Origin of the sequence: Azospirillum oleiclasticum, from assembly GCF_013423485.1 — a bacterium.
In the GTDB taxonomy this organism is placed as follows: Bacteria; Pseudomonadota; Alphaproteobacteria; order Azospirillales; family Azospirillaceae; genus Azospirillum; species Azospirillum oleiclasticum.
Genome location: NZ_JABFFR010000005.1, coordinates 337,398 through 448,426, shown reverse-complemented (window position 1 = coordinate 448,426; position 111,029 = coordinate 337,398). Strand labels below are relative to the sequence as shown.

109 protein-coding genes and 1 tRNA gene (1 of these 110 only partly in view) are annotated in these 111,029 nt (G+C 70.1%); 57 read left to right on the top strand and 53 right to left on the bottom strand.

The features are described from left to right. The 9 genes in view from HL658_RS09875 to HL658_RS09835 are tightly spaced (at most 32 nt apart) and all read right to left on the bottom strand, a layout consistent with a single transcriptional unit that may run on beyond the window. A protein-coding gene (locus HL658_RS09875; protein WP_180281790.1) for a hypothetical protein crosses the window boundary here: on the bottom strand, positions 1-21 show its 5' end (the start). The gene continues 318 nt to the left of window position 1, outside the view; only the first 21 of its 339 coding nucleotides appear in the window; it begins with the start codon at positions 19-21; its stop codon lies beyond the left edge, outside the window. 9 nt (positions 22-30) lie between these two features. Next, the gene (locus HL658_RS09870; RefSeq protein ID WP_180281789.1) at positions 31-981 is read right to left on the bottom strand and encodes a DUF3164 family protein; all 951 of its coding nucleotides are present in this window, start codon (positions 979-981) and stop codon (positions 31-33) included. Further along, a complete protein-coding gene (locus HL658_RS09865) occupies positions 978-1,370 on the bottom strand; it encodes a hypothetical protein (protein WP_180281788.1) in 393 nt (130 codons plus the stop codon). Before HL658_RS09865 ends, HL658_RS09870 begins: the two co-directional genes overlap by 4 nt. After that, complete coding sequence (locus tag HL658_RS09860; RefSeq protein ID WP_180281787.1) at positions 1,367-1,735, bottom strand: hypothetical protein; 369 nt, start codon at positions 1,733-1,735, stop codon at positions 1,367-1,369. Before HL658_RS09860 ends, HL658_RS09865 begins: the two co-directional genes overlap by 4 nt. A gap of 6 nt (positions 1,736-1,741) precedes the next feature. After that, positions 1,742-2,728, bottom strand: a complete 987-nt coding sequence (locus HL658_RS09855) for an AAA family ATPase (protein ID WP_180281786.1) — start codon at positions 2,726-2,728, stop codon at positions 1,742-1,744. Positions 2,729-2,744: 16 nt separating this feature from the next. Continuing rightward, positions 2,745-4,655: a transposase domain-containing protein gene (locus HL658_RS09850; protein ID WP_180287629.1), complete on the bottom strand. Its 1,911-nt coding sequence runs from the start codon at positions 4,653-4,655 to the stop codon at positions 2,745-2,747. Positions 4,656-4,669: 14 nt separating this feature from the next. Further along, positions 4,670-5,164: a hypothetical protein gene (locus tag HL658_RS09845; protein WP_180281784.1), complete on the bottom strand. Its 495-nt coding sequence runs from the start codon at positions 5,162-5,164 to the stop codon at positions 4,670-4,672. A 32-nt stretch (positions 5,165-5,196) separates the two neighbouring features. After that, complete coding sequence (locus HL658_RS09840; protein ID WP_180281783.1) at positions 5,197-5,646, bottom strand: DUF2312 domain-containing protein; 450 nt, start codon at positions 5,644-5,646, stop codon at positions 5,197-5,199. 19 nt (positions 5,647-5,665) lie between these two features. Beyond that, a complete protein-coding gene (locus tag HL658_RS09835) occupies positions 5,666-5,956 on the bottom strand; it encodes a helix-turn-helix domain-containing protein (protein WP_180281782.1) in 291 nt (96 codons plus the stop codon). A gap of 226 nt (positions 5,957-6,182) precedes the next feature. Between HL658_RS09835 and HL658_RS09830 the strand changes: the two genes are divergently transcribed. The 6 genes from HL658_RS09830 to HL658_RS09805 all read left to right on the top strand — a co-directional run bounded on the left by HL658_RS09830 (position 6,183) and on the right by HL658_RS09805 (position 11,308). Further along, on the top strand, positions 6,183-6,683 hold the full coding sequence (locus tag HL658_RS09830) for a helix-turn-helix domain-containing protein (RefSeq protein WP_180281781.1): 501 nt from the start codon (positions 6,183-6,185) through the stop codon (positions 6,681-6,683). Between the two features lie 316 nt (positions 6,684-6,999). Beyond that, positions 7,000-7,143: a hypothetical protein gene (locus tag HL658_RS09825; RefSeq protein WP_180281780.1), complete on the top strand. Its 144-nt coding sequence runs from the start codon at positions 7,000-7,002 to the stop codon at positions 7,141-7,143. Between the two features lie 38 nt (positions 7,144-7,181). After that, on the top strand, positions 7,182-7,517 hold the full coding sequence (locus HL658_RS09820) for a hypothetical protein (protein WP_180281779.1): 336 nt from the start codon (positions 7,182-7,184) through the stop codon (positions 7,515-7,517). A gap of 211 nt (positions 7,518-7,728) precedes the next feature. After that, positions 7,729-8,544, top strand: coding sequence for a zinc-binding dehydrogenase (locus HL658_RS09815; protein ID WP_343055045.1), 816 nt, complete (start codon positions 7,729-7,731; stop codon positions 8,542-8,544). Between the two features lie 100 nt (positions 8,545-8,644). Then, positions 8,645-9,907: an MFS transporter gene (locus HL658_RS09810; protein WP_180281778.1), complete on the top strand. Its 1,263-nt coding sequence runs from the start codon at positions 8,645-8,647 to the stop codon at positions 9,905-9,907. A 66-nt stretch (positions 9,908-9,973) separates the two neighbouring features. Further along, positions 9,974-11,308 (top strand): GAF domain-containing protein, encoded by a 1,335-nt coding sequence (locus HL658_RS09805; protein ID WP_180281777.1) that lies wholly within the window; start codon positions 9,974-9,976, stop codon positions 11,306-11,308. Positions 11,309-11,327: 19 nt separating this feature from the next. On the opposite strand, the gene HL658_RS09800 is transcribed toward HL658_RS09805, so the two are convergent. Beyond that, a complete protein-coding gene (locus tag HL658_RS09800; RefSeq protein WP_180281776.1) occupies positions 11,328-12,125 on the bottom strand; it encodes a cell wall hydrolase in 798 nt (265 codons plus the stop codon). 197 nt (positions 12,126-12,322) lie between these two features. Here HL658_RS09800 and HL658_RS09795 point away from each other — a divergent pair, with 197 nt between their 5' ends. Next, complete coding sequence (locus HL658_RS09795; protein ID WP_180281775.1) at positions 12,323-12,640, top strand: cupin domain-containing protein; 318 nt, start codon at positions 12,323-12,325, stop codon at positions 12,638-12,640. A gap of 21 nt (positions 12,641-12,661) precedes the next feature. Continuing rightward, the gene (locus HL658_RS09790; protein ID WP_180281774.1) at positions 12,662-13,831 is read left to right on the top strand and encodes an MFS transporter; all 1,170 of its coding nucleotides are present in this window, start codon (positions 12,662-12,664) and stop codon (positions 13,829-13,831) included. Positions 13,832-13,857: 26 nt separating this feature from the next. On the opposite strand, the gene HL658_RS09785 is transcribed toward HL658_RS09790, so the two are convergent. The 8 genes from HL658_RS09785 to HL658_RS09750 form a co-directional block, all read right to left on the bottom strand. Beyond that, positions 13,858-15,270 (bottom strand): sensor domain-containing diguanylate cyclase, encoded by a 1,413-nt coding sequence (locus HL658_RS09785; protein ID WP_246337408.1) that lies wholly within the window; start codon positions 15,268-15,270, stop codon positions 13,858-13,860. Positions 15,271-15,339: 69 nt separating this feature from the next. Beyond that, positions 15,340-16,428 carry an apurinic/apyrimidinic endonuclease family protein gene (locus HL658_RS09780; RefSeq protein WP_196242153.1) on the bottom strand — a complete coding sequence of 363 codons (1,089 nt, stop codon included), beginning with the start codon at positions 16,426-16,428 and terminating at the stop codon, positions 15,340-15,342. Positions 16,429-16,495: 67 nt separating this feature from the next. After that, the gene (locus tag HL658_RS09775) at positions 16,496-17,728 is read right to left on the bottom strand and encodes a WavE lipopolysaccharide synthesis family protein (RefSeq protein WP_180281773.1); all 1,233 of its coding nucleotides are present in this window, start codon (positions 17,726-17,728) and stop codon (positions 16,496-16,498) included. Then, the gene (locus HL658_RS09770; protein ID WP_180281772.1) at positions 17,725-19,047 is read right to left on the bottom strand and encodes a tetratricopeptide repeat protein; all 1,323 of its coding nucleotides are present in this window, start codon (positions 19,045-19,047) and stop codon (positions 17,725-17,727) included. Before HL658_RS09770 ends, HL658_RS09775 begins: the two co-directional genes overlap by 4 nt. Positions 19,048-19,104: 57 nt before the next feature. Then, on the bottom strand, positions 19,105-20,637 hold the full coding sequence (locus HL658_RS09765) for a hypothetical protein (protein WP_180281771.1): 1,533 nt from the start codon (positions 20,635-20,637) through the stop codon (positions 19,105-19,107). Positions 20,638-20,808: 171 nt separating this feature from the next. Beyond that, a complete protein-coding gene (locus HL658_RS09760; protein ID WP_180281770.1) occupies positions 20,809-21,417 on the bottom strand; it encodes a DUF1989 domain-containing protein in 609 nt (202 codons plus the stop codon). Between the two features lie 39 nt (positions 21,418-21,456). Further along, complete coding sequence (locus HL658_RS09755; protein WP_180281769.1) at positions 21,457-22,395, bottom strand: LysR family transcriptional regulator; 939 nt, start codon at positions 22,393-22,395, stop codon at positions 21,457-21,459. Positions 22,396-22,496: 101 nt separating this feature from the next. After that, positions 22,497-23,741 carry a M20 family metallo-hydrolase gene (locus HL658_RS09750; RefSeq protein ID WP_180281768.1) on the bottom strand — a complete coding sequence of 415 codons (1,245 nt, stop codon included), beginning with the start codon at positions 23,739-23,741 and terminating at the stop codon, positions 22,497-22,499. A 239-nt stretch (positions 23,742-23,980) separates the two neighbouring features. On the opposite strand from HL658_RS09750, the gene HL658_RS09745 reads away from it, so the two are divergent. From HL658_RS09745 to HL658_RS09730, 4 genes are read left to right on the top strand one after another with little or no spacing between them, the layout of a single operon-like run. Then, the gene (locus tag HL658_RS09745) at positions 23,981-24,601 is read left to right on the top strand and encodes a DUF1989 domain-containing protein (RefSeq protein WP_180281767.1); all 621 of its coding nucleotides are present in this window, start codon (positions 23,981-23,983) and stop codon (positions 24,599-24,601) included. 46 nt (positions 24,602-24,647) lie between these two features. Beyond that, positions 24,648-25,361 carry an energy-coupling factor ABC transporter ATP-binding protein gene (locus HL658_RS09740; protein ID WP_343055044.1) on the top strand — a complete coding sequence of 238 codons (714 nt, stop codon included), beginning with the start codon at positions 24,648-24,650 and terminating at the stop codon, positions 25,359-25,361. Beyond that, complete coding sequence (locus HL658_RS09735; RefSeq protein WP_343055043.1) at positions 25,358-25,984, top strand: energy-coupling factor transporter transmembrane component T family protein; 627 nt, start codon at positions 25,358-25,360, stop codon at positions 25,982-25,984. Before HL658_RS09740 ends, HL658_RS09735 begins: the two co-directional genes overlap by 4 nt. A gap of 4 nt (positions 25,985-25,988) precedes the next feature. Further along, entirely contained in the window at positions 25,989-26,537 is a 549-nt protein-coding gene (locus HL658_RS09730) for a biotin transporter BioY (protein WP_343055042.1), read from the top strand. 27 nt (positions 26,538-26,564) lie between these two features. Here the strand turns inward: HL658_RS09730 and rpoH are convergent, their stop codons facing one another. The 5 genes from rpoH to HL658_RS09705 all read right to left on the bottom strand — a co-directional run bounded on the left by rpoH (position 26,565) and on the right by HL658_RS09705 (position 32,336). After that, entirely contained in the window at positions 26,565-27,494 is a 930-nt protein-coding gene (rpoH, locus tag HL658_RS09725) for an RNA polymerase sigma factor RpoH (RefSeq protein ID WP_246337407.1), read from the bottom strand. Positions 27,495-27,991: 497 nt separating this feature from the next. Then, positions 27,992-28,669: a phosphoglycolate phosphatase gene (gene gph / locus HL658_RS09720; RefSeq protein WP_180281766.1), complete on the bottom strand. Its 678-nt coding sequence runs from the start codon at positions 28,667-28,669 to the stop codon at positions 27,992-27,994. Then, positions 28,666-29,424 (bottom strand): Ni/Fe-hydrogenase, b-type cytochrome subunit, encoded by a 759-nt coding sequence (gene cybH, locus HL658_RS09715; protein WP_180281765.1) that lies wholly within the window; start codon positions 29,422-29,424, stop codon positions 28,666-28,668. Before cybH ends, gph begins: the two co-directional genes overlap by 4 nt. A gap of 21 nt (positions 29,425-29,445) precedes the next feature. Further along, positions 29,446-31,260: a nickel-dependent hydrogenase large subunit gene (locus HL658_RS09710; protein ID WP_180281764.1), complete on the bottom strand. Its 1,815-nt coding sequence runs from the start codon at positions 31,258-31,260 to the stop codon at positions 29,446-29,448. A gap of 2 nt (positions 31,261-31,262) precedes the next feature. Next, positions 31,263-32,336, bottom strand: a complete 1,074-nt coding sequence (locus tag HL658_RS09705; RefSeq protein WP_180281763.1) for a hydrogenase small subunit — start codon at positions 32,334-32,336, stop codon at positions 31,263-31,265. Between the two features lie 264 nt (positions 32,337-32,600). Between HL658_RS09705 and HL658_RS09700 the strand changes: the two genes are divergently transcribed. Continuing rightward, positions 32,601-33,320 carry a class I SAM-dependent methyltransferase gene (locus tag HL658_RS09700; RefSeq protein WP_180281762.1) on the top strand — a complete coding sequence of 240 codons (720 nt, stop codon included), beginning with the start codon at positions 32,601-32,603 and terminating at the stop codon, positions 33,318-33,320. On the opposite strand, the gene HL658_RS09695 is transcribed toward HL658_RS09700, so the two are convergent. Genes HL658_RS09695 through ptsP form a run of 3 tightly spaced genes read right to left on the bottom strand, consistent with a single transcriptional unit; the run spans position 33,283 to position 38,551 of the window. Further along, on the bottom strand, positions 33,283-35,082 hold the full coding sequence (locus tag HL658_RS09695; RefSeq protein ID WP_180281761.1) for a PTS fructose-like transporter subunit IIB: 1,800 nt from the start codon (positions 35,080-35,082) through the stop codon (positions 33,283-33,285). The genes HL658_RS09700 and HL658_RS09695 overlap by 38 nt on opposite strands. Before the next feature lie 17 nt (positions 35,083-35,099). After that, on the bottom strand, positions 35,100-36,038 hold the full coding sequence (gene pfkB / locus HL658_RS09690) for a 1-phosphofructokinase (protein WP_180281760.1): 939 nt from the start codon (positions 36,036-36,038) through the stop codon (positions 35,100-35,102). Next, positions 36,035-38,551: a phosphoenolpyruvate--protein phosphotransferase gene (gene ptsP / locus HL658_RS09685; RefSeq protein ID WP_180281759.1), complete on the bottom strand. Its 2,517-nt coding sequence runs from the start codon at positions 38,549-38,551 to the stop codon at positions 36,035-36,037. The genes pfkB and ptsP overlap by 4 nt, the downstream gene beginning before the upstream one ends. A gap of 322 nt (positions 38,552-38,873) precedes the next feature. On the opposite strand from ptsP, the gene HL658_RS09680 reads away from it, so the two are divergent. From HL658_RS09680 to otnC, 9 genes are all read left to right on the top strand, one after another. Beyond that, entirely contained in the window at positions 38,874-39,359 is a 486-nt protein-coding gene (locus HL658_RS09680; protein WP_180281758.1) for a hypothetical protein, read from the top strand. A 16-nt stretch (positions 39,360-39,375) separates the two neighbouring features. Continuing rightward, positions 39,376-40,218, top strand: a complete 843-nt coding sequence (locus HL658_RS09675; protein ID WP_180281757.1) for an alpha/beta fold hydrolase — start codon at positions 39,376-39,378, stop codon at positions 40,216-40,218. Positions 40,219-40,234: 16 nt separating this feature from the next. Continuing rightward, a complete protein-coding gene (locus HL658_RS09670; RefSeq protein ID WP_180281756.1) occupies positions 40,235-40,951 on the top strand; it encodes a glutathione S-transferase in 717 nt (238 codons plus the stop codon). A 14-nt stretch (positions 40,952-40,965) separates the two neighbouring features. After that, positions 40,966-41,469 (top strand): YchJ family protein, encoded by a 504-nt coding sequence (locus tag HL658_RS09665; protein WP_246337406.1) that lies wholly within the window; start codon positions 40,966-40,968, stop codon positions 41,467-41,469. A 139-nt stretch (positions 41,470-41,608) separates the two neighbouring features. Beyond that, positions 41,609-42,604, top strand: a complete 996-nt coding sequence (locus HL658_RS09660; RefSeq protein ID WP_180281755.1) for a tripartite tricarboxylate transporter substrate binding protein — start codon at positions 41,609-41,611, stop codon at positions 42,602-42,604. A gap of 101 nt (positions 42,605-42,705) precedes the next feature. After that, complete coding sequence (locus tag HL658_RS09655; RefSeq protein WP_180281754.1) at positions 42,706-43,197, top strand: tripartite tricarboxylate transporter TctB family protein; 492 nt, start codon at positions 42,706-42,708, stop codon at positions 43,195-43,197. After that, the gene (locus HL658_RS09650; protein WP_180281753.1) at positions 43,194-44,687 is read left to right on the top strand and encodes a tripartite tricarboxylate transporter permease; all 1,494 of its coding nucleotides are present in this window, start codon (positions 43,194-43,196) and stop codon (positions 44,685-44,687) included. The genes HL658_RS09655 and HL658_RS09650 overlap by 4 nt, the downstream gene beginning before the upstream one ends. Positions 44,688-44,977: 290 nt before the next feature. Then, the gene (gene otnK, locus HL658_RS09645) at positions 44,978-46,249 is read left to right on the top strand and encodes a 3-oxo-tetronate kinase (RefSeq protein ID WP_180281752.1); all 1,272 of its coding nucleotides are present in this window, start codon (positions 44,978-44,980) and stop codon (positions 46,247-46,249) included. Beyond that, the gene (gene otnC, locus HL658_RS09640; protein ID WP_180281751.1) at positions 46,246-46,881 is read left to right on the top strand and encodes a 3-oxo-tetronate 4-phosphate decarboxylase; all 636 of its coding nucleotides are present in this window, start codon (positions 46,246-46,248) and stop codon (positions 46,879-46,881) included. The genes otnK and otnC overlap by 4 nt, the downstream gene beginning before the upstream one ends. A gap of 23 nt (positions 46,882-46,904) precedes the next feature. Here the strand turns inward: otnC and HL658_RS09635 are convergent, their stop codons facing one another. Further along, positions 46,905-48,386 carry an FkbM family methyltransferase gene (locus HL658_RS09635; RefSeq protein ID WP_180281750.1) on the bottom strand — a complete coding sequence of 494 codons (1,482 nt, stop codon included), beginning with the start codon at positions 48,384-48,386 and terminating at the stop codon, positions 46,905-46,907. A 382-nt stretch (positions 48,387-48,768) separates the two neighbouring features. On the opposite strand from HL658_RS09635, the gene HL658_RS09630 reads away from it, so the two are divergent. From HL658_RS09630 to HL658_RS09620, 3 genes are all read left to right on the top strand, one after another. Continuing rightward, positions 48,769-49,206, top strand: a complete 438-nt coding sequence (locus tag HL658_RS09630) for a DsrE family protein (RefSeq protein WP_180281749.1) — start codon at positions 48,769-48,771, stop codon at positions 49,204-49,206. A gap of 423 nt (positions 49,207-49,629) precedes the next feature. After that, complete coding sequence (locus HL658_RS09625) at positions 49,630-50,247, top strand: hypothetical protein (RefSeq protein WP_180281748.1); 618 nt, start codon at positions 49,630-49,632, stop codon at positions 50,245-50,247. Positions 50,248-50,284: 37 nt separating this feature from the next. Further along, a complete protein-coding gene (locus HL658_RS09620) occupies positions 50,285-50,509 on the top strand; it encodes a hypothetical protein (protein ID WP_180281747.1) in 225 nt (74 codons plus the stop codon). A gap of 314 nt (positions 50,510-50,823) precedes the next feature. Here HL658_RS09620 and HL658_RS09615 read toward each other — a convergent pair whose 3' ends face one another. Continuing rightward, the gene (locus tag HL658_RS09615) at positions 50,824-52,248 is read right to left on the bottom strand and encodes a sigma-54 interaction domain-containing protein (protein ID WP_211109693.1); all 1,425 of its coding nucleotides are present in this window, start codon (positions 52,246-52,248) and stop codon (positions 50,824-50,826) included. 272 nt (positions 52,249-52,520) lie between these two features. Here HL658_RS09615 and HL658_RS09610 point away from each other — a divergent pair, with 272 nt between their 5' ends. The 15 genes from HL658_RS09610 to HL658_RS09540 all read left to right on the top strand — a co-directional run bounded on the left by HL658_RS09610 (position 52,521) and on the right by HL658_RS09540 (position 66,163). After that, positions 52,521-53,432, top strand: a complete 912-nt coding sequence (locus tag HL658_RS09610) for a 3-hydroxyacyl-CoA dehydrogenase family protein (RefSeq protein WP_180281721.1) — start codon at positions 52,521-52,523, stop codon at positions 53,430-53,432. Between the two features lie 71 nt (positions 53,433-53,503). Beyond that, positions 53,504-54,442, top strand: coding sequence for a 3,5-dioxohexanoate:acetyl-CoA acetone transferase (gene kce, locus HL658_RS09605; protein ID WP_180281720.1), 939 nt, complete (start codon positions 53,504-53,506; stop codon positions 54,440-54,442). A gap of 30 nt (positions 54,443-54,472) precedes the next feature. Further along, on the top strand, positions 54,473-55,252 hold the full coding sequence (locus tag HL658_RS09600; protein ID WP_180281719.1) for a 3-hydroxybutyrate dehydrogenase: 780 nt from the start codon (positions 54,473-54,475) through the stop codon (positions 55,250-55,252). Positions 55,253-55,332: 80 nt separating this feature from the next. Beyond that, complete coding sequence (locus HL658_RS09595) at positions 55,333-56,535, top strand: ABC transporter substrate-binding protein (protein ID WP_180281718.1); 1,203 nt, start codon at positions 55,333-55,335, stop codon at positions 56,533-56,535. 99 nt (positions 56,536-56,634) lie between these two features. Next, positions 56,635-57,402, top strand: a complete 768-nt coding sequence (locus HL658_RS09590) for an ABC transporter ATP-binding protein (RefSeq protein WP_180281717.1) — start codon at positions 56,635-56,637, stop codon at positions 57,400-57,402. Continuing rightward, positions 57,395-58,102 (top strand): ABC transporter ATP-binding protein, encoded by a 708-nt coding sequence (locus HL658_RS09585; RefSeq protein ID WP_180281716.1) that lies wholly within the window; start codon positions 57,395-57,397, stop codon positions 58,100-58,102. Before HL658_RS09590 ends, HL658_RS09585 begins: the two co-directional genes overlap by 8 nt. Positions 58,103-58,132: 30 nt before the next feature. Next, positions 58,133-59,020, top strand: a complete 888-nt coding sequence (locus tag HL658_RS09580) for a branched-chain amino acid ABC transporter permease (RefSeq protein ID WP_180281715.1) — start codon at positions 58,133-58,135, stop codon at positions 59,018-59,020. Between the two features lie 3 nt (positions 59,021-59,023). After that, entirely contained in the window at positions 59,024-60,010 is a 987-nt protein-coding gene (locus tag HL658_RS09575) for a branched-chain amino acid ABC transporter permease (protein ID WP_180281714.1), read from the top strand. A gap of 190 nt (positions 60,011-60,200) precedes the next feature. Continuing rightward, positions 60,201-60,749 (top strand): hypothetical protein, encoded by a 549-nt coding sequence (locus HL658_RS09570; protein ID WP_180281713.1) that lies wholly within the window; start codon positions 60,201-60,203, stop codon positions 60,747-60,749. Between the two features lie 134 nt (positions 60,750-60,883). Then, positions 60,884-61,762, top strand: coding sequence for a phosphoribulokinase (locus tag HL658_RS09565; protein WP_180281712.1), 879 nt, complete (start codon positions 60,884-60,886; stop codon positions 61,760-61,762). Positions 61,763-61,791: 29 nt separating this feature from the next. Beyond that, on the top strand, positions 61,792-62,856 hold the full coding sequence (gene fba, locus HL658_RS09560; protein WP_180281711.1) for a class II fructose-bisphosphate aldolase: 1,065 nt from the start codon (positions 61,792-61,794) through the stop codon (positions 62,854-62,856). Positions 62,857-62,878: 22 nt separating this feature from the next. Beyond that, on the top strand, positions 62,879-64,291 hold the full coding sequence (locus tag HL658_RS09555) for a form I ribulose bisphosphate carboxylase large subunit (protein ID WP_180281710.1): 1,413 nt from the start codon (positions 62,879-62,881) through the stop codon (positions 64,289-64,291). 22 nt (positions 64,292-64,313) lie between these two features. Further along, positions 64,314-64,679 carry a ribulose bisphosphate carboxylase small subunit gene (locus HL658_RS09550; RefSeq protein ID WP_180281709.1) on the top strand — a complete coding sequence of 122 codons (366 nt, stop codon included), beginning with the start codon at positions 64,314-64,316 and terminating at the stop codon, positions 64,677-64,679. A gap of 121 nt (positions 64,680-64,800) precedes the next feature. Then, entirely contained in the window at positions 64,801-65,457 is a 657-nt protein-coding gene (gene rpe, locus HL658_RS09545; protein ID WP_180281708.1) for a ribulose-phosphate 3-epimerase, read from the top strand. Between the two features lie 7 nt (positions 65,458-65,464). After that, positions 65,465-66,163: an HAD-IA family hydrolase gene (locus HL658_RS09540; protein ID WP_180281707.1), complete on the top strand. Its 699-nt coding sequence runs from the start codon at positions 65,465-65,467 to the stop codon at positions 66,161-66,163. A 15-nt stretch (positions 66,164-66,178) separates the two neighbouring features. Here HL658_RS09540 and HL658_RS09535 read toward each other — a convergent pair whose 3' ends face one another. Continuing rightward, a complete protein-coding gene (locus tag HL658_RS09535; RefSeq protein WP_180281706.1) occupies positions 66,179-68,218 on the bottom strand; it encodes an ATP-binding protein in 2,040 nt (679 codons plus the stop codon). 158 nt (positions 68,219-68,376) lie between these two features. Between HL658_RS09535 and HL658_RS09530 the strand changes: the two genes are divergently transcribed. Continuing rightward, positions 68,377-69,405, top strand: a complete 1,029-nt coding sequence (locus HL658_RS09530) for an amino acid ABC transporter substrate-binding protein (RefSeq protein WP_180281705.1) — start codon at positions 68,377-68,379, stop codon at positions 69,403-69,405. A 31-nt stretch (positions 69,406-69,436) separates the two neighbouring features. Here HL658_RS09530 and HL658_RS09525 read toward each other — a convergent pair whose 3' ends face one another. From HL658_RS09525 to HL658_RS09470, 12 genes are all read right to left on the bottom strand, one after another. Continuing rightward, a complete protein-coding gene (locus tag HL658_RS09525) occupies positions 69,437-70,231 on the bottom strand; it encodes an SDR family NAD(P)-dependent oxidoreductase (RefSeq protein WP_180281704.1) in 795 nt (264 codons plus the stop codon). After that, positions 70,228-71,733 carry a glycerol kinase GlpK gene (glpK, locus tag HL658_RS09520; protein WP_180281703.1) on the bottom strand — a complete coding sequence of 502 codons (1,506 nt, stop codon included), beginning with the start codon at positions 71,731-71,733 and terminating at the stop codon, positions 70,228-70,230. Before glpK ends, HL658_RS09525 begins: the two co-directional genes overlap by 4 nt. Positions 71,734-71,811: 78 nt before the next feature. After that, positions 71,812-73,551, bottom strand: a complete 1,740-nt coding sequence (locus HL658_RS09515) for an ABC transporter substrate-binding protein (RefSeq protein ID WP_425485325.1) — start codon at positions 73,549-73,551, stop codon at positions 71,812-71,814. A 47-nt stretch (positions 73,552-73,598) separates the two neighbouring features. Further along, entirely contained in the window at positions 73,599-73,880 is a 282-nt protein-coding gene (locus HL658_RS09510; protein WP_180281701.1) for a DUF2160 domain-containing protein, read from the bottom strand. Positions 73,881-73,893: 13 nt separating this feature from the next. Further along, positions 73,894-74,694: a carbohydrate ABC transporter permease gene (locus HL658_RS09505; RefSeq protein WP_180281700.1), complete on the bottom strand. Its 801-nt coding sequence runs from the start codon at positions 74,692-74,694 to the stop codon at positions 73,894-73,896. A gap of 3 nt (positions 74,695-74,697) precedes the next feature. Beyond that, positions 74,698-75,582: a carbohydrate ABC transporter permease gene (locus tag HL658_RS09500; protein WP_180281699.1), complete on the bottom strand. Its 885-nt coding sequence runs from the start codon at positions 75,580-75,582 to the stop codon at positions 74,698-74,700. After that, entirely contained in the window at positions 75,582-76,658 is a 1,077-nt protein-coding gene (locus tag HL658_RS09495) for an ABC transporter ATP-binding protein (protein ID WP_180281698.1), read from the bottom strand. The genes HL658_RS09500 and HL658_RS09495 overlap by 1 nt, the downstream gene beginning before the upstream one ends. Positions 76,659-76,675: 17 nt before the next feature. Continuing rightward, positions 76,676-77,764 carry an ATP-binding cassette domain-containing protein gene (locus HL658_RS09490; RefSeq protein WP_180281697.1) on the bottom strand — a complete coding sequence of 363 codons (1,089 nt, stop codon included), beginning with the start codon at positions 77,762-77,764 and terminating at the stop codon, positions 76,676-76,678. A 59-nt stretch (positions 77,765-77,823) separates the two neighbouring features. Then, positions 77,824-79,368, bottom strand: coding sequence for a glycerol-3-phosphate dehydrogenase (gene glpD, locus HL658_RS09485; RefSeq protein ID WP_180281696.1), 1,545 nt, complete (start codon positions 79,366-79,368; stop codon positions 77,824-77,826). A gap of 174 nt (positions 79,369-79,542) precedes the next feature. Further along, complete coding sequence (locus tag HL658_RS09480) at positions 79,543-79,719, bottom strand: hypothetical protein (protein ID WP_180281695.1); 177 nt, start codon at positions 79,717-79,719, stop codon at positions 79,543-79,545. A gap of 49 nt (positions 79,720-79,768) precedes the next feature. Beyond that, a tRNA-Phe gene (locus tag HL658_RS09475) sits at positions 79,769-79,844 on the bottom strand. A 184-nt stretch (positions 79,845-80,028) separates the two neighbouring features. Next, positions 80,029-80,310: a hypothetical protein gene (locus HL658_RS09470; protein WP_180281694.1), complete on the bottom strand. Its 282-nt coding sequence runs from the start codon at positions 80,308-80,310 to the stop codon at positions 80,029-80,031. A 325-nt stretch (positions 80,311-80,635) separates the two neighbouring features. On the opposite strand from HL658_RS09470, the gene HL658_RS09465 reads away from it, so the two are divergent. Next, on the top strand, positions 80,636-81,865 hold the full coding sequence (locus HL658_RS09465) for an MFS transporter (protein ID WP_180281693.1): 1,230 nt from the start codon (positions 80,636-80,638) through the stop codon (positions 81,863-81,865). A gap of 24 nt (positions 81,866-81,889) precedes the next feature. Here the strand turns inward: HL658_RS09465 and HL658_RS09460 are convergent, their stop codons facing one another. Further along, positions 81,890-82,852 carry an alpha-ketoacid dehydrogenase subunit beta gene (locus HL658_RS09460; protein ID WP_180281692.1) on the bottom strand — a complete coding sequence of 321 codons (963 nt, stop codon included), beginning with the start codon at positions 82,850-82,852 and terminating at the stop codon, positions 81,890-81,892. Positions 82,853-82,867: 15 nt separating this feature from the next. Continuing rightward, entirely contained in the window at positions 82,868-83,821 is a 954-nt protein-coding gene (locus tag HL658_RS09455) for a thiamine pyrophosphate-dependent dehydrogenase E1 component subunit alpha (protein WP_180281691.1), read from the bottom strand. A 248-nt stretch (positions 83,822-84,069) separates the two neighbouring features. Here HL658_RS09455 and HL658_RS09450 point away from each other — a divergent pair, with 248 nt between their 5' ends. The 4 genes from HL658_RS09450 to HL658_RS09435 all read left to right on the top strand — a co-directional run bounded on the left by HL658_RS09450 (position 84,070) and on the right by HL658_RS09435 (position 87,863). Then, positions 84,070-84,891, top strand: coding sequence for an alpha/beta fold hydrolase (locus HL658_RS09450; RefSeq protein ID WP_180281690.1), 822 nt, complete (start codon positions 84,070-84,072; stop codon positions 84,889-84,891). A gap of 85 nt (positions 84,892-84,976) precedes the next feature. Next, a complete protein-coding gene (locus HL658_RS09445) occupies positions 84,977-86,209 on the top strand; it encodes an EAL domain-containing protein (protein WP_180281689.1) in 1,233 nt (410 codons plus the stop codon). Positions 86,210-86,293: 84 nt separating this feature from the next. Further along, on the top strand, positions 86,294-87,088 hold the full coding sequence (locus tag HL658_RS09440; RefSeq protein WP_343055041.1) for a motility protein A: 795 nt from the start codon (positions 86,294-86,296) through the stop codon (positions 87,086-87,088). Further along, positions 87,075-87,863 (top strand): OmpA/MotB family protein, encoded by a 789-nt coding sequence (locus tag HL658_RS09435; RefSeq protein ID WP_180281688.1) that lies wholly within the window; start codon positions 87,075-87,077, stop codon positions 87,861-87,863. The genes HL658_RS09440 and HL658_RS09435 overlap by 14 nt, the downstream gene beginning before the upstream one ends. Before the next feature lie 36 nt (positions 87,864-87,899). Here the strand turns inward: HL658_RS09435 and HL658_RS09430 are convergent, their stop codons facing one another. Beyond that, on the bottom strand, positions 87,900-88,685 hold the full coding sequence (locus HL658_RS09430) for an SDR family oxidoreductase (protein ID WP_180281687.1): 786 nt from the start codon (positions 88,683-88,685) through the stop codon (positions 87,900-87,902). Between the two features lie 343 nt (positions 88,686-89,028). On the opposite strand from HL658_RS09430, the gene HL658_RS09425 reads away from it, so the two are divergent. Continuing rightward, the gene (locus tag HL658_RS09425; RefSeq protein WP_180281686.1) at positions 89,029-91,065 is read left to right on the top strand and encodes a hypothetical protein; all 2,037 of its coding nucleotides are present in this window, start codon (positions 89,029-89,031) and stop codon (positions 91,063-91,065) included. A gap of 105 nt (positions 91,066-91,170) precedes the next feature. On the opposite strand, the gene HL658_RS09420 is transcribed toward HL658_RS09425, so the two are convergent. The 5 genes from HL658_RS09420 to HL658_RS09400 all read right to left on the bottom strand — a co-directional run bounded on the left by HL658_RS09420 (position 91,171) and on the right by HL658_RS09400 (position 96,307). Further along, entirely contained in the window at positions 91,171-92,442 is a 1,272-nt protein-coding gene (locus HL658_RS09420) for a M20 family metallo-hydrolase (RefSeq protein WP_211109692.1), read from the bottom strand. Continuing rightward, positions 92,439-93,320, bottom strand: a complete 882-nt coding sequence (locus HL658_RS09415; protein ID WP_180281685.1) for an alpha/beta fold hydrolase — start codon at positions 93,318-93,320, stop codon at positions 92,439-92,441. Before HL658_RS09415 ends, HL658_RS09420 begins: the two co-directional genes overlap by 4 nt. Before the next feature lie 16 nt (positions 93,321-93,336). After that, the gene (locus HL658_RS09410) at positions 93,337-94,473 is read right to left on the bottom strand and encodes a pyridoxal phosphate-dependent aminotransferase (protein WP_180281684.1); all 1,137 of its coding nucleotides are present in this window, start codon (positions 94,471-94,473) and stop codon (positions 93,337-93,339) included. A 26-nt stretch (positions 94,474-94,499) separates the two neighbouring features. Beyond that, a complete protein-coding gene (locus HL658_RS09405; protein ID WP_180281683.1) occupies positions 94,500-95,282 on the bottom strand; it encodes a short-chain dehydrogenase/reductase in 783 nt (260 codons plus the stop codon). 347 nt (positions 95,283-95,629) lie between these two features. Continuing rightward, a complete protein-coding gene (locus HL658_RS09400) occupies positions 95,630-96,307 on the bottom strand; it encodes a GntR family transcriptional regulator (protein ID WP_246337405.1) in 678 nt (225 codons plus the stop codon). Positions 96,308-96,573: 266 nt separating this feature from the next. On the opposite strand from HL658_RS09400, the gene HL658_RS09395 reads away from it, so the two are divergent. The 7 genes from HL658_RS09395 to HL658_RS09365 are packed head-to-tail and all read left to right on the top strand — an operon-like array spanning position 96,574 to position 103,210. Beyond that, positions 96,574-97,590: an ABC transporter substrate-binding protein gene (locus HL658_RS09395; RefSeq protein ID WP_180281681.1), complete on the top strand. Its 1,017-nt coding sequence runs from the start codon at positions 96,574-96,576 to the stop codon at positions 97,588-97,590. A gap of 48 nt (positions 97,591-97,638) precedes the next feature. After that, positions 97,639-98,505: an ABC transporter ATP-binding protein gene (locus HL658_RS09390; protein ID WP_246337404.1), complete on the top strand. Its 867-nt coding sequence runs from the start codon at positions 97,639-97,641 to the stop codon at positions 98,503-98,505. Between the two features lie 4 nt (positions 98,506-98,509). Further along, positions 98,510-99,256: an ABC transporter permease gene (locus tag HL658_RS09385; protein ID WP_180281680.1), complete on the top strand. Its 747-nt coding sequence runs from the start codon at positions 98,510-98,512 to the stop codon at positions 99,254-99,256. Then, positions 99,253-100,011: an ABC transporter permease subunit gene (locus HL658_RS09380; protein WP_180281679.1), complete on the top strand. Its 759-nt coding sequence runs from the start codon at positions 99,253-99,255 to the stop codon at positions 100,009-100,011. Before HL658_RS09385 ends, HL658_RS09380 begins: the two co-directional genes overlap by 4 nt. Positions 100,012-100,016: 5 nt before the next feature. Then, complete coding sequence (locus tag HL658_RS09375; RefSeq protein ID WP_211109690.1) at positions 100,017-100,775, top strand: class II aldolase/adducin family protein; 759 nt, start codon at positions 100,017-100,019, stop codon at positions 100,773-100,775. A gap of 24 nt (positions 100,776-100,799) precedes the next feature. Continuing rightward, the gene (locus HL658_RS09370) at positions 100,800-101,642 is read left to right on the top strand and encodes a TauD/TfdA dioxygenase family protein (protein WP_180281677.1); all 843 of its coding nucleotides are present in this window, start codon (positions 100,800-100,802) and stop codon (positions 101,640-101,642) included. A 14-nt stretch (positions 101,643-101,656) separates the two neighbouring features. Then, positions 101,657-103,210, top strand: coding sequence for an acetolactate synthase large subunit (locus HL658_RS09365; protein ID WP_180281676.1), 1,554 nt, complete (start codon positions 101,657-101,659; stop codon positions 103,208-103,210). A gap of 7 nt (positions 103,211-103,217) precedes the next feature. On the opposite strand, the gene HL658_RS09360 is transcribed toward HL658_RS09365, so the two are convergent. From HL658_RS09360 to adh, 4 genes are all read right to left on the bottom strand, one after another. Further along, positions 103,218-105,068 carry a hybrid sensor histidine kinase/response regulator gene (locus HL658_RS09360; RefSeq protein ID WP_180281675.1) on the bottom strand — a complete coding sequence of 617 codons (1,851 nt, stop codon included), beginning with the start codon at positions 105,066-105,068 and terminating at the stop codon, positions 103,218-103,220. Then, complete coding sequence (gene nosP / locus HL658_RS09355; RefSeq protein ID WP_180281674.1) at positions 105,065-106,360, bottom strand: nitric oxide-sensing protein NosP; 1,296 nt, start codon at positions 106,358-106,360, stop codon at positions 105,065-105,067. Before nosP ends, HL658_RS09360 begins: the two co-directional genes overlap by 4 nt. 21 nt (positions 106,361-106,381) lie before the next feature. Further along, positions 106,382-106,762, bottom strand: a complete 381-nt coding sequence (locus tag HL658_RS09350) for a DUF779 domain-containing protein (RefSeq protein WP_180281673.1) — start codon at positions 106,760-106,762, stop codon at positions 106,382-106,384. A gap of 81 nt (positions 106,763-106,843) precedes the next feature. Then, the gene (gene adh / locus HL658_RS09345) at positions 106,844-108,364 is read right to left on the bottom strand and encodes an aldehyde dehydrogenase (protein WP_180281672.1); all 1,521 of its coding nucleotides are present in this window, start codon (positions 108,362-108,364) and stop codon (positions 106,844-106,846) included. Positions 108,365-108,697: 333 nt separating this feature from the next. Here adh and pedF point away from each other — a divergent pair, with 333 nt between their 5' ends. The 3 genes from pedF to HL658_RS09330 are packed head-to-tail and all read left to right on the top strand — an operon-like array spanning position 108,698 to position 110,885. After that, positions 108,698-109,147 carry a cytochrome c-550 PedF gene (pedF, locus tag HL658_RS09340; RefSeq protein WP_180281671.1) on the top strand — a complete coding sequence of 150 codons (450 nt, stop codon included), beginning with the start codon at positions 108,698-108,700 and terminating at the stop codon, positions 109,145-109,147. A gap of 5 nt (positions 109,148-109,152) precedes the next feature. Beyond that, on the top strand, positions 109,153-109,947 hold the full coding sequence (locus HL658_RS09335; protein WP_180281670.1) for a quinoprotein dehydrogenase-associated SoxYZ-like carrier: 795 nt from the start codon (positions 109,153-109,155) through the stop codon (positions 109,945-109,947). Next, positions 109,944-110,885 carry a quinoprotein relay system zinc metallohydrolase 1 gene (locus HL658_RS09330; protein ID WP_180281669.1) on the top strand — a complete coding sequence of 314 codons (942 nt, stop codon included), beginning with the start codon at positions 109,944-109,946 and terminating at the stop codon, positions 110,883-110,885. Before HL658_RS09335 ends, HL658_RS09330 begins: the two co-directional genes overlap by 4 nt. Positions 110,886-111,029: the final 144 nt, after the last annotated feature.

The following is a 111,029-nucleotide window of genomic DNA, read 5'->3' as shown; positions in this document are numbered from 1 at the left end:
CCGCTTTTCGATATCGACCATCGCGGCACCTCACGCGTTCGCAAGGTCGAGGGGGATCAGGTCGTAGCGCCCATCGTCGCGGCGTTCGTAGACGCGCAGGTAGATGGCCTTGCCCGCCACCTCCAGCGCATCGTCGATCGCGGCCATGGCGGCGCGCCACTTGGGGTGGGTGATGTGGAGCCGGCGCAGCCGCACCAGCTCGGTCGCGCGCACCCGGCCCTGATCGTCCAGCCCGAAGGCGGCGTTGATCAGGGCGCGCACCTCCTCGCCGGCCTCGGCCTCGGCCAGCCAGTCCTGCAACGCCCGCTTCGCCACCTCGATCGAGGGGCCGACCGCCAGCCGGTCCTGCGCGCTGATCTGCACCTTGTAGCGGCGGTCGAAGGTGGTGAAGCTGACATTGCCGGCCTTGCCGCCCATCTCCACCCCGTGCTCGACACCCAGGATGCCGATCAGCGACTGCGCCTCGCTGAAGGTCAGGGCCTTCAGCTTCGCCAGGGTGGCGCGGGTGTTGAGCGCACCGGTCACCACCGTGCGCACGAAGCCGTCCTCCAGCATCTTGGCCGGCTTCACCAGCCCGGCGGCGATCAGGCTGCCGTCCTCGTCCGGCCAGAACAGCTTGCCGTTCGCCTCGACGGTCGGCGAGCCGGCGGACGGCAGGGCGGCCAGCCACCCGCACGCCTCGGCGAAGGCGGCGCGGCCGGCATCGTCCATATGCGCCAGGGCGCCGCAGGCGGCCGTGGCGATCAGGATGGCGTGCAGGTGCCGGGCGGCGGTGGGCACGCCATCGGGCAGGCTGTCGGGAATGACGGGCAGCGGGGTGGCGGTGGCGACGGGGTCCATGGTCGGCGTCTCCGGGATTGGAACGGTGTGGGAAGCGGGCGGCGACAGGCCGAAGGCGGGGAACAGGGCGGCGGCGATCGCGGCACCCGTCCAGGGGCGGACGGCGGGGCGGCCGGACAGCCAGCCGTAGGGTCCGGTCATGGCGCACCCCAGGCCGGGGGCACAGTGACCGTGGCCGCCGGGCCGCAGGCCGGCGCCGGGCGGTTGGGGCCGGCCATGTGCAGCACCGCGCGGGCCAGCGCCAGCAGGGGCGCGGTGGCGGAGCCGTGCAGCACGTCGCCGCGAAGCACGCGATCGGCCAGATGGACGGCGGCCAGCACGTCCACCGGCGCCGCCACGCACACCCAATGACCGCCGGCGGGAGCGATGGTCACCGTTTCGATGCCGCCGCCGTCGGGCGGGACGATCACGCAGGTGTAGCGGCCGTCGCCGTGGTCGCGCACCGTCTGGACGCGGCGGGTGACGACGCCGCCGCCGTCCACCGCGATCTCCACCGTCAGGCCGACCTGGGGGATCAGGCGGCGGGTCATGCCGCGTCTCCACCGGACGCGACCGGCCCACTGTGCGCGGCCGGTGCCGTGTCCATGTGGGCGGCGCAGCGGGCCAACCAGCCGCCCAGCTCCGCCGCCTGTTCCACGGTCAGGCCGCCCGGCCGCTGGCCGGCGGCATGGTTCTGCCGGACCAGCGCCGCGGCCTCCGCGAAGGCGGCGGCGAAGGGCGGGTGTGCCGCCGCGGCCTTGGCGAGCCGGTCGAGATGGGCCGCCACGGCGGCGGCCTGGGCGGGCACGAGCGGGCGGTGAACCGCGCGCAGGGTGTCGGCGAAGGCGCGGACGCGGTCGGCGGGCGTGGGCAGGGGGGCCGTGGGGATGCTGGCGGTGGGCGTGGGCATGGGCATGGCCGGTCACCCCGCGGCGTTCAGCTCGCGCCAGGCGAGCTGGAGATGGGACAGCGCGGCCGGCTGCTGCTGGCCGGACGCCAGCACGGCGGCGAAGCGCATGCATTTCTCGATCTGGCGCAGCGCGCCGGGCAGCTTCGCCTTCTCACGCAGGAAGGCCAGCGCCGCGGCGTCGGTGAAGCCGAAGAAGGCGGCCAGCGGATCCACGTCGCCGTCCTTGGGCGCCAGCAGCTTCAGCTTCCTGCCGACGCGGCTGAAAATCTGCGCGAAATCCTCCGGCCGCGAGCCGCCGTGCAGGCGGTCGTAGACGGACGCGTTGCCGGACAGCACCAGCCCGATGCGGGTGGCGTCGTGGATCGAGCGCACCGCCTCCAGCGCCGCCTTGGTCAGATGCTGCGCCTCGTCGATGATCAGGCAGCCGCCGGTGCCGTCGACGCGGCGGATCACCTCGCGCCGCAGCCGCGCCGGGTGCAGCGGCGCGTCGCGCAGCCCCAGCGCCAGCGCCAGCTCCTCCAGCAGCGGGCCGACGCCGGCGGTGGTGGGATCGGCGGTCACCACCCACACCGCGGGGGTGTTCGCCACGTAGTCGCGGATCGTCACCGTCTTGCCGAGACCGGCGCCGCCGAAGATGACGGTGATGTCGCCGAGCTGGTGGGCGTATTGCAGCGCGGTGCGGATGGCGCGGGTGGTCGGGGTGGCGATCCAGGGCAGCCGGCCCGGCAGCACCGTGGCCCCGGCGCCGCGGCCGGCGCGCAGATCCAGCCAGGCCAGCATCTTGCGCGCCACCTCGTCGGTGTCGCCGGCGTAGCTGCCCTTCAGCACGCCGGAGACGGCGCTGGCGGACAGGTCGATTTCGCGGGCGAGCTGCGCCTGGGGGATGCTGTTGGTGGAGAGGTAGGCGCGCACGCGCTCCACCACCTCGGCGGCGGACAGGACGGCGGGGGTGCTGGTGGTGGTGGTGTCGGGGGTGGCGGTCTCGGGTCCGTCGAACATGGGCGGGGGTCCTTGATCAGGCGCTGCGCAGCCGGGCCAGCCCGGCGGTCAGCAGGTCGGTGACGGTGTCGGCGGTGGGGGCCGCCGTGGGTTCGGTGGTGGTTGCGGCCTTGCCGCGCCGCGGCGGGGTGTGCAGGCGGGTGACGCCGGGCTTGGGCGGGGTGGCGGGCTGGAGTTCGGTGACGCGGGCGACGGGGTCGAGCGCGTCGAGCCGCACCTGCGCGTCGGCCGCCTGCCGGGTGGCGCGCAGGTAGTCGCCGCGGGCGCGGTTGAAGGACTTGCCGTCCGCGACGTTGTCGAAGCCGGCGGCTTCCCGGCGCTCGGCGGTGGCGATATAGCGGCCATCCAGCGTGTAGACCGGGACCGGGGCGGCGAGGTTTTCCGGATCGAAGCGCACCACCACCTTGCGGCCGGCGTGGTTGGACAGCGCCTCCGTCCAGTAGCGGTTGCCCCACAGCTTCAGCTCGCCGGACTTCCCGTCGAGCCGCAGCCCCTCGCCGGCCAGCAGCATCTGGCGGAGCTGTTCCTCCGTCGCGCGGCGCACCACCGAGGTGGCGTAGCTCTCGGCGAAGGTCTCGTCCAGGCTGCGGCCGGCGGCGGTGGCGGCGCGGCGGCCGGGCCGCGCGTTGTGGTGGGCGATCTCCTGGTTCGCCATCGCGATGAAATCGGCGATGGGGATCGCCTTGCTGCCGTAGTTCTCGGGCTTCGCCATGGGGTTGTTGCCAGTCCAAGCGCCGGCGCAAGCCGGGTGCTTCGCCACCGTGTCGCACAGGTCGCGGAAGGCGCGTTCGATGGGCTTGGCCTGCCCCCAATAGGGCGTCGTCCAATGCACCTGCACGCCCAGCAGGGTCAGCGCGCCGGCCGGTTCGTCGTCCTTCACCTTGAAGCGGTAGCGGTTGGCGGTGCCGCCGGTGATCCACTTCGATGCGAAGTTGCGGCCGTTGTCGAGCCAGCACTGTTCGGGGATGCCGAAGGTGGCGACCATGTCGCGGATGGTCAGGCGCACCGCCTCCTGGCACTCGCTGCGGCCGATGCGCCAGGACAGGATTTTGCCGGAATAGAGGTCCTGGAAGGCGACCATGACGGGGCGCGCGACGGTGCCGTCCGGCCATTTGGCGAACACGTCGAACTTGTGCCCGTCCGCGTTCACCGCCTGCATGGCGGTGAAGACGGAGCGGTCGCGCGTCTGGTGCGGGTAGCTGCGCTTCAGCGCCTCCGGCCCCTGGCGCAGCAGGGTGCGGACGGCCTGCGGCACCTCCGCCTCGATCCGGCGCTCCAGCGTCTTCAGGCTGGGGATGGTCCAGCCCTCGGCCTTGGCGGCGCGGGCCAGACGGCCGTAGCAGGACGCGGCCGTGGGCTGTTCCTGGCGCAGGTAATCGGCCTTGAACGCCTCCCACGCCGCCGGCGTGCAGGCGGCGGTGCGGGTGCCGCCGGCATACTGGTCGGCCAGCGCCGGCAGCCAGTCGGCGCGGGGCACGCCCGTCACCCGTTTGCCCCAGCGGATCAGGGTGCGCGGGCTGTCGCCGATGGCCGCCGCCACGCTGTCGCGCGCCGCGGTCAGGCCGAGGCCCTGGCCCACCAGCGTAGCGATGGCGTCCAGCGCCTCGGCCTTGCGGCGGGCTTCGGCCTTGGTGCTGTCGGGCTGGCGGTCGAACCACGCCCAGGCGGTGGCGCTGTCCGCCGAGGCCGCCGCGGCTTCGGTGACGGGATCGTCGTTGGCGGGGGCGGGGGTGGCGATGGCGGCGAGCGCCAGCTTGGCGGCGGCGATCTCCACCTTGGCGCGGACGTCGGTGGGGAGTGCGCCGATGGGGTAGAGGTGGCGGCGGCCGCCCTGGGTGCGTTCGGTGGTGTGGAGCCAGTGTTCGGACTTGGCGCGCTTCACCACCGCGGAACGGTCGATGCCCAGCGCTTCGGCGATGGTCGCCATGGAGACGCCGCCCTTCATCGCCGCACCCCATAGGTGCGGATCAGCAGGGCGCGCTGGCGCCGGATGGTCTCCATCTGGGCGTCAAGCGCCCCGACGCGGGCGGCCACCGCCTCGGGACCGACCAGCACCACCGCACCGGCACGGTCGGCGAGGTCGCGCAACAGGGCGTAGCTGCCGGTGGCGACCACCAGCGCCGGCAGCCATTGCGCCGGGAAGCGGTGGCCCTCGTGGCTCTGCGCCGTGCAGGCGTTCAGCATGTGCTCGCTGATCGGTTCGCCTGTCAGCTCCGCCATCTTGGCGGCGACCATGGCGCGGGACAGGCCCGCACCCCGCGCCTCGTCCAGGGCGTGGGAGACCAGACCGCAGACGTTGAGCGCGCAATTGAGCGAGCCGGGCAGGCCCGAGGGCGGCGGCGGGATCGGAAGCGGTGCGGTGGCGGGGGGAAGGCCCGGCAGGGGTGCCTGGGCCGGATCGTCGATGGTGGGGGATGCGCGTCGGCGGGGGGCCATGGGAGCCTCGGACGGCAAGCGGTGGGACGGGGTCAGTCGGCGGCGTCGGCGGCGGCGCGATCGGCTTCATCCTCGGCGGCGAACTCCGCCTGAAGCCCCTCGGCCGCGGACCACAGCGCCGCAAGCTGTTCGTCCCTCTCGTGGATCGCCTTCAGCTCGGTCGCCGACAGGGTGAGCCGGTAGGCGATCTTGCGGACCAGTCCGGGATCGATCCCGAACCCCTTCAGCGCGGTGTACACCGCCGACTTGTCGCGGTTCAGCCGGTCGATCTGGCGCTGGATCGAGCGCACCCGCCGGATGCTGTTGCGCAGGACATCGGCCTGTTCGTCCGTCAGGCCGTTGTGGCCGATGCCGGCCGGAGCGTCCTCGCGCACGTGCGCGAGGGTGACTAGCTTCGCGGTTGAATTGCCCGCTCCGGTGGTGCCATCCGGCACCGAAAGCGGCGGAAGCTGGTGGAAATGTGTCGGGTTCGGATCGCTCATGTCTGATGAAGCCCTGCGTTTAGACGTTGCCGTTCCTGTGCGCTTGTGTAGTTTTGCGAGGCCGGATGAGGTGCAGCCGCTCGCCGTCCGGCCCGTACCGCTCGGGAAAAATGTCCATGGGCGTGACGCCCAGCGCGTCGGCGATGGCCTGTTCCTGGGGAAAGGAGGGGGCCTCGAAGGCGCGGTAGATGGCGTTCCGGGTCCAGCCCTTGTCCCGTGCGATGCGGGCCATGGACTTGCCACGGAGCTTCAGCGCGGCCTGGACCCAAATTTCCCGTTCGCGGGGGGTCTGAAACTTGGGGATCTGCATGAAGGGGGTGTGCTCGCATGGCAAATCTATGTCTCTCGTCCTGTGTATCTGTTTTCATGTGTATCCTCAAGCGCAATTTTGCCGAACAGCTTCACAAACGTAATTTTTCAGGCCTTCTGGCGAGCAAAATGGCGCTAAATCTATGTTTCGTATGGGATTTTCGGGAACCTGTGCATAGCGCGGCGGCGCTGGCCCGAATGCACAGGTTCTCGCGGGGAACCTGTGCATGAGCAGCTCGGTCGGTGAGCGGCTGGAAGCGGTGCGGAAGGCCCTCGGTGAGACCCAGAAATCGATGTCAACCCGCTATGGGCTCGGCGAAAGCACCTGGCAAACCCTGGAACGCGATGGCCGGCTCCCCAAGACGGAGACGCTGACGAGGCTCGCCGCGGATGGCGTCAGTATCGACTGGCTGGTGACCGGCGACGGTCCGATGATGCGCGGGCCGTCGCCGGCCGGACCGACCGACACCGCGCCGGAGACGCCGACGCCGGGGCCGGTGGTGCTGACGGCCGACGCGAAGGAGTGGCGGGCGATGCTCATCACCGTGCTGCGCACCTGCCAGGAGGAAGGGCTGGACATGCGCGACGCGGTCCCGGAGAAGTTCGCCGATATCGTCGATGTCATGATTGAAATATCGAAAACCGTGCCCGACACAGGTCCGGCGGACGTTTCGATTGCAAAACGGCCAAGCATCCTCAAGAGGATCGCGTCGCTTCTGCTGCCCTGACGGGCGCGGGCGCGTCCTTTGGGTGGAATATTATTGTATGCGTTGCGTCAAATTGTTGCGTAGACTTGGCGGTTTCATACGGATGCGTTAACATCCCGCCGCGCGTGCATCGTCCGGGAAAGGGCGGGGGCGTGACGTGCTGGACACACGTCTTCCATGGGGTTGCTTGCAGGGCTCACCCACTGGCCTTTCGACCACCCGCCCGCCTTGCCGGCCCGGCACGGGGGCGAATAGCAACGGGTGTGCCATGAGTCACGACCAAATCTTGCAGAGCACCATCCGCGCCGCTTTTCCGCGGTGCCGGACCAGGCGCCGGGTGCTCTGGACCATCACCGCCGCCGCGGTCGCGGCTGGCGGCGCGCTGGCCGGCGCCACGATCATCCGGACCGTCGCCCAGGCCGATCCGCTGGCCGACGCGACGCCGGGCACGACGAACGGTGATGCAAACCGCGACCGATGAGCGGTTTGCGTCGCAAATTGCATACGCGGATATGAGGGGTGCGGGCGATGTGGCAGGGGATCGGGTTGATCATCGTGGCGGTGTTTCTGGTGCGCGCCTGCGGCGGGGGGGCGGAACCGCCGCCGGTGCCGTCCATTGTGCCCGAGCTGGACGCCGCGAGCATGTGTCACGACGCCATTCAGCAACGGGCGCCCGGCTTCAACGTGAGGATGGGGCACAGCTTCCACACCGATCAGGTGTTCCACTTCACCTACATACCCGCCGACGCCCAGCTCGCGCCGACGACACAGACGGTGGCCGCCTGTGTGGTCAGCCGCGTCAACAAGCGGATCAGCTACCTGTCGATCCGCGGCGAGACCTTCATCCACAGTTGAAGGCGCCTTGAACGCCCCGTCACGCCCGTGCCAAAGTGACAAACCGGATGTCGCCGCGCCGCGCCGGCCTCAAATCGGTGACAAACGGCAGAGGGCCGGCGGTCTGGACACGGCGGCCCTCGAACCCTAGGCGGAGCAAGGCGTTGTCCCACCCCATCCCGCCAAATCCCGCCTCATCCCGCCCCTGTCAAACCCCCTGTCCCCTCACAGCGTGGCTGGTCTCAGCCCCGGAGACCGTGTGGCGGTGAATCCCTCGCGCTGGTGCGGCGTCTGCGCCTGGTGCCGGGAGGGACGCGAGAACCTGTGCGAGAACATCTATTTCATGGGCTCGGCGTCGAAGACGCCGCACATGCAGGGTGGCTTCGCCAGCTCCTTCGACGCTGTCCCCGCCCAATGCTTGCGCATCCCCGACACCCTGCCCTTCGAGGCGGCGGCGTTGGCCGAGCCGTTGGCGGTGTGCCTGCACGCGGTGGCGCGGGCCGGCGACGTGACCGGCCGGCGGGTGGTGCTGTTCGGGGCCGGGCCGATCGGGCTGCTGACCATGCTGGCTGCCCGGCGCAAGGGTGCGGCCGAGCTGACCATGGTGGACATCGCCGCCGCACCGCTGGCCTTCGCCCGCAACCTCGGCGCCGACCGGGTGATCGATCTGTCCGGCGGCGATGACGAGCTGCGCGCGCTGGCCGCGTCCGGCGCCTTCGACGTGGCGTTCGAGATCTCCGGCACGCCGGCCGGGCTCGCGTCGGCCATCGCGTCGGTGCGGCGCGGCGGCACCGTGGTGCAGGTCGGCAACCTGCCCGGCGGCGCCATCCCCACCCCCTCCAACGCCGTCATGGCGAAGGAGATCGACCTGAAGGGCACCTTCCGCTTCGGCCAGGAGTTCGCCGAGGCGGTGCAGCTCATCGCCACCGGCGACGTCGACGTGCTGAAGCTCGTCACCGCCCGCCGGACGCTGGAGGAGGCGCCGGAGGCTTTCCGGCTGGCGCTCGACCGCTCGCAGAGCGTGAAGGTGGTGCTGACGGCGGGGTGAGGCGTCAACGCCTCCGCATCGCCGCCATGCCGAGCCGGGCGTGGTCGCGCGGCCCGCGAGCCGCTAACACTGGCGCGTTTCCCCATCACTCGCGGCCGCCATGCCCCCGCTTCCTCCGTCCTCCGCCACCGTCCTGCCGGCGGGTCCGGCCGGTTCTGCCTTCCGTCACCGGTCGTTCAAGCTGTTCTGGTGCGCGCGGGTGGCCGGCATGCTGGCGGTCCAGATGCAGGTGGTGGCGGTCGGCTGGCAGATCTACGAGCTGACCGACAGCGCGCTGGCGCTGGGCATGGTCGGGCTGTTCCAGTTCCTGCCGTCGCTGGCCCTGGCGCTGGTGGCCGGCCATGTGGTGGACAGCCGCGACCGGCGGCGCGTGCTGCTGGCCGCCGTGGGGCTGCAGGCGGTCGCGATCGCGGCGCTGTGCGTGCTGACCGCGGCCGGGGCGCTGGCGGCGATGCCGGTGCTGGTGTACGCGGTGGTGGCGGTGATCGGCGCCGCCAAGGCCTTCGAGGGGCCGGGGAACCAGGCGATCCTGTCCGCCCTCGTCCCGCCGGCGGATCTGCCGAACGCCGTGGCCTGGAACAGTTCGGCCACCCAGACGGCGATGGTGACCGGACCGGCGCTGGGCGGGCTGCTCTACATCGCCGGGCCGGCGGTGGTGTACGCCACCTCCGCCCTGCTGCTGGCCGGTGCGGTCCTCTTCATTGCCCTGCTCCGCCCCCGCCGGGTGGCGCAGGCCCCACGCGCCATGAGCTGGGAGTCGCTGATGGCCGGGATCGGCTTCATCCGCGGGCAACGCGCCATCCTCGGCGCCATCACGCTCGACATGGTGGCGGTTCTGCTGGGCGGGGCGACGGCGCTGCTGCCCGTCTTCGCGCGCGACATCCTGCATGTCGGGCCGGAGGGGATGGGCGTGCTGCGCGCCGCCCCCGCCATCGGGGCCGTCGCCATGGCGGTGGTGCTGGCGCGGGTGGGGGTGCGGCGCCACGCCGGGGCCTGGATGCTGGCCGGAGTGGCGGGATTCGGTGCCGCCACGGTGCTGTTCGGGCTCTCCACCGACCCGGTCCTGTCGTTCTTCGCGCTGATCGCCATCGGGGCCACCGATCAGGTCAGCGTGGTCGTCCGCATGACGCTGATCCAGCTCGCCACCCCCGACGACGTGCGCGGGCGGGTCGGGGCGGTGAATTCGCTGTTCATCGGGGCCTCCAACCAGCTCGGCGAGTTCGAGTCCGGTGTGGCGGCGACGCTGCTGGGCGTGGTGCCCGCGGTGGTGCTGGGCGGCGTCGGCGCCATCGCGCTCGCCGCCGGCTGGGCGCGTCTGTTCCCGGAGCTGCGCCGCATCGACCGGCTGACCGAGTTGCGTTAGACCGGCCGGCGTCCGAGAGTCCCATCGATCGGTCACGATCAATGGAACATGGTGTAAGGTGCCCCAATGAGCGACGCCGTCACCCTCGATCGAATCCGCAATTCGTTGGAAGGGGTGGCGCCCGCCGCCATCGCCACCTGCGACGCCGACGGCACGCCGAACGTGTCGCTGCTGTCGCAGGTGCATTATGTGGATGGCGAGCATGTCGCGCTCTCCTACCAGTTCTTCAACAAGACGCGGCGCAATCTGCTCGCCAATCCCGTCGCCACGCTCCAGCTCGTCGATCCGGAGACGGCGGCGCAGCACCGGCTCACCGTCCGCTACCTGCGGACGGAGACGGATGGGCCGTTGTTCGAGAGCATGAAGGCGAAGCTGTCCGGGATCGCGTCCCACGTCGGCATGCAGGGGGTGTTCCGGCTGCTCGGTGCCGACGTCTGCCGGGTAGTGTCGGTCGAGCGGGTGCCGGGGGCGTCGCTGCCGGCGGAACCGCGCGGCCATGGCCTGCTGTCCGCGACGCGGCGCTGCTGCGAGCGGCTGGCCGCCGACGCCGACCAGGCGGAGCTGTTCGACCGTCTGCTGGACGGGCTGCGCAGCGGATTCGGCGTGGAGCACGCGCAGATCCTGATGCTGGACGAGCCGGCCGACCGGCTCTATGCCGTCGCCACCATGGGCTACCGGGAGTCGGGTGTGGGGGCCGAGGTGGCGTTGGGGGAGGGCGTGATCGGCGTCGCGGCGCGCGAGCGCGTTCCCATCCGCATCACCCACGTCACGGCCGAATACGGCTACGGCCGCGCCGTGCGCGACCGCATCGCCGATGCCGCGGCGATCATCACCGAAATTCCCTTCCCCGGTCTGCCCGAGCCGTACAGTCAGCTCGCCGTGCCGATCACCGCCGGCCCGCGACTGTTCGGTGTCCTGTTCGTGGAAAGCCGGCGCGAGTTCCGTTTCCGCTACGACGACGAGGACGCGCTGGCAACGGTGGCGGCGCAGCTCGCCGCCCGCCTCGCCGCGCTGGTGCCCGCCGCCGAGGCGGAGGAGACCGCGCCCGCCGGTGCGGCGGTGGAGGCGGGGCAGGGCGTTCCCGCCACCGTCCGCCACTATGCCGCGGACGACAGTGTGTTCATCGACCACGACTACCTGATCAAGGGCGTGGCCGGCGCCATTTTCTGGAAGCTCGCCCGCGACCATGTGGAACAGGGCCGCACCGACTTCACCAACCGCGAGCTGCGGCTGGCCGCCGACATCCGCCTGCCCGACGCCGCGGAGAATCTGGAAGCCCGCCTGATCCTGCTGCAACGCCGGCTGGCGGAGCGCTGCCGCTTCCTGCGCATCGAGAAGACCGGCCGCGGCCGTTTCCGTCTCGCCGTCGACCGCCCGCTGTCGCTGGAGGCGATGCCGTGATGATGCGTGGGGTGCGGCGTCATTCCGGCGCCTCCGCGACCTGTGGAGCGGCCGGTCGGAAGACGGGGCGGTCGCGGAAGAAGGTATGGTCGCCGATGGAGACGGTCCGTGCTGCGGGCTCCGCCCAGGCCGGTGTCGCACGCCCGAGGCGCGCCTGGACGGGTGGGCTGTAGAACAGCAGCGCCCGCCGGGTGGGGTCGGGCAGGTCGTCGTCGTTCAGGTTCCAGGCGATGGCGCGGGCGGTGTCGAGCATCGTTCGGTCGGGAGCAAGCCGCGCCCGCGGCCAGGAGGGCATGCCGCCGGCCGCGATGACGCGCGCCTGCCGGCGGAGGTCGGCGGCGATGCGGCGGGCTTCCGCCGTCGGATCGGTGTCGGCGGCTGCATTCGCCCGGCCGGTGCTGCCCGGTTTGCGGGCCGGCTTGGGGACCTTGCGGGCCTTCTGCGTGAACGGTTCGAACTGGGCGGCCGCGACCAGCGCCTTGCAGGGGGTTTCCGGGTGGGCGTCCGACGACGCGCGGTTGGCGAGCACCCACATGACCGCCGCCATCGCCTCCGGCCCGTCGCCGCGCGCCTCCGCCCAGCCGGCGATCGCGAGGCAGCGCCGTTCCCGCTCGGCCTGCCAGGGGGTGAGCATATGCACCGCCGCCCCGATCATCACCGGCTGCCGTTCGCCGCCGCGCTTCGGCAGCTTGCCGGCCTTCCCTTCGGCGAAGGCGATGCAGGCGCCGTCGCCGGGTCGGCAGGCCGAACTCCCGGCATCCGCCGTGCCGGGCAGACCGGCCGCCGCGAGGGCCAGGGCAAGGACGAGGAGGCGCATTCCCGATCTCCCACTGGTGAAGCCACCCCTTCGGGGACAGCCGGGCCGCCGGCAAGTTCCCGCACCTCCCCGGCTGCGCCACCCGACCGGTCGCTGATAGGCTGGTCGGCCATGAGCTTTTTTCCAGGCCCCGCGGGCGCGTCGTCCCGTATGCTTGCCGTGCCAACAATGTGGCCAACTGTGTGGAGGGCGCGCCCATGCCGAGGACCGAGGCGGTTTCCTGGAACGACGTGCCGGTGGTGCCGGCGGACGGCATCGAGCGGCGCGAGATCGTCGGGGACGGCGCGTCCCTGAAACGCATCGACATCGAGGCCGGTGTGATCGCCGGGCGCCACAGCCACGATCACGAGCAGTTCCTGCTGGTGCTGGAAGGCCACGCCATCCTTCGGGTCGAATCCGGCACCATCGAGCTGCGCCCCGGCATGGTCGTCCGCTTCGAGCCGGAGGCCTGGCACGGCGCCGAGTTCGTCGAGAAGACCGTGCTGATCGAGGTCAACCTCCGCCCCGCCCGCTGACGCCTGCCGGCCGCTCCCGCGATGACCCCACGCACACGGATCGTTCTGGCCCTCGGCACGGCGCAGACGCTGGCCTGGGCCTCCAGCTACTATCTGCCGGCGATCCTGGCGGCACCCATGGCGCGCGACCTGGGGCTGACCACCGGCTGGGTCTACGGGGCCTTCTCGCTGGCGCTGCTGGTGTCGGCGGCGCTGGGACCGGCGGCCGGGCGGCGCATCGACCGGCTGGGCGGGCGCGATGTGCTGGTGCTGTCCAACCTGATCTTCGCGGCCGGGCTGCTGGCGCTGGCCGCGGCGGGCGGACCGGTCCTGCTGTTCGCGGGCTGGGCGGTGATGGGCGTCGGTATGGCGATCGGGCTGTACGAGGCGGCCTTTTCCACGCTGGCCGGCATTTACGGCCGTGATGCGCGCGGCGCCATCACCGGCATCACGCTGTTGGCCGGCTTCGCCAGCACGGTGGGCTGGCCGCTCACCGCGCTGTTGGAGGCGGAGCTGGGCTGGCGTTGGGCCTGCGTTGCGTGGGCCCTGCTGCATCTCGGCCTCGGGCTGCCGCTGAACCGCTTCCTGGTGCCGGTCGGCACCCAGCCGGCTCCGCCCGCCGCCGGCCCTGCGGCCCCGGCGACCGGACGGCCGGGGTTGGACCGGTCGATGGTGCTGCTGGCTTTCGTCTTCTCCGCCGCGTGGTTCACCAGCACGGCGATGGCGGCGCATCTGCCGCGCCTGCTGGAATCGGCCGGTGCCTCGGCGACCGCGGCCATCGCCGCGGCGGCCCTGGTCGGGCCGGCGCAGGTCGCCGGGCGGCTGCTGGAGTTCGGGGTGCTTCAGCGCTTCCACCCCCTGCTGTCGGCCCGGCTCGCCGCCGCCGCCCACCCGCTGGGGGTGGTGGCGCTGCTGGCGCTGGGCGGACCCGCGGCGTCGCTCTTCGCGGTGGTGCACGGGGCTGGCAACGGCATCCTCACCATCGCCAAGGGCACCCTGCCGCTGGTGATCTTCGGCGCGCACGGCTACGGCGAGCGGCAGGGCGTGCTGATGGTCCCTGTGCGTTTCGCGCAGGCGGCGGCACCCTTCGTGTTCGCGCTGCTGATGGAGCGGTACGGCGTGTGGTCGCTGCTGCTGTCGGCCGGTCTCGGCGTCGCGGCGGTGGCGGCGCTGTTGGCGCTCGACAGCTCCGTCGCCACCCGGCGGGCGTGACCGCCGCCGGTCATCCGGCGTGACGGTCAGCCCAGCTCGATGCGGTTGCGGCCCAACGCCTTGGCGCGGTAGAGCGCCTGGTCGGCGCGGTGCAGGACCGCTTCCATGCTGTCCAGCGCTCCCCGTGCCTGGGTGATGCCGAAACTGGCGGTGAGGCCGTGGCTGTGGCCCTGCGGCAGCGGCACCGCCATGGCGGCGAGCCCCACCCGCAGCCGCTCGGCGACCCGGCCGGCATCCGCGAGCGTGGTGTCGGGAAGCAGGATCGCGAATTCCTCGCCGCCGATGCGGCCGACGCTGTCGCCGGCGCGCAGGTGCCGGCGGATCTCGGCGACCGTGGCGCGGATGGCCTCGTCGCCGGCGGCGTGACCGTGGTCGTCGTTGATGCGCTTGAAGTGGTCGATGTCGAGCATCACCAGGCAGAAGGGCCGGTTGCCTGCCTCCACGTCGCGCAGCGCCGCCTCCACCCGGTCCAGCAGGTGGCGGCGGTTGTAGGTGCCGCTGAGCGGGTCGGTGATGGCGAGCCGGTGCAGCTCGCGCTCCATGCGCCGGCGCTCGGTGATGTCCATGGCGATGCCCACCACCCCCGCCGTGCCGCCGTCCGGCCCGGCCAGCGCCTTGCGCATCACCAGCACCTCGCGGACCTGCCCGTCGGCGTCCATCACCGCGGTCTCCACGGCGGGTGGCGGCTCGGTGCCGGCCGCCGGCGCGGCCAGCCCGCCAAACGCCGGCGGGTCCGCCCCCACCGTCGCCATGCCGCCGCCGAACAGCGCGCGGAAGGCGCGGTTGCAGATGCGGTAGGTGCCGCCCGCCTCCTGGTACCAGACCGGGCTCGGCATCAGCTCGACAAGATTCTCCACGAAGCGGGTCTGCTCCTCGGCCATCGCCTGCCGGCGCGCCAGTTCGGCGGTGCGTTCGGCGACCCGCGCCTCCAGCGACCGGTTCAGGCATTCGATGGTGGTCAGGTCCCGCCAGCCGCGCAGAGCGCTGACCAGGCTGGTGAACAGCCGGTTGGAGGTGAGGTCGTTCTTGCTGCGGTAATCGTTGATGTCGTAGGCGACCACCACCTCGCGTTCCGGCGCCTGCCCCGGCTGGCCGGTGCGCAGGATGATCCGGATGTGGCGGTTGCCCAGTTCGCGGCGGATGTGGTGGACGAGCTGGAGCCCGGCGTCCGGCGTCTCCATCACCACGTCCAGCAGCACCACCGGAATGTCGGGCCGTGCCGCCAGGATCGCCCGCGCCTCCGCCGCCGAATGCGCGCTCAGCATCTCAAAGTCACGGCCGTCGAAATCGAAGTCCTTCAGCAGCAGGCGCGTCATCGCGTGCACCTGCTCGTCGTCGTCAACCACCAGGATCGGCCAGGGGCTTGGCCGCTCCGCTGGTGGTTGGACTCCGGTGCCGTCGTCGCAAGGAAACAGATCGTCCACAAACACACTCATCATCCACACCGTCACAGGGGCGGCACCGGAGCCGCATTCTATCCTATCCTGGTATGCGATGTGTCAGTGACATCAAGGGGCTTGCCGCACCGCACCTCCGGCCGTCGCCGGCAGTGCCCCGGCGAGCAGCGCGTCCCGTTCCAGGTCCTCCACCGCCAGGTTCTTGGCCTTCGCCTCGACCTCGAAATCGGCCCAGGCGAGATGCTCCGCCACCAGCCGGTTCACCGCATGGTTCCACATACGTCGGGAATGGGCGCGAAGATCCCTCGCCTTCAGCCCTTTCGATGCCAGCGCGGCGAAATCGGGCAGCCGGTCGTCCGGCCAGTCGGCCAGCAAGTCCTCGCGCGACACGCTGATGTGCGCCAATGGCCGCACGCCGCGCCATGAGGCGGCGACGGTGGCGACGCGGGGGTCGTCGGGACGAAGGTATTCACCCTCCGACCGCACCCAGTGGTGATGCAGGTCGAGCACGATGGGCACCGCGTCCGCCAATGGCAGCAGGTCGTCCAGGCCGAAGGACGTCTCGTCGTTCTCCACCGTCACCAGCCCGCGCGCATCCTCCGACAGCCGCGCCAGCCCCCGACGGAAACCGGCGATGCCCTCGCCCCGGCCGCCGCCGTGGATGTTCACATGCGCCCCCAGCGGGTGCCAGCCGCCGGCCATGCCCATCAGCCGCAGGATGTCGGCGTGGTACTCCAGCTCGGCGACGGCATTCTCCAGCGTCGCGGGGTTGGCGCTGTTCAGCACGCAGAACTGGTCGGGGTGCAGGCCGATGCGGATGCCGGCCTCCCGCGCCTTGCGGCCGGCGTGCTCCAGCCCCTTCTCGACCAGCTCCCGCACCGCGGTCTCGGCGTAGATCGGGCGCCCGACGGCGTGGGTGTAGACCGGTAGCAACCCGCTGTTCACCCGAAGCAATCGCCGGTAGGGCGGGTGCCGCGCCACCTCGGCGAGCTGGAGGTGCAGCGCCTGGAGGTTGCGGCCGAGAACCTCGACCAGCTTCTCCACCGCCCGCGCGCCGCCGAGGCGGGAGAGGGCCGCCACGGTGACGGTGCCAGGGTTCATCCGCCGCGCCGTCTCGGCGTCTCCGTCCGGCGGGATGAACTGGCAGCACCAGCCAAGGCGGGGAGTGGCGGGCTCGATGGGCGGGGCGACGGACGGCAACGGCTGTCTCCGGCGTTTCGGGCAGCCTGATATGTGCGCGCCACCGGGTTGCGACCATGGGGGCGCGTCAGCCGCCGGCCCCGCCCGGAGCGAAGCGCCGCATCAGCGCCTCGCAGGTCGGGCGCAGGCCGGGCGCGCCCCGCACCGCCGCATCCAGCCGCTGCCGGCCCGCGTCCGTCTCGCCGCGCTGGAGCAGCAGCGCCCCCAGGGCGAGATTGACCCGTGGATGATCGGGCTCCGCCGCCAGCAGCGTGGCGTAGGCCTCCGCCGCGTCGTCCAGCCGCCCGGCGGCGTGCGCCTGCACGCCAAGCTCCATCAGCCGGTTTCCGTCCATGCGTTCGCCGTCGGGGATGAGCGACGCCTTGACCGCCACGTCGGCCACCGCCGTCGCATACTCCTCGCCGCACTCGGCGATGATGGGATCGACCGCCTCCCCACAGTGGCGCCGGCACCAGGACAGGAACTCGCCGTAGCCGGCCGTCAGCACCCACAGCCAGTGGAGCCTCAGGTCCTCCGGCAGGTTGATCCATTGCAGGGACGGCTTCAGGGCACGCACGCCCAAGCGGTGCGCGTCCAGGCAGACGAAGTTGCCGGCCAGCGCCCGCTCCGACAGCTCGACCAGCGCCGGGGAACGATCGAGGGCGTTCGACGGGACCGTGCCACCCAGCACCGGCCGCAGGGCGGACAACACCAGATGCTGTTCCGGAACCAGCAGCAGGGCGGCGCGCTCGGCCATCGGCATGGCGAGCAGCGCGTCGCGCGGCGGGAACAGGGGTGCCGCCCACAGCCGGCGCATGTCCTCCAGCCGGCCGAAGGAGCAGAAATCCTGAACGAAGAAGGTGAAGGAGCGGCGCGGGCTGCGGGCACTGGTGGTGACGATGCGTTCCCCGAACACCCGGCAGGGGCCGTCGATGCCGCGGAACCGCGCGGCGTGGGCGAGGAAGCCCGCATGATCCAGCGCCATGTCGCTGCGCAGCTTCAGCGCGTGGGCGCGGCCCGCCACGGCGAGCGCGTTCCGGGTGGACAGGATCTGCCGGTTGATGTTGCAGCGGGTGATCAGGGTCCGCCGCTCCTGCGCCGGGTCGAGCAGCCCGGTGAGGTCGGTGTCGCCGGGATCGGCGTTCAGGATCACCGTGTCGGCGCGCACTCCCGCGGTGTCGAACGCGGGTGGCGCTTTCCACACGGACAGGATCACCTCCGCGCCCGGCAGGACCATGGCGACGCTGTCCAGGCAGCGGGGGGTGTGTTCCGGATCCCACGGCCCCTGGACGACGACGCTGACCTCGTCCGGCGCTATCATGGCCGGCCGGTGCGGTGGCGCAGCGCCGCCTCGACCGCGGCAACGGGGCCGCTCCAGTCGCCGTCCACCTCCTGCCGGAACAGCCGCGCCTGAGGATACCAGTCGCTGGTGACGCCCGCACGGTGCCAGCGCCAGTCGCACAGCCGTCCGAGCAGCAGCCAGACCTCCGTCCCCAGCGCCCCGGCGAGGTGGGCGAGCCCGCTGTCGGCGACGACGACCAGGTCCAGATTGGCGATGACCGCCGCGGTCGCGGCGATGTCGCGCACGCCGAGGTCCAGGAGATTGTCCGCCGGCGGTCCGGCGAACAGGCCGGCCTTCGCTTCGTCGGCCTGCAGACACACGAACAGCACGTCGGGGAAGTGGTCGAGCAGCGGGCGCAGGGCGGTCGCATCGACAGTCCGCGGGTTCGCCCCACCGCCCAGCGCCCCCCAGGACAGCCCGACCCGAAGCCGTCGTCCCGCGGCGTGGGCGTCGAGCACCGCGGCCCACGCCGCCTTCAGCGGTTCGGCAACGCTCAGGTAGGGCGGCCGTGTCGTCAGGGTCCCCGGCGTCAGGCCGGTCGCCATGAACAGGCCGAACAGCTCGCAATGGCGGTCGTAGGCCACCTCCTCGTCCGGGCCCAGGACGGTGATCCGGTCGGCCAGCGCGCCGCCGAACAGCCGCAGATGCGGGTTCCGCAGCAGCGGCAGGCAGCGTGCGTTGGTGCGCAGAAAGATGCGGCCGAAGCGCCCGGCAAGGCCGGGCAGGCAGCGCGCGAACTGCAGCAGGTCGCCCAGCCCGTTCTCGTGCGTGACCAGCATGTCGGCCACGTCGCTTTGCCCGTCCCACAGCCGGGGCGACACGGCGCAGAACACCCGGCGCCAGACCTCCGGGTCCCAGGCGGCGGCGTAGTCGTCCCGCCAGAGATGGGCGAACATGGCGTAGTAGCGGATGTCGTGCCGATCGGGCTGGATGGCCGCGGCGCGGGTGTACAGGGCGACCGCCTCGTCGTAGCGGCCCAGGTCCACCAGCCTCCTGCCCTCGCCGAACAGGGCCTCCGCCAGCGCAGCGCGCGCCGGTGCCAGGGCGGGATCGATCGCCAGGGCCGTGCGCAGTGGCCGGATGGCCGCCCCCGGCACGCGGGCGTTGACGCAGGTCGCCCCCACATTGTGCAGCACGATGGCAAGGTCCTGCCACGCCGACGTGTCCGCCGGCCAACGGAGCAGAAGTGCCTGCAGGCAGCGCAGCGCCACATCGTAGTCGCCGGCGCGGAAGCGGTCCTTGGCCAGCCCGTGCAGCGCGGTGGGATCGTCAGTGTCCGGGATGCCGACGGTGGTCATGGCCGGCAAACTAGTCGGACTCCCGCGTCGATGCACCCCGAAGTTGGTGCGGCGACGTTATTGCGGCCAGCCCGTCGCGGGATGCGCCGGGGCGCGGCGCGCCAGCAGCGGGTGTCCCGTCGCCGCCTCCAGCAGGTCGGTCACCTCCGGCGGGGTCCAGCGGCCGTTGCGGAAGCGGGCCTCATTGCAGACGGTGATAAGCCGCTCCATCAGCGGCGCTTCCAGCGCGGAGAGCGGCGTCGGCTCGTCCAGCCGGCGGCGGGCGGCGGCGACCAGATTGCCGCTGGTGGCCGCCACCGGCATCGGCATGTCCATGCAGACGGCCAGCCGCGCCAGCGTGGCGAGCACGGCGAAGTCCGCCCCGCCGCCGAGCGCGCATTCCCGCCGGAACATGCGGTAGACGTGATCGCAGGCGCTCTTCGACCAGCCTTCCAACTCGGCCCCGTGGGCGCGGCGCTTCAGCCCGTTCCGCAGCGCGCCGACATCGGCCACCTTGGGCAGCAGCGTGCTCCAGTCCTGACGTGGCTCTCCCGATCCGACCATCCGGTCGAGATAGGGCAGGAGCAGGTTGTTGACCTGCTGGACGAGCTGCTCCATCCCCTCCGACAGCCGCTCCGCGGTGTCACGCTCCCGCCCGCCGGCGGCGACCGCGAGGTCGTGCCAGAGGAACCAGCGCTCGATCTCCTGCGACAGCGGCGGGGCCTCGGTGCTGTGCAGGCGCAAGGACCCGCGGGTCGGCACGATCTCCGCCAGACGTTCCACCAGGCGGTGGCCCAGATGCGCGAACACCGCGACCAGCCCGTCGCGGATCACCCAGCCGCCGGGAATGCCGCGCTTGTCGGCCGCCAGACGCGGGTCCAGCGTGGCGTAGGCGTGGGCGAGGGCCAGCATCGGCCGGCCGGGAACGTCGACCAGCCGCATCAGCCGTGCCGCCGGGGGCATGGCATCGTCCACGTCGCGCAACGCCTCGCGCCACTCCGGGGCGGCGCCCAGCATGGCGATCAGGCTCGACAGATCCTCCGGCCCCAGCGGCGGCGCCCAGCCCAGCTTCTGCGCGCGCAGGATGGAGCGGCGCTGCGCGTTGACCGACGCCAGGAAGCGGTGGCGCGTGCCGTCGTTGCGATTGATGCCGGACAGCGCCGCCGCACTTTGGCGCCGCAGCTCCTCCGCCAGGACGGCGGCCTCCTCGCTGGCGATCACGTCGTCGATCGCCGCGTCGCGGCAGCGCGCGGTGACGAAGGCCTGGGCTGACGCGGCCGGCGCCTTGATCATCGGCTCCAGCGTCTGCCACCACGCAATCGCGTCCACCCGGTGCAGCAGGTGCGGCAGCCGCTCGTGCGTGTGCAGCAGTGTCGGGGTGTGGACCAGCACCGGCGCCAAACAACCCATCCACAGCCGCATGGCGTGGTGCCGGCGGCGGTGGTTGAGCGACGAGATCACCGCATCGACGACCACCCGCTCCGGCGAACCGGCGTCCGCCCCGGAGTCCCGGAGCGCGCCCAGCACCTTCTTCCGGCTGGCGATGCTCAGCTGTCCGAAGAAATCGTCCAGCCGCTCCCGCGTCTGTGCGTTGCTTGCCGTCACGTCCATCCCCGGCGGGCCATCCCTGGCGTGGATTGATGCCGCCATGGTAGCGCAGGGGAGCCGGGCTTGTGAACGGGATTCAATCCAAGTTAGTTAGAATTTTATGCGGTTTTGTCGGACCGTGGCGTGGCGGTGACTCCCCCCTCACCGGGGTGGACGCCGCCGCGCCCATCGGTGTCAATCGAGCACCTGGTAGTGCGCCTCGGTCGGCTTGAGGTTCTCACCGTTGATCGGCAGGATGTCCTGCGGGCAGGCCGACATGGCGACGACGCAGTCCATCTCCGCCCGCAGCACCACATGGTCGCCGGGCTTGGAGACCGGCACGCCCCATTCGGTGCTGCCGTCGGCGTGCACGGGGATGTTCATCCACAGGTTCAGCGGGCTCGGGCATTCCGGTGGGGTCAGGCCCAGCCTTTGCATGCCGGCAAACAGGTTGTCGGTGCAGTTGTCGTGGTATTCGGTGCAGCCGAGCAGCCCGTACCGGTAGTTGTCGCAGGCCGCCATCAGCGTGTCGTGGATGCCGGGGGAGGTGTCCTCCACGAAGGTCAGGATCGGCCGGCGACGGTTGGTGTGGAGCTTGTGGCCCGCGGTCGGGCGGATGCTGCCGATGGTCGGGCGCAGATGCTCCATCGACATGAACTCGCGCAGATCCTCGGCGTTGAAGGCCCAGGTATCGACCACCTGCTGGCCGTGGGTGTTGATGATCCGGATGGATTGACCCTTCTTCAGCCGCACGGCACGGCCGCTGCGGGCGGGAAGGGTGTGCAGCTCGCTGGTCTCGCTCATCGGTCTCCGGCCTCCCGGTTGCTTTGCAAGGCCATCTTATTACATCGTAGTTTCCGATGAAAGTACCGTGGCGTGGGCATCGCGCAGATCCTGCAGGAAGGTTGCCAGCACCAGCGGCTGCGGCAGCCGATGCAGCGTCGCCACCTCGAATCGGGACTGGTAGCGCAACTGGTCCGGGCGCAGCGCCCGCATCTCCCCGATCGCCACCCACTGGGCGGCGTAGTGCTCCGGCAGATAGCCGATGTATCGGCCGGACAGGATGAACAGGGCGATCGCCTCCATGTGCACGGCGGTCGCCGCCGGTTCGAGGTCGGCAAGCTGCGGCAGCCGCGCCTTGGCCATGTAGCCGCGGGCGACGTAGGCGGCCTCGCGGATGGCCTCCATCGGCAACAGCGGGTCGGCGCGGGCGTGCAGCGGGTGGCGCGCCCCGCAATAGAGCGCCTGCGCCTCGCGGAACAGCGGCGCGTAATCCAGCCCCGGCACATGCTGGAAGAAGGGGGCGATGCCGAGGTGGAAGCGCCCCTCCAGCACGCCGCGCTCGATCTCCGCCGGCGGCAGCAGCTCCAACCGGATCTCCACCTCGTTCTCCCGCCGCTTGAAGCGGTCGATCGCGTCGGACAGCCGGTTGGCCGGGTTGGTCGCCACGTTGTCCACGATGGCGAGGTGCAGTTCCCCCGTCAGCCGCGTGCGGATACCCGACAAATGGTCCTGGAAGGCGGCGAGCCCGGCGAAGAGCTGGCGGCCGGCGTCGTAGACGACGCGCCCCTTCTCCGTCAGCTCGAAGCCGCCGCGCCCGCGCCGGCACAGCTTCTCTCCCAGCCGCGCCTCCAGCGTGGCCATCTGGGTGCTCAGCGTCGATTGCCGGACGTTCAGCTCGATCTGCGCCGCGGCGAAGCTGCCGCACTCCGCTACCGTCATGAACACGCGCAGCAGCCGCAGATCCGCGGCGGTGAGGTCGGGCAGGTCCGGAGGAGTCATGGCGGATGTTCACATCGATGCTTGTCGATGTGAACATATCTGAACCGCAAGCCTCGCGAAAGCCTCCCTCGCCCGCCTCCGGCGGGAGAGGGCGTCAATGCTCATCCCGCAAGATCGACCAGCACCTCGGCCAGCACCCGGGCGCCGGCGGCGAGGTCGTCGGGGGTGGCGTTTTCGGCCTCGTTGTGGCTGATGCCGCGTTCGCAGGGGATGAAGATCATGGCGGTCGGGCAGAAGCCGGCCATGTAGCCGGCGTCGTGGAAGGCGCCGGACGGCATGCGTCGCACAGGCAGGCCGAGTGCCTGGGCGTGATGCTCGACGCGGTCCACGATGCCGGCGTCGAAGCGGCAGGGGGGCATGCTCAGTGTCTCCGACACCGCGACGGCGCAAGCACCGGCGGCGGCGCGGCAGACCTCCGCGATACGCTCGCCGCGCGCGGCGAGCACGGTGGCCTCGGGGTGGCGCAGGTCGATGGTGAAGGCGGCCCGGCTGGCGACGGAGTTCGGCACGTTCGGCTCCACATCCACCCGCCCGACGGTGAAGCGCAGCACGTCGGCCGGGTCGTGCATCAGGTCGTTCAGCCCGGCGATGCAGCGGACGGCGGCCTGCACCGCGTCGCGGCGGGCGGCGAGCGGCGTGGTGCCGGCGTGGCTGGTCTCCCCGCGCAATTCCACCTGGAACCAGCGCGCACCCTGGATGCTGTCGACCGCCCCGATGGTCTCCCCGCGGTCGTAGAGGACCGGGCCCTGCTCGATGTGCGCCTCGACGAAGGCGTGCACCGGCCAGCCGAAGGGCCGCGGCGTCGCCTGCGGCAGGGCGGCCAGGGCCCGCGCCAGTTCGGCGGTGAAGGGCACCCCGGCGGCGTCGCGGACGTCGGCGAAGTCGGCCGGGCTGCGCAGCCCGATGAAGGCCACCGACCCCATGGTGCCGGGCTGGAAGCGGCTGCCCTCCTCGTTGGTCCAGGACACCACCTCGATCGGCCGCTCCGTGGCGATGCCGGCGTCGTCCAGCGCCTCCAGCGCCTCCAGCCCGGCCAAAACGCCGTAGGTCCCGTCGAACCGGCCGCCGCGCGGCTGGCTGTCCAGATGACTGCCGGTCAGCACCGGGGCAGCCGCCGGGTCGCGGCCAGGGCGGCGCAGGAACAGGTTGCCGATGGCGTCGGTGAAGGCGGCGTAGCCGCGCTCCGCCCCCCAGGCGACGAAGGTCCGCCGCGCCTCGATGTCCTCGGCCGACAGAGCGGCGCGGTTCACGCCGTTGCCGGGAATCGCCCCGAACGCCGCCATCGCCGCGTGGCGCCGCCACAGGCGGTCCTTGTCCACGAACGCGCTGGCCCTGCTGGTCGCCATGGTCCCGCTCCTTTCCCGTACGCCCGTAAGATCGGACGAGCCGATGTCACTTTTGCCCGGACCGGCACCGTGTGCCGAAATCATGGGCGCTTGCCGCACCGATGACCATCCGTTCCCCGGCCCTGATCGCCCATCATACATCGCACCGGCCCGATGTAACGCCTGATTTGGACCCGTGGGGTGGCACGGCACTTGCTGCGATTCGCGGCAACCGCAACCTCCGGGAGCCCGCCCCCGCCATGCCTGACACCGTCAACCCCATCGTCCTCAGCGACGAGGTCCTTCCCGCGCGTGCCTATTGGCACCGGCGGCTGGAGAAGGGCTCGGTCCTGCGCATCGTCGACCTGGAGGGCTGCCAGGCGGTCGACACGCTGGTCTACGACGCCGAACGCACCGACGTGCGCTACAACGCCCCCAACACCGTCAAGCTGGCCGGCAGCGTCTATCTGTCCAAGGGCTGCGTGCTCTACGACGATCTGGCGCAGCCGCTGATGACCATCGTGGAGGACACGGTGGGGCGGCACGACACGCTGGCCGGCTGCTGCAGCCGCGAGATCAACCTCGTCCGCTACGGCAAGCCGGGCGACCTCGCCTGCCGCGACAATTTCCTGGCCGCGCTGGGTGAGCTCGGCATGGACGGGCGCGACATCCCGCCCAACGTCAATTTCTTCATGCATGTTCCGGTGGACGGGGAGGGGCACATCGCCATCGCCGACGGCATCTCCAAGCCCGGCGATTACGTTGATCTGCGCTGCGAGAAGGACGTGATCGTCGTCATCTCCAACTGCCCGCAGGAGCTGAACCCCTGCTGCGGCGGCGCGCCGTCGCCCATCCGCCTCGTGGTCAGCCGCCCGGCATGAGCGCCATGCCGAGCGCGTAGACCCGCCGGCCGTTTCGGATGCTAGGATGCCGCCGGACCCAGGCAAGGAACGGCGGCACCGGCTGATGATCGAGCTTCACGACGTCCGGCACCGCTACGACGAGCGGCCGGTGCTGGACGGCATCACCCTGACCCTGACGGAGCGGCGGGTCGCCGTGGTCGGCCACAACGGCTCCGGCAAGAGCAGCTTCGCCCGGCTGCTCAACGGGCTGGTGGTGCCGGAGGAGGGGCGGGTGACGGTGGACGGGCTCGACACCCGCAAGGACGGCCGCGCGGTGCGCCGCCGCGTCGGCTTCGTCTTCCAGAACCCCGACCTGCAGATCGTCTATCCCACGGTGGAGGAGGATCTGGGCTTCGGTCTGAAGGCGCGCGGCATGGCGCGACCCGAGATCGCGGCGCGGGTGGACGCCATGCTCCGCCGCTACGGGCTGGAGGAGCAGCGCCACCAGGCCGCCCACACCCTCAGCGGCGGAGAGAAGCAGTTGCTCGCCATCGCCGCGGTGCTCGTGCTGGAGCCGGCCTACGTGGTGTTCGACGAGCCGACCACCCTGCTCGACCTGCGCAACCGCCGCCGCGTGGCGGAGGTCATCGCCGCGCTGGAGCAGCGCGCGATCGTGGTCACCCACGACCTCGACCTGATCGCCGGCTTCGACCGCGTGCTGGTGCTGGACCGCGGCCGGGTGGTGGTGGACGACGCGCCGTCGCCGGCGCTCGCCGCCTATGTGGAGCGGCTGTCGTGATCCTCGGCCTCTACCTGCACCGCGATTCCCCCGTGCACCGCTGGCCGGCGGGGGCGAAGCTGGCGGCGCTGGTCGCGGCGACGGTCGGGCTGCTGGCGTGGCCGGGCTGGACGGGCCCACTGGCCGGCGCCGCGCTGGTGCTGTGGCTGCTGCGGCTGGCGCGGCTGCCGGTGAAGACGGTGCTGACGCAGCTCCGTCCGCTGTTCCTGATCATGCTGATCTTCTTCGGCGTGCAGGCGCTGTTCACCGACGGCGGCTGGCGGGAAGGGCTGGTGACGACGCTGCGCTTCGCCGTGCTGGTGCTGCTGGCGACGCTGGTCACTCTGACCACCCGCATCGGCGACATGACGGCGGTGTTCGAGCGCGTCTTCGCCGTGCTGCGCCCGCTGGGCGTCGATCCGGAGAAGATGGCTCTGATGCTCGCCCTGACCATCCGCCTGATCCCGCTGCTGGTCGGGCAGGTGCAGGACATCCGCATGGCCCAGCGGGCGCGTGGGGTGGAGCGCAGCGTGCTTGCGCTCCTCGTGCCGCTCGTGGTCAAGGTGTTGGGATTGGCCGACGCGCTGACGGAGGCTTTGGAGGCCCGCGGCTACGATCCGACGGGCGGCGTGAGGAAGGAGTAGGGGTGTGAGCAGTCTCGACACGCGCGCCATGGTGCTCTGCGCGCTGTTCGCCGCCGTGGTGGCGGCGTTGGGCGTGGTGCCTCCGATCCCGATCGGTTTCCTGCCGGTGCCGATCACCGCGCAGACGCTGGGCGTCATGCTGGCCGGCGCGATCCTGGGGCCGCGGCTGGGCTTCCTGGCTCTGGCGCTGTTCGTGCTGCTGGTGGCGATCGGGCTGCCCGTCCTGCCGGGCGGGCGCGGCGGGCTTGGCGTGCTGATGGGGCCGACCGGCGGCTTCATCCTGTCCTGGCCGGTCGGCGCCTTCGCGGTGGGCTGGCTGGCCCGCCGCATGACCGCCGGCACCCGGCCGCTGCCGCTGTTCGTCTGCTGCGCGCTGGGCGGCATCGGCGCCGTCTACGCCGGTGGCATCGCGTGGTTGTGGCTGGTCAGCGGGCTGCCGTTGGAGAAGGCAGCCATGGGTACGCTGGCCTTCGTGCCGGGCGACCTGATCAAGGCCGCGGCGGCGGCGGCCGTGGCCGCCACCGTGCGCCGCGTGCGTCCGATGCCTGTCTGAAGGCGCCGACCGTCACAGGGGAGGGGATCAGGCGCTGATCAGCGCCCGGCTCATCTCCCCTCGGCCCCAGTCCCGACCCTTGTCGGCCGCCGCGATCTGCTGGGCACGGCTGCGCGCCAGCACCGCCTTCTGCACCTTTTCGAAGGCGCGCACCTCGAGCTGGCGCACCCGCTCGCGGGAGACGTGGAAGCGGGCGCTCAGCTCCTCCAGCGTCTGCGGCTCGTCGGCCAGCCGGCGGGCGACCAGAATGGCGCGCTCGCGGTCATCCAGCGCCTCCAGCCCCAGCTTCAGGAAGCTCAGCCGCTCCCGGCGCTCCTCGGCATCGCCGACAAGGGACTCCTGGCTGGCGCGGTCGTCGGTGAGCTGGTCCTGCCACTCACTGTCGCCCTCCTCACCGAAGGGCGCGTTCAGCGAGCTGTCGTTGGTCAAGCGGCGGTTCATCTCCACCACCTCTGTCTCCGGCACGTCCAGCTCGGTGGCGATGTAGGCGACCGCCTCCGGCGACAGGTCGCCGTTGTCCAGCTCCTCCATACGGGCTTTCAGCCGGCGCAGGCTGAAGAACAGCTTCTTCTGCGCCGCCGTGGTGCCGATCTTCACCAGCGACCAGTTGTGCAGCACATACTCCTGGATCGCCGCGCGCACCCACCAGGACGCGTAGGTGGCGAAGCGGAAACCCTTCTCCGGATCGAACTTCTCCGCGGCCTGCATCAGGCCGACATTGCCCTCCGCCACCAGATCGGCGATGGGCAGGCCATAGCCCTGATAGCCCCGGGCGAGCTTGAACACGAGGCGCAGATGGCTGCCGACCAGCCGGTCGAGAGCCAGACGGTCGCCGTCGTTGCGCCAGCGGGTGGCGTATTCCCGTTCCTTCTCGGGCGTCAGATACTCGTACTTGCGAGCCTCCTGCAGGTAGAGCTGCATCGGCTCGGCGGACTGGGTACGGTTCTCCATCGACATCGACAACGTCTCCCCGATCCGGCGCCCGCGGGCGCCCCGGACCTTCCTGTCAACAGCGTTCGGGGACCGGCATTCGACGCTGCCGGCCTTGCGCGCGTCGCATCGCGGCGCGATTTCAACAGCCCCGCCGCCGAAGAAGGCCGGCGGGAGCGGAACCACGGCTGCCATACGGCACGTCCGGTTCCGAGCGTTAGGGGTGGATCATGAAATCGGTCGGATCCCCGCGGGCGTGGCACGCAAGCGCCGACCCGCATTCAACATCCGTCGCAGCCCAACGCTGCCACGAACTTTGATATGGTGCCGAAAGGGGACGCTTTCAAGACGCCGGCGCCCCGATCGACGATTCGACCGGGCACATCGGCCCGATACCCTTCCCATATGGGCGGGTATGGCCGGCATTCAAGAGGCGGGGCGGCGTGCGTGCACGCGGCTCCCGACGAACGCCCCGCATATGGGAAGCGGGGATGGCCCGTCAAGTGGCCGATCGCGGGCCGCGTCTAAAAGCCCAGCACCCGCGGCACGTCCACGAAGCCGTCGAGCAGTTCCACCGGGCCGCCGGGCGGGGCCAGCTCCTCGTAGGGCACGCGGGCGTAGCCGTAGCGCAGCAGCAGGACCCGCGGCACACCGGCGGCGAGACCGGTCGCGGCGTCGTGCTCGTTGTCGCCGACATAGGCCGCGTCGGCCGGGGCGACGCCCAACGCCGCCAGCACGCCCAGCAGCGGCTCGGGCGAGGGCTTGCGGGTCGGGTAGCTGTCGCCACCCACCACCGCGGTGAAGCGCGCGGCGATGCCGAGGTCGGAAAGAAGCCGCCGCGTGGCGCGCAGCGGCTTGTTGGTGCAGACGCCGAGCACGGCACCCGCCTCCACCAGCCGGCCCAGCGTCTCCGCCACGCCGGGGAACAGCCGGGTGCGGGCGGACGGGTCGGCCTCGTAGAGGGCGATGAAACGCGCGATGTGCGGCTCGGCCCCCTCCGGCGGCAGGCCGCCGAACTCGGCCAGCGCACGGCGGACCAGCACCGCCGCACCGTCGCCCACCAGGGTGCGCACGGTGGCGGCGGGCAGGGGCGGGCGCCCCTGCTCCTCCAGCACCCGGTTCAGGGCGGCGGTGAGGTCCGGCACGCTGTCGCACAACGTGCCGTCCAGGTCGAAGACGACCGCGCGGGGCCGTCCCGTCATTCCGAAGCGTCGTCCTTGAAGGTGCGGACACCGCTGACCATGGTGGAGATGATGGACTGTCTCGACATGATGTCCTCCCGGACGGCGGCGTAGATGTGGACGATCACGAACAGGATGATGACCCACATGCCCAGATGGTGCCAAGTGTGCACATCCTGGCTCTGGCCGAACAGCGGGATGACCCAGCCGAACAGCCGGTCCTGCCAGCTTCCTGCCTGCGCGCCCTCGCCGTAGAGCGCGAAGCCGGTCACGATCATGAACGCGCTGCCGACCCCGATCGCCCAGAACATGGCGAGCTGTGCCAGCGGGTTGTGGCCGACATACTTCTTCGGCCGCGCCTCCAGGAACAGGTACCAGCGCGCCTCCGTCCACACCTCGCGCCACCAGTGACCGTTCCAGAAGGGGAAGCGGAAGAGCTGGCGGGCGTGGTGGTTGCCGACGAAGGCCCAGTAGATCCGCCCCACGAAGCCGATGGCGAAGACATAGGCCGCCGCGAAGTGGAAGAAGCGGATGTAGCCCATCAGGAAATTGGCGCTGGCCTCCCCCGGCTGGGTCGGCAACGGGCTGCCGATGAAGTAGCCGGTGACGGCCAGCACGGTGATGCACAGCGCGTTGATCCAGTGCCACAGGCGGACCGGCACCTCGTAGACGTAGACGGCCTTGTAGGACCGTACTGGGGCCGCCGGCACGTCCTCCAGCACCAGGGTGGGGGTGGCGCGGGTGGCGGCGCCCGGCGGGTTGCTGACGGTGGTCATGGGTGGACCCTCCCCGGCCGGTCAGCGCACGGTGACGCGGGCCAGCTCGCCCCCGTCCGGCGCCATGACATGGGTGGAGCAGGCGAGGCACGGATCGAAGCTGTGCAGGGTGCGCAGGATCTCCACCGGCTCGTCCGGCCGCTCCATGGGCGTGTTCATCAGCGACGCCTCGAAGGCGCCGATGTTGCCCTTTGGATCGCGCGGGCTGCCGTTCCAGGTCGTGGGCACCACGCACTGGTAGTTCTCGATCTTGCCGTTCTTGATCTTGATCCAGTGGCCGAGCCCGCCGCGCGGGGCGGCGACGGTGCCGACACCCTTGCACTCCGCCGGCCAGGTCTTGGGATCCCACTTCTCCACATTGGCGGTGGCGCGGTCGCCGGCCTTGATGTTGGCGATCAGGGCGTCGAAGTCGTCCAGCATCATCTTGGCGCAGTAATGCGCCTCCAGCGCGCGGGCGAGCGTGCGGCCGATGGTGGTCGGCAGCGCCTGCTTGGGTGTCAGGTTGGTCCCGGCCAGCGCGTTGAAGCGGCCGAGCGATTCGTCCACCTGCCCCTTCACGTAGTCCACGCCCTGGGCGTAGGCCAGGATGTAGCGGGCGAGAGGACCCACCTCGCAGGCATGCCCGCGCCAGCGCGGCGCCTTGATCCAGGAGTATTTCGCGCGCTCGTCCAGTTCTTGAATGTCGGTCTTGGTGCCCTTGAAATTCGGACCCAATTCGAACTTCGCCTGGGTCACGCCGTCCCACGGGTGGAGGCCCTTGCTGTCGTCGCCGTAGGTGTACCAGCTGTGGGTGACGAACTCCTGCACCTGCGCCGGGTCGCGCGGGTCGATCGGGTGCACCTCGTTCCAGTTGCCGTTCAGGATCACGCCGCCCGGAAGCTGGCAGGTGGAATGGTCGTAGGGAACCTTCTCGTAGTCGCCGTAATCCATCACGTTGATGCCCGACAGCCCGCCGCCGTGCAGCCAGCCCTTGTAGAAGCTGGCGATGGCGATCACGTCGGGGATGTAGACGTTCTTCGAGAATTCATACGCTTCCAGAAGGCGTTGGCGGACGAAGTTCAGACGCTCCATGTTCAGGGGCGCGCCCGCCGCCCCGTCGCCGTCCATGTTGATGGCGCAGGGAACGCCGCCCACCATGTAGTTCGGGTGCGGGTTCTTGCCGCCGAACACGGTGTGGACCTTGACGATTTCCTTCTGGAAATCCAGCGCCTCCAGGTAATGCGTGACCGCCATCAGGTCGGCCTCGGGCGGCAGCTTGTAGGCGGGGTTGCTCCAGTAGCCATTCTTGAAGATGCCGAGCTGGCCGGATTCCACGAACTTCTTCAGCCGCGCCTGCACGTCGCGGAAATAGCCGGCACTCGCCATCGGGTGCGACGGCGACACCATCTGCTGAAGCTCGGACGTCGCCTTAGGGTCGGCCTTCAAGGCATTGACCGGATTGACCCAATCCAGCGCGTGCAGGTGATAGAAATGGACGACGTGGTCGTGCCACTGCAGCGTCTTCGCCATGATCTCGCGGATCAGGTGCGCGTTCTTCGGGATGCGGATGCCCAGCGCATCCTCCACCGCGCGCACCGAGGTCAGCGCGTGGCAGCCGGTGCACACGCCGCAGATGCGCTCCACGAAGGCCCAGGCGTCGCGCGGGTCGCGGCCCTTCAGGATCACCTCCAGCCCGCGCCACATGGTGCCGGTGGACACCGCGTTGCGGATGACGTTGTTGCTGTCGACATTCACCTCGCAGCGCATGTGACCCTCGATGCGGGTCACCGGGTCGACGACGATGCGCCGCCCGCTGTTGTCCATGGTGAAGCCGGTGGGGGTTTGCAGCGTCGCCATGATCAGACTTCTCCCTTGTGCTGGGCGCGCTTCAGCGCGCTGACCGCGGCGTGCAGCGCGATCGCGCCGCCGACGCCCGCTGCGGCGGTGGCGCCGACCCGGTCGGCGTTGGCCTCGACTCCGAACTGGTGGATGTCGGTGAGCCGGGCGTACCAGGACCCCTTGTCCCAGAAGCCATCCTCCGAACAGCCGATGCAGCCGTGCCCGGCCTGGATCGGGAAGGAGGTGCCCTCGTTCCAGCGGATGGTGGAGCAGGCGTTGTAGGTCGTCGGTCCCTTGCAGCCGACCTTGTAAAGACAGTAGCCGCGCCGCGCGCCCTCGTCGTCGAAGGACTCCACGAACTGCCCGGCGTCGAAATGCGGGCGGCGGTAACACTTGTCGTGGATGCGCTGGCTGTAGAACATCTTCGGCCGGCCCTGGCGGTCCAGCTCCGGGATGCGGTCGAAGGTCAGCATGTAGGTGATGACGCCGGTCATCACCTCGGCGATGGGCGGGCAGCCCGGCACCTTGATGATCGGCTTGTCGGTGATGACCTCGTGCACCGGGGTGGCGCGGGTGGGGTTGGGGCGCGCCGCCTGGACGCAGCCGTAGGACGCGCAGGAGCCCCAGGAGATGATCGCCTTGGCGTCCTTGGCGACCTTGCGGAGCTGGTCGACGAAGGGCTTGCCGCCGATGATGCAGAACATCCCGTCCTCGTTCAGGGGCGGGTTGCCCTCCACGGCCAGGATGTAGTTGCCCTTGTAGTCGCGGATCACCTCGTCGAGGATGGCTTCCGCCTGATGCCCGGCCGACGCCATCAGCGTGTCGTCGTAGTCGAGCGAGATCATCGACAGCACGACGTCCTTCACCAGCGGGTGCGCCGAGCGGATGAAGGATTCCGAGCAGCAGGTGCATTCCAGCCCGTGCAGCCACAAAACCGGCGTGCGCGGCTTGGTCTCCATCGCCTGCACGATGGTCGGCACGAACTCCGGCCCCAGCCCGAGCGCCGCGGCGGTCAGCGAGCAGTATTTCAGGAAGGACCGGCGGGTGATCCCCTGCCGGCGCATGACCTCGTAGAATGTTTCCAGTGTCGCCATCGGCGTTTCCTTTCCCCCAGGCGAGGCGGCGGCCGGCGGCCGGCGCGCGTCTCACGCCTATGGAGCAAGGATCATGCCGCAGGGTAATGATCAGGGACGCCAACGGTTTGAGCACAGCATCCGGGTTCTTCGGCTGCGCCGGAGGAAACGGGCCTTCCAGATGCGGTGGAAGGATGCTTGCCGGAGGTCGGGCCATTGACAGCCGCGCGGCCACCATGAAAAAACGTTGAGCGGAACATGGGTATTTCAAGGACCGCGCGCATCATGGCTTCCGGCGTCGGCATCATGCGCAAGATCATCGCCGGCGACCGCCACCGCCGGACGCGCCTGCACGACGAAAAGGGCAACATCGTCGATGCCGGCGAATGGAAGCACCTTCCGTCCGTGCTGCACCGCGTCGCCGCGCGCAAGCTGTTCGGCCGTCTCTATGATGAGCCGTGGTGGACCTTCACCATCAAGGAGCGGGTGGCGGCGCTGCTGCGGCCGGACATGACGGTGGTCGAGTTCGGGGCCGGCCAGTCCACCCTGTGGCTCGCTCCCCACGTCGGGCGGCTGCTGTCGATCGAGCATGATCCCGCTTGGTGGGAGCGGACGCGCGGGGCGCTGGCGCGCCGGGGCCTGACCAACGTCGATCTCCAGCTCCGCGGCGAGCGCGACTACGCTGACCTCGCCGGGGTGCCGGACGGGTCGGTGGATTTCTGCGTCATCGACGGCCTGCTGCGCGGCGTCTGCACCCGCGCCGTGCTGCCGAAGATGAGGCCGGGCGGCTGGATCTATCTGGACAATTCCGACAAGGATATGGACTTCGCCGACGACGGCCGCAACCTGCGGGCCGCCGAGGCGATGCTGCTGCGGCACGCCGCCCCGGCCGACGTGCGGTACGTCACCGGCTTCACCATCGGCTCGCTGAACGCGCAGCAGGGCATGCTGGTGCGCTGGACCGGGCTCAACCAGCCGGTGCCACCGCGTCCGCCGGTCGCTTGACCACGACCAGCGCCAGGGTGGTGACGATGGTGCCGGCCAGGATCGCCATCACGTAGAACCCGAGCGGCGCCACCGCGTTGGGAATCGCCAGCACGAAGGCGCCGCCGTGCGGCGCCCGAAGCGTGCAGCCGAACCACATCGACAGCGCCCCGGCCACCGCCGATCCGACCATCAGGCAGGGGATGACGCGCAGCGGGTCGCGGGCGGCGAAGGGGATGGCGCCCTCGGTGATGAAGGCGAGGCCGAGCACGGCGGCGGCCTTGCCCGCCTCCTGTTCCTGGACGGTGAAGCGGTTGCGGGCGATCACGGTGGCGAGCGCCAGCCCCAACGGCGGTGTCATCCCGGCGGCCATGACGGCGGCCATGGGGGTGAAGGTGTTCGACGCCAGCAGCCCGACCGCGAAGGCGTAGGCGGCCTTGTTCACCGGCCCGCCCATGTCCAGCGCCATCATGGCGCCGAGCAGCAGCCCCAGCGCCACCGCGTTGGCGCCGGTCATGCCCTGGAGGAAGGCGGTCAGCCCGGCCATGATCGCCGCCACCGGGGTGCCGATCACGTAGATCATCATCAGCCCGACCACCAGCGTCGCCAGCAGCGGGATGACCAGCACCGGTTTCAGCCCTTCCAGCGTGGCCGGAAGGTTGATGTTGTCGCGCAGCCAGCGGGCGACGTAGCCGGCCAGGAAACCCGCCACGATGCCGCCCAGGAAGCCGGCGCCGATCTTCGCCGCCAGCATGCCGCCGATGAATCCCGGCGCCAGCCCCGGCCGGTCGGCGATGGAATAGGCGATGTAGCCGGCCAGCACCGGCACCATCAGCGCGAAGGCCGCCTCCCCGCCGATCTGCATCAGCGCGGCGGGCAGGGTCCCCGGTTCCTTGAAGGCCTCGATGCCGAACACGAAGGACAGCGCGATGATCAGACCGCCGGCCACCACGAAGGGCAGCATGAAGGACACACCGGTCAGCAGATGCTTGTAGGGGCCGGCCTGCCCCTCCTTCTGCCGGGCCTTGGCCTGCGCGATCGCGTCGCCGTAGCCGGCCGCCGCGGCGCCACCGGATCCTGCGGGCGGCGGGGGCAGGGCCAGCGCCTCGTCCACCACCCGGCCGGGGTGCTTCAGCGCCTCGCCGACCGAGGTCTTGAGCAGACGCTTGCCGGTGAAGCGGTCGGTTGCGACGTGGGTGTCGGCGCCGATGATCACGGCGTCGGCCTCGGCGATCTCCTCCGGCGTCAGGGCGTTCTTGGCACCGACCGAGCCCTGAGTCTCCACCTTGATGCGTAGGCCCTTGGCCTCGGCCGCGCGCTTCAGCGCCTCCGCCGCCATGAAGGTGTGGGCGATGCCGGTGGGGCAGGCGGTGATCGCCACCAGCAGGCCGGAACCCTTCGCCGCTGCCGGCGCGGGGGCAGAAGTCGGCGGGGGCGCGGCAACGCGCGCGGCCGGACCCGGGGCGGCCGCAGCGGTGGTCACGCCGGCCAGGGCCTCGTCCAGCACGCGGCCGGTCTCGCGGATGGCGCGGGCGGTCGTGGTGCGCAGCACCGGCTTTCCGGTGAAGCGGCTCTCGTCCACCGCGATGTCGGCAGCCAGGATCACTGCGTCCGCCGCCCCGATGGCGGCGTCGCCGAGACGGGAGCCGGTGCCCTCCGCCCCCTGGGTCTCCACATCGATCACGTGTCCGCGCAGGGCCGCGGTGCGGCGCAAAGCCTCCGCCGCCATGACCGTGTGTGCGATCCCGGTCGGGCAGGCGGTCACCGCCACAAGTCTTGCCATGGTTTCCTCCCAGACCGTTATTCGATCGCTTCGATACGCACCCCGGCCATCAGCTCGGCGATGCGGGGCGGTGGCGGCAGTTCGGGGCCCAGCAGCGACAGCGTGCCGGCGGCATAGGCGGTGCCGCGCCGTGCGCAATCCTCCAGGTCGCCGCCGGCCAGCCGCGCGGCCAGCACCCCGGCCACCATGGCGTCGCCGGCCCCCACGGTGCTGGCGACCTCCACCCGCGGCGGCTGGGCGTGCAGCGCCCGGCCCCGCTCCACGAAGACCGCCCCGTCCGCCCCCAGCGAGACCACCACCAGCGCCACACCCTGCGCCGCCAGTTCCCGCGCCGCCGCCGTCACGTCGTCGCGCCCGCCCAGCGGCCGGCCGAGCAGTTCGGACAGCTCGTGCGCGTTGGGCTTGATCATGTCGGGCTTCGCCGCCATGGCGTGACGCAGCGGCGCCCCGCTGGCGTCCAACGTCACGAAGGCGCCGTGCCGCCGGAGCACCGGGATGATCTCGGCGTAGGCGCTGTCGGTCAGCCCGGCGGGGACGCTGCCGGCCAGCACGAAGACGCCGTTCAGCGCTCCCAGCTCGTCCAGTCCGTCGAGCAGGGCCCGCCAGGCGGTGTCGGGAATGCGGGGTCCCGGCAGGTTGATGTCGGTGACGCTGCCGCCCTCGCGGTCCACGACCTTCACATTGGTGCGGCTGCTGCCGGGAACGCGCAGGCAGCGGTCGGCGATGCGGCGGTCGCGGAACAGCGTTTCGAACACCGCGGTGTTGTCGGCCCCCAGGAAGCCGATGGCGGTGACCGGCGCCGGCCCGCCGGACAGGAAGGCGGCGACGTTGATGCCCTTGCCGCCCGCGGTGCGCGTCTCCGACAGGGCGCGGTTGACCGCCCCGGCGGTGAAGCCCGGCACGTCCAGCGTCTGGTCGACCGCGGCGTTGAGGGTGACGGTGACGACGCCGGTCATGCCGCACCTCCGGGGAAACGGTCGCGCACCAGGGCGCGCACCTCGGCCGCGTCGGCGCAGTCGAGGGCAGCCCGTGCCGCCGCCTCCGCGTCCGCCATGGATATCCCGCGCAGCCGCGCCTTCACCGACGCCACGGCGGGGATGGCGACGCTGAGTTCGGCGAGGCCGAGACCGGCCAGCAGCACGGCACCCGCCGGGTCCCCGGCGATCCCGCCGCAGGCGCCGACCCAGATGCCGGCGGCCCGCGCTCCGGCCACCGTGCGCTCGACCATGCGCAGCACGGCGGGGTGCAGCCCGTCCGCCTGCGGCGCCAGCACCGGGTGCAGCCGGTCCATCGCCAGCACATACTGCGTCAGGTCGTTGGTGCCGATGGAGAAGAAGGACACCTCGCGCGCCAGCCGGTCGGCCATCACCACCGCCGAGGGCACCTCGATCATGATGCCGATCTCCACCGGCCCGGCGCCCACCTCGCGCCGCACCTGCTCGGTGATCGCCTTGGCCTTGGCCAGCTCGGCGGGGGTGGCGATCATCGGGTACATGATGCGCACCGGCCCCTCCTTCGATGCCCGCAGCATGGCGCGGAGCTGGGTGCGGAACAGATCCTCCCGCTCGAAGCACAGCCGGATGCCGCGCACGCCGAGGAACGGGTTGCCCTCCGCCGGCATGCGCAGGTACGGCACGTTCTTGTCGCCGCCGATGTCCAGCGTGCGCAGGATGATGGGCAGGCCGTTCATGGCGCGGACCATGGTCCGGTACGCCTCGAACTGCTCCTCCTCGTCCGGCGGGAACTCGCGCTGGAGGAACAGGAACTCCGTGCGCATCAGCCCGACACCCTCCGCCCCCGCCTCGATGGCGGTTGCCGCCTCCTTGGGGTCGGAGATGTTGGCGGCGATCTCCACGCGCTTGCCGTCGGTGGTGATGGCCGGTTTGTAGCGGTCGAGCCGCTCCGCCTCGCGCCGCTCGCCCACGGTCACGCGGGCGGCGGTGGCGCGGGCACGGTCGCGGTCGGAGGGGCCGACGACCAGCACCCCGTCGTCGCCGTTCAGGATCACCTCCCGCCCGTTCCCCACATCGAGCGCCGCGGGCCCGGCGGCGACCACGGCGGGGATGTCGAGCGACCGGGCGATGATGGCGGTGTGCGAGGTCGCCCCGCCGCCCGCCGTGCACAGCCCCAGCACCTTGGCGGGGTCGAGCTTGGCGGTGTCCGACGGCTCCAGATCCTCGGCCAGCAGGATCACCGGGTGGTCGGGCAGGGCGGCCACGCTGCCGCCCATGGTGCCAGGGGCGTCGGCCAGCAGCCGCAGCACCCGGCGCCCGACGTCGCGCAGGTCGGCGGCGCGGCCGGCCAGCAGCGGGTCGGCGAGCTGCGCCAGCGTGCCGGCGCGCTCCTCGTACACCGCGCGCCACGCCCAGCCGGCGCTGTGGCCGCGGTCGATGCCGGCGTGGGTGTCGGCGACCATCTCCGGGTCGTCGAGAAGCTCCAGATGCGCCTTGAAGATGGCGGCCTTGGCGGCGCCGGCCTTCTTCCAGAACTCCTCGTGCAGGTTGCGCAGGTCGGCCCCGGCCCCGGCCAGCGCCTGGTCAAGTCTCCGGTGCTCGGCCGCGGCGTCGGGTGCCGTCTCCGCCACCACCAGCTCCTCCCGCTGGAAGGTCCAGGCCGGGCCGGTGGACACGCCGGGGGAGGCGGAGATGCCGGCGATCACGGTGCCGTCGTAATCGAGGTCGGCCGGCGGGGGCACCGCGACCGGGGCAGGGGGGTGGGACGGCGCACCGTCGGCCGCGGGCTCGTCCAGCCCGGCCTCGAAGGCGGCGCGGATGGCGGCCAGCGCCGCGTCCGCGTCGTCGCCGGAGGCGGTGACGGTCAGCGGCTGGCCGCCGGACACGCCGAGCCGCAGCAGCGACACGAGGCTCTTGCCGTTGCCGACTCCGACGCCGGCCGAAACCGCGATCTCCGCCCGGAAGCGCTTGGCGACCTCGACCAAAGCCGTCGCCGGGCGGGCGTGCAGCCCGTGCGGCACCGGTGCGGTGACGGTGATCGACGGGCCGCCCGCGGACGACGCCGCCGAGGCCGCCGGGGCGGGTGCGGCCTCGCCGTTCAGCACCGCCACGATGGCGCCCGCGTCGCCGGTGCGGCCGAGACGCTCCGCCTCGGCCGGGTCACCCAGCACGCCGGTGAGGCGCTGGAGCACGGCGATGTGCTCGTCGGATTTGGCGGCGATGCCGACCACCAGACGCGCCGGCTCGCCACTGCCCCAGTCCACGCCGCCGGGGAACTGCACCACGACGATGCCGGTCCGGCGCACGAGGTCGCGCGCCTGCGGAAGCCCGTGCGGGATCGCGATGCCGCTGCCCAGATAGGTGGCGGCGACCCGCTCTCGGCCCAGCATGCTGTCGATGTAGCCGGGCTCGATCAGGCCGCATTCGACCATGACACGGCCGGCGGTGCGGATGGCGTCCGTCTTGTCGGACGCGGTGAGCCCAAGGCGCACCTGGGTCTCGGACAGTGCGAGCATCGGTCCCCTTCCTCCCTGGCGGGGCCCGCTGCCGATCGGTCGCCGTGGCGACGGTCGGGCCGGCCCTCTCGTATCGATCAACGCCGCATCGGCGGCTTCGATCCCAGTTGTGGAAAGTCTGCTACGCTTCCGCTATCGGTGCTACGGTCTTAAGGTTGCTTAAGGGCGGGGATCACTCGCATAAGAAAAGGAAACTATGCATCCACCTTCCTTGCGGCGCTCGAATTTTTGCTGGGACACCTTTAGGTAGATTAATAATATGAATTGATCGCCGAGAATACGATCGGTCTCTATGATGTGCGAACCATTATGGGCGTCGAACATGGAAAAATTTCTGGATGATTTTGTTCTGCCATTACTGAGATCTTTTTTGATGGCGGCCCATACAATTCGCAATATTGATAATTGGTCGGCCTATTTCTTGGTATCCATCGTTGCTTTGATTGCGATTGGCGAAATTCCAGTCCCTGAGATATCGCGACCCTTAGCACTATTGCTGATTTGGCTCCTGGCGGTGGCGATCGCGGCGGCAGTGATCATGCCGCTGGTCCTGTTCATCTATCACGTCCGCTCGACCTTCCGCTCGGTGTACGGGCTGACAGAGATCGCCTTCGGCATCTCGTCGATCCTATACGCGTTGATCCAGCTGCTGCATGGCGGCAGCACCACGACGGCGGTGTTCACGATCGGCGGCGGAGTCTATGTCCTGATCCGCGGTCTCGACAACATCGACCGGCTGGAGGACAGCCACCCGGTGAAGCGCTGGTTCGTTTCTCTGATGGCTTATATAAGGGAGGGCAGGCGATGACCGTCGGAGCCGGCCGATGTCGGCGACCAACCCGCAGAACGAGGTTGCCACCATGACAAGCGCCATCGGGACAAGTTCCACCGACCGGCCGCTGCTCGGCCACACCGTCGTCGGATCGGGTTCGGACGTGGTGCTGGTGCTGCACGAATGGCTGGGTGACCACAGCAATTACGACACGATGCTGCCGGCCCTCGACCGCACGGCCTTCACCTACGTCTTCGCGGATGTGCGCGGCTATGGCCTGTCGCGCGACCTCGCCGGCGCCTACACGGTGGAGGAGGCGGCCGGCGACGCCGCCCGGCTGATGGAGCGCCTGGGGCATCGGCGCTTCCACGCCGTCGGCCATTCCATGTCGGGCATGGTGGTGCAGTATCTGGCCGCCGAGCGGCCGGACGCGGTGCGCAGCCTCGTCGCCATCGCCCCGGTGCCGGCCTGCGGCTTCCGCACGGACGCGGAGGGCATGGCCCGGCTGCGCCGCGTGGTGGAGGACGACGAGGCGCTTGCCGCCGCCATCCGCGCCCGCACGGCGGAGCGCTATGGCGAGGCGTGGGTCGCCTGGAAGGCGGGCCTCGCCCGGCGCGCCAGCCGGCGCGAGGCGATGGCGGGATACCTCGCCATGTTCACCGGCACCGATTTCGCCGACCGGGTGCGCGGGCTGCCGGTGCCGGTGCTCGCGGTGGCCGGCTGGAACGACATCGCGGTCTACCGGCCGGATTCGGTGCGGGCCGCCTTCGCGCCGCTCTACCCGCACGCGAGCTTCGAGACGATCGCCGACGCCGGCCATTATCCCATGCTGGAGACCCCGCCGCTGCTGGTCTCTCTGGTCGAGGGGTTCCTGAAGCGTCAGCCGGCGGGGTGATCGGCAGGAGGATCCCATGGCGTATGAGCTGTTCTATTGGCCCGGCCTCCAGGGGCGGGGCGAGTTCGTCCGGCTGGCCTTCGAGGCCGTCGGCGCCGCCTACACCGACGTCGCGCGCACCCCCGGCGGGGAGGAGCGGATGGCGGCGCTGCTCGACGGCCCGGATCAGACCACCCCGCCCTTCGCGCCACCCTTTCTGCGCGACGGCGACCTCGTGATCGCCCAGGTCGCGGCGATCCTCCAGCATGTCGGCCCCGCCCTCGGCCTCGTCCCCGACGACGCGGCAGGCCGGATCTGGACGCACCAGATCCAGCTCACCATCGCCGATGCCGTCGCCGAGGCGCACGACACCCATCACCCCATCGCGTCCAGCCTCTATTACGAGGATCAGACGGCCGAGGCGGCGCGGCGGACGCGGCATTTCCGCGAGGAGCGCATCCCGAAATTCCTGGGCTGGTTCGAAACGGTGCTGGCCCGCAACCCGACCGGCCCCGCGCACCTCGCCGGCGACCGGCTGACCTACGCCGACACCTCCCTGTTCCAGCTTGTGGAGGGGCTGCGCTACGCCTTTCCCAACACCATGCGGCGCGGGGAGGGGGCCTGGCCGCGGGTGACGGCGCTGCGCGACCGGGTGGCGGCGGTGCCGGGGATCGCGGCCTATCTGCGGTCGGAGCGGCGGATCCCCTTCAACGAATACGGGATCTTCCGCCATTACCCGGAGCTGGATCCGTAAGCGACGCCCCCTGTATGAAGGGCGCATCGGAACACCACCCCAACCGGACGATCATGACCGACTGCCCCTGCGGCTCCGGCCGCGCCTACGACGACTGTTGCGGCCCCATCATCGCCGGCGCTCCGGCGCCCACGCCGGACGCGCTGATGCGCTCGCGCTACACCGCCTATGTCCGGCGTGACTTCGACCACATCGAGCGCACCCAGCTGCCGGGCGACTTCGACCGGGCGGAAGCCGAGAAGGCCGCCGACGCGGTCGAATGGCTGGGGCTCGACGTCCGCAAGACCGCGGTCGACGGCGACACGGGCATCGTGGAGTTCGCCGCCCGCTTCCGCCACACCGGCCGCGAGGCGCTGCACCACGAGTTGTCCCGCTTCCGCCGCGAGGATGGGCGCTGGCTCTATGTGGACGGCGACATGAACCCCAAGCAGCCGCCGCGCCGGGTGGAGAAGATCGGCCGCAACGACCCCTGCCCCTGCGGATCGGGCCGGAAGCACAAGAAGTGCTGCGGCGCCTGACGCGCCTGCGACCCACGCGACCCCTTGCATATGCCGTGAATTGACGGTACGGGGGCGAGCACGTCATTGTTGGCGTGGCCCGCAAAGATCGGGCCTGCGCCGCAGGGGGCGACAAGACGAAAGGGAGAGGAAGTCCATCATGAAAGTCCGTTACCTGCTGGGCGCGGTCGCCGCGCTCGCCCTGACCACCGCCGCCGCCCGTGCCGAGTATCCGGAGCGCGAGCTCCAGGGTGTCATCATGTGGGGGGCCGGCGGCGCCACCGACACCGTCGCCCGCGCCGTCACCCCGCATGTCGAGGAGGCGCTCGGCAAGAAGATCGTGCTGGTCAACAAGGCCGGCGGCGCCGGCGCCATCTCCACCGCCTTCGTCAACGCCGCCCCGGCGGATGGCTACACCCTGCTGTACGGTGCGGAGAACCCGCAGGTGCACGGCGTGCTCGCCCTGTCGGAGCTGGACTACTCCGCCTTCTACCCGGTCAACGTGCTGGCGCGCGGCATCGCGGTGATCGTCGCCGGCAAGGACGCGCCCTGGAACAGCGTCAAGGAGCTGGTCGAGGACGCGCAGAAGCGGCCCGGCAAGATCAAGATGGGCTCCACCGGTCCCGGCGGCCTGCCGCATGTGGTGGGCGCGCTGCTCAACTCGGTCGAGGCGTACAAGGTCACCGCGGTGCCCTTCGACGGCGAGGGTCCCGGCCTGACTGCGCTGCAGGGCGGCCATGTCGACTTCATGCCGGTCGGTCTCAGCGCCGCCGGCGAGCACATCAAGGCCGGCCGGGTGAAGGTGCTGGGCGTGGTCAACGACAAGGAGGTGCCGTCGCTGCCCGGCGTGGCGCCGATCACCAAGGACTTCCCCGGCTTCTCCAAATACCTGCCCTGGGGTCCCTTCTACGGCATCTGGGTGAAGAAGGACGTGCCGGACGCGGCGAAGAAGACGCTGGTCGATGCCTTCCGCAAGGGCGCCGAGAACCCGCAGTTCACCCAGCTCATGGTCGAGCGCGGCAACGTCATGATGAACATCTCGGGTGCCGAGGCCGACGCCTTCCTGAAGAAGTGGCAGGCGGTGACCACCTGGGTCCTGCACGACGCCGGCGCCACCAAGCAGTCCCCGGAGAAGTTCGGCATCGCACGGCCGTAAGGCATAGCCGGCACCCCCCACCCAACCCTCCCCCCGCTGGGCGGGGGGAGGGTTGGGTGGGGGCCGAAGGCTGCCGATGAATCGGTGATAAGGATCGTCACATGAACGTCCTGCGGCGGCGGCGGGCGGGGGAGTCCGTGTTCGGGGTCCTGCTGCTGCTTTTCAGCGTACTGGCCTTCGTCCAGGCCTACCGGATCTCCGGCTTCTCCTCGATCAGCTCGGCGGGGGTCTTCCCGATGGCGGCGGCCGGGGCCATGGTGCTGTCGGCGGCGGCGGTGATCGCCGGCAACCGCCGCATGCGTCCGCCCACCGACCACGGCGGGGCGGAGAGCGTGGCGCGGCGCTTCTTCACCGACGTGGCCCCGCCGGCGGTGCTGGCCTTCATCGCGCTCGTCGTCCTCTACATGCTGACGTTGGACTGGCTGGGCTTCGTCGTCGGCTCCGGCCTCTTCCTGTTCGGCGGCATAACGCTGCTGCACCGGCGCGGGCTGGTCAGCGGGCTGCTGATCAGCGCCGCGTCGCTGGCGGCGATCTACGTGGTGTTCCGGCTGGTCTTCTCGGTGGTGCTGCCGGCGGGGAGGCTGTTCCAGTGACCGACGCGCTGTCCTATTTCGCCATGGGCTGGCTCGACCCGTGGCTGCTGATGCTGACCGCGGCCGGCACCTTCGCCGGCATCTACATCGGCGCCATTCCCGGCCTGTCGGTGACGATGGCGGTGTCGGTGCTGATCTCCTTCACCTTCACCTGGCCGGTCAACGACGCGCTGGCGCTGATGGCCGGCATCTATATGGGAGGGGTCTACGGCGGCTCGCGCACCGCGATCCTGCTGAACATCCCCGGTGCGCCCAGCGCCATCGCCACGGCGCTCGACGGCTACCCGCTGGCCAAGCGGGGGGAGGCGGGGATCGCCATCGGCATCAGCACGGTGGTGTCGGTGATCGGCGGCTTCGTCGGAATCCTGGCGCTGGCGGTGGCGGCGCCCGCCATTTCCGACTTCGCGCTGATGTTCGCGCCGCGCGACTATCTGCTGCTCGCCATCATGGGCATCCTGCTGGTCGGCAGCCTGTCCGGCGAATCGCTGGCGAAGGGCGTGTTCTCCGGCGCGCTCGGCGTGCTGATCGGCATGGTCGGGCTGGACCCGATGACGGCCGAGCAGCGCTTCACCTTCGGCTCGGTCAACTTGCTGGGCGGCATCCCCTATGTGGCGGCGATGATCGGCTTCTTCGGGGTGTCGGAGGCGCTGGTCCAGCTCCACACCCTGCACATGCCGGCAATCAAGCAGCAGGTCTCGCGCATCGTGCCGTCCTGGAAGCTGGTGAAGCGCTTCCTGCCCTTGTCGCTGCGCTCCTCGGCGCTGGGGGTGATCATCGGGGCGCTGCCGGGCACAGGCGGCGACATCGCCGCGCTGATGGCCTACGACCAAGCGCGCCGCACCGTGAAGAACCCGACGCGCCCCTTCGGGGAGGGGGCGTACGAGGGGTTGGTGGCGCCGGAATCGGCCAACAACGCGGCGGTCGGCGGCGCCTACATCCCGATGCTGACCCTGGGCATCCCCGGCGATGCGGTGACCGCGGTGATCATCGGCGCGCTGTTCATCCATGGTCTGAAGCCCGGCCCGATGCTGATGATCGAGACGCCGCACCTGTTCTGGTACACGGTCGGCAACCTGACGCTCGCCAACATCTTCCTGCTGATCTTCGGGCTGACCGGCATCCGTTTCTTCACGCGCATCGTGGAATGTCCGAAGGGCATCCTGCTGCCGCTGATCCTGGTGCTGTCGGCCGTCGGCACCTACGCCATCCAGAACAACCCGGTGGACATCTACTGGATGCTGGGCTTCGGGCTGTTCGGCTATTTCCTGAAGATGTACGGGTTCGAGGTGGGGCCGGTGATCCTCGGCATCATCCTCGGTCCGCTGATGGACGTGTCCTACCGCCGCGCCGTGATCTCGGTGGAGGACAGCTTCCCGGCCTTCCTCTGGGACCTCGTATCGAACCCGCTGACCGCGGCCCTGACGCTGGCTCTGGCGGCGTTGCTGCTGGCGCAGACGCCCGTGGCCTCGCTGTGGAAGCGGCGGCGCTGAGCCGCCGTCGGTGCGGATGCCGGTGGTGAAGGGCAGGCGGCCCGTCGCCAGCAGCGCATCGACGATGCCGCCCCCTGCCCCGCTGACCAGCGCCACCCCGCGTTCCGGTCCGCCCATCACCGGCTCCTACCGCGAAATCGGTTGCCGTGCCGGCCTTTGGCCGGTTGTATTTGAAGGAATTGGTCGGGAAAGCCGGAATCGGCGATCCGACCTTGCGCGCCGGCGGCGCGGGATCGCATCATGCGCCGCCGCCAGCCCAAGGCGACGGTAACGGGAGGGAACACGGTACGATGACAGGGCGCCTGCTGCTGGGCTGCGTCGCCGACGATTACACCGGCGCGTCGGACCTCGCCAACACGCTCGCGAAATCCGGGCTGCGCACGGTGCAGACCATCGGGGTGGACGGGCTGGCCCTTGCTCCCGACGATGCCGAGGCGATCGTCGTCGCGCTGAAGAGCCGCTCCATCGAGCCGGAAGACGCCGTGCGCCTGTCGGTTGAGGCGTGGCGGCACCTGAAGGAGCGCGGCGCCCGCCAGTGCTATTTCAAATACTGCTCGACCTTCGACAGCACCGAACGCGGCAACATCGGCCCCGTCACCGACGCGCTGATGGCGGAGACGGGGGCCACCATGGCCGTGGCCTGCCCGACCTTCCCGGAGAACGGGCGCACGGTCTACCAGGGCCACCTGTTCGTGTGGGCGCAGCCGCTGGACGAATCGCCGCTGCGCGACCACCCGCTCAACCCCATGCGCGACGCCAACCTCGTGCGCGTGCTCCAGGCGCAGAGCGGCACCCGCGTCGGGCTGGTGCCCTGGCAGGATGTCGCCGCCGGCGGGCAAGCGATCCGCGCAAGGCTGGCCGCGCTGCAAGGGCAGGGGATCGGTGCCGCCATCGTCGATGCGATCACGCTGGACGACCTGACCGTCATCGGTGCGGCCTGCCACGACCACCCGCTGGTCACCGGCGCCTCCGGCCTCGCCGCCGGGCTGGCCGCCAACTTCATCAAGGCCGGGGCCGCGGCCGGGCAGGGCAGCACCGACCTGCCGCCGGTCGCGGGGCCGGAGGTGCTGATCGCCGGAAGCTGCTCCCCCGCCACGCTGGCGCAGGTGGAGCGCGCCGCGGCGCGCTACCCGGTCATCCGGCTGGACGTGGACGCCGTGCTCTCTGGCCGCGACGAGGTGGCGCGGGTGGCGGCGGAGGCGCGCGGCCACCTTGGGGAACGCCCCATGCTGATCGTCTCCAGCGCCACGCCCGACGACCTGCGCCGGGTGCAGGAGACGCACGGCCGCGACGCCGCCGGTCGCGCCGTGGAGCAGGCGCTTGCCGCCGTCGCCGCCGCCCTCGCCGGGGCCGGCGCACGCCGCTTCGTGGTGGCGGGAGGCGAGACCTCGGGTGCCGTGGTGGACGCGCTGGGCGTGCAGGCCCTGCGCATCGGGCCGGAGATCGCACCCGGCGTACCGGCCATGGTCGGTCTGGGCGAGCGCGCGTTCGCCCTGGCGCTCAAGTCCGGCAATTTCGGCGGGCCCGACTTCTTCGCCGACGCGCTGGGGGTGATGCCGTGAGTGCCGAGGCCAAGGCGCGCGACGCCCTTTGCCTCATGGGGGAGCGACTCTACGCCCGCGGCCTCGTGCATGGCGCCACCGGCAACCTGTCGGTGCGGCTGGAGGATGGCTGGCTCGTCACCCCCACCAACGTCAGCCTCGCCGAGCTGGACCCGGCCCGGCTCGCCCGGCTTGACGCGCAGGGGCGTCACACCGGCGGCGACAAGCCGTCGAAGGAGGCGTTCCTGCACACCTGCGTCTACGACGTGCGCCCCGACGCCGGTGCCATCATCCACACCCACTCCACCCATTCCGCCGCCGTCTCCTGCCTCGCCCACGACCCGGGCGCGCCGGTGCTGCCGCCGCTGACCGCCTATTACGTGATGCGCGTCGGCGATCTGGCGCTGGTGCCCTATTTCCGGCCGGGCGACGAGCGGCTGGCGCTGGCGGTGCGGGAGGTGGCGGTGAAGCACGCCGCCGTCCTGCTCGCCAACCACGGCCCGGTCATCGCCGGCAAATCGCTGACCGACGCGCTCTACGCGCTGGAGGAGCTGGAGGAGACCGCCAAGCTCCACTTCCTCCTGCACGGCCACCCCACCCGCCCGCTGACGGCGGAACAGGTGGCGGAGTTGAACGCGGTGTTCCGGAGCTAGGGCCGCTTCCCGGACCCCTGGCCTCACCCGGCCGCCGTCGCCGCGCCGCCCGCCGTGCGATTCGGGTCCAGCAGCCATTTCCAGATGTCGGCGTTCCGATGCTCGGCGCTGGCGCGCAGGAGAGTGTCGTTCCGCTCGTCGGTGAATCGGACCGTCCGGCCGGAGCGCAGGATCATCAGGAAAAGCCGGCGGAACATCGCGACGGTGCTGTTGGGATTGCTGCGCTGCTCCCACAAGGCGCCCACCGAGTCCAGGCTGTAGTAGGTCGAGTGATGGCAGCTGATGGCCAGCGTGTCGGCCAGCAGTGCGGCCGTCCAAGCCTCCACGCCGCCGCGAACCGGTGCCGCGTCCCACGCCGCCAGCGGCGGCAGGAAAGGCCGCTCGGCAAGCGCTGCGGCGACGGTGCCGGCTCCCTGGTCAAGCAGGGGCTGCAAATGCTTCATCATCTCGCCACGACGGCCATAGGCGCGCAGTGCGCGCAGCAGGCTGAGGCGTGTCGCCGGGTGATCCTCCGCCTTCAAGGACTCCTCGAGCCCGGTCACGCCGCGAAGAAGCAGCCCGATGCGCTCGGCCGGTGATCGCTGCTCATCCTCCGCGGCCAGAACGCAGGCAAGCGCGTTCCCGGTGGCCGCACCCCGGAGCCATCCGTTCGCCAAACCGGCGGCGAAGGGCCGTGAACCCAGCAGGGTGCCGGGATCGGGCTGCGGCAGTGACAGCGTGGAGGCGTCGTTCACCTCCCTGGCCAGGAGACCGCGCGCGGCTAGCCGGGCGGCGCGCTCCGGCTTGCAGGCGAAGAGATTGACTTGGAAATAGTCATATCCGGCGGTCAGGTCGACGGGGGCCAGCAGCCCCAGCCCGGGGACCAGCCGGTAGATGCCGTAGCCCATCGCCACGAAAGCGATCGCCAGCGCTGCCTGTTCGCCGCTGGTGCGCTGGATCTCGAACATGATGAGCGGCTGGCATTCCGTGAGGAACCGCGTGCCGGCCCTCAGAATTTTCTCCTCCTCTCCCTCGGCGTCGAGTTTGACGAAGTCGATCGCCGGAGCGCCGAGCCGCTGCCAGGTGGCATCGAGGGTATCGAGCCGCACCTCCTCGGTCTCCCCGGCCAGACGGTGCAGGGAGTTGCCCTCGCTCTGCGTGGTCGAGACGCCCATCGGCGCCGTACCGGCGCGATCGGAAAGCGCGCAGTCGAGGACGGTGATGCGGTCAAGGAAGCCGTTCTCATGGATCGACCGGCGCAGCAGCGACAAGGGTTGCGACGACGGCTCGAATGCCCAGACATGCCCGGCATCCTTCATCAACGCCGCCATCGTCAAGGTATAGACGCCGTGGTTGGCCCCAATATCGAAGGCCAGCATTCCCGGCTCTATGCAGCGACGCACAAACGAGATCTCGTCCTCGAACCAGTCTTCAAGCTCCAACAATATATACGTCGTCAAATATTCCAGATCGGCCTTTACTGAAATCCTGACATTATCGGGTATTTCTATGGCAAATACAGTCATTGTAAAGTCCGCATCCGGTATCATTGTCGATACCGTATCCGGATCAGGGTTGAATGTCGATCCGCAAATTTGCAGTAGTCGCACACACCGCCGACGTCATTCGTCGGCCTGCCAAAGAAGCCCGCGTCGTTTGAACCAGTCCAGGCTCCACCGCGACGTTTGCGGATTCGCAAGGAAGCGCCGGAGCCGGCGGGGCAGGGTTCCCGAGCGCCCCGTGGGGGCGCCTTTGTCCGTCGTGCCCAAATCACCGTCACCATGCGGTACTGACGGCCTCACCCGATCCACTCGCGACCAGCGCGCCACCGGTTGAATATGATATTATTCTAATATAAACATGCGGGTGACGAACGGCCCCGATCGTCACCCGCATAGGAGTTCCACCATGAAAGCCCGCATCCTCGCCACGGCGCTGCTGTTTGCCGCCACGGCGGTCGCCACGGTTCCTGCCCGCGCCGACGGCGACCACCCGCTGTTCGTCGTCGTTACGAGCCCCGACGCCCAGACCCAGGCCATGGCGATGATCCTGTCCGCGGAAGCGGTGAAGAAGAAGGTCCCCGTCCGCATGCTGCTGTGCGGCCCCGGCGGCGATCTGGCCCTGAAGGCGAACGCCGGCCCGGCGATGAAGCCATCCGGCAAGACTCCACAGCAGATGATGCAGGGCCTGATCCAGGGTGGGGCCACGGTGGAATTGTGCGCGCTCTATCTGCCCAACAGCGGCGGCAAGACCGAGGCCGACCTGATCGACGGGGTGAAGCCGACCCGTCCACCGGTCGTCTCCGACTTCATGCTGACGTCCGACGTGCGTTACTTCACCTTCTGAGCGGCGATGGAATGACGCTTCGTTCGGGATGGCCGGCAGCCCGATCGAAGCGTCATTCCATCCGAACGCCGCGGATATTTTCCATAATGTTAGTTATCAAACTTTTTGCTGTAGGCCGGGTGGATTCAAGGTCGAAGTGCGACTCTCTAATGATATCAGTGGCTTATGCCGCGATGGCCGCATGGGAACGCCGTCTTCTCACAGAGATGTGGCTGGCGGTGGAGAGCGACTTCAGCGACCCGCACAGCTCCGGTGGATTCACGTCGGGATGGCTCGTGGCATCATTTATTCTTTCGACAGAAACCTCCTTTGACTCGTTCCGAGTGCATCGGTAGGTCTTTGTGGCTGGACTATTAGAATTGCATGCGATTGCACGCAATAGAATCTAAGGGTAGGCAAACAAAAATGAGATGGAGGCTGCCCGTGAAGTCTTATTCCCTCATTCTCAATTTCCCGCATGCCGCTGTGGACGCAATCAACCGCGCGGGGCAGAAGGTCGTTCTGGTCAAATCGGTGACCGGTGGTGGCGGTCGGACGGCCTGGGTGACATTCGCGCCGTTTCAACAAAACGTGGTTATCTGGAGCGGGCAGTACGGCATTTACGCCTCAACCAGCCAGATCGAGACCGGCGCGATGATCACCCAATGCTCGATCGTCGATCCGGCCCAGACCGGCGTCGAATACCCGTTCCAACACAACACGTTCCAGTCGGCCGCCGTGCCCGATACCTGGACCGTGTCGCCGACCCAGTACGCCACGGGGAATGAGAACGGCGGTGCCCTGACCTTCGGCCTTCGGCAGGCGGCATCGGTGAACGGCACGCGCGTGATCACGGGCCCGGTGAACGCCGTCTCGGTCCTGCCCGGACAGCACGCGATCTTCCAGCCGCACGAGAGAATCTGCGTATTCGTGGAGTCCAACGTCGACAACGGTGCGGTCGTCTCCACCGTGTCGTCGAACTCCACGACGATCGACCTGACCACGACGACCTCCCAGACCGCGACCTACAACGCGGCCACCGGTACGTTCGTCGTCGGCTGACACCGATCACGAACGCAAGGCGCATGGGGGAAAGCACATGGCATACATGGTGGTCGACGGGCAGAACCAGTGGAACTACCAGCCCGATAGCCAGCAGATCACGAACACCAACGTCACGGTGACGATGTCCACCAACGACGGCCTGAACGCCGTGGCGTCCGGCCCGACCCGGGCGGGGAACGTGGTGGCGAACACCCAGCAGTACGGCGTCACGCTGCCGGGGTCCTTCAGCGGCATGGTGGTGACGTTCCGCCGGACCTGATCCCGCGGGTGCGAAGCGCGACGAGGGGTACGCCGACCGGTCGGCGTACCCTTCCGTCCAGCCGGGCAGGATTGCGCCGTTGTTGTCGGGGATCGGGACAACGGCACGCCGTGGCGCTGCCTGGGCTGACGCACGCCGGCCGAGGGCTCATACCATCGGCCATGGACGTTGACACGTCCAAGGCACCCTCATACGGCGGGCGGGGCCATCCGGCCCCTTGCCTTCACGCCCATGCGGGCGTGGGGCCGCGGTCGCGGCCCTCCAACGGCACGAGTCAAGCTCTCGTGCAGTTGGTATTACAGGCCAATCCGCACCTATGCCTTTGGACTGGCCGACCCGATCCCGTGCTTCTGGAGCTTGGCGTACAGGTTCGTGCGTGACAGGCCCAGCGCGCGGGCGGCCTCCAGCTTGTTGCCGCCGGACTCCTCCAGCGCCTTCTGGATCAGGGTGCGTTCCAGCTCATCCACCGCCTCGGCGAGCGGGCGGCTGCGGGCCGGTTGGGTCGGGCGGCTCGCGGCCGGCAGGATGTCGGCGAAATCGGCACCTTCTATGCGCGGCCCGTCGGTGCGGACATAGACCTGCTCGATGACGTTCGCCAGCTCGCGCACGTTGCCCGGCCAGTCGTGCGCGTGCAGCCGGTCGAGCGCCGACGGCGTGAGCTCGCGCATCGGCTGGTTGATGCCGGCGGCGGCCCGTTCGGAGAACAGGGAAGCCAGGATCTCCAAATCCTCCTTGCGGTCGCGCAGCGCCGGCAGCTGGATGGGAAAGACGTTGAGACGGTAGTAGAGATCGGCGCGGAAGGCGTCGGCGCGCACCATGTCCGGCAGCGAACGGCTGGTGGCGGCGATGATGCGCACATCGACCGTGACGATCTGGTTTGACCCCAGCGGCTCCACCTCCCGTTCCTGCAACACGCGCAGCAGCTTGGCCTGCAGGGGCAGCGGCATGTCGCCGATCTCGTCCAGGAACAGCGTGCCGCCATGGGCGAGCTGGAATTTCCCGGGGCGCGGCTGGCGGGCGGCACCGGTGTAGGCGCCGGGCGCGACGCCGAAGAACTCCGCCTCCAGCAAATTCTCCGGCACCGCGGCCACATTGACGCCGACGAAGGGCCGGTCGGCGCGCTCGGACGCGGCGTGGATCGCGTGCGCCACCAGCTCCTTGCCGGTCCCCGTCTCGCCCAGCAGCAGCACGCCCGACCCGCTCTGCCCGGCCTTGCGCACGAGACGCTTCACCTGGAGCATCGGCGGGCTGAAGCCGACCAGATTCTCCACCGTGTATTTCGGCGCCCGGCTGGCGGCCAGCTCCTGCTCCATCCGCGCCAGGCGGGTCTGCAGCGTGTTGAAGCGCTCGGCGATCGGGCGGAGATAGGTCAGGCTGTTCTTCAGGGCAAAGGCGATGGCGCCGATGACAGCACCATCGCCGTCGCGCAGCGGCAGGCGGCTGACCAGCAGCGTGTGGTCGCCGTAGCGCATGATGTCCAGCGGCAGCGAACGGCCGGTCTCAACCACCTCCCGCATGCGGCTGTGCGGGATCACCTGTTCGACCGGCCGGCCGACCAGATCCGCCGGGGAGCGCAGGCCCAGCGATGCCATCCGCTGGTCGGTGAACCAGACATGCTTGTCGTTGGACCACAGGATGCGGACGTCCTTGTCCACCAGGATGGCGCCGTCGATCATCTCGTCGATCATCGTCATCAGGTCGCGGGCGGCGGCGAAATGCCCGTTCAGCTCCATCCGCATGGCCGTGTCCCTCCCCTGCCCGTCTGTCAGTATTCCGGACAGTGTGTGTCAAAATCCGGGACGGTTGGAAAGGCCTGATTTGCGGGGTGCAGGCCGCCCCGACATCCGAGCGTGTGCCAAATCCGGGACGGATGCCCCGGCACGCACCCCATTCTCCCAATCAAACCACTGAAAAAGAACGGAATTTTAGTTTGGCACACACATTGCTAACAGTATTGGCAACCGGAGGATTGGCGACAAAGAACCGCCGTCCGGGACCGAGGGGAGGATACATGACAGGCCGTCGCATCGGCATCATCGGCGCCGGGCTCATGGGGCACGGGATCGCGCAGGCCTTCGCGGAGGCCGGGCACCGCGTCGATGTGCTGGAGCCCGATCCGACCCGGCGGGCGGGGATCACCGACCGTATCCGCCGGAACCTGGAGGAGCTGGGGCGCGACACCGGCGCCGCCGGCCGCGTGCACGCCTGCGCGACCATGGAAGAGGCCGCGGCCGAGGCGGATGTGGTGATCGAGGCGGTGCCGGAGGATCTCGACCTCAAGCGGCGCGTCTTCCTGGCGATGGAGGCGGTGGCGCCGCCGCACGCGCTGCTGGCGAGCAACACGTCGGTGATCCCGATCACCCAAATCGTCGAGCCGCTGCGCAACAAATCCCGCGCCATGGGCACCCACTGGTGGAATCCGCCGCACCTGATCCCGCTGGTCGAGGTGGTGCAGACGCCGGACACCGCCGAGACCGCCATCGCCACGATGATCGCGCTGCTCACCGCCATCGGCAAGACGCCGGTGCATGTCCGCAAGGACGTTCCCGGCTTCATCGGCAACCGCCTGCAGCACGCGCTGTGGCGGGAGGCGATCGCGCTCGTCCAGAACGGGGTCTGCGACGCGGAGACCGTCGATGCGGTGGTCAAGGCCAGCTTCGGCCGCCGCCTCGCCGTCCTCGGGCCGCTGGAGAACGCCGACCTCGTCGGCACCGACCTGACGCTGGCGGTGCACGGCTATCTGCTGGGCGATCTCGACCGCTCCGCCGAGCCGCAGCCGCTGCTGCGCGAGCTGGTCGCGTCCGGCCGGCTCGGCATGAAGACGGGCGCTGGCTTCCGGACCTGGACGGAGGCGCAGACGGTTGAAACCCACAGCCGTCTGGCGGCCCATCTCCGCCGCCTGGATAATCCCGCAGGCGGCTGACCGCCGCACCCACCCGAGACACACACCACGATCCCCGGCCCAACGCGCCGGGCACACAGGAGGGCCACAGCATGGCCGCATCATCGAAACCGGTCATCATAAGCTGCGCGCTGACGGGGTCGATCCACACCCCGACCATGTCCGACGCGCTGCCGGTGACGCCGGACGAGATCGTCGAGCAGGGCGTCGGCGCCGCCGAGGCCGGTGCCGCGATCCTGCATCTGCACGCCCGCGACCCGCAGACCGGGCAGCCGTCGCCCGATCCGGCAGTGTTCATGCAGTTCCTGCCGCGGCTGAAGCAGTCCACCGACGCGGTGCTCAACATCACAACCGGCGGCTCCCTCGCCATGACGGTGCAGGAGCGGCTGGCCGCCCCGCTGCTGGCCAAGCCGGAGATGTGCTCGCTCAACATGGGCTCGATGAACTTCGGCATCTTCCCGCTGGCCGACCGCTACAAGGACTGGAAGCACGATTGGGAAGAGCCCTATCTGCGGAGCACCGACGACTTCATTTTCCGCAACACCTTCCGCGACATCGCCTACATTCTTGAGCATCTGGGTGAAGGCTGCGGCACGCGGTTCGAGTTCGAGTGCTACGACGTCGGCCACCTCTACAACCTCGCCCATTTCCTCGACCGCGGGCTGGTGAAACCGCCGCTCTTCGTGCAGACGATCTTCGGCATCCTCGGCGGGATCGGGGCGGAGCACCGCAACCTCGTCTTCATGCGCGAGACCGCCGACCATCTGTTCGGCGACGCCTACGAATGGTCGGTGCTGGCCGCCGGCCGCCACCAGATGCCCTTCGTCACCATGGCCGGCGTGATGGGCGGCAACGTCCGCGTCGGGCTGGAGGACAGCCTGTACCTCGGCAAGGGCCGCATGGCCCGCAACAGCGCCGAGCAGGTCGCGAAGATCAGACGCATCCTGGAGGAACTGTCGCTCACCATAGCCACCCCCGCCGAGGCGCGCGCGCGGCTCGGCCTGAAGGGCGGCGACCAGACCGCCTTCTGAGCCGGACCCGGCGCCAACGGAGTGAACGAGATGAAGAACAGAAACGCGGTCGTGACCGGGGCCACCAGCGGGATCGGCCTGTCGACGGCCCGCCTGCTGGCCGCGCGCGGCTGTAACGTTGTGCTGAACGGGCTGGGCGACCGGGAGGAGATCGAGCGTCTCTGCGCCGGGATCGCGGCGGAGACCGGCTCCACGGTCGTCTTCTCCCCCGCCGACCTCAGCCGGCCGGAAGAGACCCGCGGCCTGATCGCGGAGGCCGCCGCCACGCTGGGGCCGATCGACATCCTGGTGAACAACGCCGGGGTGCAGCATGTCGCGGCGCTGCACGAGTTCCCCGAGGAGAAGTGGGACCTCGTCCTGGCGGTCAACCTCAGCGCCGCCTTCCACGCCATCAAGGCGGTGCTGCCGTCGATGATGGAGCGGCGCTGGGGCCGCATCGTCAACACCGCCTCCGTCCTCGGCATGGTCGGGGCGCCGCACAAGCCGGCCTATGTCGCCGCCAAGCACGGGCTGGTCGGGCTGACCAAGGCGGTGGCGATCGAGGCGGCACCCCACGGCATCACCTGCAACGCCGTGTGCCCCGGCACGGTGATGACCCCCATCATCGAGCGGCAGATCGCCCAGCAGGCGCAGGTGACCGGCCTGGCCGAGGATCAGGTCCTCAACACCGTCTTCCTCCAGCGGATGCCGACCGGCAAGCCGGTCCAGCCGGAGGAGGTCGCGGAGATGATCGCCTTCCTGTGCTCCGACGCCGCGGCGTCGGTCACCGGAGCCGCCATCCCGGTGGACGGCGGCTACACCACCCATTGAGCCGGCCCACTGACACAGCCGGGCCGGCCGAACCGCCGGCCCGTCCCAACCACAGAAAACACCACCCAAGGGAGCGAACCATGCGCAGCATCCTTCTTGCCGGCACCGCCCTCGCCACTCTGGCCTCCGGCGCGGCGCACGCGCAGATGTCGGACAACGTCATCAAGATCGGCATGCTGTCCGACCGTTCGGGCATCTACGCCGACATCAACGGCGAGGGCTCGGCCATCGCGGCGCGGCTGGCGGCCGAGGAGTTCGGCAACGCCGTCAACGGCACCAAGGTCGAGATCATCGTCGGCGACCACCAGAACAAGGCCGACATCGCCGCCAACCTCGCCCGCCAGTGGATCGACACCGAGAAGGTCGATGTCGTCGCCGACGTGCCGAACTCCGCCGCGGCGCTGGCGGTGCAGGTGATCACCCGCGACAAGAAGCGGCTGTTCCTGATGTCCGGCCCCGGCTCCACCGACCTGACGGGCAAGGAGTGCAGCCCCTACGGCTTCCACTGGACCTGGGACAACCACGCCGTCGCCTCCGCCACCGCCCGCGCGCTGGTCGAGCAGGGCCGCAAGAGCTGGTACTTCCTCACCGCCGACTACGCCTTCGGCCATTCGCTTGAGGCCGAGGCCGCCAGCACCCTGAAGGAGATCGGCGGCACCGTGAAGGGCGGCGTGCGCCACCCGCTCGGCACCTCGGATTTCTCGTCCTTCCTGTTGCAGGCGCAGTCGTCGGGCGCCCAGGTCGTCGGCTTCGCCAACGCCGGCGGCGACACCATCAACGCGGTCAAGCAGGCGTCCGAATTCGGCCTGCCCCAGGGCGGCCAGACGATGGCGGCGCTGCTGCTGAACATCAACGACGTGCACGCGCTGGGCCTGCCCATCGCGCAGGGCCTGACGCTGGCGAACTCCTTCTACTGGGACATGACCGACGAGACCCGCGCCTGGTCGAAGCGCTTCGAGGAGCGGACGGGGCGCAAGCCGTCGATGAACCAGGCCGGCGTCTATTCCTCCGTCAAGCATTACCTGAAGGCGGTGCAGGAAGCCGGCACCGACGATCCCGACAAGGTCGCCGCCAAGATGCGCGGCATGCCGGTCAACGACATGATGATGAAGGACGTGCGCATCGCCGACAACGGCCGCGTCATGAACCACATGTACCTGCTCCAAGTGAAGACCCCGGCGGAGAGCAAGCATCCCTGGGATTACTTCAAGGTGCTGAAGGACATCCCCGGCGACCAGGCCTACATCGACCCGAAGAAGAGCGGCTGCCCGCTTGTGAAGTGACGGCGCGACGGGTGGGGAGCCGACGGGTTCCCCGCCCCTCTCCTCGCCCTTCCACACGCTCGCCCTTCCACATCCTGGCCGGCAACCGGACCCACGACGATGCACGACACGATCCTGGAGGCCGTCGGACTCACCAAGGAGTTCAAGGGCTTCACGGCGGTGAAGGAGGTCAACCTCCAGGTCCGCCGCGGCACCATCCACGCGCTGATCGGCCCCAACGGGGCCGGCAAGAGCACCGTCTTCAACCTGCTCACCAAATTCCTGCCGCCCACGGCGGGCCGCATCCTGTTCAAGGGCCGCGACATCACCGCCATGCGGCCGGCCGACGTGGCGCGGCTGGGGCTGGTGCGCTCCTTCCAGATCTCGGCGGTGTTCCCGCACCTGACGGTGCTGGAGAATGTCCGGGTCGCCCTGCAACGGCACCAGGGCACCAGCTTCCATTTCTGGAAGGCGGAATCCTCCCTGCACGCGCTGCACGAGCGGGCGACGGCGCTGATCGAGGCGGTCAACCTCACCCCCTGGACCGGCCACACGGCGGCGGAACTGCCCTACGGCCGCAAGCGCGCGCTGGAGATCGCCACCACCCTGGCGCTCGATCCTGAGGTGATGCTGCTCGACGAGCCGCTGGCCGGCATGGGGCACGAGGACATCGAGCGCACGGCGGCCCTCATCAAGCGCGTCGCGGCCGACCGCACCATCCTGATGGTGGAGCACAATCTGTCGGTCGTCGCCCATTTGTCCGACACCATCACCGTGCTCCGCCGCGGCGAGGTCCTGGCGGAGGGGCCTTACGCGGTGGTGTCGCGCAACGCCGAGGTCATGGAGGCCTACATGGGCACCGGAACCCACGGGGCGGGTCATGCCTGACACCCCCATGCTGGAAATCGCCGACCTGCACGCCTTCTACGGCGAAAGCCACATCCTGCACGGGGTGGGGCTGGAGGTGCGGCAGGGCGAGGTGGTCACGCTGCTCGGCCGCAACGGTGCGGGCAAGACCACGACCATGCGTGCGGTGATGGGCATCGTGTCCAAGCGCACCGGCTCCATCCGCTTCCGCGGCACCGAGCTGGTCGGCATGGCGCAGCACCGGGTGGCCCGGCTCGGCATCGGTTATGTGCCGGAGGAGCGCGGCATCTTCTCCAGCCTGTCGGTGGACGAGAACCTGACGCTGCCGCCGGTGGTGAAGCCCGGCGGCATGACGGTCGCGCAGATTCACGAGCTGTTCCCCAACCTCGTGGGCCGCGGCTCCACGCAGGGCACCCGGCTGTCCGGCGGCGAGCAGCAGATGCTGGCGGTCGCCCGCATCCTGCGCACCGGCGCCGACCTGATCCTGCTCGACGAGCCGACCGAGGGTCTCGCCCCCGTCATCATCGAACAGATCGGCCGCGCCATCCACGCGCTGAAGCGGCGCGGCTTCACCATCCTGATGGTGGAACAGAACTTCCGCTTCGCCGCCACCATCGCCGACCGCCACTACGTGATGGAGGAGGGCCACGTCGTGGACATGATCCCCAACGACCAGCTCGCCGCCAACAGCGAGAAGCTGCACACGTATCTCGGGGTCTGAGTCAAGAAACACCAGGGAGGAGCTGGCCGCATGGTCACGCTGTTCGGAATCCCGACGCAGGCGCTGTTCGGGCAACTGCTGCTCGGGCTGATCAACGGGTCGTTCTACGCCCTGCTGAGCCTTGGGCTTGCCGTGATCTTCGGCATGCTCAACGTGATCAACTTCGCGCATGGCGCCCTCTACATGGTGGGCGCCTTCGCCGCATGGCTGCTGATGCAGCATTTCGGAATCGGCTACTGGCCGGCGCTGCTGCTGGCGCCGCTGCTGGTCGGGCTGTTCGGTGTCGTGCTGGAGAAGACGATGCTGAGCCGGCTGTACAAGCTGGACCATCTCTACGGCCTGCTGCTGACCTTTGGCGTCGCGCTGATCCTGGAGGGGGCGTTCCGCCACTGGTACGGTGCCTCCGGCCAGCCCTACCCTATCCCCGACGCGCTGCGCGGCGGCCAGAATCTGGGCTTCATGTTCCTACCCAATTACCGCGGCTGGGTGATCGTCGCTTCGCTGATCACCTGTCTGGGCACATGGTACGCCATCGAGCGGACGCGGCTCGGCGCCTACCTGCGCGCCGCCACCGAGAACCCGACGCTTGTGCAGGCCTTCGGCATCAACGTGCCGGTCATGGTCACGCTGACCTACGGCTTCGGGGTGGCGCTGGCCGGCTTGGCCGGCGTTCTGGCCGCGCCGATCTATCAGGTCAATCCGCTGATGGGCTCGAACCTCATCGTGGTCGTCTTCGCGGTGGTGGTGATCGGCGGCATGGGCTCGATCCTGGGCGCCATCGTCACCGGGCTGGGGCTGGGGCTGCTGGAGGGGCTGGCGAAGGTCGTCTACCCCGAGGCGTCCAACATCGTGGTGTTCGTCGTGATGGCGATCGTCCTTCTCATCAAGCCCGCGGGCCTCTTCGGGCGGGAGCGCTGAGCCATGACCAGCAAGATTTCAAGCGCCGTCCTTCCGGCCGCGGCACCGCACACGGCGGACCGCGACCGCGGCACCCGCATCGCCCTGATCCTCCTCGGCCTCGGCGTGGCGGTCGCCGCACCCTTCCTGCTCTACCCCGTCTTCGTCATGAAGGTGCTGTGCTTCGCGCTGTTCGCCTGCGCCTTCAACCTGCTGATCGGCTTCGCCGGGCTGCTCAGCTTCGGGCATGCGGCCTTCTTCGGCGGGGCGGCCTACGTCACCGCGCACGCCGCCAAGGTGTGGGGGCTGGAGCCGGCGCTCAGCATCCTGCTGGGCACCGCATCGGCGGCCCTGATGGGCCTCGTCTTCGGGGCGCTGGCGATCCGGCGGCAGGGCATCTACTTCGCGATGATCACGCTGGCGCTGTCGCAGATGGTCTTCTTCCTGGCGCTGCAACTGCCCTTCACCGGCGGCGAGGACGGCATCCAGGGCGTGCCGCGCGGCCGGCTGTTCGGGCTGTTCGACCTGAACCAGCCGCTGGTGATGTATTACTTCGTGCTGGCGGTGTTCCTGGCCGGCTTCGCGCTGATCTGGCGCACCGTGCACTCCCCCTTCGGCCAGGTGCTGAAGGCGATCCGCGAGAACGAGCCGCGCGCCGTGTCGCTGGGCTACCGCACGGAACGCTACAAGCTGCTGGCCTTCGTGCTGTCGGCTTCGCTCGCCGGGCTGGCGGGCGGCACCAAGGCGCTGGTCTTCCAGCTCGCCAGCTTGACCGACGTGACGTGGCAGATGTCGGGCGAGGTGGTGCTGATGACGCTTCTGGGCGGCATGGGGACCCTGCTGGGTCCCGTGGTGGGCGCAGGCTTCGTGGTGGCGCTGGGCAACTATCTGGCCGCCACCAGCCTGCCGGTGCCGGTGGTGATCGGCGCCATCTTCGTGGTCTGCGTGCTGCTCTTCCGCCGCGGCATCGTGGGCGAGATCGCCCACCACCTGCGCCGCCGCAGCACCTGAGGGGCGAACAGCCGGTGCTGACCGGCACGGGAACGGCAGGAACGGCGGGATGGTTCTGCACAGCGGGGTATGTTAGATTGCCTTTTCAACAATCACGGGACAGGTCAATTCGACCGGCGGCTGGACAGATCGGGACGATGCCAGCGGGTGGGGATCGCGCGACCGTGAGACGATGGAAGGGACCGTCCGCATGCCCGCCGTTCTCAGCTCGAAGATCACCACCACCGTGTCCCATGCGACGAACGGTCAGCAGTCCTCGGGAAGCAGCGGCGATCTGGCCAACCAGATCGCCGCGGTTTATGCCGAGCGCATCGCCGCACTGGATAAAAGCATTCAGGACGAATTGACCAATATACAAAACATGAACAATTGGTTGTCGCTTGCGAAGCCGGCTTTGAACCTGCTTGAGCAGAAACGCCCATCGTCGCCGACCGTTACGGTCGATGTCAGACAGCTCACCTTTTCGAACAGTGGCAACACCGCAAAGCTCGACGCCTTCCTCAAGGACGCGGGTTTCTCCGGCAACACGGCCACGCCGTGGAATCAGCAGCAATTCAGCGATGCCACGACTTGGTTGAAAACGAAGATCGATACGGTGACCGCCAATTTGCAGCTGTCTCTCCTGAGACTTCAGGCGCTGATGGACAAGAAGCAACAGTCGTTTGACCAAATGACCGCCATGATGAACGCTTTCAAGAACGCCTTGAACAAGCCGAACACACCGTTCCCGCCAAGGTAGCGGTCGCCGCCCTGCCCGACCGGCTAGGTGCGACCCCACCCCGGAGAGTTCCCACCCCTGCCTGCCCGGGCGTTCCGGGCAAGGCGCCGCCCCCGTAGGCTTCCTCCATCGCAACCGCCACGGAGGGCCCCAGGATGTCGGCACGGCACCCCATCATCGCCATCACCGGCTCGTCCGGGGCCGGCACCACCTCGGTCACCCGCACCTTCGAGGAGATTTTCCGGCGCGAGGCCGTGAAGGCCGCCATCGTCGAGGGCGACAGCTTCCACCGCTTCGACCGCGTGGAGATGAAGGCGGAGCTGGCGCAGCGGCTGGCGGCGGGCGATCACACATTCAGCCATTTCGGGCCTGAATCGAACCTGTTCCCCGAGCTGGAGGCGATGTTCCGCACCTACGCGGAGACGGGCACCGGCCGCTACCGCAAATACCTGCACGACGCGGCGGAGGCCGCCCCCTACAACCAGCCCCCCGGCACCTTCACCGCGTGGGAGGACCTGCCGGCCAGCGACATGCTCTTCTACGAGGGGCTGCACGGGGCCGTCGCCTGCGGCGAGGTGGACGTGTCCCGCCACCCCGACCTGCTGATCGGCGTGGTGCCGGTGATCAATCTGGAGTGGATCCAGAAGATCCACCGCGACAAGGCCACCCGCGGCTATTCGACGGAAGCCGTCACCGACACCATCCTGCGGCGCATGCACGACTACGTGCACTACATCTGCCCGCAGTTCACCCGCACCCACGTGAACTTCCAGCGGGTGCCGACGGTGGACACCTCCGACCCCTTCATCGCGCGGCACATTCCCACAGCCGACCAGAGCTTCGTGGTGATCCGCTTCGCCAACCCCAAGGGGATCGACTTCCCCTACCTGCTGAACATGCTGCACGACAGCTTCATGTCGCGCGCCAACACCATCGTGGTGCCCGGCGGCAAGATGGAGATGGCGATGCAGCTCATCTTCACCCCCTTCATCTGGCGCCTGATGGACGAGAAGCGCCGCGCCTGGCGCTCGTAACCAGCCACCGCCCGCGGGAGACCCGACCCATGGCGACGATCACGCTCCGCCAGCTCCTCGACCATGCCGCCGAGCGCGGCTACGGGGTGCCGGCCTTCAACATCAACAACATGGAACAGCTCCTGGCGATCATGAACGCAGCGCGGCGCACCGCCTCGCCGGTCATCCTCCAGGCCAGCCGCGGGGCGCGCGCCTACGCCGGCGATCCCATCCTGCGGCGGCTGGTGGAGGGGGCGGTGGAGCTCTACCCGGAGATCCCCGTCTGCCTGCATCTCGACCACGGCAACGACGTGGACACCTGCCTGTCGGCCATCACCAACGGCTTCACCTCGGTGATGATGGACGGCTCGCTGGAGGCCGACGCCAAGACCCCGGCCAGCTACGCCCATAATCTGTCCGTCACCGGCACCGTTGCCGAACTGGCGCACATGGTCGGCGTCTCGGTGGAAGGCGAGCTTGGCTGCCTCGGCTCGCTGGAGAGCGGCAAGGGCGAGGCGGAGGACGGGCACGGCTTCGAGGGCGCGCTCGGCCGCCACCAGCTGCTGACCGATCCCGTGCAGGCGGCGGAGTTCGTGGCGCGCACGCGGGTCGATGCGCTCGCCGTCGCCATGGGCACCTCACACGGCGCCTACAAATTCTCCCGCCGGCCGGATGGCGACATCCTCGCCATGGATGTGGTGAAGGCGATCCACGAGCGGTTGCCGGGCACGCATCTGGTCATGCACGGCTCCTCCTCCGTCCCGCAGGAGCTGCAGGACATCATCAACGAGCATGGCGGGGAGATGCCCCAGACCTTCGGCGTCCCGGTGGAGGAGATCGTCAACGGCATCCGCTTCGGGGTCCGCAAGATCAACATCGACACCGACTGCCGCATGGCGATGACCGGCCAGTTCCGCAAGGTCGCGGCCCTGAAACGCGCCGAGTTCGACCCGCGCGCCTTTCTGAAGCCGGCCATGGCCGCCATGCAGGCGCTGTGCGAACAGCGCTTCGAACAGTTCGGCACCGCCGGCAACGCGCCGCGCATCACGCCCATCCCGCTGCCGGAGATGGCGAAGCGCTACAAGGCCGGCGCGCTGGCGCCCACGGTCCATTGAAAATCTTCAAGGAGATGCCGCCATGAGCAAAGCCTACAGCGCGGGCGTCAAGGACTACCGCTCGACCTACTGGGAACCGGATTACACCCCGCGGGACAGCGACTTGCTGGCCTGTTTCAAAGTGGTTCCTCAGGACGGTGTGGACGCGGAGGAGGCCGCCGCCGCGGTGGCGGCGGAAAGCTCCACCGGCACCTGGACCACCGTGTGGACCGACCTGCTGACCGACCTCGACCACTACAAGGGCCGCGCCTACCGCATCGAGAAGGTGCCGGGCCAGACCAACAGCTGGTTCGCCTTCGTGGCCTACCCGCTCGATCTGTTCGAGGAGGGCTCGGTCGTCAACGTGCTGACCTCCATCGCCGGCAACGTGTTCGGCTTCAAGGCGGTGCGATCGCTGCGGCTGGAGGACATCCGCTTCCCGCTGGCCTACGTCACCACCTGCGGCGGCCCGCCGCACGGCATCACGGTCGAGCGCGACCTGATGAACGTCTACGGCCGCCCCATGCTCGGCTGCACCATCAAGCCGAAGCTGGGGCTGTCCGCCAAGAATTACGGGCGCGCGGTGTACGAATGCCTGCGCGGCGGGCTGGACTTCACCAAGGACGACGAGAACGTCAACAGCCAGCCCTTCATGCGCTGGCGCCAGCGCTTCGACTTCGTGGCCGAGGCCATCCACAAGGCGGAGGCCGAGACCGGCGAGCGCAAGGGCCACTACCTCAACGTCACCGCCCCCACGGTGGAGGAGATGTTCCGGCGCGCCGAGCACGCCAAGTCGCTCGGCATGCGCATCATCATGCACGACTACCTGACGGCGGGCTTCACGGCCCACACCTCGCTCGCCAACTGGTGCCGCCAGAACGGCATGCTGCTGCACGTGCACCGGGCGCTGCACGCCGTGCTCGACCGCAACCCCAACCACGGCATCCATTTCCGCGTGCTGGCGAAGGTGCTGCGGCTGATGGGCGGCGACCACCTGCACACCGGCACCGTCGTCGGCAAGCTGGAGGGCGACCGCGAGGCGACGCTCGGCTGGATCGACCTCGTCCGCGAGCGGCGTGTGGCGGAGAACCGCGCCCGCGGCCTGTTCTTCGACCAGGACTGGGGCTTCATGCCCGGCCTGCTGCCGGTGGCGTCCGGCGGCATCCATGTCTGGCACGTGCCGGCGCTGCTGGCGATCTACGGCGACGACGCGGTGTTCCAGTTCGGCGGCGGCACTCTGGGCCACCCCTGGGGCAACGCCGCCGGGGCCGCCGCCAACCGCGTGGCGCTGGAAGCCTGCGTCGAGGCCCGCAACGAGGGCCGCAACCTGGAGCGCGAGGCCCGCGAGATCCTGACCGGCGCCAGCCAGCACAGCAGCGAGCTGCGCGTGGCGATGGAGACCTGGCAGGAAATCCGCTTCGACTTCGACACCGTGGACAAGCTGGCCGCGGTGTGACCCCTTCCGAGGAGACGACCCCATGACCGCCATCCAGGACTACCGCTCCAGCCTCGACGACGCGCGCAGCCGGCGTTACGGCACCTTCTCCTACCTGCCGGAGATGGACGGCGCGCGGCTGCGCACGCTGGTCGATTACGTGATCGCCAAGGGCTGGACCCCCGCCATCGAGCATTCGGAACCGGAGCACGCCGGCGGCAGCTACTGGTACATGTGGAAGCTGCCGCTGTTCGCCGAACGCTCCGTCGATGCCGTGCTGGACGAGGTGAAGGCCTGCCACCGCGAGCATCCCGGCCACATGATCCGGCTGATGGGCTACGACAACCGGCGCCAGACGCAGGGGACCTGCGTGACCATCCATCGTCCGGGCCACCGCCCCGGCGCCTGACCCTCCCTCCCCTCGGCGCTCCTCTCGGCCGGCGCGCCGTTCCTACCCCTCCCCGCGGCGCCCCCCGGCGTCCGGGGAGGGGGCCTTGTCTTCCCCCGCAGTCCCACCCTGGAGGCCCGCCATGCCCGCCATCCGCATCGCCCCGTCCATCCTGTCCGCCGATTTCGCGCGCCTGGGCGAGGAGGTGCGGGCGGTGGACGAGGCCGGGGCCGACTGGATCCACATCGACGTGATGGACGGCCATTTCGTCCCCAACATCACCATCGGCCCGGCGGTCGTTGCGGCGCTGCGCCCACACAGCGCCAAGCCCTTCGACGTGCATCTGATGATCGCCCCCGTCGATCCCTTCATCCCCGCCTTCGCCCGCGCCGGGGCCGACCTGATCGCCTTCCACCCGGAGGCCGGCCCGCACCCGCACCGCACGGTGCAGCTCATCAAGGCGGAGGGGAAGAAGGCCGGTGTGGTGCTGAACCCCGCCACCCCGCTCGCCGCCGTCGAGCATCTGCTGGGCGACATCGACCTCCTGCTGGTGATGACGGTGAACCCCGGTTTCGGCGGGCAGAGCTTCATCGACAGCCAGCTCCCCAAGATCCGCGCGCTCCGCCGCGCCATCGACGAGCTGGGCCGGCCCATCGCGCTGGAGGTGGACGGCGGCATCACCGCGGCGACGGCACCGCTGGCAATCGAGGCCGGGGCCGACACGCTGGTCGCCGGCACCGCCACCTTCGCCGGCGGACCGGACGCCTACGCCGCCAACATCCGCAACTTGCGCGGCTGAACCGGCGATGCTGCGCGCACTGATCCTCGACGTCGACGGCACGCTGGCGGAAACGGAGGAGGCGCACCGCACCGCCTTCAACCACGCCTTCGCGGAGCTCGCCCTGCCCTGGCGCTGGGACCAGCCGCTCTACCGCGATCTGCTGGGCGTGGCCGGCGGCAAGGAGCGGCTGCGCGCCTTCCTCGAGCGCGAGGAGCCCGGCCGTGCCACGGATGCGTTGGTCGCGGCGCTCCACCGCCGCAAGACCGCGCATTACACCACCGCCGTCGCGCGCGGTGATGTGCCCTTCCGGCCCGGCGTGGCGCCCCTGATCACGCAGGCGCTTGTGGCCGGCATCACCCTCGCCATCGCCACCACCACCAGCCGCGTGAATGTGGAGGCGCTGTTCGCCGGCAACGGCGACTCCCCGCCGCTGGCCGCGTTCGCCGCGGTGATGACGGCGGAGGACGCGCCCGCCAAGAAGCCGGACCCGCAGGTCTACCACCGCGCGCTCGACGCCCTGGCGCTGCCGCCCGCCGCCTGTCTGGCGATCGAGGATTCGGTGAACGGCCTGAGCGCCGCGCTCGCCGCGGGCATCCCCACGCTGGTGACCGAGAGCGCCTACACGGCGGGCGACGATTTCACCGGAGCGTTGGCCGTGCTGACCGACCTGTCGTCCACCGGGCTGGACGCCATCCGGCGCCTGCACGCCGGCGGCGACCGCTGACGGGCGGGCCGCCGTTCATGCCGGCTCCGCCGTCGTATCCGCCGCGGCCGGCGCGTCGGCCGGGAATCTCAGGCTGAAGCTGGTGCCGGCGCCGGGTGTGCTGGTCACGGTGATGCGGCCGCCCAGCGATTTCGACACCAGATTGTGCACGATGTGCAACCCCAGTCCGGTGCCGCCGCTGCCGCGGCGCGTCGTGAAGAAAGGGTCGAAGACGCGGGCCAGCACGTCGGGCGTCATGCCCTGGCCGTCGTCGCTGACGCGCAGCGCGATCTGGCCGTTGCCCTCGGCGCCGACGGCGATCTCCACCGTCCCGCCCCGGCCGGACCCGTCCTCGCCGGCGGGAAAGGCGTGGGTCAGGCTGTTCATGATCAGGTTGGTGAGGATTTGCGACAGCACGCCGGGGTGGTTGTCGATCTCCACATCCTGCGGGCACAGCACGCGCACCCGGACGTTGGCGGAGCGCAGTTTCGGCTCCAGGCTGGCGGCGACGTCGCCGATGTAGCGGCCGATCTGGAAGCGGCGGCGATCGCCGCTCGTCTGGTCGACGGCGACCTGCTTGAAGCTCTGGATCAGCGATGCCGCGCGCTCGATGTTGGACAGCACCCGCCGGCAGGTCTCGGTGAGCTGGGTCACGCCGCGCTCGAACTCCGACCGTTTCAGCCGCCCCTCCAGCACTTGAGCCTGCAGCTCCTCCGCCCGATCGTGGACGAAGGAGGCGCCGGTCAGCGCCACGCCGATGGGTGTGTTGATCTCGTGCGCCACGCCTGCCACCAGCCCGCCCAGCGCCGCAAGCTTTTCCGTGCTCACGAGCTGGTCCTGCGCCTCGCGCAGGTCGTCCAGCGCGCGTTCGGCCTGCTCCTTGGCGGCACGCAGATCGGCCTCCCGCCGGTCGATCTCACGGGCGAAGAAGGCGAAGGCGGCGGCCATGTCGGCCAGCTCGTCGTTGCCCTCCACCGGGATCGGCACCGGATAGCCGTCGGCGCGGGCGCGCATGCAGCGCTGCAGTTCCAGCAGCCGCGCGATCACGCGCCGCCGCAGCAGCGCGACGACGAGCCCGGCGGCGATGAGGCTGACCAGAACCAACGCGATCAGCAGCTCCGCCCCGCGGTCCATCAGCACCGCGAACTCGGCCCGGTCCTTCTCCACCGCGGTGCGGGCGTCCACGAACAGGTTGGAGGAGGCGGCGACGAACTGTCCCGACACGGTGGTGATGCGGTTCAGCGCCCCCTGGATCTGGCGCTGCCCCACCAGCAGGGCGAGACGCGTGGCGAACACCCCGTCCTCCGCGTCCGCCGCCTGTGCCAGCCGCCCGACCACCGGCCGCAGGTGGCTGGCGGCGGCGGCGGGCAGCCGCTCCAGCGCCAGCGCCGTCCGCCCCATCGCCGCCCCATGCGCCGCAATCAGCCGGTCGAGCGCCCCCTCGTTGGCCGCCGACGCCCCGACCAGCGCGGACGTCACGCCCTCGTCGAACGCCGCCAGCCAATCCTGCCCCACGCGGACCTCGGTGTAGAGCGCGTGGGGGTCGCCCCCCTCCTCGAACCGGCGGTCGGTGTCCTCCATCAGCGATCGCAGCACCGCCCGCGCGTCGCGCCCGACCGTGTTCACCGCCTCCAGCCGCTCGCGCAGCCTCTGCTCGGCGGTGTGGCGGTCGCCCACCAGCCGGTCGAGCCGGCGCAGGTTGTCGATGAACTCCTGCCGGTAGCGCAGGAGCGCCTGCACCGCGGCGGTGTCGCGATCGAGGCCGGGCAGCTCGTCGAACAGCACGGTGAGCTGCCCGAACAGGTCGTCCAGATGCCGCATCGCCCGTTCGCGCTCGAAACGATCGATGGTGGCGGCGAGTCGCGGGGCGGTGACGGCGATCGCCTGGGCGTGCTGCGCCAGCCGCGCCACCCCGACCAGATCGCCGACACGCACCTTGGCGATGCGGTCGAAGCCGTCACGGAAGCGGTCCACACCATACAGCGCCACACCGGCCGCCAGCACGGTCAGCAGGGTGATCGCCATCAGCCCGGCGGTCAGCCGGTGCGACACCCCCACCCGTCCAAAGCCCATCATCCACGCCTCGTTCGCACCCCGCGGCGTCCGCGGACATTCCGCTCCCATCATAGCGGGTTTTCCTTTGCCCGCGGTCCCGGAATGCGGTCAGATGGTCAAGGCCCGGCGGGGCCACGATCCAAGGAAGAACGCGATCCAAGGAAGAACAGGGGCCGCCGATGCAGTGGAAACCCGTTGCCCTCGTCACCGCCCTCCTGCTCTGGGCGCCGCTGCTTTGGGCCGACGCGGTCGCCGCCGGAACGCTCGACACCGTGCGCGAGCGCGGAGTGCTGCGTTGCGGCACCACCGACAACGGCCAGGGCCTCGCCACCATCGCCGACAGCGGGCGCTGGATCGGCTTCTTTCCGGACATCTGCCGCGCCGTCGCCGCGGCGGTGCTGCACGAACCGGAACGGGTCGAGTTCTTCAACCTGTCCGTCGGCAACCGGCTGGAGGCGGTGGCGGAGGGGGCCGTCGACCTGCTGTCGGAGGCGACGACCTGGACGCTCGGCCGCGACGCGGAGCTGAAGCTCACCTTCACCGGGTTGGCCTTCTTCGACGGCCAGGGCTTCATGGTGCACCGCTCCGCCGGGGCGAGCCGCCTGGCCGACCTGCGCGGCGCCACCATCTGCGTGCAGACGGCGACCACCACCATCGCCAACCTCCGCGACCTCGACTCCATCCAGAAGCTCGGGCTGAAGATCCTGGAATTCGAAACGGTGGACGGATCTTACACGGCGTTCTTCAACCGTCACTGCACCGCCGTGACCGACGACAGCTCGGCGCTGGCCTCCATGCGCCACACCCGCGGCCCCGATCCCGCCGCCTACGTCATCCTGCCCGAGGTGATCTCCAAGGAGCCACTGGCCCCGGTGGTGCGCGACGACGATCCGGTCTGGATCGACATCGTGCGCTGGGTGCTGCTGGCCCTGGTCGCGGCGGAGGAAAAGGATATCCGCGGCGCCGACGTGGAGCGGCTGAGCCGGACCGGCGACGCCGAGACGCGCCGGCTGCTGGGCAGCGAGGGCCGGCTGGGCGAGGCGCTGGGCCTCGACCCCAAATGGGCCTACCGCGCCATCGCCGCCGCCGGCAACTACGGCGAGCTGTTCGAACGCCACCTCGGCCGCGGCTCGCCGCTGCGGCTGGAGCGCGGCCCGAACCGCCTGTGGAAGAACGGCGGACTCTTGTGGGCGCCACCGATCCGGTAATTGTCTCAGAGAGTTGCGGCGCGTTCCTCGACTACGCCATCAACTGTCCGCCGTTGACCTCCACCACCTGCCCGGTGACGTAGCCGGCCAGCCGCTCCGACGCCAGGAACAGATAGGCGCCGACGCAGTCGTCCGCGGTGCCGATGCGGCCCAGCGGGATGCGCGCCGCCGTCGCCGCCAGCTTCTCCGGGGTGGAGTAGCGCTGGTGGAAATCGGTGCCGATGGTGCCGGGCGACACGGCGTTGACCCGGATGCGGTGCGGCGCCAGCTCCGCCGCCAGCGAGCGGGTGAAGGTCGACACGAAGGCCTTGGACGCGCTGTAGATGGAGGATCCCGGGCTGCCGCCGGTGCGGGCCGAGATCGACACGGTGTTGACGATGGCCGCCCCCTCCGCCGCCTTCAACGCCGGCAAGGCGCGGCGGCAGGCGACCACGACCGAACGCAGGTTCAGGTCGACCACCTCGTCCAGGAACTCATCGGGCATCGTCTCCAGCGGCTGGCGGGCGACCATGGTGCCGGCGTTGTTGATCAGCACGTCCAGCCCGCCGAGCGCCTCGACGGCTCCATCCACCACCGACTCCACGGCGCGCGGATCGCGGAAATCGCCGGTCAGCAGCACGACGTCGCCGCCCGCCTCGGCGATGCCGTCGCGCAACGCCTCCCCCGCCTCCCGGCTGGCGCCCGCGTGCAGCGCCACCCGCGCGCCCAGCCCGGCCAGCGCGACGGCCACCGCCGCCCCGATGCCCCGGCTGCTGCCGGTGACCAGAACCCGCCGGCCGCGGAAATCGTCGCCCAGCGTGGTGGCGGGCCAATCCTGCATGGTCATGCCCCGGCCCCCCGCGCGCCCTTCACCCGCTCCACCGCGTCCAGCCAGCCGGCGTAGAGGCGCGCGCGCTTCTCCGGGTCCATGCGCGGCTCGAAGCGGCGTTCGCAGTTCCAGGCGGCCGCCAACGCCGCGCGGTCGGCGACGACGCCGACCTTCAGCCCGGCGAGTGCCGCCGCACCCAGCGCCGTCGTCTCGATCACCGCCGGGCGCTCGACCACCGTGTCCAGCGTGTCGGCGAGGAACTGGCAGAGCCAGTCGTTGGCGGCCATGCCGCCGTCCACCCGCAGCGCCTTCAGCGGCTGCGGCCAGTCGGCGTTCATCGCCTCCAGCAGGTCGCGGGTCTGGAAAGCCACCGCTTCCAGCGCCGCGCGGGCGATGTGGGCGGGGCCGGCGTCGAGCGTCAGGCCGGTGATGGCGGCGCGGGCGTCCGGCTGCCAATGCGGGGCGCCCAGCCCGACGAAGGCGGGCACCAGATAGACGCCGTGGCTGTCCGGCACGCGGGTCGCCAGATCGTCGGTCTGCGAGGCGTGGGTGATGATGCCCAGCCCGTCGCGCAGCCACTTGATGGCCGCCCCGGCGATGAAGATGGAGCCTTCCAGCGCGTAGGTCGTTTTGCCGTCCAAGCGGCAGGCCACGGTCGACAGCAGGTTGGCGCGGCTGTCCACCGGCTGGTCGCCGGTGTTGAGCAGGGCGAAGCAGCCGGTGCCGTAGGTGGACTTCACCATGCCCGGCTCGAAGCAGGCCTGCCCGAACATCGCCGCCTGCTGGTCGCCGGCGATGCCGGCGATCGGGATCGGGCGGCCGAGCAGGTCGGCCGTGGTGGCACCGAACTCGGCGCTGCTGTCCAGCACCGTCGGCAGCACCGCCCGCGGCACGCCGAACAGGCGCAGCAGCTCCTCGTCCCAGACCTGCCGGCGGATGTCGAACAGCATGGTGCGCGACGCGTTGGTGGCGTCGGTGGCGTGCACCGCGCCTCCGGTCAGCCGGTGCAGCAGGAAGCTGTCGATGGTGCCGAAGGCAAGCTCGCCCCGCTCCGCCCGCTCCCGCGCGCCCGGCACACGGGCCAGCAGCCAGGCGAGCTTGGTGGCGGAGAAATAGGAATCGATCAGCAGGCCGGTGCGCTCCCGCACCAGCGGCTGGGCGCCGTCGGCGATCAGGCGGCGGCAATGGTCGGCGGTGCGGCGGTCCTGCCAGACGATGGCGCGGTGCACCGGCTCGCCGGTGCGGCGGTCCCAGAGTGCCGTGGTCTCGCGCTGGTTGGTGATGCCGATGGCGGCGATGTCGGACGGCTGGAGCCCCGCCTGGGCCACCGCCTCGCGCAGCACCGACACCGTGTCGCGCCAGATGTCCTCCAGGTCGTGCTCGACCCAGCCATCCGCCGGGTAATGCTGCGGAAACTCCCGCCGGGCCACGGAGATCGGCTTTCCATCGCGATCAAAGACGATGGCGCGGGTGGAGGTGGTTCCCTGGTCGATGGCGAGCACGAAGCCGGTCGCGGCCATGGCGGCAAATTCCCGATGGTTGTCGTTCGCAAGCAAAGGGCAGGCGGAGGGATTCCCCCGCCCGCCCCCGGCCGCCGGTCACTTCTTGGGCGGGTTCGCCGGCCAGGACTTGATCAGCGTGTCGTAGTCGATGGTTTCGCCCTTCGGCTTCTCGTTGGCAAGCTTGCGCTGGGGCGCCACGTTGCCGTCCTTCTCGGACTTGGCGAACCAGAACTCTGCCGTCTCCTTCTTGTTCAGCTTCGGCCCGCAATCACCCTGCACGCCGGCCCGCTCCAGACGGCCGAGCACCTCGTCCTGCTGGGCGGCGAGCGCGTCCATGGCCTGCTGCGGGGTCTTGGCGCCCGACGACGCGTCACCGATGTTCTGCCACCAGAGCTGCGCCATCTTCGGGTAGTCGGGGATGTTGACGCCGGTCGGGGTCCATTGCACGCGCGCCGGCGAGCGGTAGAACTCGATCAGCCCGCCCAGCTTGGGCGCCCGCTCGGTGAAGGACTTGTCCCAGATGTCGCTCTCGCGGATGAAGGTCAGGCCGATGTGGCTCTTCTTCAGGCTGACCGACTTGGCGATGGTGAACTGGGCGTAGAGCCAGGCGGCCTTGCGGCGATCCACCGGGGTGGACTTCAGCAGGGTCCAGGAACCGGCGTCCTGATAGCCGAGCTTCATGCCCTCCTTCCAGTAGGCGCCCTTGGGCGACGGAGCCATGCGCCATTTCGGCGTGCCGTCGGCGTTCACCACCGGCAGGCCGGGCTTCACCATGTCGGCGGTGAAGGCGGTGTACCAGAACATCTGCTGGGCGACGTTGCCCTGCGCCGGCACCGGGCCGGATTCGGAGAAGGTCATGCCGGCGGCCTGCGGCGGGGCGTATTTCTTCAGCCACTCCACATACTTGGCAATCGAGTAGACGGCCGCCGGGCCGTTGGTGTCGCCGCCGCGCTCGACGGAGGAGCCGACCGGGCGGCAGCCTTCCATGCGCACGCCCCACTCGTCCACCGGCTTGCCGTTGGGGATGCCGCGGTCGCCGTTGCCGGCCATGGACAGCCAGGCGTCGGTGAAGCGCCAGCCCAGCGACGGATCCTTCTTGCCGTAGTCCATGTGGCCGTAGACCTTCACCCCGTCGATTTCCTTGACGTCGTTGGTGAAGAACTCGGCGATGTCCTCATAGGCGGACCAGTTCACCGGAACGCCGAGGTCGTAGCCGTACTTGGCCTTGAACTTTTCCTTCAGGTCGGCGCGCTGGAACCAGTCGTAGCGGAACCAGTAGACGTTGGCGAACTGCTGGTCGGGGATCTGGTAGAGCTTGCCATCGGGCCCGGTGGTGAAGGACTTGCCGATGAAGTCGTTGAGGTCGAGCGTCGGCGAGGTGACGTCCTTGCCCTCCCCCGCCATCCAGTCGGTGAGCGGAATCGCCTGCTGGTAACGGAAATGGGTGCCGATCAGGTCGCTGTCGTTGATCCAGGCGTCGTAGATGTTCTTGCCCGACTGCATCTGCGTCTGGATCTTCTCGACCACGTCGCCTTCCTGGATCAGGTCGTGACGCAGCTTGATGCCGGTGATCTCGCTGAAGGCCTTGGCGAGGGTGCGGGCCTCGTACTCATGGGTGGTGATGGTTTCGGAGACGACGTTGATCTCCATGCCGGCGAAGGGCTTCGCGGCGTTGATGAACCACTCCATCTCCTTGAGCTGTTCCTCCTTGGACAGCGTGGAGGGCTGGAACTCGGAATCGATCCAGCGCTTCGCGGCCTCCATGTCGGCCTTGGCCGACACCGTGCCGAGCAACAGGGCCACGGCCGAAGTGGTGAGCAGGCAGAACTTCTTCACGGTTGTTTCCTCCCCCAAGAATCGTAATGGTTGCGAAAAAGTGCCGTCTACACCCAGCGGAAGACCGCCGCGGCGTAGAGCAGGGACAGGATCGAGGCGACGGTCAGGTCGGGTCCGACCAGCCCCAGCCACCCCAGATGGATGAAGGCGCTGCCCAGCAGCGACAGGAACAGCCGGTCGCCGCGCGTGGTGTCGAGGCCGAGGATGCCGTGCCGCGGCGTCTCCGGCCGCCGCACCGCCAGGACCGTCATGGTCGCCAGCGCCACGGCGATGCCGGCGAAGAAGGCCGCGGTCGGCCAGGTCCAGGCCATCCAGGCGAAATGGTCCATGGGTTGCGGCTCCTCACACCCGGCCGAGGGCGAAGCCCTTGGCGATGTAGTTGCGGACGAACCAGATGACGAGCGCGCCCGGCACGATGGTCAGCACCCCGGCGGCGGCGAGCAGGCCCCAATCCATGCCGGACGCGGACACGGTGCGGGTCATGGTGGCGGCGATCGGCTTGGCGTCGACCGAGGTCAGCGTGCGCGCCAGCAGCAGTTCCACCCACGAGAACATGAAGCAGAAGAAGGCCGTCACCCCGATGCCGCTGGCGATCAGCGGCATGAAGATGCGCACGAAGAAGCGCGGGAAGCTGTAGCCGTCCAGATAGGCCGTCTCGTCGATCTCGCGCGGCACGCCGGACATGAAGCCTTCCAGGATCCACACCGCCAGCGGCACGTTGAACAGGCAATGCGCCAGCGCCACCGCCAGCGGCGTGTCGAACAGCCCGATGGCCGAATACAGATTGAAGAAGGGCAGCGCGAACACCGCCGGCGGCGCCATGCGGTTGGACAGCAGCCAGAAGAACAGGTGCTTGTCGCCCACGAAGCGGAAGCGCGAGAAGGCGTAGGCCGCCGGCAGGGCCAGCGCGATCGACAGCACCGTGTTCAGCGCCACATACTGCATCGAGTTGATGTAGCCGGAATACCAGCTCGCGTCGGTGAAGATGCGGGCGTAGTTCTCCAGCGTCGGCTCGGCCGGCCACAGGGTCATGCCGGTGACGATCTCGGTGTTCGTCTTGAAGCTCATGTTGACGAGCCAGTAGATCGGCAGCAGCAGGAACAGGATGTAGAGCGTCAGCACGATGGTGCGGGAGCGTGGCATGGTTCACCCCCTCCGCGCGTCGAGGCGGGTCATCACCGTGTAGAAGACCCAGCAGATCGCGAGGATGATCAGGTTGTAGACGATCGACATCGCCGCCGCCTTGCCCAGGTCGAATTGACCCAGCGCCAGCTTGACGAGGTCGATGGAGACGAAGGTCGTGGAGTTGCCGGGGCCGCCGCCGGTGACGACGAAGGGCTCGGTGTAGATCATGAAGCTGTCCATGAAGCGCAGCAGCACCGCGATCAGCAGCACCCGGTTCATCTTGGGCAGCTGGATGTTCATGAACACCGCCCAGCGCGAGGCGCCATCGATGCGCGCCGCCTGGTAGAAGGCGTCGGGGATGGAGCGCAGGCCCGCGTAGCACAGCAGCGCCACCAGCGACGTCCAGTGCCAGACGTCCATCACCACGATGGTGATCCACGCCGACAGCGTGTCAGCGGTGTAATTGTAGGGAATGCCCAGCCGGTTCACCACATACCCAAGCAGCCCGATGTCCTCGCGCGCGAAAATCTGCCAGATGGTGCCGACCACGTTCCACGGGATCAGCATGGGCAGGGCCAGAACCACCAGCGTCGCCGCCACCCGCCAGCCGTCGCGTGGCATGCTGAGCGCCACCGCGATGCCCAGCGGCACCTCGATCGCCAGGATGATCGCCGAGAACAGCAGGTTCCGCCAGAGCGCGTCGAGGAAACGGCCGCCAAGATCGGTGGTAGGATCGAGAAGATCGATGTACCAGCCGATGCCGTTCCAGAAGAACTGGTTGTTCCCGAAGGTGTCCTGCACCGAATAATTGACCACCGTCATCAGCGGGATCAGCGCGGAGAAGGCGACGATCAGCAGCACCGGCAGGACGAAAAGCCACGCCTTCTGGTTCAAGGGCTTGTCCATCACGCGGCCTCCACCAGACGCCCGTCGGCGTAGACATGGACCATGGCGGGCTCCATCAGCACCGACGCCTCCCCGGAGACCGACAGACCGTCCGGCACCGTCACCGCCATCGGGTGGCCGGCGAGCTCGACGCGGGCGATGCGGCGGCGTCCCAGATCCTCGATGCGGCGGACCCGCACCGGCACCCCGGTGCCGGCGGGCGCGAGCCGCGCGAACTCCGGCCGCACCCCGATCTCCGTCCGGATGCCCGCCGCCGGTGCCGTGTAGCCGCGCGCCAGCGGGATGCCGACGCCGCCGACCCGCGCGGTGGCACCGTCGATCTCCGCCGGCAGCACATTCATGCCGGGCGAGCCGATGAAGTGGCCGACGAAGGTGTGGGCGGGCTTCTCGAACAGCTCGTCGGGCCGCCCCATCTGCACCACCCGCCCGTCATGCATGACCACCACCGTGTCGGCGAAGGTCAACGCCTCCGTCTGGTCGTGGGTCACGTAGATCATGGTCAGGTCGAGCGCCCGGTGCAGCGCCTTCAGCTTGCTGCGCAGTTCCCACTTCAGGTGCGGGTCGATGACCGTCAGCGGCTCGTCGAACAGGATGGCCGCCACATCCGGCCGCACAAGCCCGCGCCCCAGCGAGATCTTCTGCTTGGCGTCGGCGGTCAGCCCGCCGCCGCGGCGCGTCAGATCCGGCGTCAGGTCCAGCAGCGCCGCGATCTCGCGCACCCGCGCGTCCACCGCCGGCCCGCGCAGGCCGCGGTTGCGCAGGGGGAAGGCCAGATTGTCGTAGACCGTCATGGTGTCGTAGACGACCGGGAACTGGAACACCTGGGCGATGTTGCGGCTCTCGGTCGGCAGATGCGTGACGTCCTTGCCGTCGAACAGCACCCGGCCACGGCTGGGGATCAGCAGGCCGGAGATGATGTTCAGCAGCGTCGTCTTCCCGCAGCCGGACGGCCCCAGCAGGGCGTAGGCGCCGCCCTGGTCCCACACATGGTGCATGGGCTTCAGCGCGTAATCCGCGTCGGTCGCCGGGTTGGGGCGGTAGTGGTGGGCGAGGTCCGCCAGCTCGATGCGCGCCATGGCGTCTTCTCCTCCCCTCAGGCCGCCATGACCAGCGGCGGGGCGGCGATCAGCGCCCCGTCATGGCCGAAGGCGAAGACCCGGTGCGGGTCGATGGCGACGTCGATGCGCTCGCCCGGCTCCACCTCCAGCACGCCGGGGCACACGGCGACCCAGCGCTCGGCCCCCACATCCACATGCACGAAACTCTCGGAGCCCGTGATCTCGCTGACCGCCACGGTGCCGGTCATGGTCATCGCCTCCCCCTCGCCGCGGCCGATCCGGAGCTGCTCGGCCCGGAAACCAACCGTGTAGGTCTCGTCCGGCAGGCCGGCCAGGATGCCGCGGGCGGTCGCGTGCTCGCCCGTCGGCAGCACCACCTGGCCGCCGCGCTTGTGCAGCCGCATGGTGTTGAGCGGCGGGTCGGAGAAGACGCGCGCGCTGGTGATGGTGGACGGCCGGCGGTAGACGGTCGGCGTCGGCCCGAACTGCGCCAGCCGCCCCTGCCACAGCGTCGCCGTATTGCCGCCCAGCAGCAGCGCCTCCATCGGCTCGGTGGTGGCGTAGACGAAGACGGCGCCGGACTCCGCGAAGATGCGCGGCAGCTCCTCGCGCAGCTCCTCGCGCAGCTTGTAGTCGAGGTTGGCCAGCGGCTCGTCGAGCAGCACGAGGTCGGCGCCCTTGACCAGCGCGCGGGCGATGGCGGTGCGCTGCTGCTGGCCGCCCGACAGCTCCAGCGGGGTGCGCTTCAGATAGGGCTCCAGCTTCAGCAGAGCCGCCGCCTCGCGCACCTTGCGCTCGATCTCCTCGCGTGGGCGGCGGGACACCCGCAGCGGCGAGGCGATGTTCTCGAAGACCGTCAGCGAAGGGTAGTTGATGAACTGTTGGTAGACCATGGCGACCGAGCGGCGCCGGACGTGCTGCCCGGTCACGTCGGTGCCATCCACGATCACGCGCCCCTCGGTCGGGTGGTCGAGCCCGGCCATCAGCCGCATCAGAGAGGTCTTGCCGGACAGGGTGGGTCCCAGCAGCACGTTCAGCGAGCCGCGCTCCAGCGTCAGCGACACATCGTCGATGTGCCGCTCCGCCCCCACGCTCCGCCCCACCCGTTCCAGCACCAGCGACACGCCTTGCCTCCCCTTGCCGATCCGTCCAGCCGTTCCATCGACCCGTTCTGGCCGCCCGTTCAGTCCGCCGCGGCGCCGGGTGCCGCAACCGACCGCCCCTCGCGCCCGGCCTCGGCCATGAAGGCGTCGAGCGCCTCGATCTCGGCCGGCGACAGGCGAAGCCCCAGCTTGGTGCGGCGCCACACCACGTCCGCCGCCCGCTCCGCCCATTCCTCCCGCATCATCCAGCGCACCTCGGCCTCGGTCAGGGTGGCGCCGAAGGCGCGGCCAAGGTCGGCCATGGCCGTGGCGTCGCCCAGCACCTCCGGCACGCGGGTGCCGTAGGCGCGCACGAGACGCAGGGCGTGGGCGGGGGCAAGGAACGGGTAGCGGGTGCGCACGCGCCCGACCAGCGCCTCCACCCCGTCCACCGGGAAGTCGCCGCCCGGCAGCGGCTGCCGGCTCGTCCAGCCCGGCACCGGCGCCGGGGGCAGATGCGGGCCCAGCTTGGCGAAGGCCGCCTCCGACAGCTTGCGGTAGGTGGTGATCTTGCCGCCATAGACGCTGAGCAACGGGGCGGACCCGGCGGCGGCGTCGAGCGCCAAGACATAATCGCGGGTCGCCGCCTGCGCCGCCGTGGCCCCGTCGTCCACCAGCGGACGCACGCCCGAATAGGTCCACACCACATCGGTGCGCGCGATCGTACGGCGGAAATACTCGCTGGCGGCGGCGCAGAGGTAGGTGATCTCGGTTTCGGAGGCGCGGACGGCGCCGGGGTCGCCCTTGTAATCCTGGTCGGTGGTGCCGATCAGCGTGAAATCCGTCTCGTAGGGGATGGCGAAGACGATGCGCCCGTCGCCGTTCTGGAAGATGTAGCAGCGGTCGTGGTCGTAAAGGCGCGGCACCACGATGTGCGAGCCCTGAACCAGCCGGATGCGGCGCACCGCGTCGCCGGCCGGCAGGCCGCTGCCCATCACCTGCGCCACCCAGGGGCCGGCGGCGTTCACCACGGCCCGCGCCTGCACGACGCTGCGCTGGCCGTTTCGCGTGTCCTCCAAGGTGAGGATCCAGCGGTCGGCCCCGCGCTCGGCGGAGACGAAGCGGGTGCGGATGCGGATGTCGGCTCCCCGGCGGGCGGCGTCCTGGGCGTTGAGGACCACCAACCGCGCGTCCTCCACCCAGCAGTCGGAGTACTCGAACCCGTTGGAGAAGACGGGCTTCAACGGCTCGCCCGCCGCATCCGTGCGCAGATCCAGCGTGCGCGTGCCCGGCAGCCGCTCCCGCCCGCCCAGATGGTCGTAGAGGAACAGGCCCAGCCGCAGCAGCCAGGCCGGCCGCAGGTCGGGGCTGTGCGGCAGCACGAAGCGCAACGGCCAAATGATGTGCGGCGCCATGCGCCACAGCACCTCGCGCTCGCGCAGCGCCTCCCGGACCAGACGGAACTCGTAGTATTCGAGGTAGCGCAGGCCGCCGTGGATCAGCTTGGTGGATGCCGACGAGGTGCCCGACGCAAGGTCGTCACGCTCGCACAAGAAGGTGCTGTAGCCCCGCCCGGCCGCGTCGCGCGCGATGCCGCAACCGTTGATGCCGCCCCCGATGATGGCAAGGTCGTAGACCCCGGCCATGTTCGTCCTCCCCGAATCACCGATCACAAAGCGCCGGCGATGTTTGTTGGACAAACCATACGCCGGCGCACGCGAAAGCGCAATTCGAAAATTTCGAAGCGGGAAACGAAAGTCAATGGGCGAATCCGAAACAGCTCCCGTGCAATCGGGGCCCATGCGATCGGGGAGGATGGATCAGGCTGCCTTGCGCAGTTCCTCCCGGCCGTTGAGGCGCTCGGCCGCCACCGCCATCTGGCGGAGCACGTCGTCGCGGCTGAGCCGGTCGCGCCGCAGGACGGCCTGCCCGACGGGGTCGTCGAGCAGTTCGGCGACACGCAGGCGCCACGCCGGAATCACGGGTGATGCGCTCATGATCGGATCCTCCTTCCGCGTCGAATGGTTGCGCACAGCGCGCGAAGTGTGGTGCCGCCCCACTGGATCGAACGGTGACCTCCTGGTCTTCAGCCAGGCGCGCAGACCCTCTACGCCAGAGCGGCCCTGTAATTCGGGCTTTTTCTTGTCATTACTTACGGTTTACTCGCACCGCAGCAAAGCCGGCCGGGTTGATAGGCGCACTGTCCTATTACCGCCAAGCCGCGGCACTTGCCATCAGGGCAACAAAAAACCCCTCGCCGGGATCCGGGAGGGGTTGTGGCTTCCCACTGGGCTTTGGATGCGGCCTCAACCGCTTCCCTGTCGCCCCACCCGTCCCGGAAACCCCTCGAAGGCCGGAAGCCGGCCGGTGAGGGTGACTTTAAACTGCGAATCATGACGAACGTACGATTGGCAACCCATGATCCGGGCCGGAATTCGGGCGGCTTTGCACCACGTGGCAAACGCGACGAACACACCGACGGATGCCGGCGCAGCGGCCAGCCCCTCCGCCCCGCGCGCCGACAGGACCGCGCGCGCGGCCGAAACGGCCGTCTGCGAACCCTGGTTGATGGCGATGGCGGCGGACATGGCGGTGACGCTTTCCCGGCTGTCGATAGCTGAATTCCGTGTGGCCCGTCCCGGTCAGGGCTTCGCGCCACGCTCAGTGTTCTAGTATCACCGCACCGCCCGTGCCGCAAGATGAAAAATCAGCATGGCCCGAATTTCCATGCATTCGTAGCGAATGTGCCTGTTGAATATTCTGCAACGGACTTTCTGCCTACCACTGTTCGGCGCCCCCACGAATCCGGGGGGCTTCCATGCGCAAGGCGGTATCGACGGCCGTGTTCCCGACCGGCATGGTCGCGCCAAGGACGCGGCGGCGCCACCCCGCCCGCCCAGCCGGGGGAAACGCATGTCGAACGCCGAAGCCACCACGACCGCCGGCTCCGCGCCGGCGCACCACTACGACCACGAGCTTGGAAACGTCCTGCGTCTGACCGTCGCGCAGGCCCTGGCCGGCGCCAATGCGGTGGTGGTCTTCGCGACGGGGGCCATCGTCGGCAACACCATGGCGCCCACCCCGGCGCTGGCGACCCTGCCCATCTCCATCTTCGTGGTCGGCATGGCGCTGTGCACCCTGCCGGCCGGAGTCATCGCCCGGCACCACGGCCGTCGCGCCGCCTTCCTGGCCGGCACGGGATGCGGCGTTCTCGTCGGGCTGTTGTCGGCACTGGCGGTGGTGGCGGGCTCCTTCTGGCTGTTCTGCGCGGCGAGCTTCCTGGGCGGCGCCTACGCCTCGGTGGTCTTTTCCTTCCGCTTCGCCGCGGCGGACTGCGCGCCGCCGGCGCGGCGCCCGCGGGCCCTGTCGGCGGTGATGGCGGGCGGCGTGTTCTCCGGCGTCATCGGCCCGCAGCTCGTCACGTACACCATGAATCTGTGGCCACCCTACCTGTTCGCCGCCACCTTCCTGGCGCAGGCGGCGGTGGCCGTCCTGGCCGCCGGCGTGCTGGCCGGCGTGCGGTTGCCGAAGCCGACGGCGGCGGAGGTCGCCGGCGGCCGTCCCCTCGGCGTGATCGCCCGTCAGCCGCGATTCGTCACCGCGGTGATCTGCGGGGTGGTGTCCTACCTGCTGATGAACTTCATCATGACCGCCGCCCCGCTGGCGATGCGGCTGTGCGGCCTGTCGCAGGAGTCGGCCAATCTCGGCCTGCAATGGCACGTGATCGCCATGTACGGGCCCAGCTTCTTCACCGGCCGCCTGATCACGCGCTACGGCGCCGACCGGGTGGTGTCGGCCGGCCTCGCCCTGATCGCCGCTTCCGCCGCCGTCGGGCTGCTGGGCCTGGAGGTGGAGTATTTCTGGTGGAGTCTGATCCTGCTGGGGCTGGGCTGGAATTTCGGCTTCGTCGGCGCCTCGGCCATGGTGCTGGAGTGCCACCGGCCGGAGGAGCGGACGCGGGTGCAGTCGCTCAACGACTTCGCCGTCTTCGGCATGGTGGCGCTGGGCTCCTTCTCGTCCGGCGGCCTGCTGACCGCCTACGGGTGGAACACGGTGCTGTGGGTGTCCTTCGTGCCGCTGCTGCTGGCTGTGGCGGCACTTGCCATGGCCGCCGCCCGCAACACGGCGCGCGCGGCGGGCTGACGCGACCCGCCGCGCGAACCTCCGTCAGGCGCCGCGCACCAGCCCCGCCGCCGCCTCGGCGATGGCGCCGGCCTGCGGCACGAAGGCCTGTTCCAGCGGGTAGCTGGCCGGGGCCGGCGCGTCCGGCCCGGTCAGCCGCAGCACCGGGGCGCGCAGCGACCGGAACGCCTTCTCCGAGACGAGTGCGGCGATCTCAGCCCCGACCCCGCACAGCCGGCTCGCCTCGTGCACCACCACCAGCCGGCCGGTCTTGCGCACCGAAGCCAGGATGGTGTCCTCGTCCAGCGGCTTCAGGGTGCGCAGGTCGACCACCTCGGCCTCGATGCCCTGCTCGGCCAGCCGGCCGGCGGCGTCCAGGCAGTGGTTCACCGTCTTGGCGTAGGACACCAGCGTCACGTCGGCCCCCTCGCGCCGCACCGCGGCCTTGCCCAACGGCACCACGAGTTCGCCGTCCGGCACCTCGCCCTCGGCATAGCCAAGCGCGATGTCGGTGAAGAACAGCACCGGGTTGTCGTCGCGGATGGCGGCCTTCAGCAGCCCCTTGAAGTCGGCGGCGTTGGACGGCATCACCACCTTCAGCCCCGGAGCGTGGACGAACCAGGCCTCCAGATTGTGGTTGTGCTGGGCGCCGACGCCCCAGCCGGCCCCGGTCATCGCCATCACCACCATCGGGAAGGAGAACTGCCCGCCGGAGATGGCGCGCAGCTTGCCGGCGCTGTTGACGATCTCGTCCATCGCGTAGCACAGGAAGGGCGCGAACAGCAGGTCCACCACCGGGCGCAGGCCGGTGGCCGCGGCCCCGGCCGCGGTGCCGGCCAGGATGCCTTCGGCCAGCGGGGTGTTGCGCACGCGGGCCGGGCCGAACTCGTCCAGCAGGTCGCGGCGCTTGGTGGCGGTGCCCTCGCCGAACATCAGCACGGTCGGGTCGCGCCGCATCTCCTCGGCCAGGGCTGCGGAGATGGCGTCGTTCACGGTCATCGAAGTCATGGGATGCCTCGGGGCTCAGGCGTAGACGGCAGCGGTGATCTGGTCGAAGCCCGGATAGGGGCTGGCCTCGGCGAACGCGACGGCCTCGTCCATCGTCCGCCGCACCGCCCCCTCCATCCGCAGCACCTCGTCGGCGCTCAGCAGCCCGTCGCGCTCCAGCCGCGCCCGTTGCAGGAGGATGGGGTCGCGGTCGCGCCAGTGGGCGAGTTCGGCGGGGTCGACATAGCTCTGGTCATCCGGCTCGAAATGGCCGCGCAGGCGGTAGGTGCGGGCCTCCAGCAGATACGGCCGGCGGGTGCGGCGGACCGTCTCGACGGCCGTGGCCGCGGCGGCGTGGACGGCTTCCACATCGTTGCCATCGACGGTCGCCGCGGCCACGCCGAGGGCGGCGGCCTGCGCTGTCACGCCGTCGGCCAGTGTCGTCTCCTTGCGGTGGACGAAGGCCTGCCACTGGTTGTTCTCGCACACGTACAGGACCGGCAGGTTCCACACGGCGGCGAGGTTGAGGGATTCCTGGAAACGCCCCTCGCAAGCGGCGCCATCGCCGAAGAAGCAGGTGACGATGCCGTCGCCGCCCAGCATGGAGCGCGACAACCCCACCCCCGTCGCCAGCGCCAGCTCACCACCGACGATGGTGGAGGTCAGGATGACGCCGAGCTCCTTGGCGGCGATGTGCAGCGACCCGCTCATCCCCTTGCAGTAACCGTCCGCCTTGCCCGTCACCTCCGCCAGCATGCGGCGCGGGTCGGCGCCGCGGGCCAGCAGGTGCCCGGCGCTGCGGTGGTTGGTCAGGATCTGGTCGTCGGGACCGAGGGCGGAGACGACGCCGACCGCGGCGGCCTCCTGCCCGACGGAGGTGCAGGTGCCGGCGGCACGGCCGCGGCCGTGCAGGTCGACCAGCGTCTCCTCATAGGCGCGGATCAGCATCATCCGCTCCAGCGCCTCGACGCCGCGATGGTGGTTGCTCATGGTCGTGGGTTCCGAATGGCCTCGATTGGGGCCGGACGCTACGCCTTGAGTGGCGGCGGCGCTTGCTAACTCTTGCCTCACCGGATGCTAAAAGAATCGTAAGTGTCTCAAATCCGATAATGATCCAGCACCACAAGCGAAAAAAGCTAACCCTATACGAGAGTGTGATTTCCGCTTCCCGTCCACTGCGGGCACTTTGGGGTGCGTTTGGCGGAGCACCCGCCGACAGCGCCAACGAGGAGGGTTCGATGAGCACCATCACCACACGCGACGGCACGCGCATCTTCTACAAGGATTGGGGCACCGGCCAGCCCGTCGTCTTCTCGCACGGCTGGCCGCTCAGCGCCGATGCGTGGGATCCGCAGATGCTGTTCCTGGGCCAGCAGGGCTACCGGGTGATCGCGCACGACCGGCGCGGACACGGCCGCTCCGACCAGCCGTGGGACGGCAACCACATGGACCAGTACGCCGACGACCTTGCGGAGCTGATGGACAAGCTCGACCTGCGCGACGCGGTGATGGTCGGCCATTCCACCGGCGGCGGCGAGGTGGCGCGCACCATCGGCCGCCACGGCACGGCGCGCGTCGCCAAGGCGGTGCTGGTGGGTGCCGTGCCGCCGATCATGCTGAAGACCGAGGCGAACCCCGGCGGCCTGCCGATGGAGGTGTTCGACGGCATCCGCAAGAACACCGCCGGCAACCGCGCCCAGTTCTTCAAGGATCTGACCATCCCCTTCTACGGCTTCAACCGCGACGGCGCCACCGTGCAGGAAGGCGTCTGCCTGTCCTTCTGGATGCAGGGCATGATGGGCGGCATCAAGGGCCTGTACGACTGCATCGCCCAGTTCTCGGAGCAGGACTACACCGAGGACCTGAAGAAGATGACCATCCCCACCCTGTTCATTCATGGCGACGACGACCAGATCGTGCCGATCGACGCCGCCGCCCGCCGTGCGGTGGAGATCGCGCCCAACGCGACGCTGAAGGTCTATGCCGGCAGCGGCCATGGCCTGACCACCGTCGAGGCGGACCGCTTCAACGCGGATCTCCTGGCTTTCATCAAGGGCTGACCCGCGGTCCGCGCAGGCATCGACCGGTGGCGCCGGGCGTGTTCCGGGTGCAGACTCCGTCTGTACCCGGGCAGGAGGCGGTCACATGTCCCAAATGCCGGGCCATGCGGTTCTCACCCGTCTCGGCGCCCTGCGCGAGACGCCGGAGCCGCTGGCGGCGCTGCTGGTCGATCTTCGCGGAGTCGAGCACGCCGACGATCCGCACTTCGTCCGCACGCTCGACCATTATCTCGAAAGCTGGCTCGGCACCCGCAAGCGCGAGATGTTCCGCCTGCCGGGTCCGCGTCTGTTGATCCTGGCCCCGGCCGACGCCCCGGCGTTGCTGCGCGGCAGCGCCGAGGCGCTGGGCGGCGTGTTGCGCCATCACGGCTTCGGCCAGCTCGCTTTCACCGTCTACGACGTGGCGACGGAAGCTGTCCGCATGGTCGGCGACATCCTGCCGCCGGATCTGATTGCCCGGGCCGGGGTGCTCGCCACGGCCGCGCGTGTCCCAACCGCCGCGCTGGGCGACCTGCTGGAGGTCGAGCGAGCGCTGCAGGGTGCCGACCTCGGCAGCCTGGTCCGCGAACAGCCGATCTGGTCCTTCGTCGCCGGAGGGGAGCCGGAACCCGTCCGGGTGGAGCTGGCGGTGGCGATCGACGAGCTGGAGGCGCGGCTGGGCGTTCCGCTGCGACGGAATTCCTGGCTGCGGCACGAGGCGGCCGCGCTGATGGACCGCGGGCTGCTGCGCCACCTGCGCATCGATCGTGCCGCCGACGACCGCCGGCTTGCCATCGACCTGCACACCGGAACCATCCTCGATGACGACTTCCCCGCCATCGCGCGCGCCATACCGGGCGAGCAGCGGGAACGGCTCACCGCGGAGCTGGCGTGCTGGGAGTTCGGCCTGTCGCTGCCGCGTGTCGAGGCCGCCGCCGCCCGGCTGGCCGATCTCGGCATGGCTGTGGCGGCGGATCACGTCCCGCTGGAGACCCTGGCGACACTGGACCTCGGCGCCGTCACGCCGACCTACGTGAAGGCGCTGTGGCGCCCGGATGCGCCGGACGCCGGCGCACGGCTGGCCGACGGCGTCCGGCGCTTCGGCGTCGACCGGCTCGTCCTGTGGCGCTGCGACACGCCGGATGCGCTGGAGACCGGGCGCGCGGCCGGGGTGATTCTCTTCCAGGGACACGCCGCGGACACCGCCACAAGGGCCACCCGCCCGCCGTCCGAAGCGCCGCCGGCGACGGTCGGAGCGGAGGAGGCGGACAGCGCTGCCGAAACCGCCGCGGAGCCCGCCGTTGCCGGGTTGCTGGGTCGTCTGTTCGGGCGCGGCTGAGCGTTGCAATCCTCGCGATTGACAGGGACCCGCGATGCATGTCCGATGGGCATATGATCGCATGACGAACGGCAGAGGATCATCGTGGCCTCCACGGGTGGGCGCCTTGCCGTCCTGAATTCCACCGTCCTCGGGATCACCGGGGCGATCGGGCTCTTCTCCTACATCGGTGTCGACCAGGGACTTCACGCGCTGTGGAACCCGACCGGCGCGGTGATCATCGGGGCGGGGACCACCGTGGCCGCGCTGCTGGCGTTCCGCATCAGCGAACTCCGGACCGCCCTGTCGGCCCTTCTCGCCATCTTCCGCGACGAGGAGTCGATCGCCACCGACATCGCCGAGATCGTCGCCTTCGCCCGCCTGCACCAGCGCGGGCGCATCCAGGAGGCGGAGGTGCAGGGCAACAAGGCGGCGAGCCCCTTCCTGCGCCTGGGCCTGCAACTGGTCGCCGACGCGGCACCGGTGAACGACATCCTGGACGTGATGAACTGGCGCATCCAGAAGATGGTGGATCAGGAAGCGGTGCAGGTCCGGCTGTTCCGCACGCTGGCCGGGCTGGCACCGGCCTTCGGGCTGCTGGCGACGCTGATCGGCCTGATCGGCATGATGGCCCAGCTCGGCACCGCCACCATCGCGCAGGTGGGTGAGCACATGTCGGTGGCGCTGGTCGCCACGCTCTACGGCGTGGTGCTCGCCAATCTCGTGTTCAAGCCCATCGCCATCAAGCTGGAACAGCGCACGGCACGGCGGGCCGCGATGCTGAACGTGCTGCTGGAGGGCATTCTGCTGCTGCGGCTCGGGCGCTCGCCGACGGTGATCGCCGACGCGCTGGCGGAGTTCATCCGCGAAAGCCGGGACGAACTCCATGGCGCCGCGTGATTCGGAGCGGGGGCCGGGGGCGGATGGCATCCTTGCCCCGCCCCGCCGGACGGTGACGATCCGGGCGCCGTCCGCCGGCGCCGACGATGACCAGGAGATCTGGCTGCTCAGCTACTCGGACCTCGTCACGCTGCTGATGTCGGTCTTCGTCATGCTGCTCGCCATCACCACCATCCGGGACGAGTTGCCGACCACACCCCGGACGCCGGACCCACCCGCCATCACCCGGCCCGGCGCCGCGTCTCCGGCCGAGGCGCCCACCGTGGAGCCGGCACCGCTGCTGGACGACGACCGTCCGCGGCTGGACGACGGCGAGATCGCCGCACCCGCCCCCGAGCGGCTGGCCGAACGCTGGCTGGCCCGGCTGGCAGCACTCGGCGTGCCGCCGGGTGTGACGGTCAGCGTGGCGCGGAACCGGGTCGCCATCACCGTGGGCGAGTCCATCCTGTTCGCCACCGGCCGCGCCGAACTGACCCAGCCCGGCCGCGACCTCCTGCTCAGGTTGGCACCAGCGCTGGCCGCGGCGCGCGGCGGCATCGTCGTCGAAGGGCACACGGACGTCACGGCGGTCACCGGCGGGCGCTACCCCAGCAACTGGGAACTGTCGGGCGCGCGTGCCTCCGGCGTCGTCCGGCGGCTCATCGAGCTGGGCATCGAGCCGCAGCGCCTGTCCGCCGTCGGCTACGCCGACACCCGTCCGTTGGCGCCCGGCAGCGACCCGCTCTCGCTCGCCCGAAACCGCCGCGTCACCCTGAGCATCCAGACGGAGGAGTGAGCGTCCCGGCGCCGGCCGCGGCCCGTCGGCGCCCGTCTACCCGACCAGCAGCGACTGCGCCCCGTCGATCCACACCGGCGTGCCGGTGATGTGGCGGGCGCGGTTGGACGCCAGGAACAGCGCGAGCTCGGCGACCTCGTCGCTGGTCCCCGCCTTGCCGTCGGTCAGCGGGATCTTGCCCTCGGGGTAGTCGACCGGCTCGCGCGCCGCCTCGGTGTGGCGGGCCTGGGTGTTCTCGTCGATCTCGGTGTCGATGCGGCCGGGGCAGATGGCGTTGACGCGGATGCGGTGCTGCGCCAGCTCCAGCGCCAGCATCTGCACCATCGCCACCTGCGCCGCCTTGGTGCAGGAATAGGCGGTCGCCCCGGCGTTGCTGAACACCCGCGTGCCGTTGATCGAGGCGGTCACCAGGATCGCCCCGGCCCCGGACCGCTTCAGATGCCGCACCGTGTGGTGGATGGTCAGGTAGGTGCCGCGCAGGTTGATGGCGATCGTGCGGTCCCACTCCTCCGGCGTCAGCTCGTCGATGGGTGCCCACACGCCGTTGATGCCGGCGTTGGCGAAGACGATGTCGAGCCGTCCGAAGGCGCCGACCAGCTCCTCCACCGCCCCCTTCACCGCCGCGCTGTCGGCGACATCGGCCACCAGCGGCACCGCCCTGCCGCCCGCCGCCGTGATCTCGTCGGCCGTCCGCCGGATCTCGTCCGCGGTGCGGCTGAGCACGCCCACCGCCGCCCCCTCGCGCGCGAACCGCAACGCCGCCGCCTTGCCGATCCCCGACCCCGCACCCGTGACCAGCGCCACCCTGCCCGTCAATTCCATGCCCGTCGCTTCCGCTGCCTGAAGTGTCTCAAGCCCGACAACCGGCAACGGGCGAACGCGGTTCCCCGATCCTACCCTTCCGACAACTCCGCCAGCAGCGCCGCGTCGCCGGTGGAGCCCATGGTTCCCGCGGCGTCCGGATCCCACCCGCATTGCCGAAGCCTTGGAACGGGCATCTCCCGACTGCGGCGGCGGCTTCGTCCCTTCGGCTCGTCGCCACTGGGTGCATAGGACGGCTCCGGGGCGTACCGGACGTAGAGTTGGTTTCAAAATTCACGCATAACGGGATAAACTCTCCGGACATCCTGTGGATCCGGCACATTCGAAGACTGGGGAGGTCCATGTGAGCAACACGGTGGCGGCGATTCGCCGGGGTGACCTCTACGCGCTTCTGGCGCTGTGCTCCGACGCGGATCTCGATCCCTTGGTCGCGTGCATAGCCGAGGCGCTGCCGGACGCCTTCGAAGCCGAAGACACATACCGCCGGCACCGGCCCCGGCATTCCCTCTACCATCGTCTGATCGGCGATGCGCTCCGTCGTTGCGGCGACAGCCCGGACGTCGGAGCGGTTCGAGGGGAAGGCCCCACCTACGATGCGCTCGTCATCGACGTCTGCCGGAAGCTCGATGTGCCGCATGTGCCCGGGAACACCGCGGAAAACGAACTCAACCTGCTGACCCTCTACCTTGGCCAGCCGATGGCTGCGTTGGAGCCCGGTGACGAAGCGGCGGCTTTGGCGCGAGCGCGGAACGAGGCCTCCAGCAACGCCGCCACCGTCGGGAGCGCGGCGCGGGAAGGCGCAAGCGCCCTGCTGTCCCATGCGCGTCATCTCCGCGGCCGACTCGCGGCGCTCAATCCGGACGAGGTGGCACCGGCTCTCACCAAGGCACGGGAGGTCACCGACAAAGTGTCGGCGGCGGCAACGACCGCGACCGGCGCCGCCAACGCTCTGCTCTCCCGGTTGGGGGGGCGGATGACCACGCTGGCACCCGGTGGCGAACCGGCGATCGTCGCGAAGGCCGCGGCCGGGGCGGCGGCCGGCGCCGCCTCGTTCCTGTCGCGCGCGGTCTCCGGTCAACTTGAGCAGGCCGTGTCGGGTTTCCGGCTGACCGAACCGTTGTTCAAGGCGACCGTTCCCTGCGTCCTGCACATCGCCTTCCTCCGCAAGAAGCACCTGGATCGGCTGGCCGCCGCCGCGGACACAACGCCCGCCACACCGACGCGGCCAGTCCGTGCCGATGGCACGGCAACCGCGGTGGCGGCGGCGTCCGATCAGTCGCCCGGCACGGCGCTCATCATCGGTGCGTCGGCGGGCAAGCCGGTTCTGTCGCTGACCCGCGTTTCCGAACCGTCGCCCAGGACATGGCACCCGATCGGCGAATCGGACGACAGCATCGCCCGGCTGAACCCGTTGCTCCCGGCCGTTCCGTCTCTCGCGACGGCGCTTGAGATGGCACGCACCCACTACATGGAGGTCATGGTCGATGGCTCGCTCGTGCAGGCGAACGGCGGCGGCTTCCGGGGGTGGGTGCAGGGAGCCGATGGCAAAATCGTGGAGCAGGCGCGGCTCTTCGATGCGTCAACCCTATCGAACCTCGTGAACGCGACGGCCCTTTTCCAGATCGCCTCGGTCGCCGTCGCGCAGAAGCATCTTGCGGACATCAGCCGGAAGCTCTCCGCGATCAAGGCGGCGGTCGACCGCATCCAGCGTTTCCAGAACAACGAACGCCGATCGGTTCTGACCGGGGCCATCCGGTACTTCGAACAGATCGCGCCATCCGTGCTGGCCGGCGAACTGTCGGACGGGATCCGGCATCAGATCGAGCGTCATGAGGCGCAACTGCTCCAGGTGCAGGAACATCTGCTGGAGGACATCCGCCATGAGAGCCATGCCATCCGGATGGTCAAGGACAGCGGCCTCGGGTCCAAGGGAATGCAGGACGCCATTCGGGCGCACCAGGACCTGCTCGCCGATCTGTACGGCCAGTTGTTTCTTTGCATCCGCGCCCGCGCCTGCGGCTGGCAGCTTCTGCAAGTCTTCCCAGGCGAGGCGGGCCTGAAGGACAGCCGCCGGCGCAGTATCCTGGAGGCGCTGGGGACCCTGGACCGGAATGGCGATCTGCTCCGAGACACGGATCGGTCGATGCGGGACAAGGTGAAAACCCTCTCCTCGTTCTGGAATTCGGCGGCGACACTGAACCAGCGCAAACTCGACCTCCTCGCGTGGAACGGGAGATTGATGGCCGAGGTGGTCGCCTGCAAAGAACAGATCGGCGAGGATATACGGGCGGCCGAAGCGATGTCGGCCGAGCGCCTCCAGCCGGTGCGGCTGATGCTCAAGCTCGACGGTGACAGGATCGCCGCTACCTGCCCGGCCTGATGCCCCGCGCGGAGCCGGGCACCGGGCCCGACGGGTGCGCCCGACGGAGTCCAATGCGGAGCACACATCCCTCCGATCACCGTCCTAGCGAACGAGTTGGCGCCATCAGCCCTCCCCCAACTCCGCCAGCAGCGCCGCCAGCACCCGCGTTCCCGCCGCCAGATGCGCGGGTTCGGCCCATTCCGCCTCGTTGTGGCTGATGCCGGCGCGGCAGGGGACGAAGATCATGGCGGCGGGGGCGACGCTGGCCAGCGGGCGGGCGTCGTGGCCGGCCAGCGACGGCAGCTCCATCGCCGGGTGCCCCAGCCGTCCGGCGATCTCCAGCGTGCGCCGCCGCAGGCCCTCGTCGAAGGCCACCGACGCCGCGTCGATCAGCGGCACCGCCTCCACCGCGCAGGGGGCTGCGCGGTCGGCGCAGATGTCCTGGATGCGGCTCCCCAGCGCGCGCATCAGCGCCGTGTCGGGGTGGCGCAGGTCGATGGTGAAGGTGACGCGGCCAGGCACCACCGACGGCGCGTTGGGCTCCACCACCAGCCGGCCGACGGTGAGCATCACGTCCGGCCCGGCCCCGGCGCAAGCCGCGCGCAGCGCCAGGATGGCCGCCGCCGCCGCCATCAGCGCGTCGCGCCGCTCGGCCATCGGCTGGGTGCCGGCGTGGCCCTCCTCCCCGGTCACGGTGACGCGCCAGGTCTGCTTGCCCTGGATGCCGGTGACGGCGCCGATCACGGCGCCGGTGCGCTCCAGCACCGGCCCTTGCTCGATGTGCGCCTCCAGATAGGCGGCGACCGGGAAGCCCGCCGGGCGGACGGGCAGCGGCGGCAGCGCGGCGTTCATCGCGGCCAGCGCGTCCGCCACGCTCACCCCGTCGGCGTCGCGCGCGGCCAGCACGGTGTCCGCCATGCGCCAGCCGGCGAACACCTCCGAGCCCATCATGCCCGGCGCGAAGCGGTTGCCCTCCTCGTTCATCCAGGCGACGACCTCGATGGCGCGGCGCGGGCGGATCCCGGCGTCGAGCAGCGCCTCCACCGCCTCGAAGCCGGCCAGCACGCCGGACACCCCGTCGAAGCGCCCGCCGGTCGGCTGGCTGTCGAGGTGGGAGCCGGTGAGCAGCGGCGGCAGCCCTGGGTCCCGCCCCTCCAGCCGCAGGAACAGGTTGCCGACGGTGTCGGTGTGGGCGGTCATCCCGCGCGCCGCCGCCCATTCCAGCAGCCGGCCGCGGGCGGCCGCCTCCGCCGCTGACAGGGCCGGGCGGTCGACGCCGCCGGCCGCGGTGGCGCCGAAGCGCGCCAGCTCCATGTGCCGATCCCACAGCCGCGCCTCGCGGACATGGGACGCGGCGCGCTCGCCGAGGTCGCCGCTCATGGGAGCCGCGGTCATGACGTCTTCATGATCTCGGCGGGCTTGGCGCGCGGGTCGCGCGGCGTCCAGGCACCGGCCTCGACCATGGCGATGAACTCCGCCAGCAGGCGGTTGAAGGCGTCCGGCTCCTCGATGTTGAGGGTGTGGCCCGCCTTGGGCAGCACGGCCAGACCGCAGGCCGGGATGGTCTTCTTCAGGAAGATGCCGGGCTGCAGGCAATGGTCGTCCTCGTCGCCCACCACCACCAGCGTCGGCACCGCCATGGCGCGGAAGCCGTCCTCCAGGTCGTAGAGGGAGGGGCGGCGGGCCTGCACACCCTTCATGGTGTTGGCCGAGCCCAACGTGGAATGCTGGCCGAGCTGGTCGGCGAACTCCCGCCAGCCGCGGGGATCCTTGTTCTGGAACTGCACGCGGCTGGCGCCCAGCGAATAGGTCTTGGCGAACTCCGCCGCCCCGTGGGTCTCGAACTGGCGGGCGACCTCCAGCGAGACGTTGCGGAAATACTCCTCGTACTGCTTCTCGGCGCCATAGCCGGCACCGGCCACGGTCAGCGACAGCGCCCGCTCCGGCGCCATCAACCCGAAATGCAGCGCCGCGAAGCCGCCCATCGACAGGCCCACCACATGGGCCTTGGCGAGGCCCAGATGGTCCATCACCGACAGGATGTCGCGGACGGCGTTCGCCTGCGAATAGGCCTCCACATCCTCCGGCACGTCGGACGGCGGGTAGCCGCGGGCGCCGAAGGTGACGCAGCGGTGGCGGCGGGCGAAGAAGCGCATCTGCGGCTCCCAGCTCCGGTGGTCGCCGCCGAACTCGTGCACGAACACGATGGGCGTGCCGCTGCCGGCCTCCTCCAGATGGAGGCGGATGCCGTCATGGGCGGTGGCGTGGGTCATGGTCTGGCTCTCCCCGTCAGAACAGCGGCGGCAGGTCGTTGAGGCCGCGGGCCTTGTCGAGCATGGCCGGCAGCCGCTCGCAGAAATCGGCGGCCCAGGCGGTGGGCACGGTGGTGCTGACCTTCACGAAGCGGTCGCCGAAGCGCGGCGTGTGGTAGGCGCCCTGGCGGATCATGATGCCGGCCTCGCCATAGGCCGCGACCAGCGCCTCCGGCTTCACCCCGGTGCCGGCCAGCTCGACCACCAGGAAATTGGCCTGGGACGGGAAGACCGGCACGGACATGCCGGGGATGCGCTCCACCGCGTCGCGGATCATCGTCTGGTTGCCGCGCTGCACCGCCTGCACCGTCTCCATCCACTCCGCCTTCACGCCGATGCCGGCCAGCGCCGCCTTCTGCGCGATGACGCTGGCGCCCAGCGGCGCGATGGACCAGGCACCGAGGGATTCCAGCCGGTCGGGGGCGGCCACCAGCGCGCCGACGCGCAGCCCCGCCAGCCCCAGCCATTTGGAGAAGCTGACCACGGTCACCGTCCCCTCCGGCCACAGGGATGCTGCCGGGGTGTGGTGGTCGGCGAAATCGCGGTAGGTGCAATCGTGGATCAGTGTGGCGCCGGCCTGCCGGCAGATGTCGGCGAAGGCCGCGATCTCGTCCGCCGTGTAGCAGATGCCCAGCGGGTTGTTGGGATCGACGAGATAGACCACGTCGGTCTTGCCGTCCATCGCCGCCGCCAGCCGCTCCGGCGACAGGCGCCAGCCATACTCCTCGCCGTAGATGGGGATCTCCACCACCTCCATGCCGGCCTGCCGGGCGAACAGCAGCGGCCATTTCCAGCCAGGGTCGGTGGTGACGAAGCGTCGGCCGGGCCGGCACAGCGCGCGGCAGGCGGTGCCGAGGGCCGCCACCCCGCCGTCGGTCACCAGCGCCGCCGCCTTCCCCTCCAGCCCCAGGTCGGCGACGATGGCGCTGCGCAGCGCCTCCATCCCCGCGGGCGGCGCGTAGGCGTGGAAGCCCTCCTCGTCCACCGCCTCGTGCATGGCGTGGCGCACGGCCGGGTGCATGGGCAGGTGGTTGGTGTTCTGGCCCAGCCATTTCAGGTCGGCGTTGTTGAACAGCCGGTCGAAATATCGGTTCTTGACCTCGAGATCGCCCATCGGCGTCGTCCCCTCCCCGCCCCGTCTCAGATGATCGAGCCGCGCGACGCGATGCCGCCGTCGATGGTCACGATGGTGCCGGTGATGTAGCCGGCGCGCGGCGAGGCCAGGAACACCATCAGGTCGGCCACCTCCTCCGGCGTCGCCGGACGGCCGCCGGGGTACATGGAGAACAGCTCCTGCCAGCGCGCCTCGTCGCCCAGCATGTCGATGGCGCGGCGCTTCATCAGCTTGACCATGCGGTCGGTCGCCACCGGGCCGGGGTTCACGCCCACCACCCGAACGCCCTTGTCGAGGCTGACGCCGCCGAGCGCGCGGGTGAAGGACATCAGCGCCGCGTTGCCGGTGGAGCCCATGATGTAGTTGGCGTCCCAGTTCTCGCCGGAATTGCCGATGTCGTTGACGATGACGCCGCTGCCGCGCTCGCACATCTTGCCGTAGAGCGCGCGGGTCAGGCTGATGTAGCCGAACACCTTCAGGTCGAAGCCGCGGCGCAGGGCCGCGTCGCCCACCGCATCGAGCGGGCCGGACGGGATGTCGCCGGCGTTGTTGATCAGGATGTCGGGAACGCCGACGCGGTCGGCCAGATCCACCATGGCGGCGTCGGTCGACAAATCCATGGCGTGGACGGTCACCGGCACGCCGCAATCGGCGGCGATGGCGTCGCGCGCCGCCTCCATCGCCGCGCCGTCGCGCGCCGCGAGGTGCAGGGCGCAGCCTTCCCGCGCGAAGGCCCAGGCCGCCGCCAGCCCGATGCCCTTCGACGCGCCGGTGATCAGCACCGACTTTCCTTCGAGATCCAGTTTCACGCCCCAGCCTCCGCTGTCTTGAATGCATGAGCGGCGCGTGTGCATGCACAAACGATGGGCAGGCTGCACTCGACGCCGACGGTCCAGGGTTGTCGTTACAAGTTCCGTGCCACAAACCCTCGCCCCTCCGGGGAGAGGGTGGCGCGCAGCGCCGGGTGAGGGGGCGATTACGGCCTGGAGAGGCAGAAGAAGACGACGTTGCTTGGGGAGCAAACCGGATGGTGGCGTTTCCCCCTCACCCAACCCTCTCCCCGGTGGGGAGAGGGCGACACGCGCAGTGGGGAGTCGGCAATCCGGCAATTTGTATCCGTAAATCGTATTTCTGCATACAGAACGCGCAGCCGCGCCTAACGGGCGCGCAGCATCGTGCGCGGCAGGGCGGCGATGAAGTCGGTGAGGTTGTCGCCGAGCAGGTTCACATGGTCGCGCATGGCACGCTGCGCCTCGTCGGCGTCGGCGGCCTTGATAGCGTTGAAGATCCGCTCGTGCTCGCCAATGGTGGCGGCCATGCGGCCGGGCTGGAAGGTGACGTAGCGGCGGTAGGGGGCGACGCGGTTGCGCAAACTGCGCGTCTGCTCGGCCACGAATTCCGCCTGGGAGGCGTCGTAGATGACCTCGTGGAACTCCCGGTTCACGTCGTAGAAGGTGCCGGGATCGCCCTGGCGCAGCGCCTCGATCAGGCGGTCGTGCGCCTCCTGCATGGCGCGGCGGTGGTTCGGCGTGGCGCGCCGGGCGGCCAGCCGGGCGCACAGGCCCTCCATTTCCGCCATCACCTGGAACATCTCGATCAGCATGGCGACGGTGATGGTGGACACGACAGCACCCTGGCGCGAGCGCATCTCCACCAGCCCGCCAGCGGCCAGCGAGCGCAGCGCCTCGCGCACCGGGGTGCGGGAGACGCCGAAGCTTTCGGCCAGTTCCACCTCGTCCAGCCGCGTGCCCGGCTCCAGCGCCCCGGCGACGATCCGCGTCTCCAGCGTGCGGCGCAGGGTTTCCGCCAGCGTCACCGTGCGTTCCGTGTCCAATCCAGCCCCCGACCGCTGTGTGCGCACCGCAGCATTCAGCACAGACGTGTGTTCCATTCCGCCCCTCGCCCGCAAGCCCCTTCCCGCACTATGAAACCTCGCGGCGATCCGTCGCAAGAGCTTGCATACGTAAGCGCAAATTATGTGCACACGATTGCCCATCGCGTGGCCATACCATCGGATGCCCCACGGGAATCCGCCGTCGATCGGCTGGCACGCGGCTTGCTGGAGATTACCGGAGCATTCACCGGCAGGGGACGAGAACGATGATGGGAGTGGTGAAGACGGTGCGCCGGGCGGCGCTGGCGCTGGGCACGCTCGCCGCGGCGGCGGCCATCGCCACGCCGGCCGCGGCGCTGGAGACGGTGTCGGTCCGGCTGAAGTGGGTGGCGCAGGCGCAGTTCGCCGGCGTCTACGTCGCCAAGGCCAAGGGCTTCTACGAGGCGGAGGGGTTGGACGTCACCATCAACCCCGGCGGCCCCAACCTGAACGCGGAATCGCTGGTGGCGTCGGGCAGCGACAGCTTCGCCGTCGGCGGCGGCATCGAAAGCCTGATGGCCAGCCGCGACAAGAAGCTGCCGATCGTGGGGCTGGGCATGATGCACCAGCGCACGCCCTACGTCTTCGTCACCATGAACGACAGCGGCATCAAGACGCTGAAGGACTTCAAGGGCAAGAAGGTCACCACCTTCTTCACCGGCGCCCAGCACACGCTGAACGCCATGCTGCTGAAGGAGGGGGTCAACCCCGCCGACGTGACCATCACCGCGCAGGCCGTCTCCATGACCCCCTTCATCAGCAAGGAGGTCGATGTCGCCACGGTCACGCTCTACAACGAGCTGAACGTGCTGAAGGCGCGCGGCATCACCAACGTCACCGTCTTCGCGCCCGACGACTACGGCATCAGCGTGCCGCGCGACGTGCTGATCACCTCGGAGAAGATGATCGCCGAAAAGCCCAAGGCGGTGCAGGGCTTCCTGAACGCCACGCTGCGCGGCTGGAAATACGCCATTCAGAACCAGGGCGAGGCCGTGGACATCGTGATGGCCGCCGCCCCCGGCCTGGACAAGGCGCACCAGACCGCCATGCTGGCCGAGGCCGGCCGCCTCACCATCGCCGACGCCGGCACCACCAAGGGCATCGCCGCACTCGACATGGATCGGCTGAAGGGCGCCCACGACCTGCTGCTGAACGCCAAGGTCATCAACGCCCCGGTCGATTTCGCCACCGCCTTCGCCCCGCAGTTCTGGGACGCGGTGCCCGCCGCCGACAAGAAGATGTGACCGGCGACGGCGCATCCACCGAAGACGCATGAGCAAATGGGAGACCCGATGATGGCAGGCGGAGCGATGCCGGGCCGGACGATTCCGCAGCCGGTGGAGGCGGTGCCCGAAACGGCGCCCCCCATCGTGGAACTGGCCAACGTCTCCAAGACGTTCGGCCAGGGCCGGCAGGAGGTGTCGGCGCTGGAGCACATCCGCCTCGCCATCGGGCGGGGGGAGTTCGTCACCGTGGTCGGCCCCAGCGGCTGCGGCAAGAGCACGCTGTTCAACATCCTGGCCGGCCTGACGGAGGCCGATCCGGGTGCCAGCATCCGCTATGGCGGCCAGCCGCGCGCCGCGAAGGAGCTGCTGGGCAAGGTCGCCTTCATGCCGCAGCGCGACCTGCTGCTGCCGTGGCGCCGGGTGGTGGACAACGCCATCCTGCCCTTGCAGGTGGAGGGCATGTCGCGGGCCGAGGCGCTGAAGCGCGCGGCCCCGATGTTCCCGGAATTCGGTCTGGCCGGCTTCGAGAAGCACTACCCGCACCAGCTTTCGGGCGGCATGCGGCAGCGGGTGGCGCTGATGCGCACCTTCCTGTTCGAACGCGACCTGACCCTGCTGGACGAGCCGTTCGGTGCCTTGGACGCGCTGACGCGCAGCCTGATGCAGCGCTGGCTGCTGGAGGTCTGGCAGCGCCACCAGCGCACCATCCTGTTCATCACCCACGATGTGGACGAGGCGATCTTCCTTGGCGACCGGGTGGTGGTGATGACCGCGCGTCCCGGCCGCATCAAGCTGGTCCTGGACGTGAAGCTGCCGCGCCCGCGCGACGCGGAGATCGTCACCTCCCCCGAATTCATCCAGATCAAGCGCCAGGTGCTCGCCGCCATCGAGGAGGAGAGCCTGAAGAGCTTCCAGCAGGCGACGGGGGGCTGAGGCCATGCGCTCCACCTTCGTGCCGCAGATCGCGGCGCTGCTGGGCCTCCTCTTCCTGTGGGAGGCGGTGGTGCTGGCCTTCAACGTGCCGGCGCACGTCATGCCGACGGCCAGCGCCGTGCTGCAGGACATCGGCACCGGCGCCGCCCTGATCGGCCGCGGCGTCGCCCGCACGCTGCTGGAGACGCTGCTGGGCTTCGCCATCGGCGCCATGGTCGGCTTCGCCTTCGGCGCCGCCTTCGCGTGGTCGCGCGCGCTGGAGCGGGTGCTGTTCCCGCTCTTCATCCTGTCCCAGGCCATCCCCGTCATCGCCTTCGGCGCGCTGGTGGTGATGTGGCTGGGCAACGGCATCTGGTCGAAGGTCGCCATCGCCGCCTACCTCACCGCCTTCCCGGTCACCGTCAACACCTGCCGCGGCATGCGCTCGGTGGATCCGCAGCGGGTGGCGCTGCTGCGCAGCTTCGGCGCCGGCGACTGGCGGGTGTTCTGGTCCCTGCAGGTGCCCTTCGCCCTGCCCTCCATCATGGCGGCGCTGAAGCTCGGCATCAGCCTCGGCCTGATCGGCGCCATCGTCGGGGAATGGTTCGGCGACACGGTGGGTCTCGGCATCCTGCTGTTGCAGGCGATGTATATGGAGAACATGCCCCGGCTGTGGGCGGTGATCCTGGTCTGCGGCGTGATCGGCATCGCGCTCTACGCGCTGATGGAGGCGATCGAGCGCCGCTGGGTGTGGTGGAGGCCGGAGCTGTGAGCAACAAGACCGCTGCGCTGGGCGCCGACATCGCGATCGGCGTCGCCGGCCCGCTGCTGGTTCTGGTGCTGTGGGAGGCGCTGGTCCGCGGCCTCGCCGTGCCGACCTATGTGCTGCCCGCCCCCAGCGCCATCGCCGCGCAGGTGGTGACCGACCTGCCGCTGCTGCTCGGCGGCCTCGGCGTCACGCTGGGCGAGGCCGCTGCCGGCTACGCCATCGGCGCCGCGATCGCCCTGGCGCTCGCCTGCCTCTTCGTGCTGGCCCCCGTGCTGGAGCGCATCCTGCTGCCGGTGCTGGTGGCGCTGAACTCGGTTCCGGTGGTGGCCTTCGCCCCGGTGGCGCTGCTGTGGTTCGGCATGGGGCCGGCGTCGAAGATCGCCATGGTCACGCTGGCCGTCGGCTTCGCCGTCTTCGTCAACGCCCACCACGGGCTGCGCGCGGTGGACGAGAGTGCCGCCAACCTGCTGCGCTCCTTCGGCGCGGGGCCGTTGCGGCAGATGGTGCTGCTGCGGGTGCCGGCCGCTCTGCCGTCGATCATGAACGGCCTGCGCGTGGCCGTGGTGCGCAGCATGATCATCGCCATCGTCGCGGAGATGATCGGCGCCTACAAGGGGCTGGGCTGGACCATCTTCGAGGCCACCCAGCAGGTGGATTTCCTGCGCGTCTGGGCCGCCATCGCCGTCGCGTCCGCCGCCAGCATGGCGGTGTACGGGGTGGTGAACTGGCTGGACCGGCGCCTCGTCTTCTGGAGATGACAGCGATGGACGGAGTTTCCGTGCCGGACGCCGAACGGCGCCTGCGCATCGACCTCGCCGCCGCCTTCCGCATGGTGGCGCGGCTGGGTCTCGACGACCTGATCTACAACCACATCTCGGTGCGGGTGCCGGGGGCGGAGGGGCAGTTCCTCATCAACCCCTACGGCCTGCTGTTCAGCGAGCTGACGGCGTCCGACCTCGTGCGCATCGACGTGGAGGGCAACAAGCTCTGCGACTCGCCGCACGCGGTGAACCTCGCCGGCTTCATCATCCATTCCGCCATCCATGGTGCCCGCGACGACGCGGTGTGCGTTCTGCACACCCATTCCGACTCTCTCGTCGCCGTCTCGGCCCTGCCGGAGGGGCTGCTGCCGCTCAGCCAATTCGCCATGTGGTTCCATCGGCGCCTCGCCTGGCACGACTATGAGGGCGTGGCCATCGACGCCGACGAGCGGGGCCGCCTCGTGCGCGACCTCGGCCCCCACCGGGCGATGCTGATGCGCAACCACGGCATCCTCACCATCGGCCGCACGGTGGGGGAGGCCTTCATGCTGCTCTACTACGCCGAGCGCGCCGCCCGCATCCAGCTCAAGGCCCAGTCCGCCGCCGGCGGCCGGCCGCTGGTGCTGCCGCCCGAGGAGGTGTGCGAGAAGGCCGCCCGCCAGTTCTGGGAACAGCAGGGCGACATCCGCATTCCCGGCGAACGCGAATGGCCCGCCCTGCTCCGCGACCTCGACCGCGCCGACCCCGGCTACCGATCCTGAATCACGCCCACCGGAGAGCCTAAGATGCTGCACACCCGTCCCCTGTCCGACGTGATCGGGCTGGAAATCCGCGACCTCGACTTGAGCAAGCCCGTCGACGATGCCACCTTCGCGGCGATCGAGGACGCGCTGAACCGGCATTCCCTGCTGCTGTTCCGCGGCCAGACCCTGACCAACCACCAGCACGTCGAGTTCAGCCGCCGCTTCGGGTCGCTGATGACCCATGTGCTGAAGCAGTACCTGACCACCGACCTGCCGGAGATCTACGTGCTCTCCAACGTGGTCGAGGCCGGCAAGCCCAAGGGCAACCACAAGGAGGGCTGGAACTGGCATTCCGACCTGTCCTATGTGGAGAATCCCAGCCTGGGATCCGTCCTCTACGCGGTCGAGGTGCCGCCGGTGGGCGCGGACACGCTGTTCGCCAGCATGCACGCGGCGTGGGACGCGCTTCCGACCGAGACCAAGGCGCGCATCCGCCACCTGAAGGCCGTGCACAGCTACGCCGGCTATTACGACAAGTATTTCCCCGACCGCCCGCCGCTGACCGCGGAGCAGAAGGCGGCGACGCCCGACGTGGTGCACCCCGTCGTGCGCACCCACCCCGTCACCGGCCGCCTGTCGCTCTATGTCGGGCAGGACATCGTGAAGGAGATCCAGGGACTGCCGGCCGAGGAGGGGGCCGCCCTGCTGGCCGAGCTGAACGCGCACGCCATCGACGACGCCTTCTCCTACCGCCATGTCTGGCGGCAGGGTGACCTGATCGTGTGGGACAACCGCTGCACCATGCACAAGGCCACCCCCTACGACGACGCCGCCTACCGCCGGGTCATGCACCGCACGACGGTGGCTGGCGACCGGCCCTTCTGAGGCGGGTGGACCCGATGCTGGGGGCCGACCACCTCGTCCGCTCGCTGATCGCCGGCGGGGTCGAGCTGTGCCTCGGCAACCCCGGCACGTCGGAGATGCACTTCATCGCCGCGTTGGACCGCAATCCCGGCCTGCGCTGCGTGCTGACGCTGTTCGAGGGGGTGGCGACCGGGGCGGCGGACGGCTACGCGCGGCTGGCCGGCAAGCCGGCCGCAACGCTGATGCATCTCGGCCCCGGCCTGGCGAACGGGCTGTGCAACCTGCACAACGCGCGCCGGGCGCGGGTGCCGCTGCTCAACATCGTCGGCGAGCACGCCGCCCACCATCGCGCCTACGACGCGCCGCTGCATTCGGATGTGGAGGCGGTGGCCCGTCCCTTCTCCGACTGGGTGCGTACGGCGCAATCCGCGGCCACCCTGTCCCACGACTGCGCCGCCGCCATCGCCGCCGCCCGCACCCCGCCCGGCCGCATCGCCACCCTGATCCTGCCCGCCGACACCGCCTGGACGGAGGCCGGGGACGCCGCCCCCACCCCCCTGCCGCCGGTGCCGGACCCGCTGCGCGTCGACGCCGCGCGGGTGGAGGCCGCCGCCCGCACCCTGCGCTCCGGGGAGCCGGCGGCGCTGCTGATCGGCGGGGCCGCCCTGCTCGACCGCGGGCTGGATCTCGCCCACCGCATCGCCGCGGCGACCGGCTGCCGGGTGATCGCCCCGATGTCCAACGCCCGCATCACCCGCGGGCGGGGCCGCCCGCCGGTGCCCCGCATTCCCTTCGCGGTGGACGCCGCCTGCGCCTTCATGGGGGGCTTGCGCCATGTGGTCATGGTCGGCGCCAAGCCGCCGGTGGCCTTCTTCGCCTACCCCGACAAGCCCAGCCTGCTCACCCCGCCCGGCTGCGCCCTGCATCCGCTCGCGGGGATCGAGGAGGACGCGCTGCGGGCGCTGGCCGACCTCGCCGACGCGCTCGACGCGCCAGCCGTGCCCCCGCCGCCGGACAAGCCCGCGCCCATGGCACCCGACACGGGCGGGCGGATCACCGGGCCGGGGCTCGCCGCCCTGCTCGCCCGGCGTCTGCCCGAGGACGCCGTGGTGATCGACGAGGCGTTGTCGCTGGGCTTCGCCCTCTACGACGGCACCCACGCGGCGGCGCCGCACGACTGGCTCCAGATGGCCGGCGGGGCGACCGGCGAGGGGCTGCCGCTGGCGGTGGGCGCGGCACTCGCCCGCCCCGACCGCAAGGTCGTCTGCCTGCAAGCCGACGGCAGCGGCCTCTACACCGTGCAGGCGCTGTGGACCCTGGCGCGGGAGGGGCTGGACGTGACCGTGCTGGTGCTGTCCAACCGCGCCTACGCCACCCTGACCGGCGAGCTCGCCAAGGTCGGCGCCCGCAACCCCGGCCCGTCCGCCCTCGGCATGATCCGCCTCGACGCCCCCGCCATCGGCTGGCCCGACCTCGCCCGCGGCTTCGGCGTCCCGGCATCCCGCGCCACCACCCCGGCGGAGGCCGACGCCGCCATCGCCGCCGCCCTCGCCACCCAAGGGCCGGCGCTGGTCGAGCTGGTCCTGTAGCGGGTGCTCACCCCGCCGCCACCAACCCCGACATCACGGCGCGGAGCTGGGCCGGCTTGACCGGCTTGTTGAGCAGCAGGCAGCCGGCGGCACGCGCCTCGTCGGCCAGCTCCGTCGTACGGTTGGCGGTGATGATGACCGCCGGCAGCGCCGCCCCGGCGGCAGCGCGCAGACGCGCCACCTCGTTCACCCCCAAAGCGCCGTCGTCCAGATGGTAGTCGGCGATCAACAGGTCCGGCACCCGCGGCAGTTCCGACAGGCGGGCCAGCGCCTCGGCACCGTTGGTGGCGCTCACCACCTCGCAGGACCAGCCGCGCAGCAACGCCTCCATCCCGGCGACGACCGCCGGCTCGTTGTCGAGCACCAGCACCGAGGTGCCGGCCAACTGGTCGACCCGCGGACGCGCGGTCGTGCCACCCGTGCTGCGCGTGGCGCGGCGGTCGGTGCCGCGCGGCACCGTGACGGCGAAGACCGAGCCGCGCCCCGGCTCCGACCGCACGGTGACGCGGTGCTCCAGCATGCGCGCGACGCGGTCGACGATGGCGAGGCCCAGCCCCATGCCGCGATCGGCGCCCTTGGCGCCGGGCGTGTCGAGCCGCCGGAACTCCTGGAAGATCTCGTCCAGCTTGTCGGGTGGGATGCCGGGGCCGCTGTCCCACACCTCGATGCGCACGCCGTCCGCGACCCGCCGGCAGCCGACCAGGACGCGCCCCCGCTGCACGTAGCGCAGCGCGTTGGACAGGAAATTCTGCACGATCCGCCGCAGCAGCCGGATGTCGCTGCGCACGACAGCGCCGGTGCCGACCACCCGCAGCGTGATCCCGCGCTCCATCGCCACCGCGGCGTATTCGTTGGCGAGCGGCACCAGGATGCCGCGCAGCGGGAAGTCCGTCACTTCCGGCGTCACCGCCCCGGCGTCGAGTTTGGAGATGTCGAGCAGCGCCGACAGCAGATCCTCGACCGAGGCGAGTGCCGCATCGACGTTGCGCACCAGCTCCCCGTTGGGGTCCGGCTGCTCCAGGTCGGCGAGGGCGGAGACGAACAGGCGGGCGGCGTTCAGCGGTTGCAGCAGGTCGTGGCTGGCCGCCGCCAGGAAGCGGGTCTTGGACAGGTTGGCCTGCTCCGCGTCGGCCTTGGCAAGGCGCATCGCCGCCTCCGCCGCGACGCGCTCGCCCACCTCCTGCTGGAGCTGGTCGTTGAGGCGCATCAGCGCGCTCTTCTCCGCCTGTTCGGACTCGCGCCGGCGCTCCTCCTCCCGCTTGACGTCGGTGATGTCGGTGTAGACGCCGACGATGCCGCCGTCGCGGGTGCGCCGCTCGTTCACCTGGACCCAGCGCCCGTCCGACAGGCGGCTGATGAAGGGGCCGTTCATGCCGTGGCGGTGCTGCATCCGTTCGGTCAGCCACACCGCCGGCACCGGCTCGGCCACGGCGGCGGCGTCGGCCACCATGGCGGCGATGTCGGCGAAGCGGATGCCGGGCTGGATGCGGTCGGCCACCCCGCTCCAATAGGACAGGTATTTGCGGTTGCACAGCACCAGCCGGTCCTCGGCGTCGAACAGGGCGAAGCCCTCGTTCACCGACTCGATCGCCTCGTAGAGGCGCGAGCGCATGGTCTCCGCCAGCTCCTTGGCGCGGGCGAGGTCGCGGTGGCTGTCCTCGAGCTGGCGCAGCGCGCGCTCCAGCTCGGTCGTGCGCTCGCGGATCTTGTGCTCCAGCACGATGGCGGTCTGGAACAGGGAGAAGGCGCCGCCCTGGAAGTCCATGGAGCGTTCCACCCGCTCCATCAGCACCCGGTTGATGCGGCGGAGCTTGGCGTTCTCGCGTTCGAGATCCGCGATGCGCTGCCGGTCGGTCATGACCGCCTCCCGCCGATGGCCACCCCGGTGAAGGTCTGGTTGACGTGCATGCCGCTGTACTGCTCGCCATAGGCGCAGAAGCCGACGACGCGGTGCCGGGCCAGCCGGGTGGAAATCTCGTCCGCCAACCCGCGCTGCTCCATCTCCAGCCGGCGCAGGATGCAGTCGCAGCCCAGGATCAGCGCCGGCTCCCCCACCTCCGCCCGGATGCCCTGCATCAGCGTGTCGAGGTTGGCGAGCGGGTCCACCCCCTCGGCCACCGTCAGCACGATCCCCTCGTCGATGGCGCAGAAGAAGGTCAGGCTGGCGTCCTCGTTGACCTTCTGGATGGAGCGCACATGGTACTGGCCGCCGACGCGCACCACCACCGGGTGGCTGGCGAAGATCATCGGCGTCAACGCCTGCCCCTCCAGCCCGACCAGCCGGGCGTATTCCGGGCCGGCCGGCTCGGCGTTGATCTCGGTGACGACGCGCCGCTGCGGGTCGGCACCGGTCACCACCATCTTGCGATCGGCGCTGACGAAATGCTGGGTGCGGAAGACGCTGAAGGGCCGCGCCGTGGTGAACAGCGCGGCGACCGCGGCGTCGGGGTGGAAGGCACCGTCGTGCAGCACGAAGGTGCGCTCGAAATGCAGGTCGTCGCCGGCCGACGCGCCGAACAGCGGGATGTCGAGCAGCGCCCCGTGCAGCGCGCTGACCACCAGATCCTCGCTGAGCGACAGCCCGTCAATCAGCAGCATGGCGAAGCTGTCGGCGTGCGCGCCGAGCGGCCGCGACCGCGCGTCCAGCGCGGCGTCGCGCCGGTCCAGCAGCGTGCGCGCGACGGTTCCGCCATCCTCGAAGCGGAATCCCTTCACCCCCTCCACCAGCGCGGTGACGATGCTGAAATCCGCGGTGGGGAAGCCGACGGCGACGATCGCCCCGGTGGTGTAGCCCTCCGGCCCGATCTCCCCCGCCGTGGTGCAGCCGATCACCGGAACGGCGCCGAACGTCTCGGCCAGGGCCGCCGCCAGCGCATCGCGGTCATAGCGCGGGGCGACGAAGACGAGCACCAGCTCCAGCGCGTCGCCGCCCAGCCCGCGGCGCAGCTCCCGCACCGCCGCGGCGGGGTCGTCGGCCCGCGATATGGCCCGCGGCAGCGCCGCCCCGCCGTCCGGCAACGCGGTGCGGGGCGGCGCCCCGGCCACCGTCTCCGTCATCGCGGCGTCCTCCGGCGTTGGTGTGCGTACGGCCAGAGTACTCCACGGGTGGCGGCGGGCAAGCCCGATGCGCGGGGTGGTGGATGCGACCATGGTCGGATGCGGCCCCGGCGGTCAGGCGATGTCGTGCGCGGGAAGCGGGGCCGCCAGCCCCGGCAGCTCGGCGTCGGTGAAAAGGCGGGCGCGCGCGATGAAGCGGACACCGTCCGGCGTCTCCAGCGAGAAACCGCCGCTGCGGGACGTCACCACATCCAACACCACCTGGCTGTGCTTCCACCAGACGAAGGTGTCGTCGGCCATGCAGAAGGGCGCGCCGCCCACCGTGCCAAGGCAGAGATCGCGCCCGCCCAGCCGGAACTCCCCGCGTGGCAGGCAGAGCGGCGCGCTGCCGTCGCAGCAGCCGCCGGAGAGGTGGAACAGCAGCGACCCGTGCTTCGCCGTCAGCCGCGCGACGAGGGCGAGGGCCGCGTCCGTGGCGGTCACGCGGTCGGTCATGGCGGTGGTCCCTCTTACGAAAAATGGGCCGGGAGCTTGACACTCCCGGCCCCAGTTCACCCGATGGGAGGAGGACGCGGCTCAGAAGAAACCGAGCGCCTTCGGGCTGTAGCTGACCAGCAGGTTCTTGGTCTGCTGGTAGTGGTCCAGCATCATCCGGTGCGTCTCGCGCCCGATGCCCGACTGCTTGTAGCCGCCGAAGGCCGCGTGCGCCGGGTAGAGGTGGTAGCAGTTGGTCCACACGCGGCCCGCCTGGATGCCGCGGCCCATGCGGAAGGCGCGGTTGCCGTCACGGGTCCACAGGCCGGCACCCAGACCGAAGCTGGTGTCGTTGGCAAGCGTCAGCGCCTCCTCCTCGGTCTCGAAGGTGGTGACCGACACCACCGGCCCGAAGATCTCCTCCTGGAAGACGCGCATCTTGTTGTGGCCTTCCAGAACCGTCGGGGTGACGTAGTAGCCGCCCTCCAGCTCGCCGCCGAGATGGGCGCGCTCACCGCCGATCAGCACGTTGGCACCCTCGGCCCGGCCGATGTCGATGTAGGACAGGATCTTATCAAGCTGCTCCTGCGACGCCTGGGCGCCGATCATGGTGTTCGGGTCGAGCGGATGGCCCTGCTTCACCTTGCCCACGCGGGCGACGGCGCGCTCCATGAAGCGGTCGTAGATGGACTTCTGCACCAGCACGCGGCTGGGGCAGGTGCACACCTCGCCCTGGTTGAGCGCGAACATGGCGAAGCCTTCCAGCGCCTTGTCCAGGTAATCGTCGTCGTCGGCCAGCACGTCGGCGAAGAAGATGTTGGGCGACTTGCCGCCCAGTTCCAGCGTGACGGGGATGATGTTCTCCGCCGCGTACTGCATGATCAGGCGGCCGGTCGAGGTCTCGCCGGTGAAGGCGACCTTGGCGATGCGCTTGGAGGTGGCGAGCGGCTTGCCCGCCTCGAGCCCGAAGCCGTTGACCACGTTCAGCACGCCGGGCGGCAGGATGTCGCCGATGATGTCCATCAGCACCAGGATGCCCATCGGCGTCTGCTCGGCCGGCTTCAGCACGACGCAGTTGCCGGCGGCCAGCGCCGGGGCGATCTTCCAGGCGGCCATCAGCAGCGGGAAGTTCCAGGGGATGATCTGGCCGACGACGCCCAGCGGCTCATGGAAGTGATAGGCGTAGGTGGTGTGGTCGATCTCGGCGATCGTGCCTTCCTGGGCGCGGATGCAGCCGGCGAAGTAGCGGAAATGGTCGATCGCCAGCGGCACGTCGGCGGCGCGGGTCTCGCGGATCGGCTTGCCGTTGTCCAGCGTCTCGGCCAGCGCCAGGACCTCCAGCCGCTCCTCCATCCGGTCGGCGATCTTCAGCAGCATGTTGGCGCGGTCGGTGGGGGAGGTGCGGCCCCACGCGTCCTTCGCCTTGTGCGCCGCGTCCAGCGCCATCTCCACATCCGCGGCCTGCGAACGCGCCACGTCGCACAGCGGCTTGCCGCTGATCGGGGTCAGGTTCGTGAAGTATTGGCCCTCCACCGGCGCCACCCACTGGCCGCCGATGAAGTTGTCGTAGCGGGAGCGGAGCACGAGTTGCTTCGTCAGCGTGTCCAGGGCTTGGTGGAGCATGGCGGTTCCTCAGTCGTTGGCTCCGGCCGCCGGATGTCCGCCGCGCCGGAATGTTTGTCCGGCTCTGTCATCCGACGTTTCGATGGTTCGGGTAAATGATACTATGGTCGGACGGGGTGGGACCGCGGCGTCGCGAGCCCCTGCCGGTTGCTGGTCCGACACCACACGGGCACACGCCGCAACCCTCCGCGGACGCTGGGCTTCGACCATCGACCCATAGGAGCCGCGCCGGCCACCCGCCGCCGTTGTACCATCGTCCAATTATTTCGTGATCGGACGACCTTCTATGATCCGGGCCGACAAACAAGCCCGGTTCATGGAAAGGACGCCCCAATGACCCCAACGACACCCCGGACGCTGGCCCTTGCCGGTCTGGCCCTCGGCGCCGTCGCGGCCCTCGCGGTGGCCGTCCAGGCACCGTCGGCCCGCGCCCACGGCGACATGGCGCCGCAGGCCGTCGACACCGCCGGTCTCGATCGGCTCGGCACCGACTGGCGGGACAGCAACCCCTATCGCGGCAACAAGCGCGCCATCGACATCGGGGAGTCGGCCTTCAACCAGAACTGCGCGCGCTGCCATGGCCTGGGTGCCGTGTCCGGCGGCATCGCGCCTGACCTGCGCTACCTGGAGAAGGGCGACAGCGGCGACGAGTGGTTCAAGGAGCGGGTGACCAACGGCGCCATCCGCGACGGCGTGACCTACATGCCCCGCTTCGGCGAGGCGCTGGGCCAGGAGGCCCTGTGGGCGATCCGCAGCTGGCTGGAAACCGTGCACGAGGAGTGATCCCGATGCCGACGCCACGGCCTGCCCCGCCGGCGTCCGCCATCGCCGCCCTTCTGGTGATCGCGGGTCCCGCCCTGGCGGACGTTCCGGCGGACCCGCTGGGGTCCGTGATGTGGGAGGTGCTGGCGCCCGCCGTCTTCGGGGATGCGCCGGTCGTCTTCGACGAGCGCGTGACCGTGCTCGCCCCGGCGGATGTGGAGAACGCGCTCGCCATGCCGCTGGCGGTGGACGCCACGGCGCTTCCCGACGTGCGGGAGATGGTGCTGGTGGCCGACCTCAACCCCTTCCCGGTGGTGCTGCGATTCGAGCCGCTGGCGGCCCGCGCCTTCATCGCCACCCGCATCAAGGTGGAGCAGGCGACCGCCGTGCGCGGGGCGGCGCGCACCGCCGACGGGGTCTGGCACGTGAACGGCCGGCTGGTGGACGCCGCCGGCGGCGGCTGTGCCGCCCCGCCCCGCGCCTACGCCGCCGGCGACTGGACCCGGCATCTGGGCGAGGTGCAGGCCCGCGCCTGGCCGGCGGCGGACGGGTCGGCGCGGCTGAAGCTGCGTGTCCGCCACCCCATGGACACCGGCCTGTCCGCCGGCATCCCCGCCTATTTCATCGACCGGCTGACGGTGGCGGGGGAGGACGGCCGCCCACTCGCCCGCATCCACCCGCTGGAGCCGGTGTCGGAGGATCCGGTCTTCACGCTGGTGGCTCTGCCGGCCCCCGGCACCCGCGCCCTGGCTCTGACCGGCCGCGACAACAACGGCATCGAGTTCGCCGCGACCATCCCGATGACGGAGGCCGCGCCGTGACCCGCCTGCTCGTCCTTCTCGCCGTGCTGCTGGCCGCGGGGGCCGGTCGCCCCGCCTCGGCGCTCACCTATGGGCTGACCCCTGTGCGGATCGCCGAGGACACCTGGGTGTTCGTGGGCGGCACCGACCACTTCACCCGCGCCAACGGCGGCAACATCCTGAATCCGGGCTTCATCGTCACCGGCGACGGGGTGGTGGTGATCCAGACCGGTCCCTCCCGCCGCTTCGGGGAGGAGATGCGGGCCGCCATCCGCAAGGTGACGGCGGAACCCATACGCATCGTCTATGTCGGCAACCTCCACCCCGACTATTTCCTGGGCGCGCAGGCCTTCCCCGACGTGCCGGTCGCCGCCCTGCCCGGCACCATCGACGGCATCCGGAACGAAGGCGCCGCCATCGCCGGCAACATGTACCGCCTCGTCGGCGACTGGATGCGCGGGACCGAGCCGGTGACGCCCAGCCACGCCGTGCGCGGCTCCACCGTCGTCATCGGCACGCACCGGCTGCGCCTGATCGAGCGGCACGGCCACACCGCCGCCGATCTCGCCATCCTCGACGAGACGACGGGGGTGCTGTTCGCTGGCGGGTTGGTCTTTTCCGACCGCACGCCGACCACGCCGCACGCCGACATCCCGGCCTGGCTGGCGTCGCTCGACGCGCTGGCGGGGCTGGAATTCACCACGCTGGTCCCCAACCACGGCCGCATCCGCAGCGGTGCCGATGCGCACGCCGCCATCGCCGAGACCCGCGATTGGCTGACCTGGCTCGACGGCACGCTGCGCGCCGCGGCGGCCGAGGGGCGCGACATGGCGGAGATGCTGGACCACCCCATCCCGGAGCGCTTCCACCGCATGAACGTGCTGCGCGCGGAGTACCAGCGCTCCGTCGCCCATCTCTGGCCGGCCATCGAGCGGGAAACCCTCCCCCGGATCCGGTGATTCCGCGCCTGACCATTCGACTATCCGACAATGGAGGAATCCCGCGAAGACGCCTAATCCAGAGACCACCCGATCGGCCCCCGCCGTCCCGCCATCAAGAACAAGCCGCCCCCCGACAGCGGCGACGCCAAAGCCCCAGCCCGC

Excerpts from the sequence above, each read along its gene's own strand:
- HL658_RS09465 (WP_180281693.1), top strand. The coding sequence starts at position 80,636 with ATGTCGAACGCCGAAGCCACCACGACCGCCGGCTCCGCGCCGGCGCAC.
- pfkB (WP_180281760.1), bottom strand. The coding sequence starts at position 36,038 with ATGACCGGCGTCGTCACCGTCACCCTCAACGCCGCGGTCGACCAGACG.
- HL658_RS09765 (WP_180281771.1), bottom strand. The coding sequence starts at position 20,637 with ATGGACGTGACGGCAAGCAACGCACAGACGCGGGAGCGGCTGGACGAT.
- nosP (WP_180281674.1), bottom strand. The coding sequence starts at position 106,360 with ATGGTCGCATCCACCACCCCGCGCATCGGGCTTGCCCGCCGCCACCCG.
- HL658_RS09580 (WP_180281715.1), top strand. The coding sequence starts at position 58,133 with ATGGTCACGCTGTTCGGAATCCCGACGCAGGCGCTGTTCGGGCAACTG.
- rpe (WP_180281708.1), top strand. The coding sequence starts at position 64,801 with ATGCCCGCCATCCGCATCGCCCCGTCCATCCTGTCCGCCGATTTCGCG.
- HL658_RS09800 (WP_180281776.1), bottom strand. The coding sequence starts at position 12,125 with ATGCGCCTCCTCGTCCTTGCCCTGGCCCTCGCGGCGGCCGGTCTGCCC.
- HL658_RS09660 (WP_180281755.1), top strand. The coding sequence starts at position 41,609 with ATGAAAGTCCGTTACCTGCTGGGCGCGGTCGCCGCGCTCGCCCTGACC.
- HL658_RS09810 (WP_180281778.1), top strand. The coding sequence starts at position 8,645 with ATGCCCCCGCTTCCTCCGTCCTCCGCCACCGTCCTGCCGGCGGGTCCG.
- HL658_RS09460 (WP_180281692.1), bottom strand. The coding sequence starts at position 82,852 with ATGACTTCGATGACCGTGAACGACGCCATCTCCGCAGCCCTGGCCGAG.
- HL658_RS09675 (WP_180281757.1), top strand. The coding sequence starts at position 39,376 with ATGTCGGCGACCAACCCGCAGAACGAGGTTGCCACCATGACAAGCGCC.
- HL658_RS09790 (WP_180281774.1), top strand. The coding sequence starts at position 12,662 with ATGACCCCACGCACACGGATCGTTCTGGCCCTCGGCACGGCGCAGACG.
- HL658_RS09830 (WP_180281781.1), top strand. The coding sequence starts at position 6,183 with ATGAGCAGCTCGGTCGGTGAGCGGCTGGAAGCGGTGCGGAAGGCCCTC.
- HL658_RS09395 (WP_180281681.1), top strand. The coding sequence starts at position 96,574 with ATGATGGGAGTGGTGAAGACGGTGCGCCGGGCGGCGCTGGCGCTGGGC.
- HL658_RS09535 (WP_180281706.1), bottom strand. The coding sequence starts at position 68,218 with ATGATGGGCTTTGGACGGGTGGGGGTGTCGCACCGGCTGACCGCCGGG.
- HL658_RS09480 (WP_180281695.1), bottom strand. The coding sequence starts at position 79,719 with ATGAGCGCATCACCCGTGATTCCGGCGTGGCGCCTGCGTGTCGCCGAA.
- HL658_RS09680 (WP_180281758.1), top strand. The coding sequence starts at position 38,874 with ATGGAAAAATTTCTGGATGATTTTGTTCTGCCATTACTGAGATCTTTT.
- HL658_RS09585 (WP_180281716.1), top strand. The coding sequence starts at position 57,395 with ATGCCTGACACCCCCATGCTGGAAATCGCCGACCTGCACGCCTTCTAC.
- HL658_RS09360 (WP_180281675.1), bottom strand. The coding sequence starts at position 105,068 with ATGACCGACCGGCAGCGCATCGCGGATCTCGAACGCGAGAACGCCAAG.
- HL658_RS09700 (WP_180281762.1), top strand. The coding sequence starts at position 32,601 with ATGGCTTCCGGCGTCGGCATCATGCGCAAGATCATCGCCGGCGACCGC.
- glpK (WP_180281703.1), bottom strand. The coding sequence starts at position 71,733 with ATGGCCGCGACCGGCTTCGTGCTCGCCATCGACCAGGGAACCACCTCC.
- HL658_RS09450 (WP_180281690.1), top strand. The coding sequence starts at position 84,070 with ATGAGCACCATCACCACACGCGACGGCACGCGCATCTTCTACAAGGAT.
- HL658_RS09600 (WP_180281719.1), top strand. The coding sequence starts at position 54,473 with ATGAAGAACAGAAACGCGGTCGTGACCGGGGCCACCAGCGGGATCGGC.
- HL658_RS09500 (WP_180281699.1), bottom strand. The coding sequence starts at position 75,582 with ATGGACAAGCCCTTGAACCAGAAGGCGTGGCTTTTCGTCCTGCCGGTG.
- HL658_RS09795 (WP_180281775.1), top strand. The coding sequence starts at position 12,323 with ATGCCGAGGACCGAGGCGGTTTCCTGGAACGACGTGCCGGTGGTGCCG.
- HL658_RS09740 (WP_343055044.1), top strand. The coding sequence starts at position 24,648 with ATGCCGCCGGACCCAGGCAAGGAACGGCGGCACCGGCTGATGATCGAG.
- HL658_RS09435 (WP_180281688.1), top strand. The coding sequence starts at position 87,075 with ATGGCGCCGCGTGATTCGGAGCGGGGGCCGGGGGCGGATGGCATCCTT.
- kce (WP_180281720.1), top strand. The coding sequence starts at position 53,504 with ATGGCCGCATCATCGAAACCGGTCATCATAAGCTGCGCGCTGACGGGG.
- HL658_RS09510 (WP_180281701.1), bottom strand. The coding sequence starts at position 73,880 with ATGGACCATTTCGCCTGGATGGCCTGGACCTGGCCGACCGCGGCCTTC.
- fba (WP_180281711.1), top strand. The coding sequence starts at position 61,792 with ATGGCGACGATCACGCTCCGCCAGCTCCTCGACCATGCCGCCGAGCGC.
- HL658_RS09370 (WP_180281677.1), top strand. The coding sequence starts at position 100,800 with ATGCTGCACACCCGTCCCCTGTCCGACGTGATCGGGCTGGAAATCCGC.
- rpoH (WP_246337407.1), bottom strand. The coding sequence starts at position 27,494 with ATGTCGATGGAGAACCGTACCCAGTCCGCCGAGCCGATGCAGCTCTAC.
- HL658_RS09530 (WP_180281705.1), top strand. The coding sequence starts at position 68,377 with ATGCAGTGGAAACCCGTTGCCCTCGTCACCGCCCTCCTGCTCTGGGCG.
- HL658_RS09455 (WP_180281691.1), bottom strand. The coding sequence starts at position 83,821 with ATGAGCAACCACCATCGCGGCGTCGAGGCGCTGGAGCGGATGATGCTG.
- HL658_RS09855 (WP_180281786.1), bottom strand. The coding sequence starts at position 2,728 with ATGTTCGACGGACCCGAGACCGCCACCCCCGACACCACCACCACCAGC.
- HL658_RS09420 (WP_211109692.1), bottom strand. The coding sequence starts at position 92,442 with ATGACCGCGGCTCCCATGAGCGGCGACCTCGGCGAGCGCGCCGCGTCC.
- HL658_RS09635 (WP_180281750.1), bottom strand. The coding sequence starts at position 48,386 with ATGACTGTATTTGCCATAGAAATACCCGATAATGTCAGGATTTCAGTA.
- HL658_RS09615 (WP_211109693.1), bottom strand. The coding sequence starts at position 52,248 with ATGCGGATGGAGCTGAACGGGCATTTCGCCGCCGCCCGCGACCTGATG.
- HL658_RS09665 (WP_246337406.1), top strand. The coding sequence starts at position 40,966 with ATGAAGGGCGCATCGGAACACCACCCCAACCGGACGATCATGACCGAC.
- HL658_RS09755 (WP_180281769.1), bottom strand. The coding sequence starts at position 22,395 with ATGACTCCTCCGGACCTGCCCGACCTCACCGCCGCGGATCTGCGGCTG.
- HL658_RS09710 (WP_180281764.1), bottom strand. The coding sequence starts at position 31,260 with ATGGCGACGCTGCAAACCCCCACCGGCTTCACCATGGACAACAGCGGG.
- HL658_RS09385 (WP_180281680.1), top strand. The coding sequence starts at position 98,510 with ATGCGCTCCACCTTCGTGCCGCAGATCGCGGCGCTGCTGGGCCTCCTC.
- HL658_RS09565 (WP_180281712.1), top strand. The coding sequence starts at position 60,884 with ATGTCGGCACGGCACCCCATCATCGCCATCACCGGCTCGTCCGGGGCC.
- HL658_RS09835 (WP_180281782.1), bottom strand. The coding sequence starts at position 5,956 with ATGCAGATCCCCAAGTTTCAGACCCCCCGCGAACGGGAAATTTGGGTC.
- ptsP (WP_180281759.1), bottom strand. The coding sequence starts at position 38,551 with ATGCTCGCACTGTCCGAGACCCAGGTGCGCCTTGGGCTCACCGCGTCC.
- HL658_RS09750 (WP_180281768.1), bottom strand. The coding sequence starts at position 23,741 with ATGGCGACCAGCAGGGCCAGCGCGTTCGTGGACAAGGACCGCCTGTGG.
- HL658_RS09705 (WP_180281763.1), bottom strand. The coding sequence starts at position 32,336 with ATGGCGACACTGGAAACATTCTACGAGGTCATGCGCCGGCAGGGGATC.
- HL658_RS09610 (WP_180281721.1), top strand. The coding sequence starts at position 52,521 with ATGACAGGCCGTCGCATCGGCATCATCGGCGCCGGGCTCATGGGGCAC.
- HL658_RS09410 (WP_180281684.1), bottom strand. The coding sequence starts at position 94,473 with ATGGGCGATCTCGAGGTCAAGAACCGATATTTCGACCGGCTGTTCAAC.
- HL658_RS09850 (WP_180287629.1), bottom strand. The coding sequence starts at position 4,655 with ATGGCGACCATCGCCGAAGCGCTGGGCATCGACCGTTCCGCGGTGGTG.
- HL658_RS09505 (WP_180281700.1), bottom strand. The coding sequence starts at position 74,694 with ATGCCACGCTCCCGCACCATCGTGCTGACGCTCTACATCCTGTTCCTG.
- HL658_RS09595 (WP_180281718.1), top strand. The coding sequence starts at position 55,333 with ATGCGCAGCATCCTTCTTGCCGGCACCGCCCTCGCCACTCTGGCCTCC.
- otnK (WP_180281752.1), top strand. The coding sequence starts at position 44,978 with ATGACAGGGCGCCTGCTGCTGGGCTGCGTCGCCGACGATTACACCGGC.
- HL658_RS09445 (WP_180281689.1), top strand. The coding sequence starts at position 84,977 with ATGTCCCAAATGCCGGGCCATGCGGTTCTCACCCGTCTCGGCGCCCTG.
- HL658_RS09805 (WP_180281777.1), top strand. The coding sequence starts at position 9,974 with ATGAGCGACGCCGTCACCCTCGATCGAATCCGCAATTCGTTGGAAGGG.
- HL658_RS09630 (WP_180281749.1), top strand. The coding sequence starts at position 48,769 with ATGAAAGCCCGCATCCTCGCCACGGCGCTGCTGTTTGCCGCCACGGCG.
- gph (WP_180281766.1), bottom strand. The coding sequence starts at position 28,669 with ATGACGGGACGGCCCCGCGCGGTCGTCTTCGACCTGGACGGCACGTTG.
- HL658_RS09760 (WP_180281770.1), bottom strand. The coding sequence starts at position 21,417 with ATGAGCGAGACCAGCGAGCTGCACACCCTTCCCGCCCGCAGCGGCCGT.
- HL658_RS09430 (WP_180281687.1), bottom strand. The coding sequence starts at position 88,685 with ATGGAATTGACGGGCAGGGTGGCGCTGGTCACGGGTGCGGGGTCGGGG.
- HL658_RS09745 (WP_180281767.1), top strand. The coding sequence starts at position 23,981 with ATGCCTGACACCGTCAACCCCATCGTCCTCAGCGACGAGGTCCTTCCC.
- HL658_RS09840 (WP_180281783.1), bottom strand. The coding sequence starts at position 5,646 with ATGAGCGATCCGAACCCGACACATTTCCACCAGCTTCCGCCGCTTTCG.
- glpD (WP_180281696.1), bottom strand. The coding sequence starts at position 79,368 with ATGGCCGGGGTCTACGACCTTGCCATCATCGGGGGCGGCATCAACGGT.
- HL658_RS09590 (WP_180281717.1), top strand. The coding sequence starts at position 56,635 with ATGCACGACACGATCCTGGAGGCCGTCGGACTCACCAAGGAGTTCAAG.
- HL658_RS09770 (WP_180281772.1), bottom strand. The coding sequence starts at position 19,047 with ATGACCACCGTCGGCATCCCGGACACTGACGATCCCACCGCGCTGCAC.
- HL658_RS09775 (WP_180281773.1), bottom strand. The coding sequence starts at position 17,728 with ATGATAGCGCCGGACGAGGTCAGCGTCGTCGTCCAGGGGCCGTGGGAT.
- HL658_RS09860 (WP_180281787.1), bottom strand. The coding sequence starts at position 1,735 with ATGCCCATGCCCACGCCCACCGCCAGCATCCCCACGGCCCCCCTGCCC.
- HL658_RS09620 (WP_180281747.1), top strand. The coding sequence starts at position 50,285 with ATGGCATACATGGTGGTCGACGGGCAGAACCAGTGGAACTACCAGCCC.
- HL658_RS09575 (WP_180281714.1), top strand. The coding sequence starts at position 59,024 with ATGACCAGCAAGATTTCAAGCGCCGTCCTTCCGGCCGCGGCACCGCAC.
- HL658_RS09335 (WP_180281670.1), top strand. The coding sequence starts at position 109,153 with ATGCCGACGCCACGGCCTGCCCCGCCGGCGTCCGCCATCGCCGCCCTT.
- adh (WP_180281672.1), bottom strand. The coding sequence starts at position 108,364 with ATGCTCCACCAAGCCCTGGACACGCTGACGAAGCAACTCGTGCTCCGC.
- HL658_RS09570 (WP_180281713.1), top strand. The coding sequence starts at position 60,201 with ATGCCCGCCGTTCTCAGCTCGAAGATCACCACCACCGTGTCCCATGCG.
- HL658_RS09845 (WP_180281784.1), bottom strand. The coding sequence starts at position 5,164 with ATGGCCCCCCGCCGACGCGCATCCCCCACCATCGACGATCCGGCCCAG.
- HL658_RS09785 (WP_246337408.1), bottom strand. The coding sequence starts at position 15,270 with ATGATGAGTGTGTTTGTGGACGATCTGTTTCCTTGCGACGACGGCACC.
- HL658_RS09555 (WP_180281710.1), top strand. The coding sequence starts at position 62,879 with ATGAGCAAAGCCTACAGCGCGGGCGTCAAGGACTACCGCTCGACCTAC.
- HL658_RS09525 (WP_180281704.1), bottom strand. The coding sequence starts at position 70,231 with ATGACCATGCAGGATTGGCCCGCCACCACGCTGGGCGACGATTTCCGC.
- HL658_RS09415 (WP_180281685.1), bottom strand. The coding sequence starts at position 93,320 with ATGACCCACGCCACCGCCCATGACGGCATCCGCCTCCATCTGGAGGAG.
- HL658_RS09670 (WP_180281756.1), top strand. The coding sequence starts at position 40,235 with ATGGCGTATGAGCTGTTCTATTGGCCCGGCCTCCAGGGGCGGGGCGAG.
- HL658_RS09870 (WP_180281789.1), bottom strand. The coding sequence starts at position 981 with ATGACCGGACCCTACGGCTGGCTGTCCGGCCGCCCCGCCGTCCGCCCC.
- HL658_RS09350 (WP_180281673.1), bottom strand. The coding sequence starts at position 106,762 with ATGACCGACCGCGTGACCGCCACGGACGCGGCCCTCGCCCTCGTCGCG.
- pedF (WP_180281671.1), top strand. The coding sequence starts at position 108,698 with ATGACCCCAACGACACCCCGGACGCTGGCCCTTGCCGGTCTGGCCCTC.
- HL658_RS09375 (WP_211109690.1), top strand. The coding sequence starts at position 100,017 with ATGGACGGAGTTTCCGTGCCGGACGCCGAACGGCGCCTGCGCATCGAC.
- HL658_RS09655 (WP_180281754.1), top strand. The coding sequence starts at position 42,706 with ATGAACGTCCTGCGGCGGCGGCGGGCGGGGGAGTCCGTGTTCGGGGTC.
- HL658_RS09390 (WP_246337404.1), top strand. The coding sequence starts at position 97,639 with ATGATGGCAGGCGGAGCGATGCCGGGCCGGACGATTCCGCAGCCGGTG.
- HL658_RS09495 (WP_180281698.1), bottom strand. The coding sequence starts at position 76,658 with ATGGCGCGCATCGAGCTGGCGGACCTCGCCCACCACTACCGCCCCAAC.
- cybH (WP_180281765.1), bottom strand. The coding sequence starts at position 29,424 with ATGACCACCGTCAGCAACCCGCCGGGCGCCGCCACCCGCGCCACCCCC.
- HL658_RS09550 (WP_180281709.1), top strand. The coding sequence starts at position 64,314 with ATGACCGCCATCCAGGACTACCGCTCCAGCCTCGACGACGCGCGCAGC.
- HL658_RS09470 (WP_180281694.1), bottom strand. The coding sequence starts at position 80,310 with ATGTCCGCCGCCATCGCCATCAACCAGGGTTCGCAGACGGCCGTTTCG.
- HL658_RS09540 (WP_180281707.1), top strand. The coding sequence starts at position 65,465 with ATGCTGCGCGCACTGATCCTCGACGTCGACGGCACGCTGGCGGAAACG.
- HL658_RS09695 (WP_180281761.1), bottom strand. The coding sequence starts at position 35,082 with ATGGCAAGACTTGTGGCGGTGACCGCCTGCCCGACCGGGATCGCACAC.
- HL658_RS09365 (WP_180281676.1), top strand. The coding sequence starts at position 101,657 with ATGCTGGGGGCCGACCACCTCGTCCGCTCGCTGATCGCCGGCGGGGTC.
- HL658_RS09865 (WP_180281788.1), bottom strand. The coding sequence starts at position 1,370 with ATGACCCGCCGCCTGATCCCCCAGGTCGGCCTGACGGTGGAGATCGCG.